We start from the raw sequence: 115,343 nt of genomic DNA, 5'->3' as shown, positions 1-115,343 counted from the left end.
TTCACTTCTGTCGAAGTCCAAAAACCTGCAAAGCGACCTTCATTTTCATAATCATTAAACTCATCTCTATCACCAACCGGAAGGGCAGAGAAGCCAAAACTATCCGTACCGGTGCCATCATCATTCCAACCATTAACAGATTTGAGCATTTTTGCAGCAGTATCTCTACCTCCTACTGAATAGTACAAAGTCATTCCCTCGTTTTGCGAAGGCAAATGCCAGCCAGTAGGGCACGCATTCAACGCCGCAGACCACGTATAAAGGCGACCATACTTTGTACAGTATTCGGCGGAATCATTATAGCAATAGCTTTCATCCGTTTCATAGTTCAAGTTCTCCGCCATCCACACTTGTTTTCCAATTTTCACGGTCTTGTATTCTTGACCATTACGCTCATCCGTCAACTTTCCGTATTCGCAATCATCTGTACTTTCCGTCTTGCAGGCAGCCACAGCCGAATCTTCCACAAGAATATAAGATCTCAACGAATCATTTTCACCCTGAAGACAACGAACAGAAAACGCATTGTACTTTCCTTCGTCCATATCCAATGGTGCTGTATTGAAGTAAGCGCCCAAATGCATCACGTACGCAAATTCGACAGCACTCTCTGTAGAACTCCAAAAATCCGCAAGCCATTCTTTGTTTATGTATTTTCCACTTGCAGACTTACCACCAATGGGAAGCACCGTAAAACCGTAATCATCTGTACCATTGAGATCGTTCAACCAGCCACTCGTGGACTTGAGCTTACTTCCTGCCATCGCAGAATCTCCTAATGCATCCACTAAAGTTTTAAATTCTTCCAAAAGCGGCAAATGCCAACCTTCAGGACAAGCCCTCATCGCCGCATTCCACTCATAAAAGCGACCATACATTGCGCAATATTCAGTGGAATCATTATAGCAGTAACTTTTTTCGGTTTCATAGTTCAAGTTTTCCGCCATCCATACTTGATCACCAATCTTAACAGTCCTATATGTTTTTCCATCACGAGGATCCGTCATTGTATTTTGTGCAGCAATCGACGAATCGTTACCAAACTTTTCCACATACTTTTCAAACGCAGGCACTTCGGCAGCAATCCCCCAGCCTTCGACATTTTTGCGGATTGAATCCAGCTGTCCATCAGCAGCAGCAGCAGAAACCCACTCCGTAATCGCAGTCTTCGTACTGGAATCGCTCCACACGCCCGCTTCTGCAAACGAGTCATCGAACTTGTCCATGCGTTTCACGAGAGCACCAACATCGGCACCGCCCTGCATCATCACACTCACAGCAAGCAAGGCCGCGTTACCATCACCGGATTCAAAAATGTTCAGGGTCTCAAACGCTTCAAAACTGCCTATGATATCAAACGCAGCAAGCACTTCTTTTTCAGCCTGTTTTTTCGCCTCTGCAAACGACTTCCCCTTTTGGGTCACGAGGTACACAACGCGCTCATATTCCAAATTCGTGAGAATGTTGACATTCACTTTTTCGTGGTTTTCAAGATCAGTCAATGCACGGAGAGTCAACTCGCCATCCGTTTCCTTTCCAGAAATTTCGCTACGGTACTTGCCCGTCACTTCAAATACGGCGCACGTCGACTTGAGCGAAACACCTTCCACGATAAAGTCGCCCTTATCGCTCTTGACCTCGCCTTCAAAATATTCGTCCGAAATTTTCAGAGTTTTGCAATCGATTCCATGCACGGTCACCGCAGAACCCGAGACAAACGGTCCCTTCTGCGTGACACCGGCAACATCCAAGTCCTTAACGGCATAGACCCCCGCATCACCCGAAGAGCCACCCGCAACATTACTCTCGGTACAAGCAATCAAAAAAAGCGCCACAGCGGCAATTTTAAACAAGCCTTTTTTCATCTCAATCCTCTCCTTTTAAATTTTCTCTTCTTTTTTAGTTTCAATAGTCTTGCTCAACGGGAACAGTTGCAAGTTCAAACGGTACACGCGTTCCGTTTCGTCCTCTTCCGTTGCAATCGCCACGACTCGGCGACAGCAATCCGCAAGTTCCTTCCGGATGCGGTCATAAGAACGCTTCGTGAGCCCCAAAACAAGCCCCGACATGTCACGTTCCGAAAGCGGCAAGTCCAAAGCCTTTACCGCAAGCTCCCCCATTTGGCGTTGCAATTCCCTCGCCGCCAAAGGTACCGCATCTACAGAACCCATCGTAATCGACTTGTCCGTCTGGCGATAATTACCGTTCTTGTCCTTCTTCAAGAGCTTCATCTTTACCAGGAATTCAAGCGTTTCCGTCACTTCGGCCGCTGTGATGGTCGGGTTGCAGGCATGGGCAATTTCCAACGGCTTTGCGCCAGGCATGTGCGGAGCAAGTTCACGCAACACCGGATTTTTCCACGACTTGAAATAATTGAATTCATCGCTCCCCAGCACACGCACTTTGTGTGCATTCGCAAGTGCACAGCGTTCCTCAAACGCAGCCCGTTTCGACTTGTCATCTTTCGCATGAGCGTACGAGACCATCAGCACAAAATAAGTCTGCTCAAAACCGGCAAGGCCCATCGCACTTGCAACAGAACCCGCAGCGCTGACACTCAGATTCTTTTTGCCCTCGCTAACATACTTCAAAAAAACAGCCGACGAGAACCCCGCATTTCGCGCAAATTCCTGCCACGAAAAAGCGGAATTACGCTTGCGTTCATCGTAGTAATCCTGGATGTACTTGCGATAATCGGTATATTCAACAATCTCTTTCATGTGTACAAATATACCTTTTCTAGCACATTTAGAACATGAAATTGGCGTTTTTAGCCAAATTTTACCATTTTTCGCCAAAATTTTAAAAATTTCAATATTCTAGAACATGGTTGTATGTTCTGAGAACATGAAAAATCCCCGCGGCACATTAGCCGCGGGGAATTTTTCTTTACTTAAAAGTTTTATTTACTCATCCTTCACGCAACGAACACTTTGTCCATAATGTTTGTAATTCTGATAGATATAAAATTTAGCGTAAAGGTTATTTATATTCGAATATCGGCCATCAGCGGAATTCTCTTCGGTGGAGCTCCAATAATAAACATCCGAGCCAACCTTTTCCCATTGAGTTGCAGAGATCCTTCTTCCAGTAGGGAGTGCTGCAAAGCCGTATTTATCAGTACCGTTGTTGTTAACCGTTCCAGCATAATCCCACCCACTCAAAGCCTTGAGAGCCGCGCCAGATACATCGGCATTTCCTAAAGCCACGCTCAACTGGCCCCATTCATCGATTGTCGGCAAATGCCAGCCATCCGGGCAAATTCCCTGCACAGCGCGATCGAGTCCGCACGTCTTGCCAGATCCGCAATCCAACGGTTCCTCAAGATCGTTCACCAAAGCAACAGAGTCAATTGCTGCTGCCCAGCTGTAATAACGACCACTCACCTTGCAATTTTTTTCATCATCATTGTAGCACCAGTTGCGACCCTTCAAGCTTGGAGTCTTGACGCTATCGGCATAGTTCAAGTTCTCCGCCATCCAAACCTGCGAATAATCCTTATCCTTCACTTCAATTTTCACGATCTTATACACTTGCTTGTCACGCAAATCAACCATCGAATCGTATTTGATATTCGGATTCAGGCGAGCATCCTTGGGTACATCCCAGCTCCATCCTTCAACAATAGGTTCGCCCTTCACGCAACGGACATTTTGACCGTTATACTTGCTACCGCGATACATGTATGCCTTGGTATAGATGTTGTTCATATTCATGTATTCGGCTTCATCTTCCGTATATTCGCTGGTGCTCCAGAAGTAGTTATCCGTAGAGACCTTCTGATAAGACCCCGAGCTAAGTCTTCTGCCGACCGGAAGCGCCGTAAATCCATAAGCATCAACACCACTACCTTCCGCAGACGAGCCCCATCCACTCAACGATTTGAGATTCCGGCCTGCAATTTCGCTATTGCCCAAGGCAATAATCAATTTGCCAAGTTCATGTCGTGTCGGCAAATGCCAACCATCCGGGCAAACACCCTGTACAGGGCGTGCTAACCCGCACTCTTTGCCATAGCCACACACCAACGGATCAGTCTTGTCTGTAGCAAGTGACGCCGAATCAATCGCAGCCATCCATGTGTAATAGCGCCCCGAGACCTTGCAATTTTTTGCACTATCAAGGTAGCACCAACTTTGATTTTTCAAGATTGGCATCTGGACAGTATCGGCATAGTTCAAGTTTTCTGCCATCCACACTTGAGAATAGTCCGTTCCCTCAGGAGCAATCCTTACAATTTTATACACCTGCTTATCGCGCGGGTCAATCATCGTGTCGTATTCAATATTCGGATTGAAGCGATCTTCCTTAGGCACATCCCAGCTCCATTCTGCAGTCGCAATCTTGCTACTGCTGGACTTCGTATCGTCAACACTAGAACTTGAAGAAGATTTAATCGCTGCAGTCGAAGGATCACCCTTGATGCAACGTACACTCTGTCCATATTTTTTTGAACCTTGGAACAAATAGAATTTAGTATAAATGTTGTTTATATTCGAATATCGCGCTTCATACGTACCATCCTCTTCGGAACTCCAATAATAAACATTAGAACCAACATTGCTCCAGCTAGATGTAGAAACCATCCTTCCGGTCGGAAGCGCCGCAAATCCATAGGCATCTACGCCGTTATTGTCAGCCGTTCCGGCGTAATCCCAGCCAGTCAGCGCCTTGAGGCTATCTCCGGCCACGCCAGCGTTCCCCAGAGCTACGCTCAACAATCCCCATTCATGGAGCGTCGGCAAATGCCAGCCGTCAGGGCAAATTCCCTGCACTCCGCGATTAATTTCACACGTCTTGCCATAACCGCAATTCAGCGGATTCTTTGAATCGTTTGCCAAAGCCACAGAGTCTATCGCCGCCGCCCAAGTGTAATAGCGACCGCTTACCTTACAATTTTTCTCATCATTATTGTAGCACCAGTTTTGGCCTTTCAAGCTCGGCGTCTTGACGCTATCGGCATAGTTCAGGTTTTCGGCCATCCACACCTGCGAATAATCATGCTCCTTCACTTCGATTTTTACAACTTTGTACACTTGCTTGTCGCGCGGGTCGATTATCGAGTCGTACTTGATATTCGGATTAAAGCGAGCTTCCTTCGACACATCCCAGCTCCACCCATCTGTCTTGACGCTGTCGCTATTTTTTTCCTTTGAAACATTAGTAGCAAACGCATCGACCGCCGTTTCAAAATCGGGAACTTCATTTGCGAATCCCCAATTTTCCATATTCTTACGAATGGAATCCATCACGGCTTTAGCCACGGCATTCGCAATCCAATCGGTAATCGCATTTTTCGTATCATCATCGTTCCACTTGCCGCTTTCTGCAAAGGATTCATTGAATTTATCTAGACGTTCCGTAAGCGTTTTCACATCGGCATCGCCTTGCATCAGCACGCTTATAGCAAGGAGCGTCGCATCAGCATCGCTTGTTCCAAAAATATCCAAGTTTTCAAACTCGGTCGATTTACCAGCCATCCCGAATGCGGTAAGCACCTCGTTTTCAGCCAATTCCTTCGCCTCATCGAAAGTCTTGCCCTTTTCAGTCACATAGTACATCACGCGTTCGTATTCCAAGTTCGTAAGCAAGTTGACATTCACATGCGTACGATCCTTGAGATTCGTTAACGCACGGAGCGTCATTTTATCCGAGACTTTTTTCCCCGTCATTTCGCTACGGTATTCGCCTGTCACTTCAACAACAGCACAAGTCGTAGACAAGTTCACCTTTTCAACAACAAATTCACCCATGTTATTTTTGACTTCACCCTCAAAAACTTCATCCGTGAATTCCATTGTCTTGCAGTCGATTCCCTGCACCGTCACTGCGGAGCCCTTCACGAACGGGCCCTTTTGGGAAACACCAGCAATATCCAAGTTCTTGATGGCGTAAAGGCCTTCGCTCTGTTCGTCCGTACCGGCCGTCTTATCACCAGAACAAGCCCAAAAAGACGTCCCAAATACAAGAGCCGCCAAAAGATTCCATTTTGTCATTGTTTTAGTGAGCATAATTCTAGTCACTCCCCTCTATTTTTTGATAACACATTCATATCGCCATATTCAATCTTTTCCGTCAGCGGGAAAAGTTGCATATTCAAGCGGCAAACTTTTTCAATCTTTTTGTCGGCAGAAACAATCGACACTATGCGCTTGCGGAACGCAGCAATTTCATCCACAACCTTCTTGTAGCTTTCGGCTGTCATGCCCATCGTGATGCCGCTAAAGTGGCGTTCCGAAATAGGCAATTTATCCAAAGCGTCAAGCGCAAACTCGCCCATCTGGCGCAACAGCGAATGCACCGCCACGGCCACCACATTCAAATTTCCCGTCGAAAGCGAAGTACTCGTCTGGTGATAATTCCCTTTGATATCGCGAGTCAAAAGCCCAGCCTTGAGCAAAAAGCGCAAGCTATCACTGACATCCGCAGCAGAAATCGCAGGCTTGCACACTTTGGCAATTTCGTTCGGCTTTGCGCCCGGCATAGCCACAGCCAATTCGCGGACCACAGAATGTTTCCAAGTCTCGTAGTAAGTGTACATCTCGCTGCCAAGAATTTTCACGCGATTCGCTTCACCAAGCGCTTGCATTTCCTCAAAGCACTTCTTCTTTTCCTGTTCCGTCTTTGCTCCCTCATAACGTACCAGCAAAACGAAGTAATCCAATTCATAGCCAAGCAAGCCCATTGCAAGTGCAGTCTTTTTCGCTCCTTCTTCGCGAAGACGCGTTTTGCCATCACATACAAGTTTCAGGTACGAACCCGACGCAAATCCAGCCACCTTCGCAAACTCGCGCCACGTAAACGCAGAACAACGCTTGCGTTCCTTGTAGTAGTCGAGAATATACTCGCGATAGTTTTTGTATTCTGTAACCGTTTTCATGATATTAAAAATAGAAACACTGGATTAAGCATGCAATAGCATTTAATATTTTTTCAAAAACAAAAATGGAGATTTTAAGCAAATTTCAACACTTTTCAAAAGTGATTAAAGAAAATTCAAAAACATAAAACAAAAATTGAATTCTATAAAACAAAAAAAATCCCCCGGCGTAATGCCGAGGGAATTTAAAGTTTTCATTTCGTCATCCTGAACAACGTGAAGGATCCAGTAAAATCTTGAGATTGCTTCGCGCTGCTCGCAATGACGAATCAGTAAACTAGCTCAAGCGGCTGATCATATAACCAGCGCAAACTGCCGTACCAATCACGCCGGACACGTTCGGGCCCATAGCGTGCATGAGGAGGAAGTTCTGCGGGTCATACTTGGCACCTTCAACCTGAGAAACACGGGCAGCCATCGGCACAGCGGAAACGCCTGCGGAACCGATAAGCGGGTTCACCGGGTTCTTCGGAGAGCACTTGTTCATGATCTTTGCGAGGAGCAAACCGCCGAAAGTGGAGAAGCCAAAGGCAACCACACCCATAGCGATGATCATGAGAGTCTGTGGCTTGAGGAAGATGTCAGCAGACATCGTGAGACCCACGGACGTGCCGAGGAAGATCGTCACAATGTTCATGAGTTCGTTCGAAGAAGTCTTCACGAGGCGTTCAACGACACCAGCTTCCTTGAAGATGTTGCCCATCATAAGCATGATGATAAGGGCAGAAGCGTCCGGCACGACGAGCACGCAAACGATCATCACCATCACGGCAAACACGATGCGTTCGGCCTTGGAAACCTGGCGGAGAGCCTTCATGCGAATCTTGCGTTCAGCGTCGTTCGTCATAGCGCGCATGATAGGCGGCTGGATGAGCGGCACGAGAGCCATGTAGGTGTAAGCAGCAACGGCGATGGGGCCGATGAGGTGCTTAGCAAGCTTGTTCGCAGTGAAGATGGACGTCGGACCGTCAGCACCACCGATGATACCGATGGAAGCTGCTTCACCGAGCGTAAAGCCACCGAGAGCGACAGCTGCAAACATGGTCATGAACACGCCAAACTGTGCGCCACCACCGAGGATGAGCGTACGCGGATTAGCGATAAGCGGTCCAAAGTCCGTCATGGCACCCACGCCCAAGAAGATGATGGGCGGGAAGAGTTCCAGATGGATACCCTGGCTGATGTAGTAGTAGAGACCGCCAGTCGGGCTGAACATACCTTCGATGCTCCAGCCACCGTCGTAGAACGCGACGGACGGGATGTTCACCGCAAGTGCACCGATAGCAATCGGCAAGAGCAAAAGCGGTTCGTATTTTTTGACAATCGCAAGGAACATCAACACGAAGCTCACGATCCACATGATTACCATCGGAACGGTAATCTGCGCGAATCCTGTGCTCGAGGCGAAGTCCGCGACTGAGTTAATAATTCCACTCATTGACTTTTACCTCATTAGGCAATGGTCATCAAGACCTGGCCATCAGTAACAGTGTCGGTTTCCTTGACGGAGATAGAGGTAACCTTGCCTGCGCACGGAGCGACGACCGGGTTTTCCATCTTGAGGGCTTCGATAACAGCCACTTCCTGGTTGGCAGCAACAGTGTCGCCAACGTTAACCTTGAGCTTGAACACAGAGCCAGCGAGCGGGCTCTTGACTTCGGTGCCACCAGCGACGGCCGGAGCCGGAGCAGCAGCAGGAGCCGGGGCCGGAGCGGCAACCGGAGCAGCAGGAGCTGCAGCAACTGCGGAATCAAGAACTTCTACTTCGACGTCGTAGGTCTTGCCTTCGAAACTGATACGGACTGTTTTCTTCATTTTTATTTTTCCTGGCTTAAAAGCCTGTTAAGTTTTAAAAGTTGAACCTTACTTGACGATCGTCCAAGCAGGGGAGTTAATGTTTCTGTAAGCGGTCACGCGGCAGGGCTGACCAAGAGCCTGCGTTGCAGCAGCGGTAGCAATCACGAGGAACTGTTCGTTTGTAAGTCCCGGATGTTCTTCGAGAGCGGCGACGGCAGCAATGCCGAGGAACGCCTGGAGCTGCTTGTTGGTGAATCCCGGATGGATGCTCTTTGCATTCGGATCCCAGTCGCAGTGTGCCGGAGCACGAACCGCAGGAGCCGGAGCGGCAGCAGCGGCCGGAGCAGCCTTCTTAGCAGGAGCCGGAGCCTTGACCTTGTCCAAACCGAGCTTCTTCATGATTGCGCTCATGATAGTGCAGAGGACGAGGAGGCCAATGATCACAGACATCACGACGATGAGGCCTGTTGCCTGGAATTCGACGAGCTTGCCGATGGTGAACTTCTGGACTTCACCATGGCACTTGCCAGCTTCCATCTTGCCATGGCAGTATTCGCTACCGAGCTTAGCCTTAGCAATCGGGAGCACGGCCGTACCGTTGGCATTTTCGACGGAATCGCGAATATCGCGGGCGCGAACGGACTGTTCGTATGTCTTATAAAGAATGGAATAGCCACCACCGTGAGTTTCCACAATCTGGAAAACAGTAGATTCATCCATCCACTTGAGCTGTTCCTTGATCGGGGCAGCAATGGAGTCCGGCATCAGAGCAATCTGCTCGTCAAAACGGCCAACCTTTGCAGCCTTGGAAGCAGCAGGTTGAGCTACGATTTCAGACGCGAAGGCACCGGAAACCGTTGTCACCGCGGCAAAAAGCATAGCTTTCTTTAGTGTATCATTCATATCGGAATGCGTCCATGTTTAATTAAGTGAACTGTTTGATAAAAATCAACGCGCGTGAATATAGCAATTTTAGGGATTTTACATCGTCATTGTGCCAGAAGAAAGACCCTTCACAGGCTCATAACGGAGGGTGCCGTCGGTCCCCAAGATGATCGCCACGCCAGCGAGGTAATTGATCCACTGCTTCGTGTCGAAATAGCGGAGATTTGCCTTGCCGTTCGTGCAGAACGCCGTCAGCGGCACAACCATCATGTCGTGGGAAATCCACACGCCCACGCGGTTAACCTTCGCAAAGCGGGGCTTCACAATCTCGGTCATAAATTCTTCGCCACGGGACTGTAACGGATAGTAGGCATCGCTATAGCTTCCTTTATATGCATATTCCGAAGCGACGACCCAGCCACCGCCATTGCCGTTCTTGTAAGTCTCAAACTTGCTTTCGTCCTTCACGAACCAGTCGCCATCGAGTTCCGGCAATGTATCATTACCCATACTCGTAATGCCTGCACCCGTCGCCACGTTCTCGCAAGTTTCGTAGCTACGCGTGTACGTCGAGTTCGCAAAATAGATATTCTCGCCCTTGAGCTTTGCACCCACCGACTGAGACTGCTTTTTACCATTGTCCGTCAGGTGGCCCTTTTTGCCCGTATCGTCCGTACGTTCCGCATGGCGCAAGACAAAGATGACCTTTTCGCCAGGAGCGAGCTTTTTCATAACATCATCGACATCGACAAATTCCTGAATATCATCAGAGGTCGCCGCGCGCCAAGATTTCTTGCTCTGCTCGTAAACGTAAAACTTGTCCACATTGATTTTGCCATTCTTGATCTGGCCATCGTAATCGCCAGCGCCAAAGCCGACCGTATCCTTTTCGAGGTCTGTCGCCACGCGCCAAGCCTTGATAGAACCATCGCAAATGAAGCGGATACGCGGGCCTTCGGGCTGTTCATAGTAAGAGACAAAGTACTCGCTCTGGCTGTTGCCCACATGCTTCACCATTCCATTGGTCATCGCATTGCAAGATTCAAAGCCATGCGTACTCGTCCAGAAATTGCGCACATGCTTTTCAAAGTCCGGCACATCGCCAAGTTTCCAGCTCTCCATGTTCTTGCGGATTTTTGCAAGGCCGCCTTCAGCATCGAGAATCAGGAGCTTGTCGGCAAGCTTTGCCTTCGAAGCATTGTCGCCCCAGTTGCCATCGCCACGGATATCCGCAGCCACAAAGTCCGCAAACTGGAGCATGTCTTTCACCGAGCCAAAGCTCTGCATCATGACCGAAACCGCAAGGAGCGCGGCACTATAATCGTCATCGCCAAATATCGTCAAGTCTTCAGCCGACTTGCTTGTAGATGTTGTCTGAGTACCACGGTTCCATCCGCCAAAGCTAAAGCCACCCGTACTAGAAGAACCGCCAAGACTAATGCCAAACGAAGAAAGCACATCGCTCAGCGCACGCCCGCTCTGGCTCCCAATTGGCTGGTTGTTGCCCGCATCCTGCACAAGCTTAAGGACTCGCGGAGCCGCCATATGCGTAAGCATGTTCACGTTAAACGAATCGCGCTTGGACAAGTCCACGACAGCATTAAGCTTTATAAGTGACGACGAAAGTCCGCCTGTCAACTCGTCTTTATAAAAACCATTCGCTTCCACCCTCACATACGGCGAAACGAGGTTGACACTCCCAAAATCAAACTTTCCATTCGATGAAGTAATGCAGGTCTGATGAGTCCGTTTGGAATCAGCAAGGCGCATCACGCTATCGAGTTCCACAATTTTCACGGAAGTCCCGTAACGGAACGGCCCCTTTTCAGCAAAGCCCGTAACCGCGACACCCGCCCTGCGATAATCCGCCGCATCAACAGAATCTGCGACAGCCACAGATTCTTCCAATTTCAAGGTGCCGTCACTGCATGTAACGTCAAACAATTCCTGAACGTTCTTTTCCCAATTCCCTGCAATACAAAAATAAAGAGCATCCTCGCCAGTAACCATGAAGGATTCTCCTTCATTCGACGAGTTGCAAGCAGGCAATGATTTTGCATCCGCTACAGCGGTCGTATCGACAACTTCAACGGTATCGGGAACATTGGGCTTATCCTTGTTATCCAAGGTATCCTTCTGATCGGGCGTGTTCTTAGACGGATTTTTACTCGAGGAACTTCTGTTCGAAGAATTTTCCTTTGAATCAGAACTACCCATATCCAAAGACGCCTCGCAATCATCGCCCTCGCACGGCACAGAACCGTAACGGACGGAATCGCAAGACGTCCAGAACAAAAATGATAAAGCTAATATCCAAACCCGCATAGGTTGAATATTAGTAAAATCTAGTTCGCGTACCCAGACTTGAGACCGCGAATGGCGACATAACGGCGATTTCCATCCTTATCGATGATAATCGCAACACCTGCCAGGTAATTAATCCATTTGCCACCATCATATTTCTTGAGTTCAATCTGCAAGTTTGAGCAGTAAGCAACAAGCGGAACCATCAATTTGTCATGCGAACTCAGCAAAACGAACTTTTCTGTCGGGTACTTCTTGACAAGAACATCTTCGATGAGTTCAACGGAGCGTTCCGCAAGATCGTAGTATGCGGCATCGGCACCTGTAGAATAAGCACCCGTGTAAGCGTACTTGGAAGTCACTTCCCAGCCGCCACCGCATTCGTTCTTGGCCTTTTCGACAGCATCGTTATTTTTGTTGTACCAATCATCGTTCAACTGCGGGATCGTATCGCGCTTGTCGTAAGATTGTCCACGACCCTTCGCAATGGATTCTACAGTCTGGTGGGCACGCAAGAATTCAGAAGCACCAAGGACAAAGTCTTCCTTGAACTTCGTGAGTCGAGCGCCAACTTCTTCGGACTGCTTTTTACCGTTATCCGTAAGCGTCCCGCCCTTGCTCGTATCATCACCACGTTCAGCATGACGGAGCACAAAGATGACGCGTTCATCGTCCTTGATACTTTCGTAGACATCCTGGATATCCACAAATTCCTTTGCGTTAGACTCCAAGACAAAATAACGGTCTTTTTCAACAGCAGTAGCCTCACGCCATTCCTTCTTTGCTCCATCGTACGTAAAGAATTTGCCCGAGTACGCACCACGACGGACTTCGCCATCTTTGGCGGGCGTTTTATCGCCAATGAAGTCCTTCAAGCTATCCGGGATGAGCTCCCAGCCTTTCTTTTCATCACAGACAAAGCGGTAAAGTGAATGTTTCTGATCGTCATACGATTCTGCATAAAAAAGACTACTAGCCTTATTCTTGACAAAGAATATTTCCCCCGCAGAACTGCCATCGCATTCCGGGAACTCCAATTCCGTCAAGGCGAAGTTCGTGAGGTACTTATCAAAGTTTTTATTCTTAGGGAAACGTTCTTTGACGTATGCGAAAGTGTTTTCATAACCACCAGATATTTTCAATCCAAGTGCATAATCGGCAGCTCTCAAACGAGTCTTTTCGTCATCCCACTTACCATCCTTTGCGACATCGGCAACTATAGACTTAAACGTTCCTACAAAATCGTAATTTTCTAGCAAATCAGAACCAGCAGCAAGCTGCAACAAGACTGTAGCCGCCACGAGAGCAGTCCCAGACTCACTAGCCTTAGAAACATCAATCGTCTCGGTCTGGTCAAAGTCAAGAGATTCCAGGTGGAACATATTCCACACATCTTCAGCAGCCTTGCTCTTTGCCAATTCAAAAGAAAGCTTGTCCTTCCCCGCCAGGAGTACACGAGCACGTTCCGTTTCAAGAGTCGTCAAGAGACCCAAGTTGAACTTTTCATTCGAGGAAACATCCCCCAGAGCAGAGAGCGTAATCGGAAAAGACTTTCCATCGCTAGGACTTGTTAAGGTTACTTCAACAGAGACTTGAACAAATGGCTGAACCAAGTTGACTTTCTTGAATTCATAGGCGCCATCCTTGCCTATCTCTGCCGAGAAAACATTTTTCGTTTCATCGTAGTCATCAGCGGAATCCAGCTCCACCATTTTAACCTTTTTGGCACTGGTATAGCTATCAAAACCAACAACTCCAGAAACGTTACCATCCCAAACGGAATAGATAACATCGAGGCCATCTTCTACTTCATCATCATCAGAACTACTGGATGAGGATTTCTTATCGCTAACACTGCTCGAAGAAGTTTTTTTAGAAACAGAACTCGAAGAGGACTTTGCATCATCCGCTTCGCTGGACAGTTCCGTATCTTTACCCGATAAATCCGGACTGTTACTAGAATCGTCACCGCACGCCACTAAAAGTGACGTCAGCAAAGCCGAAATCAAAAAATGGGAGCTTAAAGCATGGCCCTGAAAAATTTTCCGAGAAAAAATTCCCATAGAAAAACCCCTTACCTTCAAGTTTTAACACACTTAAACACCCCGTAATCAAAATATAATTATTGCATAAATTAAGCAAGAGCAGATACAAAATAAAGCACCTCAAACAAGGTGCTTTTTAAAAAATCTGTACCGACTGTACAAACAAGAATTGGCAAAACTTTTACAGCATCTTGCCAGTATCGAGGAAGCGGGTATGCATTTCGAATGCGCGGGAAAGTGCAAGCGGCAAATGGACACCCTTTGCATGCTTGAGACCGTACTCCAGAACATCCGTAAGTGCATCACGGTAATCCGGGTGGGCACAGTTCTTGATAATCAGGCGGGCGCGTTCCTCGACAGGCAAACCGCGAAGGTCTGCAAGTCCCTGTTCCGTCACAAAGATCTGCGTATCGTGATCGGTATGGTCCACATGGCTCACGTAAGGCACGATGCTCGAAATGGCACCGCCCTTTGCCACAGACGGCGTGAGGAAAAATCCGAGTGCGCAATTTCGTGCAAAGTCAGCCGAACCGCCAATGCCATTCATCATTGCCGAACCGCACACAAGCGAGCTGTTCACATTGCCAAAGATATCCGCTTCCAAAGCCGTGTTCATAGAAATCACACCCAAGCGACGGATTACATCAGGACTGTTACTCACTTCTTGCTGGCGGATAATGAAATGCTTTTTCCATTCCGCGCTATTTTCAACAAACTCTTTCTGTGCTGCCTGCGAAAGCGTCAAAGCAGTACCAGAAGCAATACCGAGCTTGCCCTTCTTCAAAAGCGGGAGCACCGCTTCCTGAATCACTTCAGTAAACAAGTCAATTTGTCCCAAGCGGTCATCGTCTGCCATAGCACAAAGCACCGCATTAGCGACCTTGCCCACACCGCTCTGGTACGCAAGTCCCTTCGGGAGCCTGCCATGCGATTCTTCGAATCGGATAAAGTCCAAGATGCGTTCGCCGATATTCTTCGAGACTTCATCAGGTTCCACAAACGGAGTCACTTCGTCATACGCTTCGTTTTCAACTATCGCAATGACCTTGTTCGGGTCAATCTGAACAAATTCACCACCCACGCGATCTCCGGCACTGTAAATCGCAAGCGGTTTTGCATGTGGCGGGAGTTCCGGAAGAGCGTTATCGTGCATGCCAATGCAACTATCGCCCAAGCGCGTATTCAGTTCCAAGATAATCTTCGGCGCCATTTCCAGATAGCAAACGGAGTTACCGCCCGAAGTCGAGAGGCAAACGCGGCCATCCGGCAAAATCGCAGAAACTTCAATAATCGCAACCGTCGGCGCAGGGACAGCCCCCGTGCGAACAAGGTAACCCATCTTGCCGAGGTGTGCATCAATGTAACGGATACTGCCGTCGTTAATTGCCTTGCGCAAACTCGGATTGGACTGGTAAGGCATGCGGAGCGACAAAGCCTTTGCGCGGGCAAGAGCCCCATCGCAACTATCGCCTGTCGAGGCGCCTGCAAACAACGTTACCTTAAATTCCTGACCTGCTTCGTGCAATTTTTCAGCGCGTGCAGCAAGCGCCAAGGGAACCGCTTTGGGGTATCCTGCCAAAGTAAATCCGGAAACCCCGAGAACATCGCCATTACGAATCATATCTGCAGCGCTGGCAGCACTGCATTTCTTAGTTGTAATCCAGGTCATATCGTAGCAAAAAATAGTATTTTTACCGCCGTGAAACATTTTATCAAATACAACGCTATCGGTGTAATGAACACCGCCATTACATTTTTTACAGTCTGGCTTTTGCACGAAGTTTTGGACTGGGACGTGGTTCTTTCAAACTTTTTGGGATTTGTCGCCGGTGGGCTCAACAGCTACATCATGAACCGCATCTGGAATTTCAAGAGCACAAACAAGAAACGCGCCGAAGTCATAAGATTCATCGTTGTATTTCTCTGCTCGTATCTCGTAAACTTGGCGGTCCTCAAAGGGAGCATTTACGTGCTCGAAAACGCCGCCTGGTGCGCAAGCTTCACGGAATTCGTTTCCAGGTTCATGAAGCCGACGACATTCGCAAGCTTCGTTGCAAACGTCGTTTACGTGCTTGTCAGCTTCACGCTCTATAAGAAGTGGGTATTTAAGAAGTAGTAGGCGGTAGGAAGTTAGAAGTGATTAGTGTTTAAGGATTGTCATCCTGAGCGACCCCAATAGGGGGAGTCGAAGGATCCAGTTATTTTGGGCTAGCAGAATTTAAAGTTTAGTTACTGAGCGACATAGCCGCAGTTACTAGTTATTAGAATTTAGAAAGGCGCACGGGTTATCCGTGCGCTTTTTTGCGCTGTTCATGTAATAGCGTGGCGCATTCGCAACATTGTGCATATACAAAAAGGGCGCCCTTGCGGACGCCCCTTTTTAGTTCTCAGTTAAGATCGAAGATTACTTTTCGAACGGAACGAGTTCAACACGGCGGTTGAGCTTGCGGCCCTTCTTCGTCTTGTTATCAGCGATCGGCTTGTCAGAACCGTAACCGACTGCGCGGAGACGTTCGCTGTCAATGCCCTTCTTGACGAGGTACTTGACAACAGCCTGTGCACGCTGTTCGGAGATCTTCTTGTTCTTTTCTTCCTTACCAGTGTCATCAGTGTGGCCCTGGATTTCGAGGTTGACAGCCGGGAGCTTCTTGAGCAACTTAGCGATGTTGTTCAAGGTCTTGTTGCTGCTTGCAGTGAGCTTAGCAGAACCGGACTTGAACTGGATACCCTTCTTGAGCTTGTCGAGATCCTGGTTCTTGTTCGGGCAGCCGTTCTTATCAACTGCAACGCCGACGAGGGTGTTCGGGCACTTGTCGAGGTGATCGGCAACGCCATCCTTGTCAGAGTCAACCGGGCAACCAACTTCGTCAACAGAGACGCCAGCCGGAGTGTTCGGGCACTTGTCGAGAGCGTCAACAATGCCGTCCTTATCGGTATCCGGGCTGCAACCATCAGCGTTAACCGGGAGACCAGCCGGAGTGCTCGGGCACTTGTCGAGGTAGTCAGCTACGCCGTCATTGTCAGAGTCAACCGGGCAGCCCTTGCCGTCAACAGCAATGCCAGACTGAGTATTCGGGCACTGGTCGAGGTAGTCAGCAACGCCATCCTTATCAGAGTCGATCGGGCAGCCGTTAGCATCGATAGTAGCGCCAGCCGGAGTGCTCGGGCACTTGTCGAGGTAATCAGCAACGCCATCCTTATCAGAGTCAACCGGGCAGCCAGCAGCGTCAACAACAACGCCAGCCGGAGTTTCAGCGCACTGGTCAATGCCATCAGCAACACCGTCATTGTCGGAGTCAACCGGGCAGCCAGCAACGTCAACAACAGCACCAGCCGGAGTTTCAGCGCACTGGTCGAGACCGTCGAAGACACCGTCATTGTCGCCATCAACCGGGCAGCCGTTAGCGTCAACAACAGCACCAGCCGGAGTGCCTGCGCACTGGTCAATGTTGTTTGCTACGCCATCGTTATCTTCGTCAGCACCACGGACGTTACCGAAGCGCCAGACGATAGCGGCAGAACCTGCATAGCGCGGAGTCGGGGTGTAACCGTACTGAACCTTCTTGCCGTTCTTATCAGTGTAGTAGAGCTGATAGAGTTCGGCACTGTGCATTTCGTCCTTGTACTTCCAAGTGAAGTTGGAGAGAGCACGGATACCCACATCGAGACCGAGGGCGATGTCGACGTTGGCCGGGAGGTGGAAACGGAAGCCCGGAGTAAGAGTGAACGGATCGTAACCCGGGTCACGCGGATAAGAACCCTTTTCGACGCGGAATTCACCGTTTGCTTCAACGAAGAAGTCCATCCAGTCAGTCGGGAGGAAGTTGATGCCACCACCGTAGACGAGAGTGTTGGAACCCTTCGTCACAGTACCGACGAAACCGACGTTACCGTTGAAGCGGAGCGGAGCGCCAACCTTCTGGAGGTCGAGAGTGAGGATCAATTCACCGCCGAAAGCCATGTTGCGGAGGCCGTACGGATGGGTTTCACCACCGTTGGCATGCAAATACCAGGCATGACGCGGACGAACACCGACGGACTTGTCGCCAGTCGGGAAGTAGAACTGAGCAGCAACTGCAGCATTGAAAATGCCATCAGTCATTTCGTCGAGCGGAAGCTTTGCCTTTGCCCAGAATTCGAGGTCACCACGGCTAGCCTTCCACATGTCGCCTTCACCGACCTTGTGAGCATTGGCATGGTCGTAGTAGAGCGGAAGCACGAGGCCGAGGTCCAAGAACTCGGTTGCACCACCAGCAACGCTGACATAACCCGTAAGGCTACCATCATTGCCGTGGAACGTATCGGACTTGCCACCCTTAGAGAACTGGCCACCGCGGGAGAGGGACCAAGAATCGTAAGAAACCTGGCCACCGACACCGACAGCAAAGCCACCCTGACCGAGTGTTTGAGCAGTTTTCTGATTAAGACCATCAGCACCGCCCATCTGGCCGGACTGCGCGAAAGCGAAGGTACCAGCCAAGAGAGACATTGCGACTATTTTTTTCATCTATTCTCCTTGTTATTGGTTAATATTTCTTGTGATAGCCATAATAGCCATAACTACCATAGCCATACCCCGCATGACGTTCACACTTGTTGAAGACGAAAGCCTTCGGCAATGGTGTTTCCGTACTGCGATCAAAAGTATTCAAGGCATCTTGGATGCTTTCAATTGTATGAGCTGCATGCTTCAAGACACACAACAGGTAATCCGCATGCTTTTCGACAAGCAATGCGTCACTGCACTGGAATACCGGAGGAGTATCCAGAACAATCAAATCATACTTGTCCCTGAACGAATCAAGGAAAGCGCTAAATCTAGAGCTGTTCAAAAGTCCACCCGGATTGACAACGCGGGCGCCTGAACCAAGGACATGGAAGTTGTCGGTCACTTTGACCACATATTCATCCGTGTAGTTTTCCTTTTCCAGCATTTCGCACAAGCCCTTCTGGGTATGCTTAAAGAAATGACCACGACGAAGATCCATGTCAACAAGCAAAACCTTCTTACCGGACATGGCAAAAGATGCCGCCAAGTTTGTAGAAACAAAAGACTTACCGACGCCCTGCACAAGACCAGACACCATCAAAATTTTCTTGCCATCAGAGAAGACGGAAAATTCAAGAGCCGTACGGAGGGCGCGAACACCTTCCGCAAACGGATCATCCGGATTCGTCGACACACAAGGCTTTGTAACATCGTTCTGCGTCCTTCCATCGAGCATCGGGAGCTTTCCATAAACGCCAATACCAGTCGCCTGTTCCACTTCGCTACTGCTGCAAACGCCATTCGAAAGAATGCGACGGATATAGACAATAAAGCAACCCAAAAGCAAGAATGCAAAGACAACCCCCAGGAACACGAGCTTGCGCTTCGGCTTGCTCGGTTTGAGCGGAACGTATGCCTGGTCCACGATACGGACGTTACCAACTTCGCCCGCCTGCACCACTCGCAACTGCTGGATGTTGTTCAACAAATTCGTGTAGAGCTTGTTGTTGACTTCAACTTCTTCCTGCAAAGAAAGGACTTCCTGCTGCACTACCGGCAAGCTTGCGGCAGAACGTTGCTGCTTTGCAATTTCGCGACGAAGCTTGGACTGCTGTTCTTCAATCGTTCGCACCGTCGGGTGTTCAGCACGGAACAAGCGCAAGGCTTCTTGCTTCTTTTGTTCAAGTTCAAGCAAACGCTGCTGCAAGGAAACATCCTTTTCCAAGTGAACTCTTGTTTCACCCGTAAGGTCGATCGTTCCATTGGCATGGCGGAAAGACGTCAACTTCTGTTCTGCAGAATCAAGTTTCGCCTTGACACCCGGCAACTGTTCTTCAAGGAACATCAAAGTCTTCTTGGCTTCGGCACTGCGCATTTCGATGTTCTGCTTCAAGTACGTATTCGCAATAGTGTTCAAAATAGCAGCAACACGGTCGGCATAACGATCTTCAAGCGACACACGAATAATACCGGAATTCTTACCTTCCTCAGAAATACCAAGCCCACTGAGGAGATTATTTACAGCAATCTGCGGATGAACAGCAACAAGCAAGAACGTCTGACCAACAGTAGCGGTCATGGACTTAACACAAATGACTAAAGTATCACCCGCAAACGGCTTACGGTAAGTTTCGCCAACCTTACCAGACAGCACGACCTCGTCCTCTAGTCCGAGCACTTCGTATGCACTAGAATCCGCAGTGACACGAGCGATAAGCTTTCCGTCAGCTTCTTCAAATGCGCGCGGGATACTCAAAAGTTCAATATCCATGCGGCCTTCTTTATGCAGAAGGCGATCCTTCTTATTCAGCGGAATGGCGGAATAACAAAGCCTTTCGTCCTGAACAACCTGGTCAAGAACGCCACGGCTCTTGATAAGTTCCATTTCAGCTGCAGACGGAGTAGAGACATCTAGCAAGGCGCCCATTTCACCAAGAGCAAGTCCTTGCTTATTGCCTTTTACATTTACCTGAAGAAGAATGTCACTTTTATACGCCGGGCGTATCCACATCGAAACAAGACCGCCAAAAACAACGCCCAAGAACAAGAAAATGAGCAAGAATTTCCACTTGCCTTTCAAATACACCAATATCTCAAGAATATCGATTTCGTCATCTGCTGACGCATTCGAAACATTCTGAGTCATCTTCTCATTCATTAAAAATCTCCAAGGACGCAAGAACCAACCACCAAGCGTGGTCCAATTCGGAATATAAAATAAAAAAAAAATTAACGTTTAAGTCCAGCAACATAGTAATCGCATGATTTTTCGATGTTTTTTAGAGTTTACTCACATTCTAAATGCTCAAAAATCAACAACTTACGATGTAGAGGCAATGTAAAGGCAACCAAATCAACAGGTTAGAGCATCTAAAGAATCGAGAAAAAGGTCTTTATGCAAACTTCTAAACCGATACTTTCTGTCCAAAATTTGCGTCGTGATTTTAAAATGGGCGACGAAATCGTACACGCATTGCGTGGAGTCAATTTTGACATCTACCCCGGTGAATTCGTTACCATCATGGGCACATCCGGTTCCGGCAAATCCACCATGCTGAACATTCTAGGATGCATGGACCGACCGACTTCAGGACACTATATATTAGATGGGCAACATACCGAAACATTAAAACGCGACGCACTCGCCCGCATCCGAAGCCAGAAGCTCGGATTCGTTTTCCAGAGCTACAACCTGCTCAGCCGCACGACTGCCATCGAAAACGTAGAACTACCACTATTATATAATTCCAAAATTTCTGCCGAAGAGCGCCACCACCGCGCCATCGAGGCGTTAAAGATGGTCGGACTCGAAAGCCGCATGAACCATCTGCCGAACCAGCTCTCGGGCGGTCAGCAGCAACGCGTAGCCATCGCACGCGCCCTCGTGAACGACCCCGTCATCATCCTTGCAGACGAAGCGACCGGCAACCTCGACACCCGCACAAGCTATGAAATAATGATGATATTCCAGGAACTGCACAGTCAAGGAAAGACCATCGCCTTCGTGACACATGAACCCGACATCGCCACTTTCAGCGGGCGCACCATTACCCTCCGCGACGGATTACTGAAAAAAGATGTCATCAACGAAAACGTGCAAAACGCAAAAGTCGCATTTGAATTGCTCCCGCCACCAGAAACATTTGAAGACGATGATGAAGGAGAAGTGGAATGAACCCGTTTACCTTAGCTAAAATCGCTCTCCGCGCATTGCTCCGCAACCGCATGCGCACATTCCTCTCCGTACTCGGCATCGTCATCGGCGTTGCCGCCGTCATCACCATGGTCGCCATGGGCGAAGGTTCCAAAAAATCCATCAAGGAACAGATGACAGCCATGGGCACAAATGCCATCACCATCATGCCTAACCAGAGCCGCCGAGGCGGGGTCCAGACAGAATCAACCGAAACGCTTGAAGAAGAAGACGTCATCGCCATCCGTGAAAACGCAACTTACATCAATGGCGTATCTCCCATGGTCACCGTTGGCGGTCAAGCTATAGTCGGAAACAATAACTCACCCACGACACTCTCCGGCGTTTCTGCAGACTACCTCAAAATCCGCAACTACGAAATCGCCGACGGCGTGATGTTCGACGACGAAACGGACCGCATGTCAAAAGTTTGCGTTATCGGACAGACCGTCGTCAAAAACCTTTTCCCGGACGCAGACCCCATCGGCAAGACCATCCGTTACAAAAGCATCCCGCTTAAAGTCATCGGCACATTAAAAGCTAAAGGCTCTGGCGATTTCGGGCAAGACCAGGACGACGTGATTTTCACTCCGTACCAAACCGTGATGAGGCGTTTTTCCGCCACGACAAGCATCCGTCAAATTTACGCGAACTCCATCGGTGAAGGCTATGCCGCAAAAGCGACCGAAGAAATCATGACCATTCTAAAGGAACGCCGCAACTGGACTAAACCGACCGACCCGTTCCGCGTATTCACGCAAGAAGAAATGATCCAGATGGTCACAAGCACCTCCGATATGCTCTCGCTCGTGTTGACCGCCATTGCAGGAATTAGTTTGTTTGTTGGCGGTATCGGCATCATGAATATCATGTACGTGTCAGTCACAGAACGCACAAAGGAAATCGGCCTTCGCATGGCTATCGGCGCCCGCGGTCGCGACATCCTTTTACAGTTTTTGTTCGAATCCGTGATTATCAGCTTGCTCGGTGGAGCGATCGGAATCGCTCTCGGTATAGCCGCTTCAGAAACTGTAAAGATTGCGATGAACTGGCCCATGAGCGTTTCCGTCACAAGCGTCATCGTGAGCTTTGGCGTGTGCTTTGCCACAGGCGTATTCTTTGGTTGGTACCCCGCCCGCAAGGCAAGTAGGCTTGATCCGATTGAAGCGCTCAGGTTTGAGTAAAAAAAATGAAAAATGAAGAATGAAAAATGAAGAATGAAAAATGAAAAATGAAAAAAAATATTATTCACTTTTCACTTTTAATTTTTAATTTAATACCATGAGTTTCCTTGAATTTTTAAAACCGATGCCGGTCGTGGGCATTCTCCGCGACATTCCTCAGGGCGCCGAAGAAGCGTGTGTGAACGCGTCTGCAAAGTGCGGACTCAAGGCGATTGAGGTCACGATGAACACCGCAGCCGCAACCGAAATTATCGCAAAGCTCAAGTCGATTGCAAAGCCGCTTGGAATCAAGGTCGGCGCAGGTACGGTCCGTCACGGGAGCGATGTAGAAAAAGCAATTTCTGCAGGTGCAGAATTCATCGTCACGCCGAACACGCGTCACGAAGTCATTCGACTTTCGAATACGGCTGGCATCCCGATTATCCCGGGAGCACTCACGCCGACCGAAGTGCAGAAGGCTTACGACCTGGGCGCAACCGCCATCAAGATTTTCCCGGTGAACTGCGTAGGCGGCCCGGAATACATCAAGGCATTGCGTGGTCCATTCCGCGACATTCCGTTGATGGCATGCGGTGGCGTGAATGCAGAAAACGCCGCAAGCTACTTGAAGGCTAGCGCAAACTTGCTTTCGTTTGGCGGAAGCATATTCAATGCGGAACTGATGAAAGCAGGCGATTGGGCTACTATCGAAGCAAGGATGCAAAAACTGCTGGACGCTGTTAAAGCTGCAATTGCATAACTAGTCCAACGAGACAATTTTGAACAATGCGAAAACGCCGCGGATTTTTCCGCGGCTTCTCTTTTTTGCGGCTTTGCCGCCATACTTAAACTAGCAACTATTAACTAATCACCAGTTACTAACCGCGTTCCGCGCGCATCTTGCGTTTGCACTCGTACATGGAAGCATCTGCACTGCGAAGCATTTCGTCCATGTCCTTATAGTCCTCGGCAGAGCTTGCAGTTCCATACGCAAAGGCTACCGTCTGGTCTACAATCGTAAGCGACTTCACAGCCTCTTGCATTCTCTCGGCACAGACAAACGCACCCTTCAAATCGGTATCCGGGCAAATAACCATGAACTCGTCACCGCCCATGCGGAACAGCATATCCGATTCGCGAAGCAGCTTGTTGCAAGCGTTCACGACAGAACGGAGTAACAGGTCGCCAGCCAAGTGACCATGCTGGTCATTGATTTTTTTGAGACCGTTCAAGTCAAAATAAATCAGCGAGAAATTCGTACCATAGCGCTTGCTGCGGGCAAACAATTCTCGAAGCGAACAGATGGCATGCCTGCGGTTGTAGGCGCCCGTCAAATCGTCCGTCAAAGAAATCTCACGCAAGTTGCGAAGCGAACGCGCCAATCGCAGATGCACTCCGATTCGAGCGAGCAGAATATCAGGTGCCGCAGACTTGCAGACAAAATCAGAAGCACCAGACTGGAACCCTTGCGTAACGCTTGCTTCATTTTCCTGATTCGTGAGGAATATAATCGGCAAGTCATCCAACGGGAACTGCTTGCGGATATTCAGGCAGACGTCGTAACCATTCATGTTTGGCATGTTGACGTCAAGCACCACAAGCTCCACGGGATTGTTGTACAAGTACTCCAGAGCTTCGGCACCGGATTTGCAGCCGATAACATCGTACCCAACCGCTTTCAGAACTTCCGAGTCTCTTTTTAATTCAACATCATCATCGTCGACGATAAGAATTTTTTCCTCTACCATTTTGTTCTCCTTACCATCCCAACACTCATTCCAACAGCTATAAAATAAAATTACTCGAGGAACTCTATCGGAGGCGCAGATTCAACTAGCCCCATTTGAGCCGCCAATTTGAAAAACAGTGATAACGATTGTTTACGTTCATCGGTAAAATGGTAATCGAGCACACTAAAGTAATCCTCAACGAGAGGGCGCGGCAAATTCACTGGGTACTTCGCAAGCCACACATCCAACGCCTGCGACGGATTTTTGCGGAACTCGCGAATGCTTGTTTCCAAGCGCAACATGTAATCATCGAGAACGGGGCGCAAGCGAGTCGACAGAGCATCCTTCGAAATAAGCCAAGCACCAAACACAAAAGGGAGACCTTGCCATTCCTGCCAAAGAGTCCCCAAGTCATAGCTATACGCAAAGCGGTGGCGTTCATTTTCTTCAAGAGCCAAGTCGCCAATCAAAAGGCAAGCATCGTCAGTCGACTCAGCCGCAAGCCCCGGCACATATTCCGGACGAAGAGCATATCGATTTTCAAGGAGAATCCGCAATAACGTAACAGAAGTCTTGCTCTGCGATGTCATGCGGATACGTTTGTACGAAAGTTCCTCAATCGGGTAACGCGAAAACAGCTTGACCGACCGCACCTCAAAGGAGCACGACGTGCAGAGCACTGGCGACAACACAAAGGCGCCCGGCTTTTGCGCAAACGTAATCGAAGACGCCGGTGAAAGGTGGATTGAGCCGTCCTTGAGGCCTGCACTATGGGCACTCGGCGGACCATCGACAAACGCCACCTCGGGAAATTCATTTTCGCGCCCGACAGAATTGAAGAAAAACGGCGCACAGACCAAAAAAGGGATTCGACCAACACGGAGAGTCATGTAAAAAAGTTAAATTTTTACACGTGGCGAGATTGTATGCCACATCAAAACAAACCGATTAATTTAAAAGTTAATGGCTAAAGAATAATGGCTGTATTTCACGTGAAGAAGACCTCGCTCGGCGAAGACCAGACAAGTCTGGTTTTCAAGGGCAAGATTGTAGAAGGCCCGATCAGCAAGGGTATGACCATCGAAATTCCTGTAACACAGGAAGCTGTCGTCAAAATGAAAATTTACGACGTCGTCCAGTTCGACAAGCAGAAGGACGAAGACAAGAAGGTGGGCCTGGTTGTAGATTTTTATAACCTTCCCGACGATATGGAAGTCATCATGGACCTAAACATCGCCGACGAAGATTTGAACATCGTAAACGAATAACCTATTCATTCAAACCGGCTGCTTCGGCAGCCAAAGTATGGGACGGCACGCATGAAGAAAGAAAGATTGCGCGGAGTGAATTTGGGCGGATGGTTCAGTCAGGTTGACTGCATCGAAGAAAAGGACCCTGTCGGTTTCCCGGGGGTCGTTGGTCACATAAAGACGTTCCTTGGAACAAGCGATTTCAAGCGCATCCACGATGCGGGGTTCAACCACGTTCGCTTGCCGGTTGACTACTTTAATTTATTTAAAGGCGACGACCTCAAGCCAGACGAAGAAATCTTTGCGCTCTTGGACAGGGCTCTCAAGAACATTCAGGATGCAGACCTGGACGTGATTCTCGACCTTCACAAGTGCCCGGGGCACGACTTCCACCTCGCCAGCAATCACGAACAAGCTTTCTTTGCCGATGCGAACGCCCGCAAGGACACGCGCAAGATCTGGGCTTTCATGGCCGAACGCTACAGCTCCATGCCGCGCGTGATGATGGAACTTTTGAATGAACCGGCCGCAAGCGATTCCAAGGTTTGGGATAAAGTCAAGGACGAAATCTTCTGGGAAATCCGCAAGCACGCCCCGAAGAACACTATCGTCGTTGGCGCCAACAAGTGGAACAGCGCAAGGGAATTCGAATTCTTGACACCGCTCGATGACGACAACGCCATCTACAGCTTCCATACCTACACGCCGGTGACGTTTACGCACCAGGGCGCCGCATGGATCGACGATCCGTTCTTCAAGATTGAACGCCCGTGGCCGGGTGATTACGCCGCCCCTGAAGTTGGCGGCACAACGCGTTTGAACGTGGAATTCGGCAAGTGGGACAAGGCCAAGTTGCAGGCAAGCATCCAAAACGCACTCGATTTCCGCGCCAAGTACGACTTGCCGGTAAGCTGCAACGAGTTCGGCGTTTACGTACAAGTTCCCCGCAAGTATCAGCTTGCCTGGATGCGCGACTTCCTCGACATCCTCCGCGACGCCGACGTGGGTTACAGCTACTGGAACTACAAGAATCTGGACTTCGGTCTCGTTTCGAAGGGCGAATCACTCCACAACAATTTACCGCAGTACAACAATCCCGAACGCCTCGACTCTGAACTCATGGAAATGATTGCGAAAGGGTAACGGCTTCGCCGCAGTAGACAGTAAACCGTAGAATGTTATGCCCGCCATGTGCGGGCATTTTTTTTACATCTCGATGAGAATACCGGCTTGCAAATACCAATAGCCGTAGCCAGAGTGGTTCAAGAACTGGTAGCCGCTCGAAACGATAATTGACGTGCGGTCACCGTTTTTAATATCGAGCCCTGCACCTGCACGCCAGAACATTTGAGAGTCCTTACCGAACATGTAACCGAAATCGCCTGTAGCGACCGGCAACACAGTGCGTCCTATCGGGAGTCGCACCCAGAGGCTTCCGGACACAGGCAGAAATCCAACATTGTCGAGTTCCTCATAACCAACGCCAAGTCCAGCAAAAACCATCTGGTCAATCGGATACCACAAATGTCCATAGAAGCTCATGTTAAAATCGCGCAAGCTGCTTACGCGATTGCAGAAACCGCCCTGGGCATCCATCGTAAAAGCGCTCGCCGGAGTGACGACAAACACAAGCGCGAAAAGTAACGTTATCAAAATTTTCTTCATATCTCGACACTCTAATATATAATTTCTATTCACTTACGAGATGGCGATCCCGCAACAAGTGCGGGATGACACTACGAAACAAGACATCACTGGATCCTTCGACTCCGTTACACTTCGCTCAGGATGACGAGACGCAAGCCTATCAATTACTCGTCGCTGCGGGCTTCGCGGGCCCAGCCGCCACTGCGTTCGCGCTTAAACGCGAGGAAGAATCCCTTAAGCATCGCGAGGTTCATGAGCAAGAAGTAATAGGCACTTGGCAAAAGCTTTGTCACTGCGACAATGAACGCAAGCGTCATGCATCCAAAAGTCACCTGATAGAACAAGCCCTTCGTCAAAAGCAATGCGTTTGCCACATACAAAAGAATAATGATATGCGGCGAGAACCAGCGCACAATCTTGTGCGAGAAGAACAGGTAAGCCAACAGCGGGCGGAACGGATTCAAAAGCGGCAAGTAAGAGAACAAATAGTTGAAGTTTGCACGGCCAATGCGCACCTTGCGCCTGTATTCACCGCTCGATTCCTTCGACGTCTGTTCCGTACCAATGGCACTATCCACAAACGTGCAGAAATAGCCCTTCTGCAAAATCTTCGTCGTCACAAAAAAGTCGTCCATGACGCTCTTCTTAATCGGAAGTTCCGTATAAAGTTCACGGCGAATGGCATAAAGGGCGCCGTTGCCGCCAATCAAGCGGTCAAGCACACCTTCGAACTTCTTGATTTCAGATTCCAAATCCCAGTAAGAGCTTTCGCCTTTACCAAGCACACTACCGCTCTTGTCCGAAAGAATCAAGTGACCGCAAGCGCAACCAATTTTCTTGTCCTTGAACGGGTCGACAAGCTTACGCACTACATTCGGGAAGAACATCGTATTTGCATCGCAGAACAACAAAATATCGTTCTTTGCAATTTTCTGCAAGCGGTTCAGCATGGCAGCCTTGCCCGCATTCTTCGGAGCCTTGACCAAAGTGATTCCCTGGTCCGCATAGCGGGCGACAATTTCGGCAGTCTTGTCCGCAGAACCGTCATCGCCAATCAAAACCTCAAGCTTTTCCTTGGGGTAGTCAATTTCAAGAATATTGTGGATCTTGCGTTCAATCACCGCTTCTTCGTTATATGCCGAAATCAGGATAGACACGGTCGGAAGTTCGGAGGCGCCATCCACCGGCTTCTTTTTGCGCTTGAAGATTTCGCTCACAAACGGGAGCGTCATCGGGAACAGCAAATAGCAATGGACAATCAAGAACAAAAGAACCCAGAATGCAATCTGAGCATAAAAGAGAACGTCTTCACTCATTTCGAAATCCACTCCTTCTCTTTCTCGAGAATCTGGTAAAGCAAATACTTCATTTCTTCAGCAGTAAATGAATCCTTTATCGTCAAAATAGACAGCCCTTTCGGGGCAATAAGGACAAATGCAGGTAACACGCTCAAGTTCCAGACATCAAAATAGCAGCGTTGTGCCGTCTTGCGTTTTCCATCGCAAACAATTGTATCCTGAGAATCGGCATCGAGTTTTACCGGAATAAACTTTGTATTCAGAATCGAAGCTACCGTCGGATCCGAATACGTATTTGCATCCATGATTCGACAAGGCACACACCAGTCCGCATAAAGATCTACAAAAATAAGCTTGTTTGATTCTTTCGCCTTTTCCAAAGCTTCGGTATAGTTCATCCAATGCACAAGCTTAGGCTTCGGCGGAGGAGCCGCAAATGCGGACAGCGCAATGCTCAGCACCAGAACAACCCACAAACTCACTTTCATCATTTTTTGCCTTTCTTCTGCACCGGAATCACTTTAGGAATCCCGAGCAAGGAATCAACACGATCCGAAACCGCCATCTGGAAAGGAATCCAGCCGGCTCCATTCTCAAGAACTTTGTCACAAACCTTGAGAAACTCTTCGCGAGTGTAACCGTACTTATTCAGAATTTCTCGACGAACAAGACGAGCCGTAGGAGTCTCACCGCCATAGAGCTGTTCAGCGGCACGCATTTCTACGTACGCGGCAACAAAGCGTTCATCGGCTTTCGGAGGAGAATCCGAACAAGCGCAAAACGCCAAAGCCACTACACAGAAAAATGCGAACCGTTTCAAGACTACCCCCTGTTTTCCAGAGCGTTCTCAAAAAGACCGTCAACGTAGTCGCGCTTGTTGAATTCCACGAGCTGGTCGATGCGTTCGCCCATGCCAACCCAGCGGATCGGAATTTGCAACGAACTAGCAATCGAAAGCACAGAGCCACCACGCGCGGTTCCATCGAGCTTTGTGACCACAAGACCGGTCAAGGGGAAGCTCTGGTTGAAAATTTTCGTCTGGTTGATGGTGTTCTGTCCGGTGTTGCCGTCAATCACAAGCCACATGTCGTGCGGCATGTCCGGGCTCACCTTCTTGATGACGCGAACAATCTTCTTGAGTTCTTCCATCAGGTAGTCTTTGTTGTGCAAACGGCCAGCGGTATCGATCAAGACAACATCGCAACCACGAGCAACAGCGGCACTGCAAGCGTCGTATGCCACAGCTGCCGGGTCAGAACCTTCCTGATGCTTCACGAATTCAGCACCCGAGCGTTCGGCCCATGTTTCAAGCTGGTCAATAGCGGCGGCACGGAACGTATCGCAAGCGGCAATCATGACCTTCTTGCCTTCGTTCTTGAGACGGGCGGCAAGCTTACCGATTGTCGTCGTCTTGCCCGCACCGTTCACGCCAATCACGAGCACCACATGCGGCTTGCCCTTAAGTTCAAACGGCGGCGGGTCCTTGAGCAAGCGTTCCGCTTCGTTACGCATGATGTCGAGCACCTGCTCTGTTGTAAGCGACTTGCCCAAAGCATTTTCGCGAAGAGCATCCGTCAAAAGGAATGCGGCTTCGACACCGACATCAGCCTTGATGAGATGCTCTTCGAGTTCTTCGAGCGTCTCGTCCGTAATCTTACCGGCACCGACAATACCCTTCAATTCGCCAAGCAAGGCGTCGCGGGTCTTAGCAAGGCCACTCTTAATTGCAGAAAATAAACCCATTAGATAATACTCTCGACTTTATCCACGAGACCGTAAGACTTAGCCTCTTCAGCAGACATGAAGTTGTCGCGTTCGGTATCGCGGTCAATCTGTTCAATCGTGTGTCCAGAAGTTTCAGCAAGAATCTTGCCCGTGATGCCACGGATGCGAAGCATTTCTTCGGCCTGGATCTGGATATCACTTGCAGGGGCGACAATCTCGCCGTGAATGAGCGGCTGGTGGATCATGATGCGAGCGTTCGGCCATGCACAGCGCTTGCCCTTTGCACCGGCAGTGAGGAGCACAGCGCCCATAGAGGCTGCCTGTCCGCAGCAAACCGTCACGACATCGCTCTGGATAGCGTTCATGCAGTCGTAAATGGCAAGACCGGAGGAAATCACGCCACCCGGGCTATTGATGAAGAAAATAATGTCATCATGATTCAAGGAATCCAAATACAGGAGCTGCTTCACAATGCGTTCGGCACTTTCGTCATCGACACCACCCCACAAGAAAATTCTGCGCTTGGAGGCGAGGTATTCTTCAGCCTTCTTGAGCATGTCCGGGGTCTGCTTTTCTTTATTTTCGTTACAATCTGCCATAAATAATCCTTTTGTTCTATTATAATGTAGAAAATTCAATATATTATCGTTCGTCTATCGCCATTAGTCAACTATTATTAGAGAGTTGCTAAATTTGCACCACCATGCCAACAGATTCTCAAAAATACCTGGTCGGGCTTGTAAGTCCCGAAACGCTTACCGCCGCCGAGAGCGAAGAACTCCACCCGGCGCGCATTGACTTTGAAAGCTGCGACATCCTCGAAATCCGTTACGATTTTTTTGACGAATCCGAATGGCAAGGACTTTCAGCAAGAATCCGCAAGCTCGTCCCAAAGGCAATACAGCTCGGCACCATACGACTCAAACGTGATGGTGGCACATTCCCCGACGCACGAGCCATCGAGCGCCTCGGACTTTTCGAACAAATTCTCAACGCATCGGACGTCCCAGAATGGCTGGACCTCGAACGCGACTGCCTGCACGACTATAACAAGCTCCGCGAACTCACTGCCCCGAAAGGCGTGAAAATCCTCATTTCCGAGCACAACTTCACCCGCATCCCGAGCGACCTCGAACTCAAGAATTACCTCACCGACGTCAAACGGGTAAAGGCAGACGGGATTAAAATCGCCGCCATGAGCAACTCCGACGACGACTGCGCACGCCTCTACAAGTTCGCCAAAAAAGCCAAAGGGTTCAAGTTCATCGCCGCATTCGGCATGGGCGAAACCGGAAAAATTAGCCGGATTTGGTCCCTCAAGGAGGGGGCAAACCTCACTTACGGTTCCATCGGAAAAGCCGCCGCCCCCGGTCAAATTGACGTCGCACTCATGCGAAAAGCCATCGACAGGCTCGAAAATACCTCATCACAGATAGAATTATCTTCTTTTTTAAACATATTTTAGATATAAATCTTACCAAACCGCAATAATTATTCTAAAATACTTGTTTGACAGATACACAAAAAGGAACATTATAAATCATGCGACTTTCTGAAAGATTTGTAGATAATTGCATCTTGATTAACTCTTCCAGCGAAACTAAGGAAGCCATTCTTAACGAATTGGTTGATACTCTTTGCAGCGCCTACAAACTTGAACACCGTGACGAAATCTTCGAAGCCATCTGGTCGCGCGAACAGAGCCGTTCCACGGGCATCGGTTGCGGACTTGCCGTTCCGCACGCCAAGATTGACTACGTCGACCGCATGTGCATGGTCGCCGCCACCATCGAAAAGGGTCTCGATTTCCAGTCCTTTGACGGCGAACCGGTATACCTGCTCATCCTCATCGTGAGCCCGGGCAACACCGTGGGTCCTCACCTCAAGGCTCTCTCCTCCGTGAGCCGCCTCCTCGCCGACGGAAACGTTCGCAAGGACCTCATTGCCTCCAAGACTCCGGCAGAATTCCTCAGCATCCTCCGCGCCGCCGAAGACAAGTTCCTTTAATGCGGCTTCGCCGCAGTTACTAGTCAATAGCTACTAGTTAATAGAAACGAATTAATCTAGTAACTAATAACTCAACATCACTTGACAATCTTCAATAGCTTTTCTATATTTGCTCTCACCTCGGACGGTTAGCTCAGTTGGTTTAGAGCGCTGCTTTCACACGGCAGAGGTCACTGGTTCAAATCCAGTACCGTCCATTCGAAAAGGCTTCCGCAAGGAAGCCTTTTTGTGTATGTACAAATTTGCTATCTTAAAATTTAAGCAACCAAAATATATAGCTGAGGCATCTAAAAGGTATGAATTACAGAAAAGCAATCGTTCTCGGTATTTTTGCGTCAGCATCGCTCGTTTTCGCTGATGGTTCCTGGACCTTAAGCGCATGCCTCAAGCAGGCGAAAGAAAAGAGCCTCAAGCTCGAATCCGCAAAGCTCCGCGAACAGAAAGCAGATGTGAGCCTCGAACAGGCTAAAGTCGGGAACTACCCCACACTCTCCGCAAGCATCGGCAATACCCTTTACGATTCCCCGTTCAGAGATGGTCCGCAGGACCATTACCGCTTAAGCGCAGGACTCAGCGCTTCTTACACGCTCTGGGACGGCGGTTCTACAAGACTTTCCATCCAAGCTAACGAAATCAACAAGGAAGCTACGCGCCTTTCGACAAAGGAAACCGAACGCTCCGTGCAAGAAAGCGTCTTGAACGCCTACATGAACTTGCTCGCCGCAATCGAAAAGTTGCACACCGCAGATGCAACCGTTGAACTGGCGAAGGCTGAATTCGAACACTACAACACGCTGTTCGAAGCAGGCTCCATCACCAAGAAAGATTTGACACAGTCGCAGGCAAACGTACTCCAGAAAGAAGCATCACAGCTTGCCGCGCAACTGAGCGTGAGCACCGCAAAGACAACGCTCCGCCAGCTCTTGGAACTCCCGGAAAGCGAAGCATTTGAAGTCTCTGCACCGGAATCCGAAATCCAGACGCCAGACGCCCTCACACCGATTCCGACACTCGACGCACTCCAGGCTACAGCCACAGAAACGAATCCGGGTTTAAAGTCTGACAGCCTCGCCATCCAAGTCGCAAAGAAGAATACAGAAATTGCAGGCAAGGGCAAGTCCATCAAGGTCTCGCTCGGTGCAAACGCAAGCACCGGTCTTCAAGCTTGGGAATCCGACAAGTACGGTCGCCAACTCAAGAACGGCTACCAGCACAGCGTTTCGTTGAACATCAACATCCCGATTATCGACGGCGGCGCCACAGAGAACAAAATCTTGCAAGCACAGATTAGCGAAACCGAAAGTCAGGTCGCCTTGAAGGAACAGGCAAAGACGCTCGAAAACAATATCGAAAAACTTTATCTGAACGCCCTCAGCGCCGACATGCAGTGGAAGGCAGCAATCCTCCAAGTTGAAGCAGAAAACGAAGCCTTGCAGGTCGCCGAAGAACAACGTAACGTAGGCGCCCTCACGTACACCGATTACTTGACGCAGAAGAACCGCCTCGAAAGCGCACAATCCACGCTCACGAACGCCAAGTACACAAGTCTCTTGGCACGCAATCTGCTGGACCTGTACCAAGGCAAGCTGGATTAAACCAATTTTTCGGCTTCGCCGTCAGCGTACTTTCCGTACAAAATAGATACGATATCTTTCTTGGGGACTTTTTGACCTGTCTCCTTAAGGCTCACGCGGAGCCTGTCGAGCATGGCCTTGTCAATTTCTTTCCAGTACTGGTTCGTTTCGGTGACAGTCCAGAGCTTGTCATCGCCGCCGCTGATAGTCACGAGTTTCGCCTTGAAGAACGTGCTCAGCGCGCGGTTGATAATGCTGCTCGTCGTACCGGCAATGTTCTTTGCAACAATCTCCTGAACCAAGTCCTGCTTGTTCATCGGAACAAACGAAGTGAGGTCGCAAGCTTCGGCATAAATCTTCTTGAGCATATTGCGCGGGAACATGTCCCAGCCCTTACGCTTGAGTGCCTTCGCCAAAACCATCTGCGCATCTTCTTCGACAGCGACTTTCTGCTCGGCAAGTGCGACCATGTAAGAACCGCCACCCACGTCCGTCATTTGTACAAAGTCAGCCGACTTCACAAAGTCCTTGAACGTCTTGAAACCGAGGCGTTTCTCGTTAAACGCATTATCGAGTCCGAGCATCTTGGGCTTGATCGCCGCAAGTGCAATCGGGCCATCTTCTTTTTGCAGAACGCTCCTAAGCATTTCCATGGAATCGATTTTCTCGGAAACAATCAGGTTTGCGCGTTCCTTCGCATCGGCAACTTCATCACCGGAATCGTCATCTGCTGCAGTTGCATCGTCCGTGTAAATGTAGCGGGAGCATGAATTCTTGACGCATTCGCTCAGCGGGGACTTGGGTCCAACGCCAATCACTTCCTTGCCCTGTTCACGCAGCTTGCGGAAAAGCGGCGAAAAGTCGGAATCGCCCGTAGCAAGCACAATCCACTGCACCTGGGAATCGAGCGCCACTTCCATCGTATCGACCGTCATCTTGATGTCCGTCGAATTCTTGCCGCTCACCGGGTGGAACGTGTGTACGAGTTCAAAGCCATTTTCGTTGAGCGCGGACTGCAACGGGATCAGCTGCGGCGTAGACCATTTGCCATAAGCCTTGCGCACGACAATCTGCCCAAGCGGCAAAAGCTCATCCATGAGCGACTGTACACCGTTATTTTTGACCCAGTTGGTCAAGTTTTCTGCGTCGATAAAAATTGCAATGTGGTTCATGAGTGTATATATAGAATTTAACTTGACCCGTCCAAAGTTTACAAATTTCTTACAAAATCAGTTCTTTGTCCAAGGTCCTTGACAAAATGTCCATAACAATATATTTACATTATTGATTATTTTCCTTTCGGAGAATAAATTAGGATTGGGTTAAGAGGTCCAGAGAGAAATTTTTGGATTTCAAAAAGGAGTGTTCGATGAAAGCGAAACGTCTTTCGTTCGTTACCGCAGCATGCGTTGCGGCTTTATGTACCACATCATTTGCCTACACGATTAGCGGAACCGTTTCCGACGATCAGGGCAAACTTATCAAGGACGTTGACGTCAGCCTGCTCAAAGAAGGCAAAAACACAAAGACTGACGATCAGGGTAAATTCACCATCCATGAAGATGAAGAAGAAGTGGGCATCAACCCAAACTTCAGAAACGCCGTCGGTTACATTGGCGTCAACAAAGGCATCCTCTCTTACTCCCAGAGCAGCACCTCCCCTGTTCAGGTAAAGATTTACAACTCGCTCGGCAACCAGGTTTTCAATAAGACATTGCAGGGCTCCGGCACGTACGACTTGAGCAAGGGCCTCAAGGCTCGCGGCACCTACTTCGCACAGGTTTCCGTTGGTTCTGCTACGCAGAGATTCAAGTTTACGACTGACGGTAGCTTCAATAGCTCACTCGGTTCACAAGACGCAAGCGCTCTCATGAAGGACGCTCAGGCAGGTGAAGCCATCCGCTTTGTCGCCAAGGACTACGACACGCTCACCATCGCACTCAACACGCTTGACACGACTCTCAAGGTGAAGCTCACGAAGGTTTCTACCGAACAGACCTACGCATTCGGCTACGCTTTGAAGAATGCACCGACCCCGAGTAAGGGCTGCGGCGTGAATTCGACACTCCAGTCGACCGGTCAGAACAGCAACGCCAAGAAGTACAATATGCAGAGCGCCGGCCTGAATCGTGAATTCTGGATCACACTCCCGAAGAACTACGACAACACCAAGCCGTACAAGATCCTCTTTGCCATGCACTGCATGGGCTCTAACGCCGAAGACTTCACCAACCATTCTCCGGACGCCGACCATCCGTCTCCGTACTATGGCCAGCAGAATCTCGACAAGAACAACGAATTCATCTTTGTCGCTCCGCGTGGCGATACAGACGGAAGCCCCTGGCGTACTGGCGACAACAAGGACCATATCTTCTTTGACGAACTCCTCACCAAGCTCGAAGAAAACTACTGCATCGACACTTCTCGCGTGTTCGTAACGGGCTTCAGCTTCGGTTCCATGGTCACCAACTCTCTCGCCCAGGTATTCCAGCACCGCATCCGTGCAGTTGCCGTTTACGCTGTGGCAGACTGGAACATTTACATCCCGAAGAATGCCGGCAAGCCGATTGCCTGGATGGACGTGCATGGCTCTCAGGACAACCTCTGCTCTTACAGCCGCGTTGACAGCTCTGTGGACCGCATCCTCGCCAACAACGGCCCGGACGGCACCGACGCTCGCGGCAAGGAAAAAGCAACGAAGTATAGCGGTGGCAATACCCACGTCTGCTACGACTTCAAGAGCGTAGACCCGCGCTTCCCGGTCAAGCTCTGCACCTGGGGCGGTGGCCACCAGTGGACTGCTTCGGACAACGGTCAATGGCAGAACACTTGGGTTCCTGAAGAAGTCAACAAGTTCTTCGGCCAGTTCTAATCGAATTTCATAAATCAGCTCTCTACCCAGAAAGCGGTTCCTCCCCAGGGACCGCTTTTTTTTGCAGTAATGCCCGCGAGGTTCAGCAGGCACATCAACCTTAGCAGGCATCCTCTTCTTGTAAAAATCATTTTATAGACAATTAGTCCATAGGCTTAGGGCTTTGAGATGTAACATTCATCACATCTAGAATTAGATTAGTTTATAGTGAGGTGTGTCTTAGGAGTTTGGTAAAAGGAGTACGTATGATTAAAGCGCCTAATCTATTTACGGCCGCGTGTTTTGCCTTGTGCGGAATCGCATCGGCATACACAATCACAGGAACAGTTTCTGACAATGACGGCAAGGCACTCAAAGGTGTCTCGGTTGACTTACTCAAAGAAGGCAAGAACGCCACGACAGACGACAAGGGTAAATTCACCATCCAGGAAGACGAAGTGGGCATCCATCCGGGTTTCAGAAACGCCGTTGGCTATATCAGCGTAAACAAAGGCATTCTCTCTTACTCCCAGAGCAGCACCTCGCCTGTTCAGGTAAAGATTTACAACTCGCTCGGCAACCAGGTTTTCAAAAAAACATTGCAAGGTTCCGGCACGTATGACTTGAGCAAAGGACTCAGCGCACGCGGTACTTACTTTGCACAGGTTTCTATCGGCTCTGCCAAGCAGAATTTCAAGTTCACAACGGACGAAAGTTTTACCAGCTCCTTCGGCTCACAGGCTAACGCCCTCATGAAGGATGCCGCCAAGGACGAAGCACTCCGCTTTACATTCGAAGGCTATGACACGCTCACCGTGCCGCTCGGAACGCTCGACACGACCGTTGATGTGAAGCTCAAAAAATCTGAACCTACATACAAGTTTGGTTACGCCTTGAAGAACGCACCGACCCCGAGTAAGGGTTGCGGCACCACCTCCACACTGAAGAAAGTCAAGAGCGTCGAAAACGGCGACCAGTTCCAGATTAAAGTCGGGAGCGACACGCGCGATTACTTTATCACCTTGCCCAAAAACTACGACAACAAGAAACCGCACAAGGTTCTCTTTGCCTTACACTGCTACGGTAGCCGCGGTGAAGACTTCGTGCATCACAAAGCAGACTACGACCATCCGACTCCGTACTACGGCCAGCAAGTGCTCGACAAGAACGGCGACTACATCTTCGTTTCACTCGACGCTATTGGCGGTGTATGGACCAAGGGTCAAGGCGACCACGACTTCTTCGCTCAGACACTCACGACCTTGAACGAAAACTACTGCATTGATACTAGCCGCGTATTCATTACAGGCTTTAGCTTTGGTGCCATGTTCAGCTACTCACTCATGCAAGACATGCAGAGCCGCGTCCGCGCTGCAGCCACCTACGCAGTCGCTGACTACAACATTTGGCTCCCCGAAGGCAACAACATGAAGAACTTGCCGATTGCCTGGATGAACGTTCACGGCAAAAACGACGGCAGATGCGATTACAACCGCGCCAAGAACAGCGCCCTCCCGAGAATCCTCAAGCGGAACGGCAAGGCCGACGCCAACGGCGATTTCACCGACGCAAGCTCCGAAAAGCCGAAGGAAGTGAGTGGCAACACCGGACACGTCTGCTACGACTTCACGACTGTTGACGAACGCTTCCCGGTCAAATGGTGCAGCTGGCCGGGTGACCATCAGTGGACCGCTCACGACACCGGTAACATGGGCGTCGGCTGGAACTGGGAACAGACATGGGTCCCTGAAGAAGTCCACAAGTTCTTCGAACAGTTCTAAAGATTTCCTATACACTCTCTAATGTTCAAGGGCCCGCCGGAAACGGCGAGCCCTTTTGGTTTAATTTGTTGTTTGCGACTAAATCAATTTTTCGACCTTACTACAAAGAGTCTCGGCTTCTTCAGCAGTCGGCGCTTCGGCAATCACGCGGATCACAGGTTCCGTGTTACTGGCGCGTACATGCACCCAGGACTTTTCGCTCCCGAGCCAGAGACCGTCGCGTTCATCCGTCTTCCAGCCAGCAAATTCAGCCTTGACCTTCGGGAGAATGTCAGCAACCTTCTTGTCGCCGAGTTCGAACTTTTTCTTCGGCATCACGTAGGCCGGATTTTCTGCGACGAACTTTTCCGGGCCGCCATTGTGGTGGGCCATCCAGCTAAGCACAAGTGCTGCAGCCACGAGACTATCGCGGCCGTAGTGGAGTGCCGGGAGAATCACACCGCCGTTACCTTCACCGCCAATCACGCAACCATTTTCGATCATCTGGAGGCTAACGTTGATTTCACCGACCTTCGCGCGGCTGAATTCACAACCGTACTTGGCGGCAACATCTTCGTTCATGCGGCTCGTGGAGAGGTTCACGCAAACGCTACCCTTCTTCTGAGCAAGTACTTCGTCCGTTGCGATTGCAAGCGTGTATTCTTCGCCGATACTTTGTCCCAAACCATCGACGAGAGCGCAGCGGTCTGCATCCGGGTCCACGGCAAAGCCAACAGCACAGCCGTTATCCTTGACAGCCTTGCGCAAGTCACCGAGGTTTTCAGGAATCGGTTCTGCTCCACGCGGGAACGTGCCATCCGGGCTGCAATGAACGCGAACAACTTCGCAACCGAGCTGTTCCAAGAGACGCGGCACAATAAAGCTACCGGCACCGTTCACGGCATCGACAGCGACCTTGAAATGCTTGGCCTTGATGGCTTCGACATCCACGAACGGAATCTTGAGCGTACCATCAATGTGAATGCCATCGGCATCCGGGGCAACTTCGTACTTGCCCATCGTGCGGTAATCCGGATAAGCAAACTGATTTGCATCAGCGAGAGCAAAGAGCTGCTTCACGTCATCCGGACCGAGGAAAAGGCCCTTGTTGTTGAGGAACTTGAGAGCGTTCCATTCGAGCGGGTTATGGCTTGCAGTAATGATGATACCCGCATCAGCCTTGAAATGCGTCGTCAAGAGTTCCACAGACGGTGTCGTCGAAAGGCCGACATCCACGACATCCACGCCAGAAAGGCGGCAAATGCCAGCGACAAACTGAACGATGGCATCGCCTGTAGGGCGGCTATCGCGGCCAATGACCACGCGCTTAGCCTTCGTGATTTCGAGGAATGCACGCACATGGCTCTGCAAAACCTGCGGAGTAAGGGTATCGCCAACGATTCCGCGGATACCAGAAATAGAACGCATTAATTTAGACATATTTTCTCCATTAAATTAAACTTATCCGAGTTCCGGGACCGTCGCATAAAAGACGAGATCTTCCGGACCTTCATTAATCAAGCTGTGGGAATGGCCCTTCGGGCAGAAATGGCACTGACCCGCTTCGACGTATTCCACGCCATCATCAAAAAGAACCTTGCCTTTCCCCGAGACAAAGAACATAATTTCGCTGTTAGTTTCGTGCTTGTGGTAACCGATAGATGCACCAGCTTCGAGTGTACCGTGCATAATACGCGTCGTGCCGTCAAAATACATCTTCGCCTTGTATTCTTTTTCGCCACCCTTAAAATTCGGGAGAACAGTCGTCTCCATACCTTTCAAATCAATAATCATTATGACCTCTTTGAACGAGGTAATAATAGAATTTTAAGAAAAAAGAACCAACCATATAGGCTAAACGTTGCGGCGATATCCGCTCAAAGCGAGGAAAATGATAGCCGGGACGTAGAACAGCCAAATAAAGTTATTCGACACAACTGCCAAAATTTCGCGGGTCGAATGGTCCGCCCCCGTAAGGAGTGAAATTCCTGTAAGCGCATCACAGCACGTAAAGCAGATCATCCCGAGCATAATGAAAAACGAATTTTTCTCCGGGAAAAAGCCTAGCGTTGTCGCCCTGCACGCCATATAGAGTGAACATAAAAGTGTCGGCACATACGCTATAACCGCCATGAGCATCACGGATTCAAGTACCTTGAAATACGCAAGGAAAATCATCGCAATCACAGCCGCAAACGGGATGCAGTAAATCCACGGGAACGACCAGTCTGTATTCTTTGTACGCGAGTGCCGATAAATTAAAATCAACTGTGCCATGAAGAAAAAGCCGATGCCAAGTGTTATAAAATTTTCACGAGTGTCAGGCGTGCCAAAATAATTGTACAGAATTTTAAAACAAAAGTCAGCACAAAGAATCATCAAAAAACTCATCTGTAAAAAGAATCGGTCGCGCTTGGTCACCGAACGCCTACCAATCGTAAACGCAAGTAGCGTTGCAATAAAGGTTACAATAAACTTTGTGATGTTCTGAAAATCGCTGGTAGAATCTAGACACGACTGAACAGCACCGCACTCATGCAGCACATACCAGTCACGCACAAAGAATGACACAAAAAGGATTGCCACAAAGGCAATCAAAGTAGAGACCAGCTTCGAATACACCATGTGTATAAATATAAAGCGGTCGTAATCAAAAAGTAAATAAAAGTTTAAAAATTTTCTTGTATGTGACGATGAACAAATTTTATTTTGTCATGCCCGCGAATGCGGGCATCACCATCTCGACATAAAAAAGGAGATGCCCGCTCGGTGGCGGGCATGACATTTTGATTTCAGAAATATTCTAAGTTCTAAGATCTAAATTCTAAGTTCTAACTATCCTTCTTCGGCTTGATTTTTGCGGTCATGTAACTGAGCACAAGGTTCTGCCATACAACGTAGCAAGTCGGGGCGAGCGCCACCACCGGGCCCGCGTAAAGGCTAGAAACCCAGATAACAAGCGTCGTGTTCTTTTGCCCCATGCTCTGCGAACCTTCAATCGGACGGCGACCGCGTTCGCAAACCCAGCCAAGCCAAAACTGCAAAAGACAAAGCACAAGCGAAACCGCAGCCATCAGCGGGAGCTTACCGCTATTCCACAAGTCGGCAAAGCCCATTTCGCGAATGTCGAAGCTTGCCTTGGACAAAATAATGAACACCGAGAACGTCCACACAAACATCGTGTACTTCTGGAATTTTGCAGCACGGTCGGCAAGTTCCGGATAAAAGTTACGGAGTCCAAACGCAAACGCAAGCGGGATGCTGATAATCGGCTGGATCGTATTGAAAATCTTCATTGCGATTTCGGAAAGGTCCGCCTCGGCACCGGTCAAATAGCCAAAAATCACTGGGATGCTAAAGCATGCAATCAAGTTACCGCTGAGGAAAATCTTGAGCGCGAGGGATGCGCTGCCGCCAAGCATTTTCGCCATCGCAGGCGCCGCATTCGCGGGTGGGCAAAGCGCAATGATGGCACCGCCCAAAAGTACTTCACGTGGCAAGTGGAAAAGCTCCACAACGCCCCAGAGGGCGGCGATAATCACGAGACTTGCGATAAACGCGCGGGCTTCAATCTTGAACGTGTAACCATGCGTCTGCGGCGGAATTTTCGTCACGAACGTAAGGAACATCATAATGCCGATAGTGAACGGCAAGAGCGGCGACAGAAAGTGCGCCTGAGGAATGAGGATGCCAGCGAGAATGGCGACCGGCATGAGAATAGCGCGTAAGTTACCCATAGTCTTATTTCCGGCGGCAAAGATAGAAATTTGAGTATCGCCTTGGCTATAAAAAAAGAGATCCCCGCTCGACGGCGGGGATGACAACGCTTTCGCGAAAGCGGCGCATTTCGAAACGCCGCAGTACGTAGCTTACAATTCAATAATTCTGTCGTTCTGCAAGAGCTGTTCGAAAGTCTGGCGTTCACGAACGAGCTTGATTTCGCCCTTCGTGTACATCGTTTCGGCAGCGTAGCGACGGCTGTTGTAGTTGCTGCTCATGGCGGCACCGTAAGCACCGGCATCATGGAGAATCAAGAGATCACCCACCTGAGCCTTCGGGAGCTTGCGCGTTACGACAAAGCCGCCTTCTTCCTGCGTGAACACATCACCGGATTCGCAAAGCGGGCCAGCGACAACAGCGTCAACAGTTTCGTTCAGTTCACGACCGTCACGGGCAACCACAGAAATAGCGTGGTAGCTACCATAAAAACTCGGGCGAACGAGATCAGTAAAGCCTGCGTCAAGCAAGTAGAACAAATTATTTCCCTGCTTCTTCACAGCGCGGATTTCCGCAACGAGGTAGCCGCTTTCTGCAACAAGATAACGGCCCGGTTCCACTTCGAGATGGACATCGTGACCAATGCTCTGCTGGATACGCTTGCGGGCGTTATCCCACAAATCATAGTAAGCCTTCACGTCAATGCGGTTGCCCTTTTCTTCTTCGTGATACGGAATCGGGAGACCACCACCAGCGCTGATCGTGCGGAGGTGAGAACCGAGGTGACGGCTAGCGTCCACCATAGCATCGCAAACCTGGGCCAAGTGTTCAAAATCCGTGCCGGAACCGATGTGCATGTGCAAACCGGTAATCCACATGCCATTGCTCTGGGCGAGCTTGATGCAGTCCTTAATCTGTTCGTGCCAAATGCCGTGCTTGGAAAGGTCGCCACCGGTATTCGTCTTGCGGGAGTGACCATGGCCAAAGCCCGGATTCACGCGGATGGTGAGTTCAGACTTCACGCCAAAATCAGCAAGCTGCTGGATCATGTCCGGAGAGCCCACGTTCACGGCGATGTCGTACTTCTTCACGAGTTCGAGTGCATCGCGGTCAAAGATATCGGCAGTGTAGACAATTTCAGGAACCTTGCCCTTCTGCTGTCCACCCTTGAAACCGGCCTTGAGGGCGCGCACAATTTCACCAGCGGAGACGGCGTCGACAACGCAGCCAAGCTTGCGGATGAGCGAAACCACGGAAAGGTTCGGGCATGCCTTCTGAGCAAAGCGCACAGTGTCAAAAACCTGCACGTCCTTTACAGCACGTTCAATCGTCGCACGGTCATAAATCCAAAGCGGGGTGCCGTATTCACTGGCCGCTTTCAAAAGCACTGAATCAGGGATGGAATATTTCATACGGGGGCAAATTTAGAAAAATAGAACTTAGAACTTAGAACTTAGAATTTAGAATTATAACAATATTTTCGTTTTTCACTAGTTTACTATTTTACACAAAATGAAAAAAAACGCCGAGCGTTATGCCCGGCGCATTTTCAATAGTTTTTCAATCAGAGCAATTATACGTGCTTGATCTTATTGTCGCCTGCATCCCAGTTCACACCGTCACAGACAAACTTGTATTCGTAGTCGCCCGGAACGAGGGAAATCTTTGCAACCCAAAGACCCGTCTTCTTGTCCTTCTTGAGCATGTCGGCATCGACAGTCCAGTTGTTGAACGTACCAGCAACAGAGACGGTTGTTGCAAGCGGGCAGTCAGCAACGAATTCGACAGCGACCTTCTTCGGAGCGGTAGCCTTCGGAGCCTTTGCTGCAGCCTTCTTTGCCGGAGCCTTGGCGACCTTCACTTCAGCTTTCGGGGCTTCGACTTTTGCAGCCTTAGCCGGCTTTTCTGCCTTCGGAGCGGCCTTCTTGGCAGGAGCCTTCACGGTTTTTGCGGCAGACTTTTCTGCAGCGGGTTTTGCCGCAGCCTTCGTCGCAACTTTCTTTACGGGTTTTGCAACCACAGTTTTAGAATTCTTGGACATAATAATCTCCTCTTATTTCTTAGTGTCCTAAATTTAGTAAAAAAAATTTTATTTTGCTATATTTGAAATATGCTTAAACAAATCATCGCTCCCAGCGTCTTGAACGCAAACTTCCTCGAACTCGGCAATGGTCTCAAGGCCATTGAAAACGGAGGCGCAGGCCTCGTTCACTTGGACATCATGGATGGGCACTTTGTCCCAAACATCAGCTTTGGCCCGGGCATTTCTGCCTGCGTCAAGAAGGGCACCAAGCTCCCGCTCGATTGCCATTTGATGATCGAAAATCCGGAAAACTACGTGGGCGAATTTGCTAAAGCTGGTGCAAGCATCATCAGCGTGCACGCCGAAACCACAAATCACCTCGACCGCTTGCTGCACCAGATTACAGAACTCGGCGTCAAGCCCGCAGTCGCCATCAACCCGGCTACCCCACTCGAAAGCATCAAGTACGTGCTCGACATCGTGGACATGGTCTTGATTATGTCCGTGAACCCGGGATTCGGCGGCCAGAGCCTGATTCCTTACTGCCTCGACAAGATTCGTGAACTCCGCGCACTCAAGCCGGAACTCAACATCCAGATTGATGGCGGCGTAAAGCTCGACAACATCCTCGCCTGCAAGGAAGCGGGCGCAAACATCTTCGTCGTCGGAAGCGCCATTTTCGGCAAGCCCGATCCCGAAGCAGTCTGCAAGGAATTTGTGAATTTAGTTAAATAAACTCGCGAATCAAAAGCAAAAAAGGTCCCGCGAGGGACCTCTTTTTGTTACATCGGCGTCGATGCTGCAGAAGCAAAGAGGGCCGACACAAAAATTATAGAGACAACAATAAGAAAATACCAGTTTTGCATGTCAGTAATATATACTGAAAATGTGAAACAGGTCACTCATTTGCAAAAAGTTACAAAATTACTACAAAGTAACCATTTTTGTAACGATAGATTAACAAAATCATGCAAATATACGCAAATAAAGTATTCAACACACCCATCGAAACCATTGAGGCATTCTCCCCCAACGAAATCAAATCAACATTGGACAGGCTCGAAGTCCTGCAACGCCAAGACTATTACCTTCTCGGCTACATGCGCTACGACCTGAAGAATATAGCAGGCGACGCACCCCTTATCTACTTTGAAGCTTTTGACTCGTTCCAGCCGTTCGAAGAAAAAATCCCCGACTACAAAATCGGCACCATCGTAAAACCGCGCCTATCCAAAGAAGAATACACGCAAAAGATTGACTACATCAAAGAGCAAATCAAGAACGGGATTACATACGAAGTCAATTACACATACCCTTCAACGCTCAGAACAAACGCAAGTGATTTAGACTTATTCCAGTTCCTTTTGCCAAACCAGAAGACTCCTTACAACGCCTTTTTGCAAAACAAGTACGAAACGATTTTGTCTTTCTCGCCGGAACTGTTTTTCGTAAAGCGCGGCAACAAGATTTTGACAAAGCCCATGAAAGGCACGCTCAAGCGAGGAAAGACTTCCGAAGAAGACAATGCGTTGCAAGAATTCTTGCACAACGACTTAAAGAACCGCACCGAAAACGTCATGATCGTAGACTTGCTGCGAAACGATCTCGGGAGAATTTCAAAGCCGGGAACCGTCCGCGCAGACAAGCTGTTCGAAGTCGAAAAGCACAAAACCGTTTTCCAGATGACCTCCGAGATTTCATCGGAACTGAAAGACGGCACAACGCTTTACGACATCATCAACGCGATTTACCCATGCGGTTCCATCACGGGCGCGCCCAAAATTTCTACAATGGAAGTCATCGCAAATGCAGAACCATTCCCGCGAGAAGTGTACTGCGGAGCCATCGGCTACATCCACGGCGACGAAATGATTTTCTCCGTACCCATCAGAATCTTGCAGAAAAAGCAAGGCGAATCTGATTACAGATACGATGCCGGCGGCGCCATCACGTGGGCATCCACCGCAGACGACGAATGGAATGAAACAATGACCAAAGCAAGTTTTTTAAACACCGATTTTTCGCTGATTGAAACAGGCATCACCGATTTCGAGATGCATCTTGAACGTTTGAAAAATTCAGCGAACACCCTCGGCTTCACCTGGAACAGCGACCTTGAAAAAATCAAGTTCGACAAGTCCGTTGTGAACAGGATTGAGCTTTTCAAAGACGGTCACTTTGAACTCACGACAAGACCGATTCCCGCACCCAAGCAAGATCCAAAAATCAAAATCGTACACAAAGTAAATTCATCCAATCCGTTCCTGTACCACAAAACGAGCATTCGCCTGCCATTCCCGAAAGACGTCTTTGATGAAATCTGCGTGAACGAGAAAGGCGAAATCACCGAAGGCACATTCACAAACATCGGCATTCTAAAAGACGGCATTATTTACACGCCGCCTATCGAGTGCGGGCTTTTAAACGGCATCACAAGGCAAAAGCTTTTAAACGAAGGCAAAGCCAAAGAAAAAATCCTGTACCCGAGTGACCTCAAGACCGCCGAGAAAATCTACTGTTTCAATTCCGTCCGCGGCATTGTGGAAGTAACGCTCGACGATCGAGAACATAATTGAAATCGTGTATACCGATGCCGGAATAAATCCGGCATGACAAGTAAAAAGGCGGGCCAAAGCCCGCCTATTCCTAAATCACACAACCTAGCGCAAACTTACTTCACAACCGCATTGGCGTGGCCTACGTAAATAGCCTGCAAGGCGCCAGCGAGATATGCAAGCGGAGCGTTCCAGTTGATGGCCACTTCGTTTGTCGCATAGCTGCAACGGTTATCGATGTAGGCAAGGGCCGGCTTATCCGCAACAGCGTAGTTCGGGCATTTCCAAAGTTCCTTGCCATCGAGGTTGATGTCCTGCTTGCCCAAGTGCGGACCGCCCACGAGCATGCCCGGGACCGGATCATCGACAAAGTCCGATTCGCTCACACGATGATGCGGGTTGCGCGGGCTTCTGTAACCAAAGCCAGTCACGTAGGTCATTTCAATCGGGTTCTTGCCCAAGAGGTAGTCAAGGCACTGCTGGGCGCCATCCAAGTAGCTCTTGTCGCCCGTGATGTAATAAGCATGCAGCAACACGATTCCGTTGTTTGCCATGGCACTATTACTGCCCCAGTTCCAGCTCGACGGGAGAGCCGGGAGTCTGTAAGCGCTTGTATCGCCAACCGCACGGAGTTCGTTTGCAGCAGCAAGTAAAGCCTTGCGAGCGGCACCACCGAGCTTTGTGCCAAAGTCAGCAGAATCAAGAGCCACATGATAAACGGCGAGCATGTTCACATCGCCCCACCACGGTCCATCGCTTCTGATCTTGTAAGCGCTCAAGTCGTTGAGGTAATTCTTCTTCTTTGTGGCGCGGAAAAGTTCCGTTGCAGCAAAGGCAAATTCATCCTTGCCGTCTTCGCCGCCATACGTATAATCGCCAGTCTGTACATCGGAGGGCTGCTTGTACAAAGCCTTCGGATTATGCTTTGCCCAGTAATAGGCAGCGCCAGAAGCCTTGAGCATGCGGTCAGCAAAAGCCTTGTCGAACGGAGCATACACGCGAGAAGCCTGCGCCATCACCGCAGCAAAGTCAAGAGTTGCAGTCAAGCTCTTTTCAATCGCATAGCGCTTCGCGCCATCAATTTCAGGCATCGTGCTAGAGCCAAACTTGAGCGACGTGAGCTTGTGGTAAACACCACCATCCTTGTCCTGCATCGAAAGCATCCAGTCCAGATTCCAGCGGATTTCTTCGAGGAGTGAAGGCATCTTCGGGAATTCACGCGGGATGTTCCACTGGAGCGTATCCATGAAAGCCGGGAAGTGTTCATAAAGTTCCAAGAGCGTAAACACGGTAATGCCCGAGTTCACAATGTACTTGCCGTAGTCACCGGCATCGTACCAGCCGCGCTGCGACTTGATAATCTTCGGGTCAGCCTTCTTGGGAGCGGGCTTGCCCTTGGACTGCGCAACGACCGTCGCCGTCGGCAAATCCGTACCGTAAACAGTCACGCTATCGTCAATGTGGCCTGCCGCACGAGCCCACTTGCCTGCATAGCGCGTATCGAGAGCCATGCCTGCACGCTGGAAATAGAACCACTTGAGAGCGGCCTTCGTCAAATCTTCATAGACGTTCTCGCCAATCACGACCGGATTACCGATATAGCCGTCTCTGTACAGGCGGTATGTACCCGGTTTCTTGATCGAAGAAATATCGTAAGTCTGGACTTCTTCACCACTGTAATCCCAGTCATAGACCATCGGGGCTTCAAGCGTAAGCACCGTGTTCCCTGCCATGTCGCGGACTTCGAGCGGGTTCGCATCGTTACCGGGAATGACGACCGTCTTTTCGGATTCGGGGGCAAAGCCAAGCTGGTTCACCAGAGGGATAGCCATTGTCGGCACAGCAAACGCTAACGCAGCTACTAGATGTTTACGCATAGAAAACCTCATTTTTGTTTAAAAAATACCTTTTCTTTTGTAAAAGCGTACCTCCACCACCCATTTTAATGTTTACTATAGGCAACGCCAAGTGTATCGATTGTACTAAGCAGACGAGAGAACGCCACTCCGTGGCTACAGACGACAAATGCAAAAGGCGAATGTTGCAGGGCTGCCTGCAGACCTATAACTGAGCCAAGCATTTGGGACTTGTCCAAAGACGAAAGAAAAAATCCTCGGCGCGGATGCGTCGAGGATTTTTAAAAGCGTTTGCGAATCTTGCGATTCTCGCTAATTCCGAGAATTACTTCTTCTTACCCGGCTTGTAGTTCACGCCCGGACGGAGTTCGAGGCCAACCGTCACGAGGAGCGAAACGATCGGTTCGTAGTGGTCCTGAGAGAGGTCGTACACGGCAACGCCTGCCATGCCTTCGCTCTTCACATGCTGGGCAACAGCCTTCACAGACGGGATACCCATGAACACGATAGATTCGGTTTCGCTCACAGCCACTTCGGACTTGGAAGCTTCATCGAATGTCACCGTGTAATCCGGAGTATCGAAGCGGTTCATGAGTTCAGCATACGGGAGGTAACCTTCGTTACCGCTACCCACACCCTGATGGCTCGTGCCGAGACCCTTTGCACCTGCAAAGGACTTACCATACATGAACACCACCGGAGCAAGGAGGTCCTTGTTCACACCAGCAGCTGCAACAGCGTCAAGCGTTTCCTGCACAGAGTTTGCGCTCTGGTTCGGAACGAGGCTGCTTTCACTTTCGGTCATGAGGTCAGTCATGAACACGTCCACGTAAGCGAGGCGGTTCAAGGCTTCGGCCTTGTAGGCATCCATGCCGGCTGCCGGGTAAATCACGGCAGTCACCGTCGAACCCGAAAGACCGTCGACCAAGGCGTTCACCATCTTGGCGTAATCTTCGGAATCATCCGTCGTGAGGTTCTGCCAGTCGAGTTCAACACCGTCACCACCGTTCGTTGCAATCCAGTCCTTCACGTTAGAGACGAAGGAAGAAAGCGTTTCGTCGGAGGAGGCGATAGCCTTGAGGCTCGATTCCGCTTCCATGCCGCCCACGGAAACGATGAGCTTCACGCCGTTTTCCTTGGACATGGTAGCGAGGTTCTTGAAGTTGTCGGCATCGTATTCATCGGCAAAGGCAACCGTACCTTCTGCACTCGGAGTGATAGACATGTAGTGAATATCAGTCACGAGATTGTAGCGGATGTCCTTGGCGTAGAACTGGGAATACTGACTCCAATACGGATAGAAGCCAATCACTTTGTCAGCAGCAGCCTGGGCCATAGCAGCGCCCATAGCAAGAGCCAATGTAATAACTTTAAAGTTCATTTGATAACCTCTCATCCTTATTGAATCAGACGATCAACGCCATTGGCGTCACGGCAATACAAGTTGTAATCCGGAACAAAATCTTCGGCATACTGGACACCTTCAAGTTGCTGACCGGCAATCGGCAGTTCAGAGCGAGGAGTACCAAGTTCCGTCGGAAGGCAATAACGATATGCCCAACCATGGATTCTGCCATACATGTTGAAGTGCTGGCTAATACCCATGTAATCCACAGGAATAGCGGTCAACAAGGCAAGGTCATTGTCAACGCCTACATAATTGTAGCCGTCAGCCAAAGACTGGAGCTTGGTTGCGTCAGCAGAGAAGGTTTCCCATCCTGCTTCCGTTCCACCGCCCATGTACGGGTCCAGGTAAATGGCTTTCAGAGTCTCAAGGTTTGTCACGAAAACAGCATCTTCTGCAGCCTTCAGTTTATTAAAATCAGGGAGCTTAAGTCCCGCATTTACCCTGAACTGTTCGTTATAGTCCGCCACCGTTTCCCTGATCTGCATCATGCGCAATTCCGGATGCAATTTCATGTACACTTCCGAATTGAAGTCTGCAGGGAAGCTATCGACATAGGGATCATCAACACTCATCGAGGAGCAGGCGCCCAAAACACCTGCCAAGAGAATCATCGTGTACTGGTGAAGTTTTTTCATTTTCAGCACCTCTTAGAAATTCACCGTCACATCGGCGGAAAGTATGTTCTTGGTGATGGAAAGCTTGTCTTCGCCCGCAACAGCACCAGTATTATAAGAATACTGAAGTTCGTTGGTAAGCATGCCATACTGCAAGGACAAGTAAGAAATCGGAGCAAGTTTCACACGGACACCAGCCATGATCAAGCGTTCGTTAGTTTCCTTCACGTTAAAGAGGAAGGGAGCTTCTTCGGTGCCGCCGACAAACGGGACGCCACCTCTGTCAAAGACCTTCTTATACTGCTGGAAACCGGCGAGCAAGCCGAACGGACCCCAAACATCGGCGGTAATACCGGCAACGATGCGAGTAGCCTTACGCTTGAGGTAAGCGTTTTCGGAAGCCTGCGAGAAAGAGCCCTGAACGAGAATCTGGCGATCGAGAGCGGCGAGTGCACCAACATCGACACCAAGACCCGCAGCAAATTCCGTAAACTTGTTCTCTTCAATTACCGGGATACCAAGACCTGCCCATTTGCCATAGTTGGCATAAGTTTGAGTCAACAGGTTGACACGGCCATTGAAGAACACCTTGTCTTCCCAGTTCACATCGACCTGGGCGACAATACCCTTACGGTCAGGAGTAGCCATGCCGAACGGCAATGCAAGACCGACAGACGGATCGATATCCATCAAAAGGTCCTGTTCGGCTTCGAGCTTCTTCGCAATATTACCCGTGTAACCGTTGCGGTAGAAGTGGCCATTCTTGTAGTTGTTGTCCAAGCGAGAATACATGTACTTGCTTTCTTCATCGTTAGACAAGGTATTCGTGCTGTTCGAGGTCATCAAGTTGCTTGCATTCAATGTCGTGGAATTATAGACATTGAAGTAGAGATTTTCGAGGCTAGAAGCTCCGAAAGTCGACATGATGGCTTCGGTAACCGGGGTGCCGTAGAAGGAGTTCGAATTGAGGATCACCGAACGTCCATGATAGATCGGAGAAGATGCCAGTTCAGACCAGAAGCTGGAATCCGTCTTGAGGTAACCGGCCTGAGCATTGAACTCAATACCACTAATGTCACCCTTCACAAAGAGGTTGGCATAGAAGCTGTTACCATCCTGATCGCGGTAATCCTGGTTCGTATAGACATTCGCATCAGAAACTGAGTTCTTGACGTAGACAATATCCTTGCCGTCCACATTCTTGGACATGATGGTATATTTCGACGTCTTTTCCGTCGTCATGTAGTCACGATCGACCTTCCACTTGGACATGGCAAATTCGCCGTTCAAGCCAAAGGTAACCGGAAGTTCCGGGAGCACCTTCTTGGAATCGAAAGCGAGGTCAGCAGAAATGACCATGTTGTTGTCGTAATAGATCGTATCGGCATTGTCGATCGACTTCGAGCGGCGAGTCTGCTTGCGGTCCATCAAGTTGACGAAGTTCACGCCAAGATGGGCACCATAAGCATCGGCACCGGCACGTGCACCGAGGAGGTAACGGTCAGAGAAGTCGAAGTCAAAGAACACCTGGTCGGTCTTCTTACCCGTGTTGCGAAGACGGGCACCCGTGAGCTGAGCGGTGATATTATCGACCGGACCCACATTACCACTCTGGTAAGCGACATTGAGACCCTGCAACAGGCGGCGGCTCGTGGTATCGAGGTTACGCTTTGCAAGAGCTTCGCGACGCTTTTCCGCAAAGATTTCCGGTTCCTGGAGGATTTCGGTCTGCGGAGTGTAAATGGTGAGCGGGGTATAACCGACACGCATGTAACCCAAGTTGAAGTCCACATGCTTATTGAGGATTGTACCGTCGTAGCTGAACCAATGACCGATAATCGGGTTGTTGTTTTCGTCGTAAGCGCTCTGCCAATCCTTGTGCAAGCGCAACTGGACGTCAATCATGGTTTCAGAACTCGGACGGGCGGTCAAGCGCAGGTTCACATCCGTGAAAGCCTGGTTTTCCTGAGTCGGAGATTCCGGAACGCCTTTTGCAAACTGATCGGAAGAAGCGAAGGAAGCGAGAGCGCCAGCCTTTGCCGTACCGTTAATCTTAAGTCCAAGAACTGCTGCATTGAGAGAATCCAGCTTTTCCAACAAGGACTTCTGTTGCGTCACAACCTCAGCCTGGTTTTCAGCAGCAAAAGCAGATGCGGCCGAGAAAGCTACTGCGGAGGTCAGTAAAAATTTGCGCATGTTCATATTGAAATTCATTCTAGTTACCTCCCATTAAAATTCCACATTAATGGAAGCTTCAAAGATAGACTGACTAAACTTATGCTGGTAGGTTCCCGTTACACCATCAGCCTTGCCCTTCTTGGTATTGCTGAAGTAATCAGGCAGATTACGCGGCGTACCGGTAACGGTAGCGGTGTTATAGTCATTCGTCACATTGATCATGCCGTAGTTGATAGCGAGCCATGCATTGTCGGCGACCGTGTAGTCAAAGCCAACCATCCACTGCATCTGCTTGCTCTTCATGAGAGGAACGTCAGCACCGACTTTCGTTTCGACATTGCCGACACCGTAATCGGAATTGATCATCTGGAAACCAGCCGTAAAGCCGAGACGCGGCAAGAACTGGGCGCAGAGGCCAGCGTTGATGAAGTCGCTCTTAAGAGTGCCGACCACACCGCCGTACATCATGTTGTTCTTGCTTTCGGAATGCTTGTAAGAACCGGATACTTCCAAAGCCTTGCTGAGACCAGCAATCTTGGCGATATCAACCTTGGCGCCACCGCCGAATTCCATGTAGGAAACCTTGTCCAAGCCTTCAATTTCAGGCTTGACCTGATTGAAGATGCTCACGAGAGCCTGAGCTTCAACCATTCCCTGCCAGTCACCCTTGATAAGAGCGCGGACACCCATGCGGTTTGCAGTGGCAAGACCGTTCGGCAAGGCAAGCTGGAGAGCCGGATCCATCATCAAATTGAGGAGTGCGAGCTGTTCAGCGGTATAGACGTTAGAACCCCAGGAGTTCTTGTTATACGGAGCGATGTTGTAGCTCTTGGACTGACCGTCCCTAATCTTATCGTCGTTCGTACCGAGAGAGCGGGTCATCGGAGAGAACTTCGGAGAGTAGTTGTAGAGAGCGTCAAAGGTGGAGTAAAGCGGAGAGTTCACGCCGTACTTGACCGTTTCACCATCCTTATCGGAGTTCAAGATGCGCTGAGCAAAGAAGCTCGGAGACTGAGCGAGGTTGTTGAACCACTTTTCATCGTTGCGGATGAAGTCGAGGGCAAGACCTGCACTCCAGCTATTGTCCACCTTGTAACCCACGTTCAAGTTGGCAAGAATTGCAGAACCGTTAGCAGATTCTTCGGTCGTAGGAAGGGTAAGCTGGGTATAAACTGTTTCACCAGTTTCAGGATCCGTCAGTTCTTCACCAGTTGTAGGATCGATAGCGGCCGGGCCCTGGACAACCTTGCTCAACGTCTTCGTCTTGTTCATGGACATGGCGTATTCAGCAACAAGGTCAAGAGTCAGGTTCTTGTTCTGCATGAGGGCAGCCACATCGGCACCGACGCGAGCGCTCAGCACGAACGTATTCTGCAAAGCATCATCGTACGGATTGATCTGCTGCATTTCGTAAGGGTTAGCCTTATCTCCAGGAACGAAGCCCACCGGGTCCCTGTTCACATGGCGGTAAGTATAAGAGTTGGTGCTCTCGTTATCGAAAATGAGCATCGGAGTCACGCCGACAAAGATATTCTTCTGCATCGGCAAGAGTTCGATGTTGCCACCGACAAGCCACTTGTCCGTTGCAGAGGCAAGCGACGTACCATCGACTTCATCACCCGGAAGAATGTTGCCTTCGGCACCGGTAAAGTCAAGCACCGACACGCGGTTCACGCGGGCGAAGAATGCTTCGGCACGGAGTTCACCAATCATCGGGTCGATTTCCTGACGGAACTGGAGATTCACACCCTGGAGGTTGCGCTTGTTGCCTTCGAGGAGCTGTTCCTTCTGGGCCATGTGGCGCTTACGGGCGAAAATCGTCGGTTCGTACATGATGTCGATACCCGGATTGTAGATCGTAAGCGGAGTGATTTCCTGACGGAAGTCACCGACAACCCAGTAGAAGTTCTTGCCGATATTGCCTTCGACATTGAGCCACTTGGCTTCGAGAGTCTTAGATGCAGCAGCAAAGTATTCCTGCATACCGCCGCCAAGGCGCATCGTCACGTTGGCGCGGACAAATTCGTACGGACGGAAACCGAAGTTCAAGTCAGCACTGACGAATTCGTTGCGTTCCACATCCGTCATGTTGTTGATACCGGTCGGATCGTTATCCGTAGAGAAACTGGAGCGCTGTGCTACAGCACGGATGCTACCGCCAATTTCAACGCCACGCTTGGCGTTTGCACTATCAGCCTTGGCCTGCAAAGCCTTTTGATTATCCGCAACAGCGGAAGCCGATGCGGCAACCGAGGCAGAAAGAAGGGCGATTAAAAGTCTTTTCATTTTCATATTCATCTTTAGCATCCTCCCTTAGAACCAAGCCTTGGTTTCAGCAGCGATGTAATGGGAATGCCAATTATTTTCAGAAACGGTTTCGTCAGAGTGCGTCATGAACTTGTAGCGGAAGTGGAGACCCACACGGTCGGAGAAGTCCCAGTCAAAGCCAAGGCCAATAGCGAAGTCCTTGTAGTTGATCGGAGCCTTTTCATAAATGTAGGTACTGACTTCGTTAATACGGCTCTTGTTCTTTGCCGAAGCAGACCACTGAGGCATAGCCTTACCGGTTTCACGGGCGACATAAGCCTGGCTAGACCTGAACGTTTCGAGACCGAGGATACCCACCATGTGGAACGTCGGAGTCACGGCAACAGTCGGTTCAAACTGACCGTAGAAACTCGTCATGAGCATGTCGAACGTGTTTTCGGAAACGGCGATCGGGGCAAACGAAGTAGAAACACCGGAGAGAGCGACAAAAGCAGTCATCATGATGTTGCGGTCGGTACCGAACCAGTGACCAATATCGTAACCACCCATGAAGGACATGTAGCTAGACCACTTGGCGTGTTCCGGAACCTGTCTGAAAACAGCCTGTTCACCGTTTTCATAAGCGGCGAAAGATTCCCACATTTCCCAAGTACCACCATAAAGACCACCATGCTGGCGATACATCTTAACGCCATCAGCAGCAATCTTTTCGACACCGACACGGGAAACATAGGACGTACCGGAGCTGTTACCGGAGTCAGCCACGAAAAGCGGCTTGTGCTTGGTCCAGGAGTTGGTGCTTTCCCAGATGTTGCGGCCGTTCAAGCGGTAGTTGAACGAAATCACGTCCTTGCCTGCTTCGATCTGGCGATGCTGAGCATACTGGAAGTCAAAGTAGCCACGGTTGAAGCTCGGTTCCAACTTGAAGTTGATACCAGCCATGTTCGGGGAGTAGCGGAGAGCACCACCGTTGAGGTAGAATTCATCCTTGCGCCAGCCCGGGAAACGGGACGGGTTCGTAAGAGAGTACGGAGAATAGAAGCCCGGCTGGAAGAACACGAGTTCTGCAGTCATCGGCCAGCCTTCGATATACTTGCTCTGAGCCTTGACATAGATACCGATCTTCGGATCGCCAACGCTAGATCTCTTGGTATCGACAGAATAACCAGAAGACTTATTGGTTGCCTTATAGTCATCAATGACTTCGGACTGGTAGAATGCCGTAGTATCAACAATGCTCAAGCCCAAGTCAGCCATCAAGAAGAGCTTCGGAGTAACGTTGCCCTTGACATCGATAGAAGCCACGTGGGTATTGAGGAGTCTCGGAGTTGCATCACCGGTACTCTGGATACCATAGTTAAGCCACTGGTCACGGAATTCATCTTCGCGGATGATACCGTCATCATAAGTGACGCCCAAGTAGTTCACGCCAACGGTCAGGTTGTCGGCAATCTTTTCCTTGGCGATACGGCCATGAAGGATTGTACCACGGAAATCGTAGCCACCCATCATTTCGAGTTCGCCCGGCTGGCCACCGTACATACGGAGACCGTCACGAGTTGCCACGTCGGCATCCATCGGCTGGGACACGAGGAACTGAGCCTTCAAGTCATACGGGAGCTGGTAGACGTTAGCAAAGACGCCACCGAAGGAGCGGTTCGTCCAGAAAGCACGACCACCTTCCTTGACCGGCTTGAATGCCTTTTCCTTATAGTAGGTAGAAACGGTCTTTTCGTCTTCGAAAAGTTCGTACTGCCATACGAAACGCGGGTTCGTTTCACGTTCCCACATGGTAAGCGGGGAAGCGTTAGCCCAGATAACACCGCCTGCGGTAATGTAGGCGCCGAACACACCTGCACGGATATCGACACCGACGTTCAATTCTTCATTGATGGTCGATGCATAGTAGTCCGTAGAGTGATCGTAAAGGACGCGTTCATCGTAATAGGCAGGAGTCTGAGTCGGGTGCTTAGCCAAGTCGTTCGTAAAGATACCGCTCAAGTCGAACGGGAACGAGAGGTTCGTAAACAACGTAATGTAGGAGTTCGGCATGGCGACGACGTTCACATTCAAGACTGCATCGACGCTTGTACGTGCCTGGTCATCCTTGACCCACGGGCTCTGTTCAGAATAGTGGAAATTCTTCAAACGGAAAGCCATGTAACCGGAGACTGCCAGTGGCAGATCGTCCTTGCCGAGAAGAGTCGATTCCATGTTGTTGGAAAGAGTATCCAACGAAGCGTGAAGGGAATCAAGCTGCAACTGCGGAGGAAGAGCCCACGCAGCACCGAGGCTAGACGCTAATAAAAGGGAAGAAACTGTTTTGCGCATAAAATCCTCTTAAATCTCGTTGCGGAACGGATAATGAGCCGGGCCTTCGTACGGCTTGCCATGCTTCTTAATCACAATATCATCGATCCAAACCTTGAAGGATTCGTTTTCATCCTTGCGGACTTCGAGACGGAAGCCCTTGAAGTTGGACCATGCGAACGGGAGCATCACTTCGCGCGTGTTCTTCGCATCCCAGTACACACCGGTATTGCCGAAGAGCTTCAGAGGAATGCTGAAGTGCTTCCATTCGGTCGTAATTTCACCAAGGCTCTTGGAACGGAGCTTAACCTGGAGGGATTCGCCGTTGCTCTTCACGCCATCGTCAACGAGCACGAACAAGGCGTTTTCGCCACCCTGGGCACCTTTAAGCCAAAATTCGAGAACACCTTCTTCCAAATACGGAGTCAGGTCCACGGAACCCGCAATACAAATGGCGACACCGGAATAGTCGCTCGCGATAAGTTCGATTTCCATGGAGAGAGCACCTTCCATAGCGTACTTATCCGTGAGTACCGGTTCGGGGTTTTCACGCGGATACTGGTAGGTATAGCCACCACCACGCGGAATAGCTTCACGCATGACAACGGTGACAACTTCCTTATCAGGACGGAACGGCTTAGGATCCTTCATGACAAAGTGGGACTGGTCGCGGTCGCGGTAATCGCTAAAGCCGTAGCCAGCAAAAGAAGATGAAGCAAGAAGCATCGCCGCTAGAGCGGACTTCCAAATGGCTTTTTTTAAGTTTCCATTCATAATAGGTACAATTCTCCAAATTCGGATCATCTACAATATAGCTTGTTTTTGGGAATTTTCGATCCAGTGTTTTGCAAAAAAGGCTTTGCAAAGCTAGATGTATCAACGAAATACCGCTTGCTAAGCCACATAAACGCTGGACTCAAGCGTAAACGGAAATTTTTTCGTTTGTAATGTTTCTTAATGTTTACAAATTAAAAATTTTGACGGTGCTCACAATGGACTCAAGCGTAAACATAAGATAAGCATGTTTTTAATTTTCTATTTTTTGTTTTATATAGATTTTGAGAACACGCATTTAAGTATCATAACCTTTTGGGGGTTACCATGATTAAAAAGATTCTTTCTGCAATGGCAATCGGCTGCCTCTTTTGCGCATGCGACAACGGCACCGCTCCTCCGCCGGCCGCATCATCCAGCAACAAAAGCACAGCCGTTCCCGTAGACTACACCGCCGGAAGAACCATGAACAAGATTCTTGGCCGCGGCATCAATCTCGGTAACTCCTGGGATTCCGATGGAAACGATGACAGCGGCTGGGGTAACCCCATCCGCGATACGGATTTCGCCATCATCAAGGCAGCGGGTTTCAACTCCGTCCGCATCCCGGTCCGCTGGCAGAACGGTTCCGACTATACCAACCATACCGTTAATCCGGATCGTCTGGCAGGCGTCCTCGAAGATATCCGACTCGCCATCGCAAACGGCCTTGCCGTTGTCGTGAATTTCCACCATTATACCGACCTGAACTGCGCCGGTGGCGGCGGAACCGGTTGCACTTACAACGCCGCCGAATTCGAAGCCGAAAAGACACACTTCCTCATGATGTGGGCACAGGTGGCACAGGCTATGGGTGAATTTCAGGATAACCAGGTCGTTCTCGAAATCTTGAACGAGCCCATCATCCCGAACGCAACGCTTGTGGACCAGCTGATGCTTGACGCCTACACCGTCATCCGCACGTACGCTCCGGGCAAGACCATCATGTTTGAAACCTACCATGCCGCAAAGTTCGAAGACCTCGAAAGCCTGCACTTGCCGCAAGACGGAAACATCATCTTTAGCGGACACTACTATCAGCCATACCAATACAGCCATCAAGGTCATCACGGTAACAAGTGCCTTGGCGACGGTGCCTTCGCCAACACGGCAGCATCCGACATGCAAATTTACAAGGCTCTCGCCCGCCGTCTTTATCCCGACATCAACGGTACCGATCACGTCCCTTTGAACATGGGTGAATTCGGTGTCGCCGGCGGTAGCAACATGGGACAGTGCGTATGGTACAATCAGAACGGAGATCCGGAACAAGGCGTTTGGCCCACAGACCAAAATAAAGCCGCATGGGCTCAAAAGACCGCTCAGGCAGCCATATCTAGCGGGATGTCCTTCCATTATTGGGGATTTGGTCAGACAGGCGGATTTGACGCCTACAACGTATATAGCGAAACCTGGTATCCGGGATTCCCGCAGGCACTGTTACAATAATTACGGAATATTACGGGCGAACGAGAGAACCGCCCCAATGTTCATCAAAGAAGGCTTGGAACAGAGGTTCCGGGCCTTTTTTCAATTCTTCGATGACTTCAGCCGTCGGGCGTTTGCCACGGTAAAGTTCGCGGAAGGCTCGTTCGAAAAATGCAATGCGTTCGGGCGGGAATTCATCAGCATGCAAACGGAGCGCATGGAGGTTGAGGGACGCAAAGCGAAGCGGGTTCCCGAATGCACGACTGCAAGGGGGAACGTCATAATCGACCTTGAGTGTACCGCCCACAAAAGCGTAGGCACCCACCTGATTACGTTGCTGCACCGCGGTAGTGCCACCGAGGGTGGCAAACATGCCGATACGCACGTGGCCGCCAAGTTGGCAAGCGTTCGCAATGACAGCCCCCTCGCCAATTTGACAATCGTGCCCCACATGGGCATAAGCCATAATGAGGACGCGTGGCGCAATGCGAGTGCAACCGCCGCCCTGAACCGTGCCACGGTTGAGCGTCGTGTATTCGCGGATGATGCAATTTTCGCCAATTTCCAATCGAGTCGGCTCGCCCGCGTACTTGAGGTCTTGAGGAGGCGCCCCGAGAATAGCCCCATCGTAAACGTGCGTATTCGCCTTGATGGTCACGCAGCCGTAAACGCGCACGCGCGATTCGAGCACCACGTTTTCACCAATTTCCGCACCTTCATCGACAACGCACCAAGGGCCGATAACAGCAGACTCGTGAACGTTGGCATTCGGATGAACAAAAGCGGATGGATGGAGCATAGCCGTAATTTAGTAATTTCCTATATTTCCCCACATGGGTGGCATTATTCTCGCATGCCTGACTGCGCTTTATGCGCTACTGTTCCTATTCTTTATCATAGGACTGTTAAAGACGCATCGTTATAAAGGCCCAAAGGCCACCCCGAGTGTTTCGGTCGTGATCCCGATGCGCAACGAAGAGGAGTTTGCCGAACGCACACTCGAAGCGGTCGCTGCCCAGGACTACATTGGCGAATGGGAAGTGATTTGCGTCGATGATCGTTCTACGGACCGCACGCGCGAGATTCTAGAAAAGTTCGCTGCCACGCACCCGCGATTCCGCGTTTTGAGCCTCCCGCAAGATTTACCGCAAATTGCAAGTCCCAAGAAGCGCGCGCTCGAAAGCGCCTTCAAGATTGCCAAAAACGAAGTGCTTTTAACGATGGACGCGGACTGCATCCCGCGCAAGAGCTGGATTACCGCCATGGCCGGGCGATTTGTCGATGGCATCTGCATTGTACAAGGGCCAAAACAGAACAACGGCACACGTTCGATGCCGCACCTCTACCAGAAACTCGAGACTCTCGGCTACACCGCGATGGAAGCAGCGGGCTTTAGCCTTGGCCGCCCGATTGTCGCCAGTGCGGCATGCCTAGCGTACAAAAAAGATCTGTTCTTTAAAGTCGGCGGATTCGGAGACCTCATCAACCTCTCGAGCGGCGATGACGACATGCTCATCCACAAGATGATGAAAATCCCGGGAACGAAGGTCTGCTACAATCTCGACAAGGATGCAGTGATCGAGACCGCTCCGGTGCACACCTGGAAACAGCTCTTTAACCAGCGCGCCCGCTGGAGCAGTAACGGCACGAACTACGAAAGCAAAGCCTACATCCTTTTGCTCACGCTCATTTACACATACTACATCTGGATGTTCGTGAGTCCATGGTGCGCTATATTCCTCGACTTTCCGTGGCAGTGGTGCGTGTTCAGCATTCTGCCCAAGATAGTCGTGGACTTCGTATTCTTGAGCATCGCCTCTTGGAAGCTCAAGTCCAAGCGCCGCATGCTCGCGTTCTTGCCTGTAGAGCTTATTCAAATCCCGATGATCGTGTTCTGCGTCCCCGCAGGAATCACGGGATTGTTTAGATGGAAATAGAGCGGCGGACCCACTCGATTGCTTCTTCGGCGTTCTTGATTTTGCCATCGAGCTGGAGCTCAAAGCTTTGCTTGATGGTCTCGCCCATTTGCTTGCCCGGCTTGAATCCCATTTCCATAAGCATTTTGCCCATGAGGAACGGCTGCGGAGCTGCATTAAGCAAGTCGAGACTTGTAACAGCCTGCCATAGCTGTTCCGGGAATTCCGGGGCGCCGGCGGCGGCGTAATACTTACGCGGGGTGGCTTTCACAAGCAGGCACAACAGCTTTAAGCCACCCAGCTTCACCGCCATGCGGCGAAGCGCCGGCGCATCACTTACAATTGCAAAATCAAGCGTGCTATAAGCATTTAAAAGCAGCGGAACATTCTTCACCAAGTGCGATTCATTCGTAATGCGTTCGAGGAACTTGAGAGATGTTTCCGGACTCCCGCTGAGAAATGTTGCAAACGCAAATTCCATCACCTGATCGTCCGAAAGTGCGGTGCACTTGGCGTCACCAACAGCTCCACTAGCCGCTTCAGCATTCGCAAAGTTCCTGCGCAAGCTCTCCATGTTGTCGAGCATTTCGCCCAAGTCTTCCCAGGAGCCACGCAGTGGCGAAACTTCCGGGAAAAATTCATTCAGCTTGATATCCAAGAAAGCACGCAGCCCAAGCGATGGTTTGCCCGGCTTCAAAAGCCACTTCTTGAATTCTTCGAACAAACGCTCGATAGAAAGGTCTTCGAGCGAAAGCGTTCGACAAAGTTCAATCGTCTCGGGTGCAAGCCTAAGCGCAAAGCGACTTGCAAACTGCACACCGCGCAAAATGCGCAGCGAATCTTCGACAAAGGCAGGTCCCACATGGCGCAACAGGCCTTTCTTCAAGTCGTCAATGCCGCCGTACGGGTCACAAAGCGTGAGTTCCGGAAGTTCCATGCCCATCGCATTGATGGTAAAGTCTCGGCGGAGCGCCGCTTCCTTAAAAGAAAGCTTTTCGTCCGTATGCACCACAAAACCGCGATGGCCATAGCCAACCTTGCTTTCGGTACGCGGGAACGAAAAATCGAGCGAGAGCCCCTTCATTGCCAAGTGGATCACGCCAAAAGCTTTCCCGACAAGATTCGTGCGGCCGTATTTCTTTAAAATCGGAATAAGTTCATCTTGCGTGAGGTCGTACACTTCAACGTCATAATCACGGCAAGTCCTGCCAAGGAGCGCATCACGCACCCAGCCGCCTACCAAGAAGGCGCGACCACCCGCTTCACGAATTTCGCCTGCAATAGAAAGCAGACGGTTCGGCAAATCCGGTTCAAACGTCTTGCCTGCAAGAGTTTCGATACTCGGCATTACTTATCCGCCTCGACAGACTTGTAGCGGTCGTAAATGCTCATCGTCTTTTCTTCAGAAGAATCCTGCAACAACGTAGAAACCGGGATTTCGACCTTAGAAGAATCCCCAGTCGTTGCACTTTCCGTATTGGCATAGCGGTCATAAATACTGCCACCAGTCGGACCTGATTCATTCTTCTTTTTAGATTCATCTTCGCGGCAAGTGCGGAGTTCGTTTTCCATATAGGCGCGCTGGTCCGGAGAATACGTCATCGTATTCAGGCGATATTCAATTTCTTCACAAACAAGTCCTTGACGCTCGCCAGCACAACCCACCAAGAGCATAAAAACTGCTATAAAGGCAAAACCGATAACTTTATTCATAGAATGTCCTCAACTCAAAAATCAATGGATGACCAGGAGTTTTCCTTTTTTAATCTTGGATTTTCCACGAATAATATACTGATAGACACCTGGAGCCACAATATTTCCATTATCCATCCGGCCATCCCATTCGGCACGACCACCGACAACGCGTTCATTGGCTAGTGTCGCCACCAGTCGACCACCCCTATTGTAAATGTTGATGACAGCATCATCTGAGATGTTGTTGAACAACACATACTGATGTCTATTCGGGCGGAAGGGATTCGGGAATACCTTGACTTCTTCACGGGCAGCATCGGTCATGTTGCCTTCCGTACTGCGCAAGTCATTCCTCGTGTAACGGGTAACACCGTTATCATGAGCAAACCAGACATAACCGAGCAGCGAGTCAATAGCCACATCCTGGACTCTATCGCTCAGAAGACCATGCCATGTCGTAAAATGGGTTACAGACAATGTATCCGGATTTGTCACTCGCGGAGTCAAGCGGTACGCTCCATTCGTTGAAGTTCCAACCCAGAGGTTTCCACGGCTATCCACATCAATACTTGTAAAACTTGCACTTGTAAGGCCGTTTGTAGAAAGCGGGGTTCTCAGAGAATCCTGCTCTTCGTTCCAATATGCAAGCGAAGACGCCGTTACTATCCAGAAATAATCCGTCTTCGGTTCATAAACCATGTCCAGCGGAGTTGATGGCGTTCCGTAATAGTTCTTTACCTGAATCTTTGACTTTTTCAACTCACCGCCCATCTGTTTTGGAGGTGGGAACGTAAATACATCCAAGCCACCATCGGCATCCGTCGTCAGCTCCTTACGAGTACCGACATAAACTTTCCAATCGCCAGTTTCCTTGTCAATGCGGGCGACCATCGGTCCACCAAGCATTGCGCTACCGATATTGTTTGCGCAAGAGATATTGCCGTTCAGGTCTACATAGATGAGGCTGTACCCACTGTTCGAGCCCGACGTCGTAAGGAATCCATTGTTATCCGGAGCGGGGATCGTCCACACCGCCACAGTGTATGGCGTCTTGGGATTTTCCAGAATGTTGTCCATGCAAAGACCTTCTGTCGCCATAAAGGACGTTTCCAGAGATTCGCCCCACTGGGAATACATGAAATAGCCCTGTCCCCAGATATGGTAGAATACCGTACCATCAGGAATGACAGACAACGTTTTCATATTGTGACCTAGAGCATCCGTGTTATTGCCAATAGCACTAGGCAAAGCGAGCTTAGGTTCACTCCATTCGTTACCAAAATTACGAGAGAAAAGACCTTTCTTGGAAGCAGCTAAGACTCCTCCTCCCGGAAGTACCTGAAGTTCGTAGGCGCCTCCAACGGCAAACTTCTTGTACTCGATCAATTCCGAAAGCTTGCGACCATCGTAATAGAATATATCGTTAGGCCCTGCCAAAATTGCCTTACCCGAAGGCTGCAACGAAACCCAACAGACTTTAGACTGTAAATAAGGATGACGTATCGTATCATTCTTGATAATTTTCACAGACTCCTTTTTTTCATACAAGACCGAATCTTCCAACGCATGTCCACGGAGAGTGACTAGCGGAGCATCCGACGAAATCACAGAGAACGTATCAAGAGCGACAACCGTCTCGCCATCCTTGTCCCAAATTCTCATGCCTTCCGAAGGGAACGTCATGAGCTTACCATTCTTCCATGCGATATCCTTAATGTCATAGCCTTTGTTAGATGCAGATTTTACGACACTCCAGGAATCCTGATTATAAAGCTGCACATCCGATTCCAGATTTTCCCAGTCCATCTTGCGCACGTAAAGAGATTGACCGACAGCGACAAACAGGGAATCTCCGCGAACCTTCATGGCACTAATAGATTCCGACGTCAAGCTCACATCCGAAATGCGATCCACTGTGATAATTGACGTCAACGTCTTGAGGTTAAAAAACGAGAGGCGGTTTTCGAACGCAATCGTCAAAACGGAGCCGGACAAACAAACCATGCCAGGGATCACATACACTTTGTTGCTTGCGTAGGAACGGCTAAGGACTTGCCAGTAACCGTTTACCATCGTCGAAATGATACCGAAGTCGCTCACGGCAAAAATTTCATTTTCCGAAACGACCACCGCACTTATGGACTGGTCGCCAAGACCATTCGACGTCGTGTACAAGTCATCTGCGGTATTCGTCCTGTAACGGACACCGCCACCCGTTGCCATCAGCAAGCCGTCACCATAAGGCGCAGCCGACTTGATCGGAAGCGGGCTTGAAAAATTGAGCCAGCCATCAACGGCAAAAGCGGTTGTGGCGAGAGCGAGGATACAGATAAGCTTTGACAATATTTTCACATTCTAAAATTACAAATTTTAAAAACTTTTCAACCGGCATATTCAATAATTTCTCGCAATGAGGCGTCCCGACCAAAAACCATTTTTAACAATTCCTTTTGTTGGACCATCTTTTCCCGCATTTTTTCAAACGCTTTTATTCGGCGCCTTGTAATTCCCGTTCTAGAAAGTCCTATCAAGTTACTCAATTCATCTGTATTATAGCCTACAATCGAAAGTTCCACGATCATCTTTTCTAGCGGACTCAATACCGAAAGCAGGCTTGAAAGCTCCCCTATAATAGCGCTGACGTTAACATCCTCATCGGGCAGCGAATGCTCCAAGTTTTCAGATGCCGTATAACGCTCCATGCGGTCGTACAGAATCGAAAGCGGAATTTCCCGGTTCCATCCCCTTTTCCGATAGCCGCTATAATGGCAATTCAACAGAACCGTCTGAAACCATGGCAACAAATGGACTCCGTTGTTCAACTCGCTTGCCTTTTGGCAAAAACGGAGCGCCACCTCCTGAAACAAGTCGTCCGCCTCGTCTTTTAAGCCGCACTTTTTCAAACACAATTTGTATATTCTGTAGGAATATTTTTTCCAAACACTACCGACCCAATCGCGGGGTTGGTCACAAAGGAAACCCGTATATGACATAAATGTTTTATTTCCAATATTTTCTACTTCTTTCAACGGGACTTAATTTATGAAAATTTTAGACAAATTTAAGGAATTTGGAAATTTTGCAAACAACCGTTTGCAAAAAACGTCATTTTGCATGCTATTGTTTGCAACGGCTATTTTTGCGGAAGAGTTCAACATGAACAATATGCCGCCTCCAGAAGCTGGCATGAAGTATTCCGTGGGGGCCTTGCAGAAAGGTTCGAGCGTTACTGTTGAAATCGAAATTCCGGATAACTGGCATGTAAACGCAAACGTTGCCGCCGATGAATTTTTAAAACCCTCGTCTATCGAGATTTCGGCAAAGGGCATTCACTTTGGAGAGCCCAAGTGGCCAGAACCGATCAAGGAATACAGCGAAGCCTTGGATCTCGAGAATCTCGTGTTCAAAGGACTCTTCCAAATCACGCTCCCGGTCGATAGCGTCGAAGATGATTACGATAGCTTGACGACCAAGGCGACATTCCATTACCAAGCATGCGACAATTCGATTTGCCTCGCTCCATCGCAAGTGACATTTGGACTTGGACCGCTCGGGTTTACAAAAAAAAGCGCATCGCGAGATGATGCAACTGCTCCTGGAGCCAAAAGCGCTACAAGCTCTACAGGGAAAACGGGCGGAAACGCCGCTGCAAATGCCACCGGGAATGTGCTCAATGCACCAAGTGCCGCAGGAAATGCCTCAGAAGGTGCCGCCGGAACGTTCATTTTGCTTTTGTCCGCACTGTTCGGTGGCTTAATTCTGAACTTGATGCCGTGCGTGCTTCCCGTGCTTTCGCTAAAGCTTTTCAGCCTGATCAAGCAGTCTCGTGAGAGCCGCCGGCGCCTGCTTATGCTAGGCGCCACGACAACCCTCGGGATACTTGTTAGTTTCTGGACGCTCGCCGGGGTTGTCGCCGCCGTCAAGGCGGGCGGCGGAAATGCAGGCTGGGGCATGCAATTCCAGAGCGCTGGATTCATTGCATTCATGGTCGTGATTCTGAGCGCCTTTGCGATGAGCTTTTTTGGAGTCTTTGAAATTTGGCTTCCCGGAAGCGCCACCACCAAGATGGACAAGGCTGGGCACAAGCAGGGTTTTTGGGGCGCATTTTTCACAGGCGCACTCCTCGTGCTTTTGAGCACTCCGTGCTCCGCACCGTTTCTTGGCACCGCAATGGGTTTTGCCTTTACCGCATCAACCCCTGTGCTGTTTTTGTTTTTCACCGCAGCAGGCATCGGGCTTGCACTCCCCTACATGCTCGTAAGTGCGTTTCCGAAAGTCCTGAAAGTTTTTCCGAAACCGGGCGCATGGATGGTCACGCTCCAAAAAATCATGGGCGTTCTTTTGCTCGGCACAGTCGTATGGCTCTTGTGGGTTGTGCATGAACAAGCCGGAAACGTCGGCGTAGGCATCTTCGCCGCCATTTCACTTTTGAGCATCGCCATGAGTTTTGCGATAGGAAACATCGCCCCGCCGGGCGTCGCGTTCTTTCGCGAAGTGCTCTCCGTTGGCGGCGCCGTTGTAATCCTCGCCATCATCTGGTTTGCATTTGCATCGCCAAAGTTCGAAGCCGAAGTCGATGCGATTTTCAAGGCAAGGTCAGTACAGCTCGTCACCGAAGATGGATGGTATCGCTACACGCCGGAACTCATCGAAGAATTTGCGAAGTCCGGTCGTACCGTATTCATTGACGCCACCGCCGACTGGTGCCTCACTTGCAAGGCAAACGAAGCTGCTGTCCTCAACCGCGATGATTTCAAGCACGCGATGGACAGTTTGAACGTCGCCCGTGTCAAGGCTGACTGGACTCGCGAAACACCCGAAGTTACCGCACTCCTGCGCAGCATGGGCAAGTCCGGCGTCCCCGCCTACGCCATCTACCCCGCAGGCGATGCAAGTAAGCAAATCGTACTCCCGGAACTTCTTACGACAAGCGCGATTGTGGAGAAGATTGTAGACGGTAGACTGTAAAATTGATAGTGGTCAAAAAAGGTGGCTTGAGGCCACCTTTTTTCGCTTTACTGGCGATGCCGGAATAAATCCGGCATGACAACATTAAACGCGCTTGCCTTCACGCTTGTAGCGTTCGATGCATTCCTGGTAGAAGTCGAATGTCTGCTTGGCAATCGTCTTCCAGCTGAACACGTCAATGGCGCGCTTGCGGCTGACTTCGCCCATCTTCTTAGCAAGTTCCGGATTCTCGAGAATCTTGTTGAGCTTGTTCGCAAAGTCCGTCTGGAAAGCCTTCGGATCAGCAGGTTCAAAGATCGTTTCGGATACCGGCTTGAGCGGCACGAGGTAACCCGTTTCGCCATCGACGATGATTTCCGGAATGCCACCGACAGCAGAGCCAACGACAGGCGTTCCACAGCTCATGGCTTCGAGATTGATGATGCCGAACGGTTCATAAAGAGACGGCGTCGCAAAAACGGTTGCATGGCTATAGAGCACGCGAAGTTCCGTATGCGGCACAGCGTCCTGAATCCACACGACGCCATCACGCGTCTTCTGGACTTCTTCAATCAAGCGCTTGCATTCGTCGGCAAGTTCCTGCGTGTCCGGCGCACCGGCACAAAGCACCACCTGGGCGTTCTTGTCGATCTGCGGGATTGCCTGAATGAGCTGGCTGATGCCCTTCTGGCGCGTAATACGGCCCACAAAGAGCACGAACGGACGCTTCGGATCCACGCCCCACTTCTTCAAGATTTCTTCATCGAATGTCGGCTTGTAAAAATCCGGATCGATACCGTTGTAGATAACCTTCACGCGGTTTTCCGGCACGCCGTAAAGCTTCATCACATCGCGCTTCATGCCTTCGCTCACGGCAATCACGCCGTCAGCAGCTTCGTAAGCGGTGCGTTCAATCCAGCAGCTCATGTTATAGCCGCCGTCACCGAGCTGTTCCGCTTTCCACGGACGGTGCGGTTCGAGCGAGTGCGTCGTCAAAATAAGCGGACACTGCAAAAGGCGACTTGCGACCACGCCACCGAAATGGCTGTACCACGTATGGCAATGAATCACATCGATATCCTTGAGCGAGGACATCCACTGCAAATTAATATCGAGCGGCTTCAAGATTTTCTTGAAACGTTCATCAGCCGGATTATGTTCTAGCTTCTGGCTAAAACCAATGGCTCGGATATTGTCTGCATCGTCATTCTGCGGACCAAAGCAGCGTGCTTCGATGTGGCAGAGCTTGGAAAGTTCTTGGCTCAAGAACTTGACGTGGATACCTGCACCGCCATAGATTTCTGGCGGAAACTCATTAGTAAGGATAGCAGCGTTCATAATACAGCAAACAGTGTTTAGTGGACATTGGTTCGGTGGATGCCCGCAAACTGTTCTCGTGAATAATTATAAAAAAAAACAAACACCTCGACCATGAAGATCGAGGCGCTTGGTGTTTGGAGTGTTTAAGAGATTAGAAGTTCTTGCACTGGCCCTTCCAATTGCCGCGTTCGCCAACAATCGGGCCATTGATGTACTTGCCACTAGAGCCAACGAAATCAGCCTTGCGGTTGTCTTCGCCACCGAGGTGCCAACGCATCCATGCAACCGTTGCAGCCATGCCGCCCCACGGACCAGAACCATGGCCCCAGCCGCATTCGCCCTGCTGGCATTCATTGCCCTGACCGCCCGTCATCTTGATGAGGCATGCCGGAGCCTTGACGCCATGGTTGTTATAGTCAGCTTCGGCGTTCGGGCGTTCCATGCCGCCTTCGCCATAAACAATACCGATAGTCTTGCTTGTAGAAACCTGAGACATAGCCGTATGTCCGAGGTCACCACTGTTGTTGAGCATGGCGGTAATCACGCGATCGTCCTTGATGAGGGCTTGTTCAGATTCAAGACCGCCCATGGAGTGACCGGAGCAACCGACCTTCGTCATATCAAGCTTCTGGTACAGAGGATCATTCGGATCCTTGTTCTTCTTTTCGAGCCAGTTGAGGGCCGGAATTGCCTGAGTAGCGTTACCCGGAGATTCACGGAGTGCTATCACGACAAAGCCGTGAGAAGCGAGACGACGGATAATACCACCGTATGCACCCGGTTCCGTGCCGCCACCCGGACCCCACACGACAACAGCGTGCTTCTGGTCGTTAGAAAGCTGTTCCGGATAAGCAAGGATTCCACCGCCATCGTGACCGGTGCGTTCAATGTACTTGACCTTCAACTGGTCCTTCGTCTCGTCCGTGCCTTCGGCAAGGAAAACACCCTTCGGCTTAGCTGCTTCGCTGGAGCTCGATTCCACCTTTTCTTCGGAGCTGGAGGAGCTTACAGCAGGAGCACTCACCGAGCTGGAACTTACAGCCGGTGCGGTAGCAGAGCTCGATGCCGGAGCGTCACCGCAGGCGTTCGGCAAGCTAGAAGCCAAGCACTTGTCATCAGAACTGGAGCTTGCAGCAACATCAGCAGAAGATTCTGCGCCCGGAGCAGCTGCGCTGCTAGATTCCACCTGCGGCCCAACATCCGCACTGGAACCCGGAACAGTTGCACTGGAGCCAGCTTCAACAGTCGTACCAGAAGTCGGCTGAGCGGCATCAGAGCTAGAAATTTCTGTGCCAGCAGTACCCTGAGAGTCAGAGCTCGTGCCCGGCTGAACTTCTCCGGCAGAGCTAGACGACAAGCTGGCAGTAAAATCGCTAATTGCAGACGTGACATCGTCACCGCAATTTAGGAAGACCAAAGAACTGGCCAACACCACAGTTTTTAAGAGTTTAGATTTCATTTTGTTCTCCTATTTTTCCCATAACCTGTATATAAGCTACCTTATAATTTTGCGGATTTTCCACGTTTTGAACAAAGTCTCGTGGATAAAAAATCCAAAGTGCATAATCTCAGTCTATAAGAAAACGCCTCGATCGAAATGACCGAGACGCTTGGTTGTTGGAGTGTGGAAATGATTATGAATTAATTAGAAATTCTTACATTGGGTTTTCCATTTGCCCTGTTTACCGATGATGCTTCCATCGATATACTTGCCAGTCGTACCCACAAAATCTGCCTGACGTTCGTTTTCGCCACCGAGCTGCCAGCGCATCCAGGCAATCGTTGCCGCCATGCCGTCCCAGGAACCGGAACCATGGCCGTAACCGCCTTCGGAATTGTTCTTCGGACCGCCCGTCATTTCGATCAGGCATGACTTGATATCCGTTGCCGTTTCGTAATCCTTGATGGCGTTCGGCTTTTCCATGCCGACTTCGCCGTAAAGCACCGCAGCCGTTTTTTCTTTCGGGAAATTCTTGATGACACCGCCATTCTTGTCACCGCTATTGTTGAGGAATGCGGTAAACACGCGCTTGTCCTTGATGGCTGCCTGCTCCGATTCCAAGCCGCCCATCGAATGCCCAGAGCAACCGACCTTCGTCAATTCAAGCTTCTGGTAGAACGGATCGTTGGAATCCTTGTTCTTGTTTTCGAGCCAGTCAATCGCCTTGGAAGCCTGCGTTGCATCGCCCGGCGAAACGCTCAAGGCAATCACGACAAAACCATGCGAAGCGAGCCTGCGGATCATGCCTTCGTAAGCGCCCGGTTCCGTGCCGCCGCCCGGCCCCCACACGACAACGCCGTGTTTCTGGTCGCTAGAAAGCTGTTCCGGATAAGCTAAAATACCCTTATTATCCCAACCCGTATTTGTCTTGTAAACGACCTTCAGCTGGTCCTTTTCTTCTTCCTTGCCGCTCGCGAGAAAAATGCCCTTCGGAGCTTCGCTCGAACTAGAAACCTGTTCGCTGGAACTCGACTGTGCTACGGAAGAACTGGACGCCACGTCGCTTGAACTAGACTGCACATCAGAAGAGCTGCTCGGAGCATCTGCCGAACTCACCGGAGCTTCGTCGGAACTCGATGCAGGCGCAATTTCGGAACTAGAAGTCGGTGCAATATCAGAACTAGAGACCGGAGCATCACCGCAAGCGTTCGGCAAACTTGATGCCAAGCACTTGTCATCAGAGCTGGAACTTTCAGCCGTAGCTTCTATGCTAGATGAAGAAATATCGCCAGTAGACGATAACGGAGAAGTTGCAGAATCGTCCCCGCAGTTGATAAAGGCAATGGCACTTGCCAAAATCACACCCTTAAAAATCTTTGATTTCATTTTAGGCACTCCTTTTTTACCAAGACCTTTAATCCCATCCTTCAATAAAATACCCCAAAAAAAGCCCCGTGATCAAAATCACAGGGCACGTTTCGTTGACAAAAAGTCCAAAGCTAAAAAGGAGATTAACGCGGAGCGTAGATGCGGGACATGAATTCGGCGCGAGTCTTTTCGTCCGTCTTGAAGCGTCCGAGGAGCTGCGTCGTGACCATCATGGCACCCGGCTTTTTCACACCGCGCATCGTCATGCACATGTGCGAAGCTTCGAGAACCACGGCAACGCCCTTCGGCTGGAGCACTTTTTGAATAAGTTCTGCAATCTGGCGCGTCATGCGTTCCTGAATCTGCGGCATGCGGGCATAATATTCCACCACGCGCGGGATCTTCGAAAGACCAACCACGCAATCACCCGGGATGTAGGCCACATGAGCCTTGCCTGTAAACGGCAAAAAGTGGTGTTCGCACATGCTCGCAAACTGGATGTCCGGCACGATAATCATTTCATCGTACTTTTCGTGGAAACGCGTCTTGAGGATGTCTTCGGCCTTCATTTCACCCGTAAGGCTAGTCATGAGCTCAGCGTACATCTTAGCAACACGTTTCGGCGTATCGATAAGGCCTTCGCGGTTAGGGTCTTCGCCCATGCCTTCCAGAATCATCCGGAAGCCGTCTTCCATTTTCTTAAAATCCATAATGTACCCGCAAGCGATGAGGTATGAAGTCGGTTGCCTTCGGCATCCGTCGAGCGCAAAGATAGCAAAAAAGAGCTTACACAAACACGACTTCGTTGCCTGTGCGAGGAGTTTCCGCGCGGGTCGGAAGTCCCGATTCCGTATCGGCATAGCCAATCGCCACAGAAGCGTAAACGCGTTCATCTTCCTTAAGACCAAGGCCGCGCAGGTATTCCAAAAGCGTCGGGTCTTCATTCAGCCACTTGAGCTGATTGATGTAGCAACTGCCAAGGTCGAGTTCATTCGCGGCAAGCATCATGTTTTCGACAGCGCAGGCGACATCCGCCATGTTGTTGCCATATTCTTTTTTATTCGCAACCACGATAAGCACAGGCGCCGTATAGCAGAAAGAATAATTGCCTTTGCGCGAAAGCGTGATAGAATTCTTGAGGCTCTTGTAAAGGTCTTCGCGAAGTTCCATCGCTGCAAATGCGGACTGCACGAGCTCCTTGAGCTTTGCAATCACCGCCGCATCTGAAATCACGAAAAAGTGATTACCTTGTGCGTTACCGCCGGTCGGTCCGAATTGTCCCGCTTCGGCAATCAGTTTTAACTTTTCGATTTCAACAGGTTGCGCCTTGAACTTGCGCGTGCTGCGACGGGTCTTTATGGCTTCAAGTGTATTCATAATAAATCCTTCGAGACTCTTTACTTGTCAAGCGGGAGCATCAAAATTCTAGACTTGCGTTTTTGATTGTAGTGTTCACGCTTGGATGGCGGCAACTCATCAACAGTGCCATCGACAAACCCAAGCTGATAGAACCAATCGAGCGCCTGCGTCGTAAGCAAGAACAAAGTCTTATAGCCCTTCATACGACCAAGCGAAATCAAGTGGCGTACAATCGCATCGCCAATACCCGACTTGCGGTAGTTCGCACCGACAGCAATGCCAGCAACTTCAGCCATGCCATTTTCAAACGCATGGAGAGCACCGCAACCGTGGATGCTGTTATCGATGCTGTACACCACGTAATCAGCAAGCTTTTCAGAAATGGAGTCCTGCGTACGCGGCACCAGGTAACCCTTCGCAATATAGTCTTGCATAATGCGCAAGATATCCGGAATGTCTTCGATAGTCGCCGGGCGGATACAGGAGTACTGGTTTGCATACACCATGGTTCCGTCACCGCGAGCAGAGAACACTTCCTGCAACACGCTGCCCTGAAATTCACCGCTCAACAAATGCACACGGTTCGCACCCGCTTCGCAAGCGTTGATGGCATTCATCAGGTAATCCATTTGTGCAAAGTCGAGCACATCGGAATTGAGTTCCAGAAGTTCCTTCGCCTGGTCCACGTCCATTGCAGAAATAAGCCCGTTGTCCGTCGGTTCAAGATACTTCGTGTTCTTGCCCGTCACGAGACCTTCGAGCTTGATGCCGCTTTGGCTACCGATGAAGAACAGCTTCCCAACCTTCAAGTATTTGCAAAGTTCGGTAGCAAGTTCTGTACTAGAAATATTGTAGGCATGTCCAATCTTGTTCCAGCCAATCGGCGGGATAATCGGCACAAACTTCTCGTTCATGAGCTGTTCCAAGAGGTCGCGCTGGATGCGTTCAATGCGACCGGTGCGCATGTAGTCGACACCGTTAATCACGCCCATGCTGCGCGCCAAGATCCAGTTGCCTTGAATGCCACTGAGACCGCTCGCCGTGAGGTGGCTCATGATGCGTTGCGCAACACCCAAGGACGCCTGTTCCACAAGCGGAAGCGCCTCTTCGTTCGTGAGTCTCACGCCGTTATGGAATTCCGTCTCAAGGTCCCACGCCTTGAGCTGAGCATCGATGCTATTTCGCGTACCCGGCACGATAATGATTCGGATACCCGCCTTATGCAACAAAGCGATATCGCGCATCAGCACGGGGAACATCGGATGGTCCATCAGGCTATCGTCAATTTTCAGAACGAAAAGCTGACCTTTAAACCTATCCATATAGCCAAACACTTCACGGATGAAACCGGCTACTTCGAAGTGCTGAGAATAAAAATCGGACGCTGCGTTATTCATGGGTTAAAAAGTAGCAACAGAAAAAGCGAAGGACAGAACATCCTTCGCCATTTGAACAGAAAAAAGCCTTTTTTTTGCGTGGCGTTCCGCGCATTTCGCGAAACTACTTCGCCGGGAATACCTGCAACAGCTCCACCTCGAACACAAGGAGCGCATTAGGCGGAATTAAAGGCGGAGCACCGGCTTCACCATAGGCTAAAGCACTCGGGATCCACGCCTTCACCTTTTCACCGACCTTCATTTCCAAAAGCAAATCCTGCCAGCCTTCGATGACAGAAGTCACCGCAAATTCCATCGGGGCACCGCGCTTGACGCTATTGTCAAATTCCGTTCCGTTGAGAAGCGTTCCCACGTAATGGACTTGCACCTTGTCAGTCAGCTTCGGCTTGATTCCGGTACCTTCCTTAAGCATTAAATATTGCACGCCTTTTTTCGTGACCCAGATTCTCGGATCCTGAATATTCTTCGAAAGGAACGCAGCCTGGTCACTTAAAGCCTTACGTGCAGCAGCGGCCTCATCAATATCCTTTTGCATTTGCATCTGGTTGAGCAAGTCCTGAAGCGCAGCCTCGGACTGGGAATCCGTCATAAGGATCTCGCGAGAGGAATCTAAGACATCTCGCATGGCATCCATAAGGACATCCAGCTTAACAGGAACATTAATATTCGAAACAGCCCTGCCGAAGTCTACACCAAGCGCATAACTATAACGGTCAACCGCATTGTCCAAAAATACTTTTTGTTCCTGAGGTTCAGTTGGTTCCGGAACAGGGGTCAAATCAGGTGCACTAGAGGCTTCTTTAACCTCTGCAGGCGCAGGAACCGGATTTGAATCAACTGCGGGAGCAGATTTACTACCTCCGCAAGCCACAAGAGCGCTCCCCACAAAAAATATTGGCAAATAACGAAAAATTTTCATAAAAACGGATCCAATCCTATTTTTATCTCTAAAAATACTTTTTTTGGCGAAAAAACGCAAAAAAATGTGAGTTTTATCTCTAATTTACTATAAATGTAAAGAAAATCACACACTAACCCTTTAATTTTTCTTACTTTTTTGCTATCTTCGCGTTGAAAGGAAAATTTACAATGAAAAACAGCTTTAAGTGTTATATTGATTCTGCAACAGCTCAAAAAAAGCTGTTCGATGAGTCTATTGATAACGTTAAAGGCGCCTTGGTTAAAGTTGTATCTGAATCCATGGTGCGTAGCGATAGCGAAATGCAGGTTTTCAAAAAGCAGGAACCGGCTTATTCGACTACGGGTTGGCTCAAGGGCGCTCTTTCTTACCCCTGGGCAATCGTAAGCATCGTTATCCCATCGATTCTCGAAAACCTGTAATTCTGAAACGCCCGCCTCAAGCGGGCTTTGCTTTTATAGCAAAATACGTCTATTTTTATTTGTCATGCCCGCCACTGAACGGGCATCTCCTTTTTTAAAGAAAAAACACCTTTGGCGGCGAGCCTAAATTTTTTATTTTTGCAAAAAACGGAGATTTTATGGCAGCACTCATTTTAGACGGCAAGGCTCTTGCCAAGACTACTGAAGAAGAACTCAGCGCCCGCGTGGCAAAGCTCAAGGAAAAGACCGGCAAGACCCCGATTCTTGCAACGATTCTCGTGGGCGACGATCCGGCTAGCGCCACTTACGTCAAGATGAAGGGCAATGCCTGCGCCCGCGTCGGCATGGAAAGCATCCGCGTGGTGATGGACAAGAACACCACGACCGAAGAACTCCTCAACAAGATTCAGGAATTGAACGAAAACCCGAACGTGCACGGCATCCTCTTGCAGCACCCGGTTCCGCGCCACATCGACGAACGTGCCGCCTTCGAAGCTATCGACGCCCGCAAGGACGTGGACGGCGTGACCTGCCTCGGCTTTGGCCGCATGTCCATGGGCGAGCGTGCTTACGGCTGCGCAACGCCGGCCGGCATCATGCGTCTCCTCAAGGCTTACAACATTCCGCTTTCAGGCAAGCACGCCGTAGTCGTTGGCCGTAGCGCCATCCTCGGAAAGCCGATGGCCATGATGCTCCTCAACGCCAACTGCACCGTGACCATTTGCCACAGCAAGACCGAAAACCTTCCGGAATTCGTGAAGCAAGCAGACATCCTCGTGGGTGCCGTCGGCAAGCCGGAATTCATCAAGAAGTCCTGGATCAAGCCGGGTGCAGTCGTCGTGGACGCTGGTTACCATCCGGGTGGCGTGGGCGACATCGAAAAGGGCCTCGAAGAAGTCGCTTCCGCATACACTCCGGTTCCGGGCGGTGTAGGCCCGATGACCATCAACACCCTCATCTACCAGAGCGTGGAATCCGGCGAATCGTTGATCAAGTAATGTTCAACGTCACGCGACAGATAAAGCATTTGAAAGGCGCCCTAGTGGCGCTTTTCGCTTTGTGCACTTTGTGGTCTGCACAAGCTTTTGCCGCTTCCGAACTCCAAAAGCAGATGCTGCGCGACATGAAGAAATGCGGCAGCACCACCGAAGAAGTCACTTGCGTTGTCGAAGGCAAGGACGGCTGGCTCTTTTTGCAAGAAAGCCTGCTGAACGCCACCAAGCGCTGGAACGACAATACACCGCAAATCATCGCGTTCAAGGACTCGCTCGAAGCCCGCGGCATCAAGCTCATCGTCGTACCCGTTCCAGACAAGCTCCTTGTCGTACCCGAGCAATATTCCGATAAGGCGAAAAAAGGAATCAAGCTTCCGCAGTACAAGAAGTGGGTCGAGAAGCTCCGCAAGCATAACGTGACTGTCATCGACGCGCTCGACAAGATTAAAGAACTTCACAAGAATCTTGGCACCGAGACGCCCATGTTCGAACCATACGAAAGCCACTGCACAGGTCCCGCAAGACTCGTACTCGCCAACATGGCTGCAGATTCCATCGCACCGCTCCTCTACGGCATGAACCGCAAGCGCTACCCGCTACGCGATACCATTGTCGATGGCACCGGGAACCTCTACGACTTGCTTCACGGCGAAGAAATTAAATACAAAATAAAAGAACAAAAAGTTTTAGGCACCGACGGCTACAAGTATCGCGGTTCCAAAAAAGCACCGATTATTGTCATTGGCGATAGCAATGTAGGCCAGGGCAAATCCTACGGTGCACAAATCGGCGCATACATCGCAGCTGCGACAAGCGTCGAGACATTCACTATCAGCAAAGTCGGCGGCGGCAACATCGGCCCGCAAATGTTCAAAGGCAAGTCCAGTTTTTTGGAAGGCAAAAAGGCAGTCGTCTGGGTATTCGACGGTCGCGAGCTCTACGGGCATTTCAAAGCGCCGGAATTTTAAATTCCACAAACCCGACCAACAGCTACTTCAGCTTCTCTAAAAATTCCTTAGCGTCGCAGGACTCGACAAGACTTTCGCCGAGCAGTTTCTGCAAGCGCAGCAAGTCATTGCGACCATTGTGTTCAAAGATAACCACTTTCTTGAAGTGGTCGCGGTGGCGCAACAGGAATTCCAGATTGTTGATATCCGTCTTCGGGAAACCATAACCGATAAAGTAAATCTCTTCGGCGTTTTTCAGATAGTAATCCGCCTTGGACCATAGCAAGTTGAAAAGACTCCCACGCAAGAAAGATTCCTTGGCATGCGCCATCGGAATGAAGATGGGAGTGTCTTCGCAGTAGATGGGGAAACTGCGGTCTTGCGGTTCGACTTCGCAAACGTTTTTCAAGTCGAGTTCGTCGCTTGCGCCCTTGACGGGGAACCAGTTGAGAGAACCGTGCAATTTGATAAGGTCTATGGTGCGGTTAGATTTGCCGCGTTTCGCCGAGCGATCAGCAGGGTCGATTTTCACGCCGTAGTCCACAGAAACTTGTTCGCGAAGTTCCTTATCCTTGGCAATCGCAGTTTCAATGAGCGTGTCGTAATTGAACGAGAGCAAAAGCGTTTCGCGAGAACCCGATGCCGAATCGTTTTCACAAGACACCAAAAATTTCTTGAGAATCGCCGACGACGACGCGTCTAACACGTTGTCGCTACGGATAACGCTTGCGATAAAGCGCAAAAGTTCAAAGCGGAGCGACGCATGATAAAGACGCTCACGCTCGCCCGGAAAAATCTGCGCCGAAAGAATAGACGTTGCCAAAGGCTCAATGCCAAGGTAATCGCTATCGCCGTTGCAGAGCGTCAAAAAGCGCTTGCAGTAATCGCGAAAATGCGGAAACTCGTCCGGGATTCCAAAAGGGATAAGTTCGTTCAAGTCGCGGAGCGTGGGCATCTGCGGCGAGAAGGACTTGCTAAAACCAGAACCAAGTACAAAAATACGGCGATAACAATTCGATTGCATCATACCGTTAATGTATAATTTTTAAGCGAAAATGAACTTAAAAATGAAGCCAGCCCGTTTCCATGGCGGTAATGGGCGTAACTTTCACATTGCCTTTTTCAAGGCGTTCAAAAGCAAGCCCCGTCAAGAAGTTCATCCAGCATTTCGGCTGGAACTTCAAATTGCAAAAGTGCGAGAGGCACGGTACAATCCAGGCATCGTGCGTCACGAAGATGTTGAAGCGGGAATCGCCTTTTGCAAACATCATCTCGCGCATCTGTTCGGCGCGTTCATGCAATGGGAAAAAAGCATCGTGCTCGCCGGAATCAAGCCACTCGCAGATACCTTCGTAAAAACCTTCTCGCAAAGTTTGCTCGTATGCAGGCACATCACGGACAAAGAAATCGCCAAGTTCATTCAGCGGCGTGACATTCACCGAGGCGCCCGAGCAAACTCCAAAGCCCGCAAGCTTGCGACCTTCACCAATGCACTTCGCCGTTTCCACGCAACGCCCGACCGGGCTCGAAAAGTACACCGCATCGCCAATCGCAGGAATCACTTTCCCAAGCGCTACCGCCTGGCGACGCCCACAATCCGTAAGCCCCACATGCGCACCAAAGTCCTTATCGTCCGGCGTAATGTGGTTGCGTTCGGCATGGCGCAACAGCAGATAAATTTTAGAGTTCCAGTCAACCTGGGCAAAAAAATCTGAAATTTGTACGAAGTCGTTAGTCATTGTTCGTCAGCCCGCGATTGCAGCAGAAATCGGGATCCACAAAGCGTGTCCGAGCGCAAAACTCAAGATGCCAAGCAAGAATCCGCAGACGATATCCGAAAACCAGTGCACGCCAAAGTACACGCGCAAAAGCCCCCACGTGAGCGGCAACAGCATCATAATCCATCCGTACTGCGGCACGCAATAAAACACCGTGCTTGCCACCGCCAAATTGTTCATCGTATGGCCCGACGGGAAGCTGTACTTGTCAAGCGGCGGGACCTCCGCCTTGATTTGCGGGTTGGCGGCAAACGGGCGCGGACGCTTAGTGCTGAGCTTGACGCCCTCGTAAATGAGAAGGCTCATCGCAAGCGAAACAAGAGCCTGCCACAGAATCGGCAAAAAACTATCCCAGCTCGTTCTCCAAATCAAAAATGCAATGAACAAAGCCCAGATATAGCCATCGCCCAAGCGCACGTAAAAGCGCAACCAGCCATTCACCTTGCGCGAAAAATGGCGATTAGTCCAGTAAACCGAGACGCGATTGTCAAAATCAAAAATTTTCTTCAACATCACGTTAAATGTAGATTTTTACGCTCGCCACACTGCGCCAAAATTCCTATTTTATCAAACGATATAATCTATAAAGGAAATCCCATGCGCGTACTCGTCCTCAACTGCGGCAGCTCTTCTGTAAAATTTGCTGTCATTGATACAAAGACCCAGGAATCCATCGCTAGCGGCCTCGTCGAAAATATCGGCGTGAACGGCCACACCAAGGCCAAGGGTCCTGAAGGCAAGATTGACTTCAACTTCGACTGCCCCACGCATGCCGAAGCTGTGGACCAGGTCAAGAAGTTCCTTGACGCCCAGAAACTCACCGACACGATTGAAGCCATCGGCCACCGCGTCGTGCATGGCGGTAAGTACATCAAGAGCGAAAAGGTCTCTCAGGAAGTCATCGACTACATCCGCAGCATCACGCTCTTTGCCCCGCTCCACGAACCGGCACTCGCTACCGGTATGGAATGCGCCACCAAGTTCTTCCCGGGTCTTCCGCAGGTCGCCGTGTTCGATACGGCTTTCCACCAGACCATGCCGCAGAAGGCTTACCTCTACGGCATCCCGTACAAGTTCTATGAAAACGACGGCATCCGCCGTTACGGTGCACACGGCACAAGCCACCGCTTCGTGACTGCCGAAGCTTGCAAGGTTCTCGGCACCAAGCCCGAAGAAACCTGCCTCATCACGGCTCACCTCGGCAACGGCTCCAGCTGCTCCGCCATCTTGAACGGCCAGTGCGTCGATACCACGATGGGCTTCACACCGCTCGAAGGCCTTATCATGGGTACCCGCTCCGGTAGCCTCGACCCGGCAATCCTCTTCTACATCGCTAAGAAGTACGGTGAAGAATACGGCACCATCGACAAGCTCGACCACCTCGTGAACAAGGAATCCGGCTTGTTGGGCCTCTCTGGACTTTCTAACGACATGCGTACACTCACGCAGGCAGCAAGCGAAGGCAACAAGCAGGCTCAAATCGCTCTCGACGTCTTCTGCTACCGCCTCACCCGCGAAATCGGCGGCATCGCCATGGCTCTCCCGCGCATTGACGCTATCGTCTTCACGGGCGGCATCGGCGAAAACAGCTTCTACGTCCGCAAGCAGGCTCTCGACAACCTGAAGCTCCTCGGCTACCAGGTCGACGAAGAACGCAACCTCAAGAGCGGCAAGGAATCCAACCACCTCATCACGAAGGATGGCACGCCGAAGGCAATCGTCGTTGCAACAAACGAAGAACTCCTCATCGCTCTCGACACCGAAGCACTGGTGAAGTAACGCAAAGCAGAATAGTGAGCAACAAGTCCCATGCGTTAAGCTGGGACGGTTGCGAGAGTGAGCGCCAGCCCTGCACATGTTTTGCAGATTCTAGCGCGAACGGTCAGAAAAAGGCTCCGCGATGCGGAGCCTCTTCTTTTTGAAGACTTTTTCCATTTAATAAAAGAGATACCCGCACGGAGGCGGGCATGACACTCTAGTAACTAATAACTATTGACTAGTAACTGCGCCTCCGGCGCTTACTTAATCGTCCATGTCTGGTTGTTGACGCGGAGGATCTTGCGTCCCTGCACCTGGGCAGAAGCGTTGAGCACTTCAGCCGGGTTCACCGGAAGCTTAGCACTCCAGACCACGCGACCCTTCATGTCCATGATCTTTGCCGTACCGCGCTTTGCCATCACAGCATTCTGCCAGTTCATCTTCGGCTGAGCAAGCTGCGGTTTCAAGCCAATCGGTCTTTCACCAATGATGACATACAGCGGAACCGTCACATTCAACTTATCCGGATCGCTTGCCTTCACGCCAATCGCAAGAATCTGCTTGTCCTTGAACTTGACGCCTTCATTAGCCTTGACCGTAATCACGGAACCCTTCATCGAAATCGAAACGTACTTCAGCAAAGCGTCAGTCTCGTTCGGGGTATAGGTCAATTCATCGCCATCGACATCCGTCACAAGCGTATCCAAATCCCATTTGACTTTCCAGTCGGACTTTTCGGATACATAGATGGTATCGCGATGCAACAGCACAGGCTTGTCGTTTACCGGAGTAATCGTCACGCAGAACTCAAAGCTCTTGGAGCCAGACTTCTTGTCTGTTGCCGTCACGACCACATAAGCCTTGCCCGTAGAATCCTGAACGGAGTTGATTTCAAGGATTCCCTTATCCGTAATCTGAACCTTGAGCTTGCCATCCTTGCTCTTTGCAGAGTAGGTCAGCGGGTCGCCTTCCGGATCCTTGAACCAGGAGGCAATCACAGAACTCGTGTACTTCAAAGTTTTCGAAGTCGGGAAGTCTTCGGTCACAGTCGTATCGAGAGTGCTGGACTTTACGACAACGGTCGGGAGCAAGTTGCGCTTTTCGACCACAATTGTCACGATAGCGGCCTTGGACTTCGTTCCCTTGACAACAGCATAGTAACCAAAGTAATCGACACCTTCATAGCCTTCTTCCGGCACGTACTTGAAGCTACCGTCCTTATTGAATGTCAACGTTCCATGAGCAGGCTTCTGGGCAAGTTCAGCTTCCATACCCTTCGTCACGCCTTCTGGATACTTGTCGTTAGCAAGAACGCCTTCCTTGGCATCCACCGTAAGAGTGCTATCGTTAAACGTGGTGTACTCGTCCTTTACAGCCTGGGCGACATCCTTCGGAGAGACAAGCTTTGCATAAAGCTTCACACCGACGGAATCCTTGCCATCCGAAGCATAGAAGAAGATAGTTGCAAGACCCGTTGCACTAGCCACCGGCTTCAGAGAAATAAAGTAGGTGCTTGTAGTCACGCTATCGACTGTAGCAATAATCTTTGTACCTACAGCCTTATAAGTAAACTTCTGCGTGCCTTCGGTAACTTCACGATCCTTAAAGACCAAGGACTTTGTCGGAATCTTGATCTGTTTTACGGTATCTTCATCGAAGTCCATATCGAGAACAAGCGTATCCTTCAGGAATGCACTATCGGCAACCGTCACGGTCGGCTTGGCGTTGATCGGCACCACGTGGATGACCACAGTACCCTTGTTACTAATCATCGTATGATTTGCAGTTTCCACAAGCACGTAAGTCAACGTGTCATCACCACGGAAATCCTTTTCCGGAGTATAGACGAATGAACCCAACTGGGAGAATTCCGTCAAAACGCCATGCTTGGTAGAATCCACCGGCACAACCAGGAAGTCATCGCCATCCGGATCCGTGTTCATTGCAGCAAGACCGCGCACAATCGGAACAATCAAATCTTCGCCTTCGTTCACTGTATACGACGTATCCAAAGCCACCGGCGGTCTATTGGCATCCTTGATTGTCAAGGCGTACTGGACAAAGACAGATTCAGACTTTCCATCCGTCGCATAAATCGCCACATTGATACTCGTATCCTTTTTAATACCGGTCGGAGTAAAGCGAAGGGTATCATTCAACGTAGCCTTGTCCATCGGAGTCAAGATGGAAATCAACGGAGCAGACATGTCAACGGCAAAAATGAGCTTGTCATTGTCTTCGTCTGCAAAAAGATCTACCAACGGAACCTTGACTGTATCCGTTTCATCAATCTTCAGCACAACGACTTCATCATAAGGAGCAAGCACCGTTGTCGGATGATTTTCTGCAGGAGGATCATCCGGGCATTCCGGGTCACCCGGGCAAACCGGATCAGGTCCCGGACCTTCAGCATCAGCCGTAATGATAACGTTAAACTGAGCCTTTACAGAAGTTCCTTCGCTACTCAAAGCAAAGATATTAAGAGCTAATGCTGTATCGCGTTCAATATTCCTAGAAACAAACACAAGAGTGTCCGCCAAAGTCGGCGCATCAGCCGGCTTGATCTTCGTCAAGATATTGGCAGGCATCGAAGTCGCAATCGTAATCTCTTCATTTTCGCCCGCAGTAAAGACCTTCGAAAGAGGAATCTTCAAGGAATCCGTTTCCTTCATCGTCACGGTCTGAGCCTTGTTATACGGTTCAAGCACCGCGAGAGAGGGCTCTTCAATAACCGATCCGCATTCGCCGAGAGAAATGCCAGAAATCGTAATGACGTTTTTATGCCTAGTGGCATCGCTCGCTTCAAAGCTATTGGCATGGCCAGCCTTATAGCTCATCTGAATGGCTAGCTGTTTAGTCAAGTCCAGCGCGGCAGTTTCGCCCCAGCCTGTTTCCTGAGCAAAATTCTGAAAATCGATATATCTGGAAGTAAATTCCGATGTAGCAGGAAGATCCGTGCCGTAATAATTGTAGTCCGTAATCGTAGACTGCTTCAAGTCCAAACGGAACTGGCGATCTGCCTTATAGGTAACGCAAAGGCCAGAATGAGCCGAAAGGTCTACATCGACATCTTGCTTATTGGTCTGTTTCCATGCAAAACCGAAGCCTGCGACACTGTATTGGTCAGAATTAAGGTCCAATTCTACAGAAAATTGCTTATACCCGTCATCGGTATCAGAAAGGGTACCTTTTGTATTCGGTTCCGGCTGGGCATAGCTAAACCAGTATGCCGGCTGCATGTCATTGCCTTTCTGTTTATCAAAACTCCAAACCGTCGTGCCGGCGAAACCCGTCGTCGCGCCAGCCAACGCCATCACCAAAGATAACGATAGCGATTTCATTATAAAAACTCCTCTAAGATTTCAACACCAAGACCCATCAGGGTAAATCTATATTATCCCGTGAGCTTTGTCACTAGGGGAGCAAAAAAAAAATCATCCCAAATTGTCAAGGGCTTCGAAGCGTTCGTAAGCCTGTTCGAGCAGAGCCTCGTCATCGGCAATTTTTTTCTGGAGTTCCACGATGAGGGTTGCGTTCGTGTAGACTTCGGGCTTGGAAAGTTCCAGCTGGTAGTCGGCAATTTCCTTTTCGAGCTTTTCGATTTTTTCGGGGAGGGCGGCGTATTCGCGCTCTTCGTTGTAGCTGCGCTTTTTCTTTTTCGCAGGCGCGGGGGACGCAGAGGCGGCGCCGGCGCCAGCGTTAGAGCGGGCCTGCTTTTCGGCTTCGCGTTCGGCGGCCAGGCGGGCTGCCTGGGCGGCTTCCTTGTCGCGGAGCTTCTTGTTCGCCTCGTAATCGGAGTAACCGCCAACCGCTTCAAAGACATGACCATCTTCTTCGATGGCGAGGATGCCCGTCGCCACGGAATCGAGGAAGGCACGGTCATGACTGACAGTCAGGACGGTGCCGTTATAGTCCGCCAAAAGTTCTGCCAATAGGTCGAGGGTTTCCATGTCCAAGTCGTTCGTCGGTTCGTCAAGTACCAAGACGTTGCTCGGGTGGCTAAAGAGGCACGCGAGCAAAAGGCGGTTGCGTTCACCGCCACTAAGCGCACTGATCGGGCCGCGGGCGCGATCCGCCGAGAACAAGAAGTCTTGCAAATAACTTAACACATGGCGTTTGACACCGTTCAATGTGATATAAGCCTGACCATCACCGATATTTTCGATGAGCGACTTGTCTTCGCGCAGGCGGGTACGCATCTGGTCAAAATACGCAATATGGAGATTACTGCCCAAACGCACTTCACCCGATTCCGGCTGAAGTTCGCCAAGAATCAAGCGGAGTAGTGTCGTCTTGCCAGAGCCATTCGGCCCCACAATGCCAATGCGGTCACCACGGCTGATTTCTGTCGAGAGGTCGCTAATGAGCGGGCTCCCGTCATAGGAATAGCTCACATTCTTGAGACGCGCAACGAGGCGCCCGGAACGGTCGGCTTCCGTAATCTGCATGTTCACATTGCCTGTACGGGAGCGGCGGGCCGCGCGTTCTTCGCGCATCTTGATGAGGGCGCGGACTCGCCCCTCGTTGCGCGTACGGCGGGCCTGGATGCCCTTGCGAATCCAGACTTCTTCTTCAGCCAATTTCTTATCGAAAAGCGCATTCGCCTTTTCTTCTTCAGCAAGCGCCTGGTCCCTAAACTGTACAAACTTGTCGTACGGGAAATCCCAGCTGCGCACACGACCACGGTCAAGCTCAAAAATACGTGTTGCCGTACGGCGGACAAATGCTCGGTCATGGCTCACAAACATCACTGCGCAATTCAAGCGCGTCACAATCCCTTCCAGCCACTGGATCGCGGGAATGTCCAAATGGTTCGTCGGTTCGTCGAGCAAAAGCAAATCCGGATCTTCAGCCACAGCACGAGCAAAAAGCACACGGCGCTTCTGACCACCGCTCAAGCTGTCGTAAGGCGCATCCGCATCGATGCCCGTCTTCCCGAGAATCGCCTCAGCAGTCGCATTGTGCGCGCCATCGTCCAGAATCTTCTGTGAAATCACAGAACCGCCGCTTACCACGGACACACGCCCCATCACAATGTCGCGAACGGTCCCATCGAGATGAGCCGGGATTTCCTGGATCATGCGGGAGACCTTAAGCCCCGTCTTCTTTACGATTTCGCCGGAATTCGCTTCCATCTCACCGGTCAGCACCTTCAAAAGCGTGCTTTTGCCCTCGCCATTACGACCCACAAGGCAAATGCGGTCGCCAGCCTCAATATCGAACGAGACATTATCCAAAAGCGGCGGACCGCCAAAACGCAGCAAAATATTCTGAACCGACAAAATGGGCATAAAAACCTACTTCTTTTTCACAAAAATAAAAATCTTGCGTTTAAAACTTTTAATGCAAACTTTAAAAAAAAAGGAGATGCCTTTAATTATCTAAATTTGGACGAAATGCGTTTTTTGTCTAAAAAGCTACTAGCACTAGCAGCCTTCGCCGCACCAGCATTTGCAGGAGTTGAAGCCGATTCCACGGACGACTTCCAGCGTTTTTCCGTTGTCCCCATTCTTGGCTATACCGAAGAAACCCGGTACCAGTTCGGGGCAATGGCAATCATATTCTTCAAACCTGAATTTACCGGCGGAAACTCCACCGAGCTAGACCTTTCCTTTTACGGCACAACACGCAAGCAAGTTACGGGTTCTGTATCACCCAAGTTCTTCTTGTTGAACGATCGAATTTCAGGAGATGTCGACCTCCATTACGAAAACTGGGTCGGCAATTACTTTGGTAGAGGCAACGATCCCGACATCGACGACTACCGCAAGTTCGACCGCCACACATTCTATTTTACATCCTTAACCGAAGCCAATTTTGGTACAAAGCAATGGCTTCCGGACTTCCGCTACGGGCTATTTTTCGAGATAAACAGCACCGAGATTGACCTCAACCGGTACAATTACCACGGGACTCTCAATCGCCCTGAAAACACAGACGGCTGGAGAAACGGCGTAGGCTACCATCTTTCCATAGACTCCCGCGACAACACCAACTGGGCTCGGCATGGTTACCTTGTACAATGGGGACACTACTTTTATAACAAAGCCTTAGGCGACTACAATTTCACCCATCAGGAACTCGATGTCCGCGGCTATACAGAATTCATCTGGAATACGTCCATGGCTGTCGGTTTCCTCTGGCAACGCATCGACGGAGACGCTCCTTTTGACAAACTTGCAGGCTCGGACGGGCTCAAGCGGTTCCGAGGCGTCGAAAAGAACTTCTTCTACGGCAACCAGGCGATGTTTTTACAAGTGGAATTCCGCAAGAAACTGTTCTGGCGACTCGCCGGTGACATTTTCTTCGAAGGCGGAAAAACGGGCGATTACTTTAGCGACCTTATGCGTAACAAGTGGCACAGGAGCTTGGGCTTCGGGGGGCGGTTGGCGCTCAACCAGAAAGAAAACCTGTATGCCCGCTGCGAATTTTCATGGGTCGATTTCAAGCACCTCGGCATGACGATGTACGTCCGCGACGCCTTCTAGTGGGTAGACACTAGTCAATAGTTATTAGTTTCTGGGGATAAAAAAAGCGGATGCAAACCCGAGAGCCTGCATCCGCCATTTTGAGATAGAATAATCAACGGTTTAAGGATTAGTCCTTAACGCTGTTCCAGTCCAAGACACCCTTCTTCAAGAGGTAGATGTAACCGGCTTCGAGAATCAGGAGGAAGCCGAGGAGGATGAACAGCAATTCCCAGCCGCCAGCGAGGAACTGGATGGTCCAGGGATAAATAAAGGCGACTTCGAGGTCAAACACCAAGAAGAGCATAGCCACCATGTAATATTTTACCGGATAGCGCTCGTTTGCCGTACCGGAAACGTGAGCAAGGCCACATTCGTAAGCAGAACCCTTAATAAGGGTATGCTTGATCTTGCCCGGGTGCAAAACCCAGTTGGCGACGAGAAGAACTGTGGGGATGCAGAGAGCCATGATCACAAGGATCGTCATGGCGAAGGTGGTGTCGAAAATTTCAACATTGCTCATAGTGATTCCAAAGATAGTAAAAAAGTTTTTGCTACAGCAAACCATTTTTGTAAACTATATTTGGTAATCATGAAGAAAAATCTCCTTTCTTTCGTTATTGTAGGGGCCTCCACCCTCTTTTTCGGCTGTTCGGACGATCCAAGTCCAATGGCACCTCCTGTCTCCATCATTAGTTCTTCCTCTGTCGTTTCGCCAACATCGTCCTCCATTTCCAATCCGGGAGATTCTACGATTGTCATCGGCGTCAGAGACACAACTGAAAAGCACCAGACAGTAACCGTTCCCAGTCAATCGAGCGTCCAGCACCCTGACATGGTGGACGAAAGCCAGACGTTCTGCATCTGGACCGCAGGTTGCGAAGCTACGGTGAAGCCGCCTTCATCCTCCTCCAAGGCAACACCGGTTGCAAAGAGTTCCTCCAGCAATAACGGCATTACCATCGACACGCCCGAAAACAAGGAACCCGTCGTCCAAGGTCTCCAGATGACCGACACGCGTGACAACCAGACTTACACCCTTATTCAAGTTGGCACAAAGCTCTGGATGGCACAGGACATCAATTACGCTATCGCCAACAGCGAATGCTACAACGAATCCGACGCCAACTGCGCAACAAACGGAAGACTTTACACATTCAACGGCGCCCAGAAGGCATGCCCGACCGGTTGGCGCCTCCCGAGCCGCGAAGAAGCTCAAACAGCTATTAACAACGAAGCTATGCCTTGGAGCTATAGCGGACGCTGCAAGGACGGCGACTGCAACTTCATGGGTGACATGGGCTTCCACTGGACATCCGGAACTCCGGAATCCGGCGACAAGAAATTCGACGAAAACGGCGGAACAAACGGAGCACTCATCATCGTGGAGAAATCTCCCGAATATGTCAAGGACAAGGAAGGCGAAGATAGATTGTTCTTCCAGGTCGACTCCAAGACAAAGCGCTTCAGCGTCCGCTGCGTCCAGGATTAACCAACGATTTTCCTCCTTACAACAAAGACTCCGCGCGAGCGGAGTCTTTTCCTTTTTCAGCAAGAACCGCCCCCTCAACTTTACTAAATTCCCTCTTATGCTACGTTCAAAGTACCAGATGCTCACGGACTCGCTTTCCGAGAACATTTTCAAGACGAGGACCCAGGCCAACCCGATCATGCTGGTGGTGCTCGCCTATCTTCTGCTCATCGCGATTGGCACCGGACTTTTAAGTCTCCCCGCATCCACCACTCGCCCCATAGATTTTATCGAAGCCTTTTTCACATCGATGTCTGCCGTCTGCGTCACCGGGCTTTCCGTTGTCGATATTTCTTCTACATATACAGATACAGGCCACTGGTTCATCATCGTCCTCATGCAGCTTGGCGGACTCGGTATCATGACCGCATCTACAACACTTATCTTGCTTGCCGGCATGCATCCAGGATTTAGCCACCAGTCCGTATTCTTCTCCGAATTCACGCAAGAAGGAAACATCGACGCAGGTCGCATCCTCAAGGCAGTCATCCCATTTACATTTGTTCTGGAACTCATCGGCGGCACCGTCTACTTCACGCAGTTCGAATCTATGGAAATGTACGACCGCATTTTGTGCTCTGTTTTCCAGGCAGTCAGTTCATTCTGCGGTGTAGGATTTACGTTGTTCCCCAACTCGCTCGAAGGTTTCCAGTACAACCCCGTCATGAACATCACCACCTGCATCCTCGTACTGGCAGGCGGTTTCGGATTTTTAGCCATTGCAGAGCTGCGCTACATCTTCGACTTCAGCCACAAGGAAATCCGCCGCGTTTCTTTGCACACCCGCATTGCGACTTACGGCACCATTATCGTCATCCTCGCAAGCATTCTCGTCTTCTCGTTCACCGAATGGAACAACCTCTTTAGCGGACACACCATAGGCGAGAACGCGCAATCCGTATTATTCATGGCGTTCACAAGCCGCACGGCAGGACTCAACTCCTTGAACATTCCAGACCTCACGCAAGCATCGCTATTTTTCTTTATCATCATCATGTTCATTGGTGCAAACCCTGGTAGCTGTGGTGGTGGCATCAAGATTACAACCGCAGCAGTCATCGGGCTTTTGGGCATAAATAGACTCCTCGGCAGAGAAAAGACTCAAGTCATGGGTCGCACCATCCCGAACAACACCGTCGATAAGGCAATTCGAATTTTCGTCGTCGCCATGGTTGTGATTGCTGCAGCAACGCTCATCCTCCTCTGCACCGAAATCCCTTCCGGCACAGCCTACTCCGCCAACAGCACGCCATTCCTCAAAATTCTGTTCGAAGTCGTGAGCGCTTATGCCACATGCGGACTTTCGATGGGACTTACCGAAGAACTCACCACGGTCGGGAAAATCGTCATCTGCTGCGTGATGTTCATCGGACGAATGGGACCATTGTTCCTGATTTCGGCAGTCGCAGGCAAGCTTCAGGACACCGCTTATTACGCCGAAGAAGATATAATGGTCGGTTAACTTAATACTATATTTAAATTATGGCTTCTAGACAATTCGTGATTATCGGTCTTGGGAATTCGGCAAACTACCTTGCCCGTCATTTGACATCGCTCGGTCATGACATCATGGTCATCGACTCTCATCCCGAAAAAGTCCAAGACTTCGCCAGCATGGTCTCGCAAGCCGTTGTCGCCGACAGCACCCGCAAAAAGCAGCTCGCCTCCATCCCGTCATTAACCAAGGCGGATAGCGTTATCGTCTGCATCGGTAGTAACCTGGAAGCATCCCTCCTCACCATCCTGAACCTAAAGGAACTCGGAGTCAAGCACATCATCGCAAAGTCGAGCAGTGCCGAACACACGAGCATTTTGGAAAAGCTTGGCGTTACAGATATTTTCCACCCGGAACGCGACGCTGCCATAAGCCTTGCCGAACGCTTGAACCGCCCGAACATGGTCGACTTCCTTCCGTTCATGGAAGGCTATTCCATCGTGGAACTTGTCTGTCCCAAGCAGTTTATCGGTAAAACTCTTAAGACGCTGTCGCTCACGCACAAGTACGGCGTGCAGGTGATCGCCATTCGCGATCCGCAGGAGCCAACGCCTAAAATCGGTAACATTGCAGATGTCATCTTGCAAGAAGACGACGTGCTGTTCATCATCGGGCCAAACGAAGCTCTCGACAAATTAAAGGACTAGTTTAATCCGCCCTCTCCGACCGCGCACTTGTCGCACAGTCCGAACATATAGAGCGAAGTCCCCTGCAAAGTAAAGCCTGCAGGAATCATTTGCGTGCAATCTGGCGGCGCTATAAAGATATCATAGACCTTGCCGCATTTCTTGCACTTGAAATGGCTATGCGGAGAGCAGTCCGCATCGTAGCGCAAGAAGCCGTCGCCAAAATCGAGTGAAATCGCCAAGTCATTTTCGAGCAACAGTTCCAATGTATTGTAGACCGTCGTGCGCGAAAGCGACGGGTATTTTGGCAAAAGCGCCATATAGATTTCATCGACCGTCGGGTGCGTCTTGACTCCCCGCAGGTAATGGTAGACACAAACCCTCTGCAGCGAAGGCCTAATGCCGTGATCCTTGAGTATGCTTGCTGTATCCTGCATATCACACCCCTTTTCCTCAAACATTCCATAAAAAAGCGGTCCCGCACGCTTTTGAGACGTCCGGAACCGCACCACACTCCAATCTTACTTGAAGTAGCGACCGAGCAAGCCCTGGAAAGCAGAGCCGTGACGGGCCTCGTCCTTGCACATTTCATGAACAGTGTCATGGATAGCATCGTAACCGAGTTCCTTGGCGCGCTTTGCAAGAGCAAGCTTACCCTCAGTTGCTCCCGCTTCGGCAGCAACGCGAAGTTCCAGGTTCTTCTTGGTGTCGGCATAGACGACTTCGCCCAAGAGTTCTGCAAACTTGGCAGCATGTTCAGCTTCTTCGAAAGCAATGCGCTTATAAGCTTCTGCCACTTCCGGGAATCCTTCGCGGTCCGCCTGACGGCTCATCGCAAGGTACATGCCCACTTCGGTACATTCACCCGCGAAATTTTCACGGAGGCCCTGCACCACTTCGGCATCTAAGCCCTGAGCGACACCGACCTTGTGTTCGTCAGCCCAGACAATCTTCCCTGCAGCAGGCGTTTCCACCTTTTCGAAGAACTTGCTCTTCGGAGCGTGGCACTGCGGGCATTCTTCCGGAGCTTCCGGACCCATGTGAACGTAACCGCAAACTTTGCAAACCCAGACCTTCATATCTTCTCCTTTTCCGCTATGCGGAATTTGATGAAATATTACAAAAACTCATTTAATTTTGTTCTTATTTTTGTAACAATTACAAATATATAATTATTTCAACAAAAGTCAATAGCTTGAAGAAAAAAAATTTAATCATCGCATTTCGCCAGATTCTACCAAATCGACAGCATAAAAAAAACGACCCGTTCGGGTCGATTTAGCGCTTTTAGCTTTTTTTGGAATTTTAGAAAGCAGCTGCTTCCGGAGCTTTTTCGCGAGCACGCTTGGCTTCGCTTTCCGTAGCGAGCTGGCGGTGCGTTACAGAACCTACTGCATAATAGCGATTACCCTTCTGGATCACCGCGGTATAAGCATCGAGAGCCTTCACCGAGAACCATTCCTGGTAGAGATTATGCACATTTTCTTTAAGGTTCGAAAGTTCGCTAATAGCCGGCGCACCAGACGCCTTGCCATACTTGAGCGTAAACTGGTCAGACATATAGGCGACAGCTTCAAAAGTCTTGCTCAAGCGAGCACGTTCGACACGACCTGTACGGATTTCAAAGGCATAGAACTTATCATTCTTATTGAAAATGAAGTCAACCTGAACTGGCAGTTCGCCGAACATATAAACAGGAATCACCACGCGTTCGCCAATGCCCGTCTGACCGTAAGGTTCGTAACCTTTTTTCATCATTTCTTCGATAACGGTTTCACGAGCGGCCCCAAATGGAATGCCAGCAAAATTATTCTGAGACTGCGCTTGCACATGAAGCGAAAGCACAAGAATCAAAAAAGTTATGACAATTCCGAACTTGGACACGATTGACTCCTCTAGATATTGTAAAAGATAGTAAACTTTTTCTAAGTAAGCAAAAAATTTTCATAAAAAAAAGTTTTTTTGGTCCAAAATTTATATTTGGTCACATGTCAAGCACGTTTGGAAAGATATTTTCTGTCACAACATGGGGTGAATCCCATGGTCCTGCTGTCGGAGCCGTCCTCGATGGATGCCCCGCCGGCCTCCCAATCACCGAAGAAATGATTCAGGCAGAACTGAATCGCAGGCGCCCGGGCCAGGGCAAACTGACGACTCCCCGTAACGAAAAAGATACGGTGAAGATTCTTTCTGGCGTTTTCGAAGGCAAAACAACTGGCACGCCCATCTCGTTTGTCGTATTTAATGAAGACCAGCATAGCAAGGACTATGCCGACATCGCCAAGTGGTACAGACCGGGGCACGCAGACCTCTGCTACGACCTCAAGTACGGGTTCCGCGATTACCGAGGCGGAGGCAGAAGCTCTGCCCGCGAGACCATCGGTCGCGTAGCCGCAGGCGCCGTCGCGAAAGCATTCCTCAAGACCGTCGCAGGTACGGAATTTCTCTCGTGGGTTTCTTCCGTCGGTACAGTCGATGGAACCACGCCCGACTTGAACACACTAACGCTTGACCAGATTGAAGCTTCCCCCGTCCGCTGCCCGGATGCTGACGCCAGCGCCAAGATGGAACAGGCTATCCTGGAGGCGAAGTCCAAGGGCGATAGCATCGGTGGGACCGTAGCGCTTCTCGTGAAAAACGTTCCGGCAGCCCTCGGCGAACCGGTATTCGACAGGCTTGACGCCCTCCTTGCTCAGGCAATGCTTTCCATACCGGCATGCAAGGGATTTGAAATCGGCAGTGGCTTTGCTGCAGCACGCATGCACGGCAGCGAGCACAATGATGAAATTTACGTAGAAGGCAACACCTACCACACGCGTACAAACAACGCGGGTGGTAGCCTTGGCGGCATCTCTAACGGTGAACCGATTTACTGCCGCATGGCATTCAAGCCGACCGCCACGATTTCGCAGTTGCAAAAGACCGCCGGCCGCGGTTACGAGAATGGAGAACTTGCCGCCAAGGGAAGGCACGATCCTTGTGTTGCCGTCCGCGCTCCCGTGATTGTCGAAAGCATGGCAGCCCTCGTCCTCGCGGATTTGTACTTGCAGCAAAAGCGCAACTGCTTGTAAAGCTATGTGCAACTTCGGCTTGTCCCCCCGGACTGTCATCCCGGATTTATTGTGCAAGCACAAGGCCCTTCGGCTCAGCTATGTCAAAGATTAAAATCTTTGACGCAGCGTTCGCCTCGTTCGCCTTTCCGGGGTCGCCATCTCGCTTATGAAAAGGCGATGCCGGAACGGAGTCCGGCATGACATGCATCGAGGCACTGCTAATGATATACACAACGAAGCCTTTCCGTCTTGCAGCAGCCGCAATCTACCGGATTGCGTACAAGCTACACCACAAATTATTTTTGCGGCCACAACCGCCCATTAAGACTCCCGTCATCATCGTCGGGAGTTACCTAGCAGGCGGCGCCGGAAAGACTCCGTTCACCATCTGGCTTGCAAAGCGTCTTCAAGAACAAGGTAAAAAAGTCGCGGTTCTTTGCCACAACGCCGCATGGGACGAATTTATCTTGTTGCAAAACAGCCTCTCGCACAGCGCAAAGGTCATCGCGACCAGCAACCGCTATTCGACCGCCAAAGAAATTCAGGACAAATTCGACATCATCCTCTGCGACGACGGATTCGAAGATTCGCGCTTTACAGGTGCCCACCGCATTTGCCTTGACTGGGAAGAACCGCCCACGTCTTGGACAAAGCTTTGGCCCGCAGGGCCGTTCCGCAGTTTAAAGCAGGACCACGACGAAAGCGAAATCATCCATCTTGATTGCGTAGGCAACAACGGACATTGCGTCAATTCGCCCGCCATCAATTTTTCCATCGAGTCCATCACAAACTTTGCAGCGGGCAAACCGCTTACCGCTACAGCCATTTGCGGGCTCGGCAATCCCAAGCGATTCGTCGAAGACATCCGTGCATTCGGAATAAATGTCGAAAAAGCAATCGTCCGCCGCGATCACGACAAACGATTCCATCAAATCGTCCAAGCGGAACTTGCGCAAGACAAAGACATCGTCATTTCGCAAAAAGATGCGTGCCGTTTGCAGCAGTCGCTCCTCGCCCATCCAAAGCTCCACACCGCTATACAAAAAATAACAGTCTCCGACAACATCCTAAAAAAATTGCTCTAGCCGTAAATTTTTGAGCAAAACTTTGTTCTTCATTTTTTTTGTAAAGAGTAATTTATCCATTTCTTTTTTTGTATTTTATTCTTTATGAACAAAAGTACTATCGGCAGATTTTGGTTTAATGGGATGTTTGCCGTTATTTCGGCAAGCACATTTTTTGCATGCGATTCATCTAGTTCAAGCGTTTCAGATCCAGGAGATGGCATTACCATAAACCCCTTGGAAGTCGAAACGGGTTCAATCACCGACAACCGTGATGGGGAGACATATAGAATCGTCACCATCGGTGAACAAACTTGGATGGCCGAAAACCTCAAGTACAATTACAGCGACACAGACGCAAGTAGCTATTGCTATAAAGACAAAGACAGCAACTGCGACAAGTACGGCAGACTGTACACTTGGTCCGAAGATATGGCCCGCAACATCTGTCCTTCGGGCTGGCACCTTCCCGATCACGAAGACTGGAAAATCTTAATCAACTCCACGGGCGGAGTCGATTACGCCGGTCACAAGCTCAAAGCAAAATCCACGTGGAATAGCGACGGCAACGGTTCCGACGCTTACAGCTTTACAGCACTCGCTGCAGGCTTCCGCAATACTTCCAAAAATTATGAGGAACAAGGTTCCTATGCCTCGTTCTGGTCCGCAACTCGGTACGATTACTCCGATGTTCTTTACTGGAGCCTTAATGCTGACAACAAGCTCGTCATCCGCGATGCAGGCAATCGCAACAACGCATTTTCTATTCGATGCATCAAAGGCAGCAAGACTTTCTACTACAGTTCCATGCGCTCTAGTAGTTCTAGCGCCAAGAGTAGCTCTAGTGTCCAAAGCAGTTCAAGCGCCATCAGCAGCTCTAGCGTCCAAAGCAGTTCAAGCGCAAAAAGCAGTAGTTCTAGCACACCAAGTAGTTCCAGTGCAATCAGTAGCTCTAGCGTTCAAAGCAGTAGTTCTAGCGAAATCAGTAGCTCTAGCGTTCAAAGCAGTTCAAGCGCTACTTCAAACAGCTCCAATTACAAGTACGACCCCGCCAAAGTCATCCACGGGACCCTAACGGATTCGCGAGACGGTCAAGAATACAAGACCATCACCATCGGCAATCAGACTTGGATGGCAGAAAATTTAAGATACGAGATCCCTAGGGATACTGCAGATACCGTTGATGTTTTTTGTCCTCAAGATCCTGACACCCTCGCACTCGTAGGTTGTTATTACACTTGGAACGCAGCAATGAAAGCCTGCCCCGAAGGTTGGCAATTACCAAACCAAAGCAATTGGAAAACATTGGTTAATCAAATTTCTTGGACAGCTCCATGGGGCATTCTTGAAACTGCATGCAACACCAATTCCTTGACGTACAACTCGATTCAAGGGAATGACGTGTACGGTCTCAACATCATACCGTCCGGAACATGTAATTCCATTACAAAAAAGATCATTTTTGGTGGATCAGCCGAATTTTGGACATCAACAGCCCTAAATGAATTTTTCCACGGAATAGCTGTATTTTCATTCATAAACGACAACTTAAAAACAGATTCATACACTGAACATTCGGCATTCAAAAGCGTTCGTTGCCTAAAGAATTAAAAAGATGAAACAAATTTTACCCATACTTTCACTTGGTTTAGCAGCCTCCTTTATCGCATGTTCCGAATCTACGACGTCCGTAGAGAACAACAACGAACCACTTGAATCGTTTACCGATTCCCGCGACAACCGGGAATACAAGAAGGTGACCATCGGCGAACAAACTTGGATGGCCGAAAACCTTTATTTTGAAAAATATTTCTACACCTGGGAAGAAGCAAAAAAGGCATGTCCCGAAGGCTGGCATCTCCCCAATGACGACGAATGGAAAACTCTATTTGAAGAAGTCGGCGGCGTAGAAAAAGCTGGCCTCCAGTTGAAATCCACTTCGGGCTGGGAAACAGGCAAAAACGGAAAAGACAAATATGGCTTTGAAGCATCCCCAATGGGTTACCGCGACGCTCTCGACGAGCGACAAAAGAAAGGCTATAGGGCATTGTTCTGGTCCGCTACAGAGCTAGACAGTAAAAACGCCTTCAACTGGAGATTCGACGGCGTAAGCGATTACGTATTCTATGAAGACTATCCCAAAAATTTTAGACTCTCTGTCCGTTGCATAGAAAATAACTTCATCGAGGAATCATCCAGTTCATCGGATGAAATATCGAGTTCTTCGAACAAAGTTCAATCCAGTTCATCTTCTAATGATCGATCAAGTTCTTCGATAACAAAACAATCTAGCTCCTCTTCCAAAAATCAATCAAGCTCTTCCATAACAGAACAGTCCAGCTCCAGCATTCTTTCTTCTAGCTCGGAATCAAGCAGTTCTATGAGCTCGTCGTCATCCAGTAGCAGCTCTTCAAGCATTGTTTCTAGCTCTAGCGAACCCCCTCGTCCAACAGTCTATGACCCCATCAAAAAGACGTTGACGGACGGTCGTGACGGACATATTTATAGAACTACAACCATCAACAATCGCGTATGGATGGCAGAAAACCTGAATTACGCATACTACTTCAAGTCGGCAAGAAGTTTCTGCTACCAAAACGATACCGCCTACTGTACAAAGTACGGACGACTTTACACTTGGAGTGCCGCCATGGACTCGGTAGGAGCTTTTTCAAACGACTCTAAGCTATGCGGCCTAAGATCAAAATCAAATTGCAAGCCTGCTGAAGTCGTCCAAGGAATGTGCCCAGAAGGGTGGCACTTGCCCAATCGAGCAGAATGGAATGAATTGTTCTATTATATTGGTGGTTACAACACCCAAAAGCTAAAGGCAAAACAAGGTTGGGACGGATCCGAAGGAACCGACGATTTTGAGTTCTCTATGTTGGCCGCAGGAACGCGAACAACAAAAGCTGAATTCACAACCGAAAAAGAGATTGCCTATTTCTGGACTTCTGACAAAGAAGATGCCAACGCCATTCTTTTTGACCATACACAACAATACTACATCAGAATGGTTACGGAGGATTACGCATATTCCATCCGTTGCTTAATGAACTACGAAGATAAAAACAACATTCCCAAGCCCGATCATGAAATAGTCTATGGCACACTTGAAGATTCCAGAGACGGCAATGTTTACAAGACCGTAGAAATTGGGGACCAGACATGGATGGTTGAAAATCTGAGACTCGAGTATCACGAGGGATCTGCCGAAAGCTCTTGCCCAACGGACGATCCGGAATATTGCAATACCTTTGGCAGATTATACACATGGTCGGCAGCTATGGATTCAGCCGAAATTTATTCTAATGACGGCGCCGGATGTGGTTATCACCTTACATGTAATCCCAAGACATTCGCCAAAGGGATTTGCCCAGACGGGTACCGCCTCCCAAACAAAGACGATTTCCTAAAGCTTCAGGAAGCAACAGGAGGCAACGTTCTCTCAGGACAGAACCTGAAAGGACTTGAAGGCTGGCCAAGAAACGGCAATGGCTATGATTTATATGGATTCAACGCAACACCAATTAGCGAAAAAGATGCTGTATATTATTGGGGTTCATCAGAAGATGACCAAAAGTACAGTGCCAGAACTCTCTGTTTCACACTTACAACAATGAATTCCGACATCTGTTATTCAACTAAAACAGCAACAAACCCAATTCGCTGCATCAAGAATGTTGAATAAAAAATGGAAAGCTACGGCTAAAAGTCGTAGCTTTTTTTGCCCTTTTTCTTTTTTTATTATATCTTTATGGACAAGATTCAGGGAGAAAAAATATGAATTTGCGTCAGCGTTTTGCCGAACTTCTTCAGATCATTACCAAAGACATTCCAGAAAGAGAATACTATGTGCAGTTGGGATTCCTCACCGCACTCATTCAGGAACCGTTCTACTTGTACGGTCGCCCCGGCTGCGGAAGCTCCCTCTTTATCCGCAGAATTTCGAGCGCATTCAAGGACGCCCGCGTTTTGAAGCTCGGGAAAAAGCAAAGACAGCTCCCTGACAACATCAACGATTTCAATCTGATTATCTTCGATAACTTCACGCCCAACGACGAACAGAGCAAGAGTAATCTCCAGATTGTCATCCACGATCACGAAAAGAATTCCATCATCATCTCGGGTGACCAAAAGCCGGAATCCGCATTGAGCAGGTCCGAAGTGAGCGACCAAGTCACGCTTACCATCATGCTCCCCGACAGCATTTCTTCGGAAGCCCTTTGCAAGCTCCTGCAAATTCACGGTACAGACAGTAACGTCAACGTTCCGCCCGCAATTGCCATCAGCGCCGAAGAACAGGCTCAGTGGATTCAGGAAATCAGCAAAGTCACGCTTTCCCCGAACACGCTCGCCGTCATCGGCAAGGTTGCAGAGACCTGTGAAAAGAACTGCGTTTACGTACCCATCCGCAGATGGCTTGCCCTTTCGAACATGATCAAGGCAATCGCCTACCTCAACGGGCGCTCCGAAACCAAGCTTATCGATACATTCTTCCTCGGCACATCCATCTGGGGACGTAGCGCATCGAACACCGCCATTTCCGAAAGCTATAAGCAGATTCTCAAAGAGCAATTATATAAGAACACGCCGAGCCTCCTAGAAACGCCTTATGACGCCAACAGCCTGCTCATGCGCGTGAACCATCTTGTCCACAGCTCCAACAACCTTTACGAAACCAAACCGTTCAACGGCGAGAAATGCCTCGCCTACCGCATCACGATTGCAGGCGAATCCGTACCGCTTTACGCGCCGCTCAAATACATCGAAACAGATGTCAGCTTCAATCCGTACAACGAACTCCGCCAAATCGAAAAGCGCGTTGTCTGCAATTACCACGGCACTTCGAACTGCACCATTTCCATCGATCCACAAGTCCGTACAAGCGGGCTGCGCAGTTCCGTGAACCAGTCCAATGCCGCTTGCACAAAGTTCGAAGAATTCGGCACACTCCCGACATACATCTTGAGAGAAAACGCGCCAGAAATCATCGAAGAGAAAAAAGTTCTTCGTGACACGCTGAATGCCGAAATCAAGGAATCCATGGACCGCGAAACGGCAAACCTAGTCGCCTTGCGTAACACATATAAATTATTCAACGAATCGAAGGACGACCTTTTCTGCTTTACGCAGATGTTCAACGCAGTCCAAAGCGATATCAAGGCACAATTCGACAACACCGCAAACATCATCAAGACCATCAAGAAGGCAAGCGAAGTCATTGCATCGTTCTCAAATAACATGCTCAAGACTCCGAACCTCGTCGGTAAGCCGCAAGCCAAGCCACAGGCGCAGGCACCACAGGCGGCTCAGCCTTCTAATGCCGAAAAATAACGTATATTGAGGGCGTGAACTTAATTCTCCTCTGGGCGGGTATCGCCATCATTTGGCTACTATGCATCTGCATGACCAAAAAAGGTTGTGCAGTTATTCGTATTCTCTGGAGGAGCATCAAGGTAAAATTAACCATCATTGTATGCGCACTAGGCATTGCCGCCATCACGACCGCTTACGCAACGCACCCCGAAGAAGCCCCACGCCCAACAATTGACGAGCAGCACGAATACCAGAAATACGCGACTTCCGCCATTCAAAAGCTTTGCGATCAAGGCGAGCTCATTATCGACATGAACTGCAACCTCGACAGCGCCGCCGCAGAACTCGCCTACATCCTCCCCACCATCATCAATAATTACAATCTCGTCGTCACGCGACCCACGACACCGATTCTCGAAAAAATCAAGGACACGCTCCAAATCAAGATGATCGGCTACAAGAAATTTAGGAACAGGGGCATCCGACTCACAAAAGCGCTGCAACGCGATTTAGGCATCCGCTACGATATCGAAATCATTTCCGAAGATACGGACCACACGCTGAAAATCACATACAACGGAAAACGCTGGGACAGTGAACACCTTTGCAATCTCCCCGTTCTCGAAGCATGCCTCCGCGAACGCACAGACCCCGCCGTTCTCATGTCCATCATCCAGCACACTTCCGGATTTCAGATGAACTATCAGGGCAAAAACAACACGTCCGGATTACTCGCACTCGATACTGGCAAGGGTTTAGAACAAATTGACATAGGCGCCCATCGCCTCAAAAAAGTTCTAGCGACATCACCCACGCTCGCCGACGCCGTTGCGCAATTCTACCCCGATGCAGAACACCGCAACAAATTCGAGAACTGGCGCAAAGACCCGCAAAAGCATTACTGGGTGGGGCAAGTCCTTACGGACATTCAATACTACCGCAGCAACGGCATGACGCTTACCCCGCGCAAACGTCAAAGAGCGGAATAATCCTGTCATGCCTGCCACCGAGCAGGCATATCCCTTCTACGAACTAATAACTAACGACTATTGACTAGTCCAGCTTATACTTGTCTTTCGCGGCTTCGAGTTCGGCACTCGCCTTTTCCCAGGCGGCGTAAAGTTCTTCGGTCAGCTTCTTGTTTTCGTCCATATCTTTTGCAATGGACGTAATCGCATTGCCGTCGCCAGATTCCGAAGCGGCCACAAGCTTTGCTTCAAGTTCACCGCCGATAGCTTCGGCCTTCGCAATTTCTGCTTCGAGGCGCGCGGTCTCTTTTTCGAGCGGCTTGATGACCTTGCTGCGTTCGGCAATGTAGTCTGCACGCGCCCTGCGGTCTTCCTTGGTGCGCGGCGTCGAACTTACAGGCTTGTCGTCCGTGACGTCGATATTCGAGACCTTGATGTTTGCGGAGTTCGCGCCGCCCGGCTTCTTTTCAGAAGCCCAGCCAACCTTTTCAAGGAAGTCCGCGTAAGTGCCTTCGAAGATACGGCACTTACCACCGTCGAAGACGATGAGGCGCGTCGCAAAAGCGTGCAGCAGTTCTTCGTCATGCGTCACGACAAGTGCGGTCCCATCGTAATCTTCGAGTGCATCGATCAAGCTCTCGATGCTTTCCATATCCAAGTGGTTCGTCGGTTCGTCAAGCAAAAGCATATTGCTTTCGTTCGCCAAAATCTTGCCCAGCAGCACACGGCTGCGTTCGCCACCCGAAAGCACCTTGACCTTCTTCATGGCAGTATCGCCACTGAACATCATCACGCCAGCAAGGCTACGCGCACGACTCTTCTGCGACACATCCGCAATCGCACTTGCAATTTCTTCTTCGACCGTATTTTCAAGATTCAGGCGGTTGATATTCGTCTGTCCAAAGTAATTTATCTTGAGGTTCGGGTTGTAATTGATTGTACCCTGGGTCGGTTCAAATTCTTTCGCAATCAAGTTCAAGAGCGTCGTTTTACCGCGACCGTTCGGACCGATAATCGCAATGCGGTCGCCCTTGAACACTTCCATCTCGAGATCCGAAATCAGCTCCGGACCGTAACCGTTTTCGTTCTTGTACGCAAAATGCAGCCCGTGAATCTGGAGCATGCGCTTGCCCGGGAATTCCGCATTCTTGAAATTGAAATCCAGGTTACGTTCGTGCGAGAGGCGCTCGCCCGTTGCAAGCTTTGCCGCAGCCTTAATCTTCGACTGCACCATCGCCGCCTTTGCCGCCTTGTAACGGAAGCGTTCGATGACTTTTTCAAGTTGTTCCTTTTTACGCTGCTCGTTTTCTTGCGTGCGCATTGCCACTTCTTCTTCTTCGGCAATCGTCTCGCGCAGCTTTTCGACCGTTCCCTTGACCTTGCGCATCTTGTGGCGGTGAATCCCCACCGTGTGCGTGCAGACCTCATCCATAAAGTGGTGGTCATGCGTAATCAAGAGCACTTCGCCCTTCCACATGCGCAAAAAGCGGCTGAGCCAGCGCATGGAAACAATGTCCAAATAGTTCGTCGGTTCGTCAAGCAAAAGCATGTCCGGTTCCGACGCCAAGACCTTCGCCAAATTCAAACGGATCTGGAAACCACCCGACAAAAGCATCGGGTCTTTCTGCATGCTCTCTTCGTCAAAGCCAAGACCAAAGAGAATCGCCTCGACCTTGTGTTCTTCGAGCCAACCGTCCTCATTCACCTTGAGCACGCTGCACGCTTCTTCGTGAACCGTCGGGTGCGTGAACTTGATATGCTGCTGCAAATAGCCAATCGTATAGCCCTTCGGGATGTCGATGTTACCGCCATCGAGGCATTCCTGCCCGAGAATCATCTTGAAAAGGGTCGATTTGCCGCAACCGTTGCGACCAACAAGACCGACGCGTTCATGGTCGGCAACGAGCATGCTAGCGCCGTCCAAAAGGACCTGCATGCCAAAAGACTTAGATACATTCTGAATTTGAATCACGAAATCAAAGATAAAAAAAAGCGACCCCCACGCTAATGGGAGCCGCTCCTAAAATCAGGCGACCAGAGATTACTTCCAGTCGAGAACTTCGCGGTTCCAAGAAACCGGAGAACCCGTCATGATCAATTTCTTATCAAAGCCGCTGCCATTGCTCATCTGCTTTGCAATAAAGCCAGACTTGTACATGGTAGCCTTCTTGCCGTCCTTGTTCTTGCCGTCATAGACAATGTCAAATCCGACCCATCTGTAAAGGACAAAGCCGAAGAAGTTTCTGCGGTATTCCCAAGAGTCGCTCGTGATGATGAGCTTCTTGATCTTGTAACCCTTCACGAGAGCCTTGAGTTCCTTTTCAATCTTCGGACCCTTCCAGGTCTGCTTCGGAAGGTCAGCCATCTTGACCGGAGTCGGGCCACGCTTGATAGCATCCTGCACTTCTTCAATCGGAGACTTGCCCACGATTTCCTTGAAGTCGGTCACTTCAACTTCGTAGAACTTTTCCGGGAAGGCAACGCCCTTGTAAACGCCCTGATCGATATAGCCGTATCCTTCCGGCACATAGAAGAACTTGCCACCCTTCTTGTAAACGAAAGCCATCGCAAAAGCGTTCTTGTCGTTGTACTTCATGATGGAGCCAAAGCGGTAAGCGCGCACGAATTCGCTTTCACCCTGTTCCTTGTCGGACGGGCCAATCCAGCGGGACTTGAGATTTCTAATGTCATTGTCCTTCGTGATCATGTAGACTTCAGCCGGCAATTCGCCTTCGACCATCGTCTTGGTGGTATCGTCGATCTTCTTCGGATCCCAGTCATACACAAGAGCCTTCGGGGTATTCGGGGTCGGGCCATCGACAACCGGCTTGCCAAAGCACTTCACGCACTTTGCAACATGGTCTTTCCAGAACACGACATTGCTGTCGGCGTCCCTGTAAAGCACGTCGTAGTTCAAGACATCCGGTTCGCGTTCTTCGGCAAGTTCATCCGTGTGGATAAACACCTTGATGATGCCCTTTTCCTTGTTGTCCTTCCAGTGGTAGAAAACGCGTTCGAGGTAACGGTTAGAGATATCGGCGCCCACCGGGAGTTCGCTTCTAGCCATCGTCGGCTTGTCAGAAGCAGGTGCAAAAGCAGCATCAGCAGGGACATCATCCTGAGCATACGCCATAGAGAAGGCGAAAAGCCCTGCAGCAAGAGTCTTAAAAATCAGTTTCATTCCATTCGGCTTTGCGGGTTCCAAGTGTCAGCGACATTCTTGGCGAACCCACATTTACCAAAAATGCGCATTTTTTAGGACAATGTAAATAAAAACGATACATTTGGCAATAAATTATCACGAAATTACTACAAAAAAACTTCAAGCGTTCAACAATCTTCAACATCTATCAACACCCATTGTAAATAAAATTCAGGCATAAAGAAAACCCCGCGCGTAACCCGTTAAGTTTCAAAGAGTTACTTTCCGCGAGGTCTATTCTTAAGTTGTTGATAAGTTGTGGTTATTTCTTGCCGTGACGGCGAATGCCCAACGTAAACGTTTCATCGACACTCCCGGCAACGTTCCCATCCGAGAATATCTTGAACTTGAGCTTGGCAATATACACGCCCGTTCCGACCATGCGACCCTTATTGCTATGGCCATCCCACATCAAGAATACGTTGCCCGGATTATCCACGCAGTCCGTACCAAAGACATCCTTGTCGCTACACAGCACTTCGCCCTTCAGCGAATTGACATAGTGCCCAAGGCTCGAGAAGTAGCTAACTTCCCACTTGATTTTCGCCTTCGAAAGCACGACTTCTCGCGGTTCATCCGAATTCAGCAATAGCGACTTACCCACTTCGCTCAAGTCAAACTTGATGAGTTCACCCGGAAGTCCACGTTCCGCAATAACCTCCTTGAGTTCTTTTGCAACATCAACACGAACCGGAGCGACATCATCCTTGTACGGCCACTTGTCTGGAGTCCAATCCGCAGGGTTGATGCCCACAACACCCGGAGTTTCCACTTCCACTCGCTGTTCACCTTCAATGCGGCGCCACGGGTTATTCACATGCGGCGTATTTCCGTTCAAGTCCGGCAACACACCCGGAATCAAGCGCACCATAAAGCCCACATCCGGAACAACAGTATTTTCGCTCTTCAAGAACATCACATCATAGTAATTGCTCTTCTTGGTCGGTGTCACAGAAACCACGGACAATCTTGACGGATCCACCACTTCACCAGCCTTGTCCTTGAATTCAAGGAACTGCACGCCGTTCAACAAATCCATCTGGGTCGCTTCGCTAATATACACAGTCAGCTTGTTCAAATTATCCGAGACAGGCTTCACAATCGGCTTATCCGTAAGGATAGCTCCCATGCGGTCTTCAATGGCAAGCCCATCCAAGCTGAGCTGCGTCATCTGTCCCGTTTCCTTGTCCATATAAGTGTAATGATACCTGAAGGAGCCCTGGTAAAGTTCCTTGGCACCACCTGTAAACACCTTATCCTGCATTCCTTCGTAAGCAATCGCCAAGCTCTTGTCATCCTGCATCAGCATGGCAACACTCTGCGTCGACGCCACTGTATTCCAGTCATCGCTACCGAAAGACCAGGCAATCGTATCCGGGATAGTTTCATCAAACGGCTTGTTGAACACAATAGCAATGCTATCGAGCACACCATCGCCATTGCGGTCATACGCTTCGCCAAGATTGGCAAACGGCACAGGCGGTTCCTTAAAGTGGATATTACTCCAGGAAATCACGTTCGCGACACTTTCACCCGAGATTTCAAAGCTCGCATTCGTCACCGAGGAATCGCCAACAACATAGAACTTGACCGTTCCCGTCGAATCTGTAATGAGCTTGTCCACTCTCTGCTTTTTCTCGTTCAAGAAACTGATCGGGAATGCCGTCTTCAAGTCAAGCACGGCAAAGCAGTCCTTGCAAAGGTTTGCAATGTAGAACACGCCCACCTGCAAAGGAATCGTATCCGGGTAAGCCACATGAGTCAAAAGCGTATCGTTAGCAGAGCCGTCAAACGGGAGTCCGCGCAAGCTAATGCCCGTCGGGTCAAACGCCTTGATAGAATCCGGGCTGTTAAACACATCGATAAATGCAATGTCTGGAAGCGGGTATGCCGGCACCGAGAAGTACACTTCGCTAGACTGCGTCATGTCGCTAGCCAAGAAGAACTGCAACATGTAAGAGCCTGGGGCAAGAGAACGGTTACGCACAATTTCCACCGTATCGATTACGAAGCCCGCCATGTTCTCGTCAATGTTAATGCCAGCGATCGTACCCGGCAAAATGTCCAAGCCTTCCGGCGGAATTCTCCCATCATCGCCAAACAGCACAAACGAGGACTGAGCCGGCATTGTGTCAATTTTCGATGTACTCGAAACATCGCAACTGATCGATTCATCCATCAACAACTGCAAAATGGAGAACTTGATCGTTCCATCGGTCGTCTTTTCTTCGACCGGGTAATATGTCTTTTGCGTCTGCAAGTTGATGGACGTACGCATCTTGAAGTTCGAGCCCGTCGCATTACGTTCCGAGAAGAAAATGTGGAACGGGTATTCACGACCTTCGACAAGCTTTAACGACGGGTCATTCTGTCCAATCGTATCCAAGTTCACGCCACCTTCCACAGGGCTATGGCATCCACCGATATCCACGACAAGACGGTTGTTGATAAACACCCACACGTCATCGTCACCGCGGAATTCAAAGTACTGGCCTTTCACGTACTTGAACTGAGCCGAAACCTTCATCGCAAAGCTGTAGTTATGGCGGCAACCCTGAATGTTCCAGTCGAATTTCGGGTTCAGCACCGTCTTTGCCGAATCGAGGTACTGCAAGTCGTCAATCGGGTAAAATCCCGGATTAATCGTATCGTTGCAATCACCTTCTTCGTTCGTAAAGTCCGCCTGCCAAAAGCCTTCTTCATCCAGCGAGAGGCTAATATCACGGCAAACCCCATTCTTGTATTCATTGCCGGCGGCATCCTTCGCCACCACCTGCGGGATAAACCATTTCTCGATTTCATGAGCGGCAGAGCACTGAGCCCACGGATAGACAAGCGAGTCCACACGTGCAGGGGCTCCATTCACAAGCGTATCCTGTACCATGCCCGGCACATGTCCTGAGCAAGTTTTAAATTCTGCAGCATCTCCATTCTGGTCAATGCCCATAACGGTTGTGTACGCATTACCGCCATAAATACCGCCAAAGTCCACGTCAATGCTATCCGCATAGGATTCACCTGCCCAGTCCAGCACAAGAGCAGAAATCTTAAGTGACGGGCAAATGCCAAGGAATCCCGGATACTGCGTCGTATCACTCGGTTCATAGCTATGCTTCGGGTTCGGATACACCCAGACCGTATCATTTTTCGCCATGACCGTATCCAGCGAAATCAGGGAATCCAGTTCATCCATTTCTGCGACAATGCCCTTGCCGCCATAGCGTTCCATGCCAAAAGTCTGCTTAAAGTAAACGCGCCAATCTGTCGCATGCTTGTAAACTGTACCCGTGTACCAGCCACAAGTATCCACAAGCGGTCCCATCTTGATGACATCGCCAGTCGATTCAATCACCATGGACGGCGACTGGTTTTCCCACGGGCTCTTGAGGCGAACAACCTTAGGCTCCGGCGGGTAGAACACCAGATCCAATGTTTCAAGCGAAGTCGAGGTATACATCCAGGTTTCATAAATGCCAGTCGGGAAAAGTTCGCCAGCACGCGGGCGGGACGCTTCCGGGAAATACGGATGTTGCGGCCAGTCGTTACTGCCACGCAAAATCTGGACAAAAGCCCCTGCAGAATTCCACTGCGAAGACGCCACAAGCGTATCTGCAAAATCAATATGACGCCAATATTTGTACTCGCCTTCAGAACTCAACCCTGTAGGCGCATTCAAGATGTTGTTGTCAATCTTGATATAGAACGTGCTATCACGGAATGTCGTGTTCGTACGCCACGGATGGTAAATATGCAGACGACGAGTCGGGTCAAAACATTCGCCCGGCGTCCCAATTTCAGCAGAAGCCACAGGATTTGCCACCGTACCATCCACAAAAATCGTATCCTGAGTTAGGAGAATAGTCCCCAAGTCCACAAAAGCGTCCTTATCCGCTGGCACAACATACCACGGTGCCTTGTAGCGCACGAAATAGGCGGTCAAAAGCGGGTTCGCCTGCACCATCGCAGGTGTCAAAGCACCATAGAACCAACCACACTTGTCCTTGTCGCCTTCATCAAAACGCATTAGCACGGAATCCGCGCCAAACACCATCTGCGGCAAAACCTTGTTGCCCCACGGGCTCTTGAACCATACAATCTTGGAACCCGGAGCCATGAATGACTTTTTATAGGACTTGTCCGTCGCATCCGTATAAAGCCAAATTTCCGTTTCACTACCGAAAAACGCGGACATTCTAGTCTTTCCGCCTTCAGTCCAAGAAACGCAATTGTTGTTATTGTAATTATAGTCGTCTGTATTGGGGCAAGCCTTGAACTCAAAGTCCTGCCAATCCTGGAAATCGGCAACCGTCTTGCCTTCCCAAGTATAGACGTACCAGTCATCACCTTCACTCTTCATCATTGTCCTTGAAGTAGCGCCAAAACCCGGATTGTAGTCCGTCACGCCACCGACAATATGCGGAGTATAACTAGAAGCCGTCGCATCATTGCGAAAAGGCGACTGTAAGTGAATTGTCAAATCCGCCCACGCAGAGACAGCAAGCATCAATGAGGCGGCAATACCCAAACAACAGTGTTTCATTCAACACCCTCTTTATTCTGCCCACACTTTAATCAAAAGATATATTCAATTATCAAAAATTCAAAATGCTATAAGGAAAAAAACGTAAAAAAAGCCCCGCACAAAGGCGGGACTGATTCAATACTTTAGGACAACTTACTTGATAATCTTGGCATTGCCCTTCTGTCCACCGCTTCTGTATTTTTCATTGCGGCGGATACCGAACGTGAACGTTTCTTCGCCCTTGCCCACGATTTCCTTATCCGAGAAAATCTTGAACTTGAACTTGGCGATATACACACCCGTTCCAACAAGACGCTTCTTATCGCTCATTGCATCCCATTCGAAGAACATGTTACCCGAATTCTGGATACAGTCAGTACCATAAATGTTCTTGTCGTTACAAGCAAACTCGCCCTTGACCCAGTTCACATACTGACCCAAGCTAGAGAAGAATTCAATATCCCAGTGCACCCTGACCTTGCTCAGAATTTCATCCCTGCTGGCATTATCGGAGCCCAGCAATATGGTCGTCGCATAGTCATTCAGCTGGAACTTCACCAAGACACCCGGCAAGCCTTCTTCCTGGATAATTTCCTTCAATGTGAGTTCCGGATCGACTCGAAGCGGAATAACATCGTTAGTATCGCCCGGCCACGGAGTTTCGTCAAACATACCCGGCCAAATCGTCACGACCTTCGGACGTTCCGTTTCAAGCGGCTGCTCACCTTCAATTCGGCGCCACGGGTTCTTTTCATGCGGCGTATTGCCATTCTTGTCCGGCAACACTCCCGGAAGCAAGCGGATCTTAAAGCCAACCTCAGGAGCCGTGTATTCAAGACTCTTCTGGAAAAGCAAGTCATAGTAATCGCTTTCGCCCGACGGTTCAGCAGACAGCACATTATATTTCGACGGATCGAGCAAATTATCGTTCTTATCCTTCAATTCGATAAAGCGAGTCGAAGAAAGACCTGTCGTGTTGCAACCTTCCGAAAGCTTTACGGTTACCTTGACCACCTTGTCCGATACAATCTTAAGCATCGGCTTTTCGAGCATGATGGCACCAATCTTATCCACAATCTTCGTGTTGAGGACATCGGATTCCTGAGTCGAGCCCGTCGCTTCATCCGTATAGATATAGTGGTAGAGGAAGCCGCCTTCGATTGTCGTCTTCGAAGCACCCGTCAACACGGAATCAATCAAGCTATCAGCCGTAATGACGACGCTAGAATCACGAACAATTTCATCAATCTTGTCCATGGAATAACCATGCCAGACCGTGCTGCCAAAGCTCCAAGCAACAGTATCCAAGTCATGCTTTGCAAAAGCGTTATATTCGAACGGCACATAGATACTGTCCGGGACACCATCGCCATTGCGGTCATGAATTTCGCCAATCTTGGCAAGAGGCACTTCAGGATCCTTGAAGTTGATGTTTTCCCACTTGAGCGTGTTCTTGACACCGCTTACGCCAATCACAGCAAAAGAGGCACCCTGCATCGAACCGTCACCCACCACATAGAAGCGGGCACGACCCGTTTCATCCGTTTCCACAGTGTAAATCTGCTGGTCGAATTCATTATAGAACATCATGTGAGGATCACTGGCTTTCAAGTCCAGCACCACAAAGCAGTCCGTGCAAATTTCACCTCTGTAAGTCACCATGATTTCAAGGTACGTCATTTCCGGATAGCGCACATGAGTCATCAACGTATCATTGACGCCAATCTCAATCGTTTCACCTCTCAACGTCTTGTTCGTCGGGTCAAAAGCCTTAGGTGTATCGCCAGCAACAGCATTGAACACATCGACGAATGCAATTTCCGGCGTATCAAAAGGCGGAACCGTAAATTCACAAGCATCGCTCAAGCCCATATCGCTTTCCAGGAAGTAATACAGGACATACGTTCCCGGGCTTAACGAACGCTGCTTCACAATTTCTTCGATATTGATTTCAAAGCTGGACTTGTCCGGATTGATAAGGATACCGGCAAAGTTGAGACCCACGCTCAATTCCTTAGCCTCAGAGAGGTTACCACCATCGAGATAGAAAATAGACGGAGCATCAGTCGTATCGGCCTCGCCCTTGGCTCGCGGATCGCAGCTGATTGCCTCGGCATCCATCTTGAGTCTCAAGATGCCCTTAATATCCATCGTATCTTTCCTGTCGATCGTAGCAAGGTAAGTGTTCTGCTTCTGCAAGTTGATCGATGTACGCATCTTGAAGTTCGAACCCGTCGCATTACGTTCCGCATAGAAGATATGGAACGGATATTCACGACCTTCCTTCAAAGCAAGGGTAGCGTCATTTTGACCAATCGTATCGAGATTTACAGCGCCTTCGACCTTTTCATGAATACCGCCGATATCCACGACGAGTCTGTTATTAATAAAGACCCACACGTCATCGTCACCACGGAATTCGAAGTACTGTCCCTTCACGTACTTGAAGCTTGCAGAAACAGCCATTGCATAGCTATAGTTGTGCTTGCAAGTATCCAAATGCCAGCCCGTACCGGTGTTGACGTAACCTTCAACATCCCAGTCAAACTTCGGGTTCGGAACGAGTCCTGCAGAATCGAGGAACTTAAAATCATCCAGCGGGAAGAATCCCGGGCTATCCGGGTCATTGCAGTCACCGGATTCGTTCGTGTAATCTGCATACCAGAAACCTTCGTCATCAAGCTGGAGCTCAATATCCTTACATACGGAGTTCGTATATTCCTTTCCACCCACCTTGGCGACAACTTGCGGCTTAAACCACTTGTCAATTTCATGACCCGCAGCACACTTTCCCCACGGGAACTTCGTAGAATCAACTCGAGCCGGATAACCATCGACTAGAGTACTCTGCACCATGCCGGTAATCTTTTCACCGGAATTGCAAGTACTGTCATTGCCAACCCTCGTAAAGGAGTTACCGCCATGAGTATGGCCAAAGTCAATATCAATACTGTCGTGATAGCTTTCGCCCGCCCAGTCCAAAAGCATTGCAGAAATCTTCATGCTCGGACATTCACCAAGACGCCCAACAGGGAACTTGGACGATGCATCCGGGCGGCTATAGCTCTTGTTCTTATCGGATGGATAAACCCAAGCCGTGTCTCCCTTGCTCATCAGGGAATCCAAGTCAATCAGGACTTCGACATCGTTACCTTCCCTGACAACTCCCTGCATCGAGTATTTTTCAAGACCAAAGCTCTGCTTGAAATAGATTTTCCAATCAGAAGCATGCTTGTAATACGAGCCTTCGAACCAGCCACAAGTATCCTTCGAGAACGCGGACATTCTCACTACATCGTCATTGGCATCGACAATAAAGGAAGTCGGCGTATTCTTCCAAGGGCTCAATAAACGCACAACCTTGCGTTCAAGCGGAGCAAAGGAAATATCAAATTCTTCCATCGTAGAACTAGTAAGGAACCAGGCTTCATAAACGCCAGACGGGAACAAGTCACTTGCAACCGGGCGATTCTTTTCACTAAAGTAATGGATCTTAATATTTTCGTTGAAACTACGAGTTACCTGAACCTTTGCATCAGCCGACTTCCATGCGGCCGTCGAAACGAGGGAATCCGGGAAAGTCACGGAAAGCCAATATTTGTAGCCCTTGTCAAAAGAAAGCGGAGTCTGCGCCGGACCACCAACAGTCGTATCAGCACCACGGATTGAATCTTGTCTCACACCATCAATACTGATGTAAATCGAGCTATCGCGATAGACACTATTGTTACGCCACGGGTTATAGACATGCAGGGTACGGCTCTTATCAAAGCATTCCCCAACAGTTCCCATGTTTGTCCCGACAGAAGGTGTTGACAAGGTACCATCCACATAGATAGTATCCTTTTTCTTTTCGAGAGCGGCACTCAGTTCAATAATTCCCTTCTTGTCGGCAGGGACACTCAGCCAAGGAGCGTTATTACGATAGAAAACAGCTGTACGGAGAATGTGCTTTTCCAGCATCTCCGGAGAAAGACCAGCATAGAACCAGCCGCACTTCGTCTTGTCATCAGAGAAATGCATCAAGACAGTGTCTTGACCAAAGACCATCTGCGGCAAAGCCTTATTGCCCCACGGACTCTTGAACCAAACAACCTTAGAGCCCGGAGCCACAAAGGACTTCGTATAAGTTCCAGTAGCTTCGTCTGTATAAATCCAGACTTCCTTGCTACCATCAAAGAAATCTCTGTAATTAAAGTCGTCGCCTTCCGCCCAGTCTACGCAAGTAATATTACTCGTCGCAGTCTCCGGACAAGCCTTGATAGAAAACGTCTCGGAAGCCTTAAAATCCGAAAGAGACTTTTTCCATGTGTAAGAAAACCAGTTCTCCCCCTCATCCTTCATTGCAGTTGAAGACGTCGTTCCAACATCCGGCTTCGCCGAACTCGCAACAACATGAGGAATATACTTTGATGCGGCTGCAACGCCAAAAGGAGACTGTAAATGAACAGTCAAATCTGCGAAAGCCGATGACGCCAACGCGCCCAATGTACAAAAAGCCAAATACAGGTGTCTCATACAACACTCACCTTATAGTTATTCCACACCCGTAATTGTAAATTTACATCATTTTTTTTGTAAAAAAACAAAAATATTTAAAAAAAAAGAAATCTTTTTAACCGAAATTATATATAGGAAATCATTTTCCCAAAAACCGTGAAGAAAATCCCCAAAAATATCGCAAAAACGCACAAAATAAGTACAGATAAAATAACAAATCTATATTTAAAACAAATTCATTTTCAGTATTAAAGAATCAGCTGAACATCAAATTTCATCCATCAAAAGCACACAATCATTAAGATTGTCTTTAGGACAAATGCAATTTGTATGGATTTGGGGAGCGCTACAGAAAACGCACTTGCTTGGGAACCGCCTGCCTGGAGCGTGTATGCCACCGCGAACGACAGCGCGACATTGCTCGGACGGCACAAAAAAGAAAGGGCCCCTCGAGGTGTTCCTCAGGGGGCCCGTGAATCCAGCGGCGACCTACTCTCCCGGGCCCGGGGGCCAGGTACCATCGGCGATCTGAGGCTTAACTTCCGTGTTCGGGATGGGAACGGGTG

General features: G+C 49.8%; 89 protein-coding genes, 1 tRNA gene and 1 rRNA gene (1 of these 91 running past the window's edge). 31 read left to right on the top strand and 60 right to left on the bottom strand.

The window, feature by feature from the left end; translation table 11 throughout:
- From BUC30_RS13110 to BUC30_RS13060, 10 genes are all read right to left on the bottom strand, one after another.
- Positions 1-1,865, bottom strand: partial view of a fibrobacter succinogenes major paralogous domain-containing protein gene (locus BUC30_RS13110; protein WP_073425352.1) — the 5' portion only. Its footprint begins 109 nt before the window's first position; only the first 1,865 of its 1,974 coding nucleotides appear in the window; its start codon is at positions 1,863-1,865; its stop codon lies off the left edge, out of view.
- Between the two features lie 15 nt (positions 1,866-1,880).
- Positions 1,881-2,720 (bottom strand): TIGR02147 family protein, encoded by an 840-nt coding sequence (locus tag BUC30_RS13105; protein ID WP_073425350.1) that lies wholly within the window; start codon positions 2,718-2,720, stop codon positions 1,881-1,883.
- 186 nt (positions 2,721-2,906) lie between these two features.
- The gene (locus BUC30_RS13095; protein ID WP_244536647.1) at positions 2,907-6,011 is read right to left on the bottom strand and encodes a fibrobacter succinogenes major paralogous domain-containing protein; all 3,105 of its coding nucleotides are present in this window, start codon (positions 6,009-6,011) and stop codon (positions 2,907-2,909) included.
- An 8-nt stretch (positions 6,012-6,019) separates the two neighbouring features.
- Positions 6,020-6,880 carry a TIGR02147 family protein gene (locus tag BUC30_RS13090; protein ID WP_073425349.1) on the bottom strand — a complete coding sequence of 287 codons (861 nt, stop codon included), beginning with the start codon at positions 6,878-6,880 and terminating at the stop codon, positions 6,020-6,022.
- A gap of 277 nt (positions 6,881-7,157) precedes the next feature.
- Positions 7,158-8,318, bottom strand: a complete 1,161-nt coding sequence (locus tag BUC30_RS13085) for a sodium ion-translocating decarboxylase subunit beta (RefSeq protein WP_014546278.1) — start codon at positions 8,316-8,318, stop codon at positions 7,158-7,160.
- Between the two features lie 14 nt (positions 8,319-8,332).
- A complete protein-coding gene (locus tag BUC30_RS13080) occupies positions 8,333-8,695 on the bottom strand; it encodes an acyl-CoA carboxylase biotin carboxyl carrier protein subunit (RefSeq protein WP_014546277.1) in 363 nt (120 codons plus the stop codon).
- A 48-nt stretch (positions 8,696-8,743) separates the two neighbouring features.
- Positions 8,744-9,580, bottom strand: a complete 837-nt coding sequence (locus BUC30_RS13075; RefSeq protein ID WP_073425347.1) for a hypothetical protein — start codon at positions 9,578-9,580, stop codon at positions 8,744-8,746.
- A 78-nt stretch (positions 9,581-9,658) separates the two neighbouring features.
- Positions 9,659-11,857, bottom strand: a complete 2,199-nt coding sequence (locus tag BUC30_RS13070) for a histidine phosphatase family protein (RefSeq protein ID WP_244536646.1) — start codon at positions 11,855-11,857, stop codon at positions 9,659-9,661.
- A gap of 50 nt (positions 11,858-11,907) precedes the next feature.
- Positions 11,908-13,929: a histidine phosphatase family protein gene (locus tag BUC30_RS13065; RefSeq protein WP_073425344.1), complete on the bottom strand. Its 2,022-nt coding sequence runs from the start codon at positions 13,927-13,929 to the stop codon at positions 11,908-11,910.
- 163 nt (positions 13,930-14,092) lie between these two features.
- Positions 14,093-15,580, bottom strand: a complete 1,488-nt coding sequence (locus BUC30_RS13060) for an acetyl-CoA hydrolase/transferase C-terminal domain-containing protein (RefSeq protein ID WP_244536645.1) — start codon at positions 15,578-15,580, stop codon at positions 14,093-14,095.
- Positions 15,581-15,610: 30 nt separating this feature from the next.
- Between BUC30_RS13060 and BUC30_RS13055 the strand changes: the two genes are divergently transcribed.
- Positions 15,611-16,027, top strand: a complete 417-nt coding sequence (locus tag BUC30_RS13055; RefSeq protein WP_073425342.1) for a GtrA family protein — start codon at positions 15,611-15,613, stop codon at positions 16,025-16,027.
- 288 nt (positions 16,028-16,315) lie between these two features.
- Here BUC30_RS13055 and BUC30_RS16465 read toward each other — a convergent pair whose 3' ends face one another.
- Together BUC30_RS16465 and BUC30_RS13045 are read right to left on the bottom strand one after the other, a co-directional pair.
- Positions 16,316-18,418 (bottom strand): OmpA family protein, encoded by a 2,103-nt coding sequence (locus BUC30_RS16465; protein ID WP_073425341.1) that lies wholly within the window; start codon positions 18,416-18,418, stop codon positions 16,316-16,318.
- Positions 18,419-18,437: 19 nt separating this feature from the next.
- Positions 18,438-20,558, bottom strand: coding sequence for a polysaccharide biosynthesis tyrosine autokinase (locus BUC30_RS13045; RefSeq protein ID WP_073425339.1), 2,121 nt, complete (start codon positions 20,556-20,558; stop codon positions 18,438-18,440).
- Between the two features lie 237 nt (positions 20,559-20,795).
- On the opposite strand from BUC30_RS13045, the gene BUC30_RS13040 reads away from it, so the two are divergent.
- The 3 genes from BUC30_RS13040 (at position 20,796) to BUC30_RS13030 (ending at position 23,516) form a co-directional block, all read left to right on the top strand.
- On the top strand, positions 20,796-21,575 hold the full coding sequence (locus BUC30_RS13040) for an ABC transporter ATP-binding protein (protein WP_073425337.1): 780 nt from the start codon (positions 20,796-20,798) through the stop codon (positions 21,573-21,575).
- The gene (locus BUC30_RS13035) at positions 21,572-22,777 is read left to right on the top strand and encodes an ABC transporter permease (RefSeq protein ID WP_073425336.1); all 1,206 of its coding nucleotides are present in this window, start codon (positions 21,572-21,574) and stop codon (positions 22,775-22,777) included. The genes BUC30_RS13040 and BUC30_RS13035 overlap by 4 nt, the downstream gene beginning before the upstream one ends.
- Before the next feature lie 97 nt (positions 22,778-22,874).
- Positions 22,875-23,516 carry a bifunctional 4-hydroxy-2-oxoglutarate aldolase/2-dehydro-3-deoxy-phosphogluconate aldolase gene (locus BUC30_RS13030; protein ID WP_073425334.1) on the top strand — a complete coding sequence of 214 codons (642 nt, stop codon included), beginning with the start codon at positions 22,875-22,877 and terminating at the stop codon, positions 23,514-23,516.
- Between the two features lie 118 nt (positions 23,517-23,634).
- Here the strand turns inward: BUC30_RS13030 and BUC30_RS13025 are convergent, their stop codons facing one another.
- Complete coding sequence (locus tag BUC30_RS13025; RefSeq protein ID WP_073425333.1) at positions 23,635-24,504, bottom strand: GGDEF domain-containing response regulator; 870 nt, start codon at positions 24,502-24,504, stop codon at positions 23,635-23,637.
- Between the two features lie 50 nt (positions 24,505-24,554).
- On the bottom strand, positions 24,555-25,376 hold the full coding sequence (locus BUC30_RS13020; protein ID WP_073425331.1) for a menaquinone biosynthetic enzyme MqnA/MqnD family protein: 822 nt from the start codon (positions 25,374-25,376) through the stop codon (positions 24,555-24,557).
- 87 nt (positions 25,377-25,463) lie between these two features.
- On the opposite strand from BUC30_RS13020, the gene BUC30_RS13015 reads away from it, so the two are divergent.
- Both BUC30_RS13015 and BUC30_RS13010 read left to right on the top strand, forming a co-directional pair.
- Entirely contained in the window at positions 25,464-25,754 is a 291-nt protein-coding gene (locus BUC30_RS13015) for a hypothetical protein (protein WP_015732053.1), read from the top strand.
- 51 nt (positions 25,755-25,805) lie between these two features.
- Positions 25,806-26,879: a glycoside hydrolase family 5 protein gene (locus tag BUC30_RS13010; protein ID WP_073425329.1), complete on the top strand. Its 1,074-nt coding sequence runs from the start codon at positions 25,806-25,808 to the stop codon at positions 26,877-26,879.
- Positions 26,880-26,942: 63 nt separating this feature from the next.
- Here BUC30_RS13010 and BUC30_RS13005 read toward each other — a convergent pair whose 3' ends face one another.
- The 6 genes from BUC30_RS13005 to BUC30_RS12980 all read right to left on the bottom strand — a co-directional run bounded on the left by BUC30_RS13005 (position 26,943) and on the right by BUC30_RS12980 (position 31,005).
- Entirely contained in the window at positions 26,943-27,401 is a 459-nt protein-coding gene (locus BUC30_RS13005; protein ID WP_073425328.1) for a hypothetical protein, read from the bottom strand.
- A gap of 146 nt (positions 27,402-27,547) precedes the next feature.
- Positions 27,548-28,699 (bottom strand): glycosyltransferase family 2 protein, encoded by a 1,152-nt coding sequence (locus tag BUC30_RS13000; RefSeq protein ID WP_073425326.1) that lies wholly within the window; start codon positions 28,697-28,699, stop codon positions 27,548-27,550.
- Complete coding sequence (locus tag BUC30_RS12995; protein ID WP_073425325.1) at positions 28,696-29,172, bottom strand: thioredoxin family protein; 477 nt, start codon at positions 29,170-29,172, stop codon at positions 28,696-28,698. The genes BUC30_RS13000 and BUC30_RS12995 overlap by 4 nt, the downstream gene beginning before the upstream one ends.
- Positions 29,169-29,501 (bottom strand): hypothetical protein, encoded by a 333-nt coding sequence (locus BUC30_RS12990; RefSeq protein WP_073425323.1) that lies wholly within the window; start codon positions 29,499-29,501, stop codon positions 29,169-29,171. The genes BUC30_RS12995 and BUC30_RS12990 overlap by 4 nt, the downstream gene beginning before the upstream one ends.
- Before the next feature lie 2 nt (positions 29,502-29,503).
- Positions 29,504-30,424 (bottom strand): signal recognition particle-docking protein FtsY, encoded by a 921-nt coding sequence (ftsY, locus tag BUC30_RS12985; RefSeq protein WP_073425322.1) that lies wholly within the window; start codon positions 30,422-30,424, stop codon positions 29,504-29,506.
- Positions 30,424-31,005 (bottom strand): ATP-dependent Clp protease proteolytic subunit, encoded by a 582-nt coding sequence (locus BUC30_RS12980; protein ID WP_073425320.1) that lies wholly within the window; start codon positions 31,003-31,005, stop codon positions 30,424-30,426. The genes ftsY and BUC30_RS12980 overlap by 1 nt, the downstream gene beginning before the upstream one ends.
- A gap of 104 nt (positions 31,006-31,109) precedes the next feature.
- Between BUC30_RS12980 and BUC30_RS12975 the strand changes: the two genes are divergently transcribed.
- The 4 genes from BUC30_RS12975 to BUC30_RS12960 all read left to right on the top strand — a co-directional run bounded on the left by BUC30_RS12975 (position 31,110) and on the right by BUC30_RS12960 (position 34,008).
- Positions 31,110-31,871: a type I 3-dehydroquinate dehydratase gene (locus BUC30_RS12975; RefSeq protein WP_073425319.1), complete on the top strand. Its 762-nt coding sequence runs from the start codon at positions 31,110-31,112 to the stop codon at positions 31,869-31,871.
- A gap of 77 nt (positions 31,872-31,948) precedes the next feature.
- The gene (locus BUC30_RS12970) at positions 31,949-32,413 is read left to right on the top strand and encodes a PTS sugar transporter subunit IIA (RefSeq protein WP_073425317.1); all 465 of its coding nucleotides are present in this window, start codon (positions 31,949-31,951) and stop codon (positions 32,411-32,413) included.
- A gap of 122 nt (positions 32,414-32,535) precedes the next feature.
- Positions 32,536-32,610, top strand: a tRNA-Val gene (locus BUC30_RS12965).
- 99 nt (positions 32,611-32,709) lie between these two features.
- On the top strand, positions 32,710-34,008 hold the full coding sequence (locus BUC30_RS12960; protein ID WP_073425316.1) for a TolC family protein: 1,299 nt from the start codon (positions 32,710-32,712) through the stop codon (positions 34,006-34,008).
- Here the strand turns inward: BUC30_RS12960 and BUC30_RS12955 are convergent.
- Positions 34,005-35,159: an NYN domain-containing protein gene (locus tag BUC30_RS12955; protein WP_073425314.1), complete on the bottom strand. Its 1,155-nt coding sequence runs from the start codon at positions 35,157-35,159 to the stop codon at positions 34,005-34,007. The genes BUC30_RS12960 and BUC30_RS12955 overlap by 4 nt on opposite strands.
- Before the next feature lie 197 nt (positions 35,160-35,356).
- Between BUC30_RS12955 and BUC30_RS12950 the strand changes: the two genes are divergently transcribed.
- Positions 35,357-36,859: a T9SS type A sorting domain-containing protein gene (locus BUC30_RS12950; protein WP_073425313.1), complete on the top strand. Its 1,503-nt coding sequence runs from the start codon at positions 35,357-35,359 to the stop codon at positions 36,857-36,859.
- Positions 36,860-37,104: 245 nt separating this feature from the next.
- On the top strand, positions 37,105-38,619 hold the full coding sequence (locus BUC30_RS12945) for a T9SS type A sorting domain-containing protein (RefSeq protein WP_073425311.1): 1,515 nt from the start codon (positions 37,105-37,107) through the stop codon (positions 38,617-38,619).
- Positions 38,620-38,697: 78 nt separating this feature from the next.
- Here BUC30_RS12945 and glmM read toward each other — a convergent pair whose 3' ends face one another.
- The 6 genes from glmM to BUC30_RS12915 form a co-directional block, all read right to left on the bottom strand.
- Positions 38,698-40,038, bottom strand: a complete 1,341-nt coding sequence (glmM, locus tag BUC30_RS12940; protein WP_073425310.1) for a phosphoglucosamine mutase — start codon at positions 40,036-40,038, stop codon at positions 38,698-38,700.
- A 21-nt stretch (positions 40,039-40,059) separates the two neighbouring features.
- On the bottom strand, positions 40,060-40,392 hold the full coding sequence (locus tag BUC30_RS12935) for a cupin domain-containing protein (protein ID WP_015732050.1): 333 nt from the start codon (positions 40,390-40,392) through the stop codon (positions 40,060-40,062).
- Positions 40,393-40,452: 60 nt separating this feature from the next.
- Positions 40,453-41,184, bottom strand: coding sequence for a lysoplasmalogenase family protein (locus tag BUC30_RS12930; RefSeq protein WP_244536644.1), 732 nt, complete (start codon positions 41,182-41,184; stop codon positions 40,453-40,455).
- Between the two features lie 245 nt (positions 41,185-41,429).
- The gene (locus BUC30_RS12925) at positions 41,430-42,335 is read right to left on the bottom strand and encodes a bile acid:sodium symporter (RefSeq protein ID WP_139260849.1); all 906 of its coding nucleotides are present in this window, start codon (positions 42,333-42,335) and stop codon (positions 41,430-41,432) included.
- 132 nt (positions 42,336-42,467) lie between these two features.
- The gene (gene lysA / locus BUC30_RS12920) at positions 42,468-43,727 is read right to left on the bottom strand and encodes a diaminopimelate decarboxylase (protein ID WP_073425305.1); all 1,260 of its coding nucleotides are present in this window, start codon (positions 43,725-43,727) and stop codon (positions 42,468-42,470) included.
- A gap of 161 nt (positions 43,728-43,888) precedes the next feature.
- Positions 43,889-44,356, bottom strand: coding sequence for a glycogen-binding domain-containing protein (locus BUC30_RS12915; RefSeq protein ID WP_073425304.1), 468 nt, complete (start codon positions 44,354-44,356; stop codon positions 43,889-43,891).
- Between the two features lie 69 nt (positions 44,357-44,425).
- Between BUC30_RS12915 and rpe the strand changes: the two genes are divergently transcribed.
- Positions 44,426-45,073, top strand: a complete 648-nt coding sequence (rpe, locus tag BUC30_RS12910; RefSeq protein WP_073425302.1) for a ribulose-phosphate 3-epimerase — start codon at positions 44,426-44,428, stop codon at positions 45,071-45,073.
- 233 nt (positions 45,074-45,306) lie between these two features.
- Positions 45,307-46,914: a chorismate-binding protein gene (locus BUC30_RS12905; RefSeq protein ID WP_073425301.1), complete on the top strand. Its 1,608-nt coding sequence runs from the start codon at positions 45,307-45,309 to the stop codon at positions 46,912-46,914.
- A gap of 95 nt (positions 46,915-47,009) precedes the next feature.
- Here BUC30_RS12905 and BUC30_RS12900 read toward each other — a convergent pair whose 3' ends face one another.
- The 7 genes from BUC30_RS12900 to BUC30_RS12870 all read right to left on the bottom strand — a co-directional run bounded on the left by BUC30_RS12900 (position 47,010) and on the right by BUC30_RS12870 (position 58,301).
- Positions 47,010-48,770 carry a glycoside hydrolase family 9 protein gene (locus tag BUC30_RS12900; RefSeq protein WP_073425299.1) on the bottom strand — a complete coding sequence of 587 codons (1,761 nt, stop codon included), beginning with the start codon at positions 48,768-48,770 and terminating at the stop codon, positions 47,010-47,012.
- 304 nt (positions 48,771-49,074) lie between these two features.
- Complete coding sequence (locus BUC30_RS12895; protein WP_073442643.1) at positions 49,075-50,130, bottom strand: glycoside hydrolase family 18 protein; 1,056 nt, start codon at positions 50,128-50,130, stop codon at positions 49,075-49,077.
- 17 nt (positions 50,131-50,147) lie between these two features.
- Positions 50,148-50,792: a hypothetical protein gene (locus tag BUC30_RS12890; protein WP_073425298.1), complete on the bottom strand. Its 645-nt coding sequence runs from the start codon at positions 50,790-50,792 to the stop codon at positions 50,148-50,150.
- 12 nt (positions 50,793-50,804) lie between these two features.
- Complete coding sequence (locus BUC30_RS12885; protein WP_073425296.1) at positions 50,805-52,985, bottom strand: hypothetical protein; 2,181 nt, start codon at positions 52,983-52,985, stop codon at positions 50,805-50,807.
- A gap of 15 nt (positions 52,986-53,000) precedes the next feature.
- A complete protein-coding gene (locus BUC30_RS12880; protein WP_244536643.1) occupies positions 53,001-55,235 on the bottom strand; it encodes a hypothetical protein in 2,235 nt (744 codons plus the stop codon).
- A gap of 27 nt (positions 55,236-55,262) precedes the next feature.
- Positions 55,263-57,548: a hypothetical protein gene (locus BUC30_RS12875; protein WP_073425293.1), complete on the bottom strand. Its 2,286-nt coding sequence runs from the start codon at positions 57,546-57,548 to the stop codon at positions 55,263-55,265.
- 9 nt (positions 57,549-57,557) lie between these two features.
- The gene (locus BUC30_RS12870) at positions 57,558-58,301 is read right to left on the bottom strand and encodes a carbohydrate binding domain-containing protein (RefSeq protein ID WP_088641503.1); all 744 of its coding nucleotides are present in this window, start codon (positions 58,299-58,301) and stop codon (positions 57,558-57,560) included.
- A 327-nt stretch (positions 58,302-58,628) separates the two neighbouring features.
- Between BUC30_RS12870 and BUC30_RS12865 the strand changes: the two genes are divergently transcribed.
- Positions 58,629-59,789, top strand: a complete 1,161-nt coding sequence (locus BUC30_RS12865; RefSeq protein ID WP_073425290.1) for a glycoside hydrolase family 5 protein — start codon at positions 58,629-58,631, stop codon at positions 59,787-59,789.
- Positions 59,790-59,799: 10 nt separating this feature from the next.
- Here BUC30_RS12865 and lpxA read toward each other — a convergent pair whose 3' ends face one another.
- A complete protein-coding gene (lpxA, locus tag BUC30_RS12860; RefSeq protein ID WP_073425288.1) occupies positions 59,800-60,567 on the bottom strand; it encodes an acyl-ACP--UDP-N-acetylglucosamine O-acyltransferase in 768 nt (255 codons plus the stop codon).
- Positions 60,568-60,601: 34 nt separating this feature from the next.
- Between lpxA and BUC30_RS12855 the strand changes: the two genes are divergently transcribed.
- Entirely contained in the window at positions 60,602-61,705 is a 1,104-nt protein-coding gene (locus BUC30_RS12855) for a glycosyltransferase (protein ID WP_073425287.1), read from the top strand.
- Here the strand turns inward: BUC30_RS12855 and BUC30_RS12850 are convergent.
- The 4 genes from BUC30_RS12850 to BUC30_RS12835 are packed head-to-tail and all read right to left on the bottom strand — an operon-like array spanning position 61,692 to position 66,408.
- Positions 61,692-63,032, bottom strand: coding sequence for a CCA tRNA nucleotidyltransferase (locus BUC30_RS12850; protein WP_073425285.1), 1,341 nt, complete (start codon positions 63,030-63,032; stop codon positions 61,692-61,694). The two genes, BUC30_RS12855 and BUC30_RS12850, sit on opposite strands and share 14 nt — an antisense overlap.
- Complete coding sequence (locus BUC30_RS12845) at positions 63,032-63,397, bottom strand: hypothetical protein (protein ID WP_073425284.1); 366 nt, start codon at positions 63,395-63,397, stop codon at positions 63,032-63,034. The genes BUC30_RS12850 and BUC30_RS12845 overlap by 1 nt, the downstream gene beginning before the upstream one ends.
- A gap of 21 nt (positions 63,398-63,418) precedes the next feature.
- Entirely contained in the window at positions 63,419-65,731 is a 2,313-nt protein-coding gene (locus BUC30_RS12840; RefSeq protein WP_073425282.1) for a ligand-binding sensor domain-containing protein, read from the bottom strand.
- Between the two features lie 29 nt (positions 65,732-65,760).
- Positions 65,761-66,408, bottom strand: a complete 648-nt coding sequence (locus BUC30_RS12835) for an RNA polymerase sigma factor (protein ID WP_244536642.1) — start codon at positions 66,406-66,408, stop codon at positions 65,761-65,763.
- A gap of 13 nt (positions 66,409-66,421) precedes the next feature.
- Here BUC30_RS12835 and BUC30_RS12830 point away from each other — a divergent pair, with 13 nt between their 5' ends.
- Entirely contained in the window at positions 66,422-68,347 is a 1,926-nt protein-coding gene (locus tag BUC30_RS12830; RefSeq protein WP_244536641.1) for a protein-disulfide reductase DsbD family protein, read from the top strand.
- Positions 68,348-68,431: 84 nt separating this feature from the next.
- Here BUC30_RS12830 and glgA read toward each other — a convergent pair whose 3' ends face one another.
- The 7 genes from glgA to BUC30_RS12795 form a co-directional block, all read right to left on the bottom strand.
- Entirely contained in the window at positions 68,432-69,664 is a 1,233-nt protein-coding gene (gene glgA / locus BUC30_RS12825) for a glycogen synthase (RefSeq protein ID WP_073425279.1), read from the bottom strand.
- Positions 69,665-69,797: 133 nt separating this feature from the next.
- Entirely contained in the window at positions 69,798-71,105 is a 1,308-nt protein-coding gene (locus BUC30_RS12820) for a poly(ethylene terephthalate) hydrolase family protein (protein ID WP_073425278.1), read from the bottom strand.
- Between the two features lie 186 nt (positions 71,106-71,291).
- On the bottom strand, positions 71,292-72,473 hold the full coding sequence (locus tag BUC30_RS12815; RefSeq protein WP_073425276.1) for a poly(ethylene terephthalate) hydrolase family protein: 1,182 nt from the start codon (positions 72,471-72,473) through the stop codon (positions 71,292-71,294).
- A 125-nt stretch (positions 72,474-72,598) separates the two neighbouring features.
- A complete protein-coding gene (folE, locus tag BUC30_RS12810) occupies positions 72,599-73,165 on the bottom strand; it encodes a GTP cyclohydrolase I FolE (RefSeq protein ID WP_073425275.1) in 567 nt (188 codons plus the stop codon).
- 76 nt (positions 73,166-73,241) lie between these two features.
- Positions 73,242-73,832 (bottom strand): nitroreductase family protein, encoded by a 591-nt coding sequence (locus tag BUC30_RS12805; RefSeq protein ID WP_073425273.1) that lies wholly within the window; start codon positions 73,830-73,832, stop codon positions 73,242-73,244.
- Between the two features lie 20 nt (positions 73,833-73,852).
- The gene (argA, locus tag BUC30_RS12800; protein WP_073425272.1) at positions 73,853-75,211 is read right to left on the bottom strand and encodes an amino-acid N-acetyltransferase; all 1,359 of its coding nucleotides are present in this window, start codon (positions 75,209-75,211) and stop codon (positions 73,853-73,855) included.
- A gap of 103 nt (positions 75,212-75,314) precedes the next feature.
- Entirely contained in the window at positions 75,315-76,130 is an 816-nt protein-coding gene (locus BUC30_RS12795; protein WP_073425270.1) for an FKBP-type peptidyl-prolyl cis-trans isomerase, read from the bottom strand.
- A gap of 170 nt (positions 76,131-76,300) precedes the next feature.
- On the opposite strand from BUC30_RS12795, the gene BUC30_RS12790 reads away from it, so the two are divergent.
- From BUC30_RS12790 to BUC30_RS12780, 3 genes are all read left to right on the top strand, one after another.
- On the top strand, positions 76,301-76,552 hold the full coding sequence (locus tag BUC30_RS12790) for a hypothetical protein (RefSeq protein WP_073425269.1): 252 nt from the start codon (positions 76,301-76,303) through the stop codon (positions 76,550-76,552).
- A 158-nt stretch (positions 76,553-76,710) separates the two neighbouring features.
- Positions 76,711-77,550 (top strand): bifunctional methylenetetrahydrofolate dehydrogenase/methenyltetrahydrofolate cyclohydrolase FolD, encoded by an 840-nt coding sequence (gene folD / locus BUC30_RS12785; protein WP_073425267.1) that lies wholly within the window; start codon positions 76,711-76,713, stop codon positions 77,548-77,550.
- A complete protein-coding gene (locus BUC30_RS12780) occupies positions 77,550-78,515 on the top strand; it encodes an alginate O-acetyltransferase AlgX-related protein (protein ID WP_073425266.1) in 966 nt (321 codons plus the stop codon). The genes folD and BUC30_RS12780 overlap by 1 nt, the downstream gene beginning before the upstream one ends.
- 22 nt (positions 78,516-78,537) lie before the next feature.
- On the opposite strand, the gene BUC30_RS12775 is transcribed toward BUC30_RS12780, so the two are convergent.
- The 3 genes from BUC30_RS12775 to BUC30_RS12765 are packed head-to-tail and all read right to left on the bottom strand — an operon-like array spanning position 78,538 to position 80,785.
- Entirely contained in the window at positions 78,538-79,521 is a 984-nt protein-coding gene (locus BUC30_RS12775; RefSeq protein WP_073425264.1) for an SIR2 family protein, read from the bottom strand.
- A 34-nt stretch (positions 79,522-79,555) separates the two neighbouring features.
- Complete coding sequence (locus tag BUC30_RS12770; RefSeq protein ID WP_073425263.1) at positions 79,556-80,233, bottom strand: histidine phosphatase family protein; 678 nt, start codon at positions 80,231-80,233, stop codon at positions 79,556-79,558.
- 6 nt (positions 80,234-80,239) lie between these two features.
- Complete coding sequence (locus BUC30_RS12765; protein WP_073425262.1) at positions 80,240-80,785, bottom strand: phosphatase PAP2 family protein; 546 nt, start codon at positions 80,783-80,785, stop codon at positions 80,240-80,242.
- An 84-nt stretch (positions 80,786-80,869) separates the two neighbouring features.
- Between BUC30_RS12765 and BUC30_RS12760 the strand changes: the two genes are divergently transcribed.
- Positions 80,870-82,051 carry an acetate/propionate family kinase gene (locus tag BUC30_RS12760; RefSeq protein WP_073425260.1) on the top strand — a complete coding sequence of 394 codons (1,182 nt, stop codon included), beginning with the start codon at positions 80,870-80,872 and terminating at the stop codon, positions 82,049-82,051.
- Positions 82,052-82,290: 239 nt separating this feature from the next.
- Here the strand turns inward: BUC30_RS12760 and BUC30_RS12755 are convergent, their stop codons facing one another.
- A complete protein-coding gene (locus BUC30_RS12755) occupies positions 82,291-85,371 on the bottom strand; it encodes an Ig-like domain-containing protein (protein ID WP_073425259.1) in 3,081 nt (1,026 codons plus the stop codon).
- A gap of 93 nt (positions 85,372-85,464) precedes the next feature.
- Positions 85,465-87,321 carry an ATP-binding cassette domain-containing protein gene (locus BUC30_RS12750; RefSeq protein WP_073425257.1) on the bottom strand — a complete coding sequence of 619 codons (1,857 nt, stop codon included), beginning with the start codon at positions 87,319-87,321 and terminating at the stop codon, positions 85,465-85,467.
- Between the two features lie 105 nt (positions 87,322-87,426).
- Here BUC30_RS12750 and BUC30_RS12745 point away from each other — a divergent pair, with 105 nt between their 5' ends.
- Positions 87,427-88,518, top strand: a complete 1,092-nt coding sequence (locus BUC30_RS12745) for a BamA/TamA family outer membrane protein (protein WP_073442641.1) — start codon at positions 87,427-87,429, stop codon at positions 88,516-88,518.
- A gap of 109 nt (positions 88,519-88,627) precedes the next feature.
- Here BUC30_RS12745 and BUC30_RS12740 read toward each other — a convergent pair whose 3' ends face one another.
- Positions 88,628-89,020, bottom strand: coding sequence for an NADH-quinone oxidoreductase subunit A (locus BUC30_RS12740; protein ID WP_073425255.1), 393 nt, complete (start codon positions 89,018-89,020; stop codon positions 88,628-88,630).
- Between the two features lie 147 nt (positions 89,021-89,167).
- Between BUC30_RS12740 and BUC30_RS12735 the strand changes: the two genes are divergently transcribed.
- The 3 genes from BUC30_RS12735 to BUC30_RS12725 all read left to right on the top strand — a co-directional run bounded on the left by BUC30_RS12735 (position 89,168) and on the right by BUC30_RS12725 (position 92,170).
- Positions 89,168-89,989, top strand: a complete 822-nt coding sequence (locus tag BUC30_RS12735) for an FISUMP domain-containing protein (RefSeq protein WP_244536639.1) — start codon at positions 89,168-89,170, stop codon at positions 89,987-89,989.
- A gap of 97 nt (positions 89,990-90,086) precedes the next feature.
- The gene (locus tag BUC30_RS12730; protein WP_073425252.1) at positions 90,087-91,490 is read left to right on the top strand and encodes a TrkH family potassium uptake protein; all 1,404 of its coding nucleotides are present in this window, start codon (positions 90,087-90,089) and stop codon (positions 91,488-91,490) included.
- A gap of 20 nt (positions 91,491-91,510) precedes the next feature.
- Positions 91,511-92,170, top strand: coding sequence for a potassium channel family protein (locus BUC30_RS12725; RefSeq protein WP_073425250.1), 660 nt, complete (start codon positions 91,511-91,513; stop codon positions 92,168-92,170).
- Here the strand turns inward: BUC30_RS12725 and BUC30_RS12720 are convergent.
- The 3 genes from BUC30_RS12720 to BUC30_RS12710 all read right to left on the bottom strand — a co-directional run bounded on the left by BUC30_RS12720 (position 92,167) and on the right by BUC30_RS12710 (position 94,033).
- Positions 92,167-92,586, bottom strand: a complete 420-nt coding sequence (locus BUC30_RS12720; RefSeq protein ID WP_073425249.1) for a Fur family transcriptional regulator — start codon at positions 92,584-92,586, stop codon at positions 92,167-92,169. The two genes, BUC30_RS12725 and BUC30_RS12720, sit on opposite strands and share 4 nt — an antisense overlap.
- Before the next feature lie 84 nt (positions 92,587-92,670).
- The gene (locus tag BUC30_RS12715; RefSeq protein ID WP_073425247.1) at positions 92,671-93,228 is read right to left on the bottom strand and encodes an NADH peroxidase; all 558 of its coding nucleotides are present in this window, start codon (positions 93,226-93,228) and stop codon (positions 92,671-92,673) included.
- 226 nt (positions 93,229-93,454) lie between these two features.
- On the bottom strand, positions 93,455-94,033 hold the full coding sequence (locus BUC30_RS12710; protein WP_073425246.1) for a hypothetical protein: 579 nt from the start codon (positions 94,031-94,033) through the stop codon (positions 93,455-93,457).
- Positions 94,034-94,137: 104 nt separating this feature from the next.
- Here BUC30_RS12710 and aroC point away from each other — a divergent pair, with 104 nt between their 5' ends.
- The 6 genes from aroC (at position 94,138) to BUC30_RS12675 (ending at position 102,574) form a co-directional block, all read left to right on the top strand.
- The gene (gene aroC, locus BUC30_RS12705) at positions 94,138-95,220 is read left to right on the top strand and encodes a chorismate synthase (protein ID WP_073425244.1); all 1,083 of its coding nucleotides are present in this window, start codon (positions 94,138-94,140) and stop codon (positions 95,218-95,220) included.
- A gap of 203 nt (positions 95,221-95,423) precedes the next feature.
- Positions 95,424-96,287, top strand: a complete 864-nt coding sequence (locus tag BUC30_RS12700; protein WP_073442638.1) for a tetraacyldisaccharide 4'-kinase — start codon at positions 95,424-95,426, stop codon at positions 96,285-96,287.
- Between the two features lie 84 nt (positions 96,288-96,371).
- Positions 96,372-97,877: an FISUMP domain-containing protein gene (locus BUC30_RS12690; protein WP_083555862.1), complete on the top strand. Its 1,506-nt coding sequence runs from the start codon at positions 96,372-96,374 to the stop codon at positions 97,875-97,877.
- A 4-nt stretch (positions 97,878-97,881) separates the two neighbouring features.
- The gene (locus BUC30_RS12685) at positions 97,882-99,957 is read left to right on the top strand and encodes an FISUMP domain-containing protein (RefSeq protein ID WP_073425240.1); all 2,076 of its coding nucleotides are present in this window, start codon (positions 97,882-97,884) and stop codon (positions 99,955-99,957) included.
- A gap of 92 nt (positions 99,958-100,049) precedes the next feature.
- On the top strand, positions 100,050-101,603 hold the full coding sequence (locus BUC30_RS12680; protein ID WP_073425238.1) for a hypothetical protein: 1,554 nt from the start codon (positions 100,050-100,052) through the stop codon (positions 101,601-101,603).
- Between the two features lie 14 nt (positions 101,604-101,617).
- Complete coding sequence (locus BUC30_RS12675) at positions 101,618-102,574, top strand: hypothetical protein (protein ID WP_073425237.1); 957 nt, start codon at positions 101,618-101,620, stop codon at positions 102,572-102,574.
- A gap of 64 nt (positions 102,575-102,638) precedes the next feature.
- Here BUC30_RS12675 and BUC30_RS12670 read toward each other — a convergent pair whose 3' ends face one another.
- The 5 genes from BUC30_RS12670 to rrf form a co-directional block, all read right to left on the bottom strand.
- Complete coding sequence (locus tag BUC30_RS12670; RefSeq protein WP_073425235.1) at positions 102,639-104,525, bottom strand: ABC-F family ATP-binding cassette domain-containing protein; 1,887 nt, start codon at positions 104,523-104,525, stop codon at positions 102,639-102,641.
- 69 nt (positions 104,526-104,594) lie between these two features.
- Complete coding sequence (locus tag BUC30_RS12665) at positions 104,595-105,734, bottom strand: hypothetical protein (RefSeq protein WP_073425234.1); 1,140 nt, start codon at positions 105,732-105,734, stop codon at positions 104,595-104,597.
- Positions 105,735-106,017: 283 nt separating this feature from the next.
- Entirely contained in the window at positions 106,018-110,295 is a 4,278-nt protein-coding gene (locus tag BUC30_RS12660) for a fibro-slime domain-containing protein (protein WP_073425232.1), read from the bottom strand.
- Between the two features lie 135 nt (positions 110,296-110,430).
- The gene (locus BUC30_RS12655; protein WP_073425231.1) at positions 110,431-114,795 is read right to left on the bottom strand and encodes a fibro-slime domain-containing protein; all 4,365 of its coding nucleotides are present in this window, start codon (positions 114,793-114,795) and stop codon (positions 110,431-110,433) included.
- 458 nt (positions 114,796-115,253) lie between these two features.
- Positions 115,254-115,343, bottom strand: a 5S ribosomal RNA gene (rrf, locus tag BUC30_RS12650); the annotation flags it as partial.

This window comes from Fibrobacter sp. UWB7, assembly GCF_900142945.1.
GTDB lineage: Bacteria > Fibrobacterota > Fibrobacteria > Fibrobacterales > Fibrobacteraceae > Fibrobacter.
The sequence above is the reverse complement of the archived record's forward strand: the minus strand, read 5'-3'. Positions and strand labels throughout refer to the sequence as shown.

Excerpts from the sequence above, each read along its gene's own strand:
- BUC30_RS13105 (WP_073425350.1), bottom strand. The coding sequence starts at position 2,720 with ATGAAAGAGATTGTTGAATATACCGATTATCGCAAGTACATCCAGGAT.
- BUC30_RS13095 (WP_244536647.1), bottom strand. The coding sequence starts at position 6,011 with ATGCTCACTAAAACAATGACAAAATGGAATCTTTTGGCGGCTCTTGTA.
- BUC30_RS13090 (WP_073425349.1), bottom strand. The coding sequence starts at position 6,880 with ATGAAAACGGTTACAGAATACAAAAACTATCGCGAGTATATTCTCGAC.
- BUC30_RS13085 (WP_014546278.1), bottom strand. The coding sequence starts at position 8,318 with ATGAGTGGAATTATTAACTCAGTCGCGGACTTCGCCTCGAGCACAGGA.
- BUC30_RS13080 (WP_014546277.1), bottom strand. The coding sequence starts at position 8,695 with ATGAAGAAAACAGTCCGTATCAGTTTCGAAGGCAAGACCTACGACGTC.
- BUC30_RS13075 (WP_073425347.1), bottom strand. The coding sequence starts at position 9,580 with ATGAATGATACACTAAAGAAAGCTATGCTTTTTGCCGCGGTGACAACG.
- BUC30_RS13065 (WP_073425344.1), bottom strand. The coding sequence starts at position 13,929 with ATGGGAATTTTTTCTCGGAAAATTTTTCAGGGCCATGCTTTAAGCTCC.
- BUC30_RS13060 (WP_244536645.1), bottom strand. The coding sequence starts at position 15,580 with ATGACCTGGATTACAACTAAGAAATGCAGTGCTGCCAGCGCTGCAGAT.
- BUC30_RS16465 (WP_073425341.1), bottom strand. The coding sequence starts at position 18,418 with ATGAAAAAAATAGTCGCAATGTCTCTCTTGGCTGGTACCTTCGCTTTC.
- BUC30_RS13045 (WP_073425339.1), bottom strand. The coding sequence starts at position 20,558 with ATGAATGAGAAGATGACTCAGAATGTTTCGAATGCGTCAGCAGATGAC.
- BUC30_RS13040 (WP_073425337.1), top strand. The coding sequence starts at position 20,796 with ATGCAAACTTCTAAACCGATACTTTCTGTCCAAAATTTGCGTCGTGAT.
- BUC30_RS13035 (WP_073425336.1), top strand. The coding sequence starts at position 21,572 with ATGAACCCGTTTACCTTAGCTAAAATCGCTCTCCGCGCATTGCTCCGC.
- BUC30_RS13030 (WP_073425334.1), top strand. The coding sequence starts at position 22,875 with ATGAGTTTCCTTGAATTTTTAAAACCGATGCCGGTCGTGGGCATTCTC.
- BUC30_RS13025 (WP_073425333.1), bottom strand. The coding sequence starts at position 24,504 with ATGGTAGAGGAAAAAATTCTTATCGTCGACGATGATGATGTTGAATTA.
- BUC30_RS13020 (WP_073425331.1), bottom strand. The coding sequence starts at position 25,376 with ATGACTCTCCGTGTTGGTCGAATCCCTTTTTTGGTCTGTGCGCCGTTT.
- BUC30_RS13015 (WP_015732053.1), top strand. The coding sequence starts at position 25,464 with ATGGCTGTATTTCACGTGAAGAAGACCTCGCTCGGCGAAGACCAGACA.
- BUC30_RS13010 (WP_073425329.1), top strand. The coding sequence starts at position 25,806 with ATGAAGAAAGAAAGATTGCGCGGAGTGAATTTGGGCGGATGGTTCAGT.
- BUC30_RS13005 (WP_073425328.1), bottom strand. The coding sequence starts at position 27,401 with ATGAAGAAAATTTTGATAACGTTACTTTTCGCGCTTGTGTTTGTCGTC.
- BUC30_RS13000 (WP_073425326.1), bottom strand. The coding sequence starts at position 28,699 with ATGAGTGAAGACGTTCTCTTTTATGCTCAGATTGCATTCTGGGTTCTT.
- BUC30_RS12995 (WP_073425325.1), bottom strand. The coding sequence starts at position 29,172 with ATGATGAAAGTGAGTTTGTGGGTTGTTCTGGTGCTGAGCATTGCGCTG.
- ftsY (WP_073425322.1), bottom strand. The coding sequence starts at position 30,424 with ATGGGTTTATTTTCTGCAATTAAGAGTGGCCTTGCTAAGACCCGCGAC.
- BUC30_RS12980 (WP_073425320.1), bottom strand. The coding sequence starts at position 31,005 with ATGGCAGATTGTAACGAAAATAAAGAAAAGCAGACCCCGGACATGCTC.
- BUC30_RS12975 (WP_073425319.1), top strand. The coding sequence starts at position 31,110 with ATGCCAACAGATTCTCAAAAATACCTGGTCGGGCTTGTAAGTCCCGAA.
- BUC30_RS12970 (WP_073425317.1), top strand. The coding sequence starts at position 31,949 with ATGCGACTTTCTGAAAGATTTGTAGATAATTGCATCTTGATTAACTCT.
- BUC30_RS12960 (WP_073425316.1), top strand. The coding sequence starts at position 32,710 with ATGAATTACAGAAAAGCAATCGTTCTCGGTATTTTTGCGTCAGCATCG.
- BUC30_RS12955 (WP_073425314.1), bottom strand. The coding sequence starts at position 35,159 with ATGAACCACATTGCAATTTTTATCGACGCAGAAAACTTGACCAACTGG.
- BUC30_RS12950 (WP_073425313.1), top strand. The coding sequence starts at position 35,357 with ATGAAAGCGAAACGTCTTTCGTTCGTTACCGCAGCATGCGTTGCGGCT.
- BUC30_RS12945 (WP_073425311.1), top strand. The coding sequence starts at position 37,105 with ATGATTAAAGCGCCTAATCTATTTACGGCCGCGTGTTTTGCCTTGTGC.
- glmM (WP_073425310.1), bottom strand. The coding sequence starts at position 40,038 with ATGTCTAAATTAATGCGTTCTATTTCTGGTATCCGCGGAATCGTTGGC.
- BUC30_RS12935 (WP_015732050.1), bottom strand. The coding sequence starts at position 40,392 with ATGATTATTGATTTGAAAGGTATGGAGACGACTGTTCTCCCGAATTTT.
- BUC30_RS12925 (WP_139260849.1), bottom strand. The coding sequence starts at position 42,335 with ATGGGTAACTTACGCGCTATTCTCATGCCGGTCGCCATTCTCGCTGGC.
- lysA (WP_073425305.1), bottom strand. The coding sequence starts at position 43,727 with ATGAAATATTCCATCCCTGATTCAGTGCTTTTGAAAGCGGCCAGTGAA.
- BUC30_RS12915 (WP_073425304.1), bottom strand. The coding sequence starts at position 44,356 with ATGTCCAAGAATTCTAAAACTGTGGTTGCAAAACCCGTAAAGAAAGTT.
- rpe (WP_073425302.1), top strand. The coding sequence starts at position 44,426 with ATGCTTAAACAAATCATCGCTCCCAGCGTCTTGAACGCAAACTTCCTC.
- BUC30_RS12905 (WP_073425301.1), top strand. The coding sequence starts at position 45,307 with ATGCAAATATACGCAAATAAAGTATTCAACACACCCATCGAAACCATT.
- BUC30_RS12900 (WP_073425299.1), bottom strand. The coding sequence starts at position 48,770 with ATGCGTAAACATCTAGTAGCTGCGTTAGCGTTTGCTGTGCCGACAATG.
- BUC30_RS12895 (WP_073442643.1), bottom strand. The coding sequence starts at position 50,130 with ATGAACTTTAAAGTTATTACATTGGCTCTTGCTATGGGCGCTGCTATG.
- BUC30_RS12890 (WP_073425298.1), bottom strand. The coding sequence starts at position 50,792 with ATGAAAAAACTTCACCAGTACACGATGATTCTCTTGGCAGGTGTTTTG.
- BUC30_RS12885 (WP_073425296.1), bottom strand. The coding sequence starts at position 52,985 with ATGAATTTCAATATGAACATGCGCAAATTTTTACTGACCTCCGCAGTA.
- BUC30_RS12880 (WP_244536643.1), bottom strand. The coding sequence starts at position 55,235 with ATGAAAAGACTTTTAATCGCCCTTCTTTCTGCCTCGGTTGCCGCATCG.
- BUC30_RS12875 (WP_073425293.1), bottom strand. The coding sequence starts at position 57,548 with ATGCGCAAAACAGTTTCTTCCCTTTTATTAGCGTCTAGCCTCGGTGCT.
- BUC30_RS12870 (WP_088641503.1), bottom strand. The coding sequence starts at position 58,301 with ATGAATGGAAACTTAAAAAAAGCCATTTGGAAGTCCGCTCTAGCGGCG.
- BUC30_RS12865 (WP_073425290.1), top strand. The coding sequence starts at position 58,629 with ATGATTAAAAAGATTCTTTCTGCAATGGCAATCGGCTGCCTCTTTTGC.
- lpxA (WP_073425288.1), bottom strand. The coding sequence starts at position 60,567 with ATGCTCCATCCATCCGCTTTTGTTCATCCGAATGCCAACGTTCACGAG.
- BUC30_RS12855 (WP_073425287.1), top strand. The coding sequence starts at position 60,602 with ATGGGTGGCATTATTCTCGCATGCCTGACTGCGCTTTATGCGCTACTG.
- BUC30_RS12850 (WP_073425285.1), bottom strand. The coding sequence starts at position 63,032 with ATGCCGAGTATCGAAACTCTTGCAGGCAAGACGTTTGAACCGGATTTG.
- BUC30_RS12845 (WP_073425284.1), bottom strand. The coding sequence starts at position 63,397 with ATGAATAAAGTTATCGGTTTTGCCTTTATAGCAGTTTTTATGCTCTTG.
- BUC30_RS12830 (WP_244536641.1), top strand. The coding sequence starts at position 66,422 with ATGAAAATTTTAGACAAATTTAAGGAATTTGGAAATTTTGCAAACAAC.
- glgA (WP_073425279.1), bottom strand. The coding sequence starts at position 69,664 with ATGAACGCTGCTATCCTTACTAATGAGTTTCCGCCAGAAATCTATGGC.
- BUC30_RS12820 (WP_073425278.1), bottom strand. The coding sequence starts at position 71,105 with ATGAAATCTAAACTCTTAAAAACTGTGGTGTTGGCCAGTTCTTTGGTC.
- BUC30_RS12815 (WP_073425276.1), bottom strand. The coding sequence starts at position 72,473 with ATGAAATCAAAGATTTTTAAGGGTGTGATTTTGGCAAGTGCCATTGCC.
- folE (WP_073425275.1), bottom strand. The coding sequence starts at position 73,165 with ATGGATTTTAAGAAAATGGAAGACGGCTTCCGGATGATTCTGGAAGGC.
- BUC30_RS12805 (WP_073425273.1), bottom strand. The coding sequence starts at position 73,832 with ATGAATACACTTGAAGCCATAAAGACCCGTCGCAGCACGCGCAAGTTC.
- argA (WP_073425272.1), bottom strand. The coding sequence starts at position 75,211 with ATGAATAACGCAGCGTCCGATTTTTATTCTCAGCACTTCGAAGTAGCC.
- BUC30_RS12795 (WP_073425270.1), bottom strand. The coding sequence starts at position 76,130 with ATGAAAATTTTTCGTTATTTGCCAATATTTTTTGTGGGGAGCGCTCTT.
- BUC30_RS12790 (WP_073425269.1), top strand. The coding sequence starts at position 76,301 with ATGAAAAACAGCTTTAAGTGTTATATTGATTCTGCAACAGCTCAAAAA.
- folD (WP_073425267.1), top strand. The coding sequence starts at position 76,711 with ATGGCAGCACTCATTTTAGACGGCAAGGCTCTTGCCAAGACTACTGAA.
- BUC30_RS12780 (WP_073425266.1), top strand. The coding sequence starts at position 77,550 with ATGTTCAACGTCACGCGACAGATAAAGCATTTGAAAGGCGCCCTAGTG.
- BUC30_RS12775 (WP_073425264.1), bottom strand. The coding sequence starts at position 79,521 with ATGATGCAATCGAATTGTTATCGCCGTATTTTTGTACTTGGTTCTGGT.
- BUC30_RS12770 (WP_073425263.1), bottom strand. The coding sequence starts at position 80,233 with ATGACTAACGACTTCGTACAAATTTCAGATTTTTTTGCCCAGGTTGAC.
- BUC30_RS12765 (WP_073425262.1), bottom strand. The coding sequence starts at position 80,785 with ATGTTGAAGAAAATTTTTGATTTTGACAATCGCGTCTCGGTTTACTGG.
- BUC30_RS12760 (WP_073425260.1), top strand. The coding sequence starts at position 80,870 with ATGCGCGTACTCGTCCTCAACTGCGGCAGCTCTTCTGTAAAATTTGCT.
- BUC30_RS12755 (WP_073425259.1), bottom strand. The coding sequence starts at position 85,371 with ATGAAATCGCTATCGTTATCTTTGGTGATGGCGTTGGCTGGCGCGACG.
- BUC30_RS12750 (WP_073425257.1), bottom strand. The coding sequence starts at position 87,321 with ATGCCCATTTTGTCGGTTCAGAATATTTTGCTGCGTTTTGGCGGTCCG.
- BUC30_RS12745 (WP_073442641.1), top strand. The coding sequence starts at position 87,427 with ATGCGTTTTTTGTCTAAAAAGCTACTAGCACTAGCAGCCTTCGCCGCA.
- BUC30_RS12740 (WP_073425255.1), bottom strand. The coding sequence starts at position 89,020 with ATGAGCAATGTTGAAATTTTCGACACCACCTTCGCCATGACGATCCTT.
- BUC30_RS12735 (WP_244536639.1), top strand. The coding sequence starts at position 89,168 with ATGGCACCTCCTGTCTCCATCATTAGTTCTTCCTCTGTCGTTTCGCCA.
- BUC30_RS12730 (WP_073425252.1), top strand. The coding sequence starts at position 90,087 with ATGCTACGTTCAAAGTACCAGATGCTCACGGACTCGCTTTCCGAGAAC.
- BUC30_RS12725 (WP_073425250.1), top strand. The coding sequence starts at position 91,511 with ATGGCTTCTAGACAATTCGTGATTATCGGTCTTGGGAATTCGGCAAAC.
- BUC30_RS12720 (WP_073425249.1), bottom strand. The coding sequence starts at position 92,586 with ATGCAGGATACAGCAAGCATACTCAAGGATCACGGCATTAGGCCTTCG.
- BUC30_RS12715 (WP_073425247.1), bottom strand. The coding sequence starts at position 93,228 with ATGAAGGTCTGGGTTTGCAAAGTTTGCGGTTACGTTCACATGGGTCCG.
- aroC (WP_073425244.1), top strand. The coding sequence starts at position 94,138 with ATGTCAAGCACGTTTGGAAAGATATTTTCTGTCACAACATGGGGTGAA.
- BUC30_RS12700 (WP_073442638.1), top strand. The coding sequence starts at position 95,424 with ATGATATACACAACGAAGCCTTTCCGTCTTGCAGCAGCCGCAATCTAC.
- BUC30_RS12690 (WP_083555862.1), top strand. The coding sequence starts at position 96,372 with ATGAACAAAAGTACTATCGGCAGATTTTGGTTTAATGGGATGTTTGCC.
- BUC30_RS12685 (WP_073425240.1), top strand. The coding sequence starts at position 97,882 with ATGAAACAAATTTTACCCATACTTTCACTTGGTTTAGCAGCCTCCTTT.
- BUC30_RS12680 (WP_073425238.1), top strand. The coding sequence starts at position 100,050 with ATGAATTTGCGTCAGCGTTTTGCCGAACTTCTTCAGATCATTACCAAA.
- BUC30_RS12665 (WP_073425234.1), bottom strand. The coding sequence starts at position 105,734 with ATGAAACTGATTTTTAAGACTCTTGCTGCAGGGCTTTTCGCCTTCTCT.
- BUC30_RS12660 (WP_073425232.1), bottom strand. The coding sequence starts at position 110,295 with ATGAAACACTGTTGTTTGGGTATTGCCGCCTCATTGATGCTTGCTGTC.
- BUC30_RS12655 (WP_073425231.1), bottom strand. The coding sequence starts at position 114,795 with ATGAGACACCTGTATTTGGCTTTTTGTACATTGGGCGCGTTGGCGTCA.